At 71.1% G+C, this 112936-nt stretch carries 103 protein-coding genes, 2 tRNA genes and 3 pseudogenes (1 of these 108 running past the window's edge); 63 read left to right on the top strand and 45 right to left on the bottom strand.

The features are described 5' to 3' along the window. Positions 1-54: 54 nt before the first annotated feature. The 4 genes and pseudogenes from IF47_RS27355 to IF47_RS0100970 all read right to left on the bottom strand — a co-directional run bounded on the left by IF47_RS27355 (position 55) and on the right by IF47_RS0100970 (position 2332). Positions 55-543: pseudogene (locus tag IF47_RS27355) on the bottom strand (DUF3291 domain-containing protein). A gap of 67 nt (positions 544-610) precedes the next feature. Beyond that, positions 611-1066, bottom strand: a complete 456-nt coding sequence (locus IF47_RS0100980) for an SH3 domain-containing protein (protein WP_031505921.1) — start codon at positions 1064-1066, stop codon at positions 611-613. Between the two features lie 505 nt (positions 1067-1571). Then, positions 1572-1865 carry a hypothetical protein gene (locus IF47_RS0100975; RefSeq protein WP_245640943.1) on the bottom strand — a complete coding sequence of 98 codons (294 nt, stop codon included), beginning with the start codon at positions 1863-1865 and terminating at the stop codon, positions 1572-1574. After that, positions 1862-2332 carry a DUF2269 family protein gene (locus IF47_RS0100970; RefSeq protein ID WP_031505918.1) on the bottom strand — a complete coding sequence of 157 codons (471 nt, stop codon included), beginning with the start codon at positions 2330-2332 and terminating at the stop codon, positions 1862-1864. Before IF47_RS0100970 ends, IF47_RS0100975 begins: the two co-directional genes overlap by 4 nt. Before the next feature lie 83 nt (positions 2333-2415). Between IF47_RS0100970 and IF47_RS0100965 the strand changes: the two genes are divergently transcribed. Both IF47_RS0100965 and IF47_RS0100960 read left to right on the top strand, forming a co-directional pair. Then, entirely contained in the window at positions 2416-2760 is a 345-nt protein-coding gene (locus tag IF47_RS0100965) for a PadR family transcriptional regulator (RefSeq protein WP_031505916.1), read from the top strand. Continuing rightward, the gene (locus tag IF47_RS0100960; protein ID WP_031505915.1) at positions 2757-3452 is read left to right on the top strand and encodes a permease prefix domain 1-containing protein; all 696 of its coding nucleotides are present in this window, start codon (positions 2757-2759) and stop codon (positions 3450-3452) included. Before IF47_RS0100965 ends, IF47_RS0100960 begins: the two co-directional genes overlap by 4 nt. Before the next feature lie 163 nt (positions 3453-3615). Here IF47_RS0100960 and IF47_RS0100955 read toward each other — a convergent pair. The 3 genes and pseudogenes from IF47_RS0100955 to IF47_RS31335 all read right to left on the bottom strand — a co-directional run. Further along, positions 3616-4335, bottom strand: a pseudogene (locus tag IF47_RS0100955) (lytic polysaccharide monooxygenase auxiliary activity family 9 protein); the annotation flags it as partial. A gap of 242 nt (positions 4336-4577) precedes the next feature. After that, the gene (locus IF47_RS0100950; protein WP_031505913.1) at positions 4578-5108 is read right to left on the bottom strand and encodes an NUDIX domain-containing protein; all 531 of its coding nucleotides are present in this window, start codon (positions 5106-5108) and stop codon (positions 4578-4580) included. Positions 5109-5316: 208 nt separating this feature from the next. After that, positions 5317-5548 (bottom strand): annotated as a pseudogene (locus tag IF47_RS31335) (CopG family transcriptional regulator). 133 nt (positions 5549-5681) lie between these two features. Between IF47_RS31335 and IF47_RS0100940 the strand changes: the two are divergent. After that, positions 5682-5912, top strand: coding sequence for a hypothetical protein (locus tag IF47_RS0100940; protein WP_031505911.1), 231 nt, complete (start codon positions 5682-5684; stop codon positions 5910-5912). A 279-nt stretch (positions 5913-6191) separates the two neighbouring features. Here the strand turns inward: IF47_RS0100940 and IF47_RS30535 are convergent. Beyond that, positions 6192-6247: transfer RNA gene (locus tag IF47_RS30535), tRNA-Ser, on the bottom strand. Between the two features lie 99 nt (positions 6248-6346). Here IF47_RS30535 and IF47_RS30530 point away from each other — a divergent pair. Genes IF47_RS30530 through IF47_RS29075 form a run of 3 tightly spaced genes read left to right on the top strand, consistent with a single transcriptional unit; the run spans position 6347 to position 9328 of the window. Next, the gene (locus IF47_RS30530; protein WP_157839902.1) at positions 6347-6991 is read left to right on the top strand and encodes a hypothetical protein; all 645 of its coding nucleotides are present in this window, start codon (positions 6347-6349) and stop codon (positions 6989-6991) included. Between the two features lie 28 nt (positions 6992-7019). After that, positions 7020-8000, top strand: a complete 981-nt coding sequence (locus tag IF47_RS29080) for an McrB family protein (protein WP_078591465.1) — start codon at positions 7020-7022, stop codon at positions 7998-8000. Then, complete coding sequence (locus tag IF47_RS29075) at positions 8000-9328, top strand: 5-methylcytosine restriction system specificity protein McrC (protein WP_078591464.1); 1329 nt, start codon at positions 8000-8002, stop codon at positions 9326-9328. The genes IF47_RS29080 and IF47_RS29075 overlap by 1 nt, the downstream gene beginning before the upstream one ends. On the opposite strand, the gene IF47_RS27350 is transcribed toward IF47_RS29075, so the two are convergent. The 5 genes from IF47_RS27350 to IF47_RS0100900 all read right to left on the bottom strand — a co-directional run bounded on the left by IF47_RS27350 (position 9315) and on the right by IF47_RS0100900 (position 12637). Continuing rightward, complete coding sequence (locus IF47_RS27350) at positions 9315-10445, bottom strand: DNA-methyltransferase (protein WP_157839901.1); 1131 nt, start codon at positions 10443-10445, stop codon at positions 9315-9317. The two genes, IF47_RS29075 and IF47_RS27350, sit on opposite strands and share 14 nt — an antisense overlap. 723 nt (positions 10446-11168) lie before the next feature. Further along, the gene (locus IF47_RS0100915) at positions 11169-11453 is read right to left on the bottom strand and encodes a hypothetical protein (RefSeq protein ID WP_031505909.1); all 285 of its coding nucleotides are present in this window, start codon (positions 11451-11453) and stop codon (positions 11169-11171) included. Continuing rightward, the gene (locus tag IF47_RS0100910; protein WP_037731675.1) at positions 11450-11761 is read right to left on the bottom strand and encodes a hypothetical protein; all 312 of its coding nucleotides are present in this window, start codon (positions 11759-11761) and stop codon (positions 11450-11452) included. The genes IF47_RS0100915 and IF47_RS0100910 overlap by 4 nt, the downstream gene beginning before the upstream one ends. Beyond that, entirely contained in the window at positions 11755-12183 is a 429-nt protein-coding gene (locus IF47_RS0100905; RefSeq protein ID WP_037731674.1) for an ATP-binding protein, read from the bottom strand. Before IF47_RS0100905 ends, IF47_RS0100910 begins: the two co-directional genes overlap by 7 nt. Positions 12184-12229: 46 nt before the next feature. Next, entirely contained in the window at positions 12230-12637 is a 408-nt protein-coding gene (locus IF47_RS0100900; RefSeq protein WP_031505906.1) for an NUDIX hydrolase, read from the bottom strand. 110 nt (positions 12638-12747) lie between these two features. Between IF47_RS0100900 and IF47_RS0100895 the strand changes: the two genes are divergently transcribed. The 9 genes from IF47_RS0100895 (at position 12748) to IF47_RS0100850 (ending at position 20075) form a co-directional block, all read left to right on the top strand. Further along, the gene (locus IF47_RS0100895; protein WP_031505904.1) at positions 12748-13536 is read left to right on the top strand and encodes a GntR family transcriptional regulator; all 789 of its coding nucleotides are present in this window, start codon (positions 12748-12750) and stop codon (positions 13534-13536) included. Positions 13537-13740: 204 nt separating this feature from the next. Then, a complete protein-coding gene (locus IF47_RS0100890) occupies positions 13741-14091 on the top strand; it encodes an SCO3933 family regulatory protein (RefSeq protein ID WP_031505902.1) in 351 nt (116 codons plus the stop codon). Between the two features lie 3 nt (positions 14092-14094). Further along, positions 14095-15474, top strand: coding sequence for an FtsK/SpoIIIE domain-containing protein (locus IF47_RS0100885; protein ID WP_031505901.1), 1380 nt, complete (start codon positions 14095-14097; stop codon positions 15472-15474). An 85-nt stretch (positions 15475-15559) separates the two neighbouring features. Next, positions 15560-16315 (top strand): DUF2637 domain-containing protein, encoded by a 756-nt coding sequence (locus IF47_RS0100880; protein WP_078591462.1) that lies wholly within the window; start codon positions 15560-15562, stop codon positions 16313-16315. 345 nt (positions 16316-16660) lie between these two features. Next, the gene (locus IF47_RS0100870; RefSeq protein ID WP_031505898.1) at positions 16661-16852 is read left to right on the top strand and encodes a mobile element transfer protein; all 192 of its coding nucleotides are present in this window, start codon (positions 16661-16663) and stop codon (positions 16850-16852) included. An 11-nt stretch (positions 16853-16863) separates the two neighbouring features. After that, positions 16864-17058, top strand: coding sequence for a hypothetical protein (locus IF47_RS0100865; protein WP_031505897.1), 195 nt, complete (start codon positions 16864-16866; stop codon positions 17056-17058). Between the two features lie 142 nt (positions 17059-17200). Continuing rightward, complete coding sequence (locus IF47_RS0100860) at positions 17201-18535, top strand: replication initiator (protein WP_425423543.1); 1335 nt, start codon at positions 17201-17203, stop codon at positions 18533-18535. After that, positions 18535-18705 (top strand): helix-turn-helix transcriptional regulator, encoded by a 171-nt coding sequence (locus IF47_RS0100855; RefSeq protein ID WP_031505895.1) that lies wholly within the window; start codon positions 18535-18537, stop codon positions 18703-18705. The genes IF47_RS0100860 and IF47_RS0100855 overlap by 1 nt, the downstream gene beginning before the upstream one ends. Next, complete coding sequence (locus tag IF47_RS0100850) at positions 18702-20075, top strand: tyrosine-type recombinase/integrase (protein ID WP_031505894.1); 1374 nt, start codon at positions 18702-18704, stop codon at positions 20073-20075. The genes IF47_RS0100855 and IF47_RS0100850 overlap by 4 nt, the downstream gene beginning before the upstream one ends. A 232-nt stretch (positions 20076-20307) precedes the next feature. Here IF47_RS0100850 and IF47_RS0100845 read toward each other — a convergent pair. Next, positions 20308-20379, bottom strand: a tRNA-Arg gene (locus tag IF47_RS0100845). Between the two features lie 145 nt (positions 20380-20524). Here IF47_RS0100845 and IF47_RS0100840 point away from each other — a divergent pair. The 24 genes from IF47_RS0100840 to IF47_RS0100725 all read left to right on the top strand — a co-directional run bounded on the left by IF47_RS0100840 (position 20525) and on the right by IF47_RS0100725 (position 44583). Beyond that, a complete protein-coding gene (locus tag IF47_RS0100840) occupies positions 20525-20977 on the top strand; it encodes a response regulator (RefSeq protein WP_078591461.1) in 453 nt (150 codons plus the stop codon). Positions 20978-21040: 63 nt separating this feature from the next. Beyond that, entirely contained in the window at positions 21041-21856 is an 816-nt protein-coding gene (locus tag IF47_RS0100835) for a DALR anticodon-binding domain-containing protein (protein ID WP_031505891.1), read from the top strand. Positions 21857-21875: 19 nt separating this feature from the next. Further along, positions 21876-23267, top strand: coding sequence for a diaminopimelate decarboxylase (lysA, locus tag IF47_RS0100830; protein WP_031505890.1), 1392 nt, complete (start codon positions 21876-21878; stop codon positions 23265-23267). 139 nt (positions 23268-23406) lie between these two features. Then, positions 23407-24699: a homoserine dehydrogenase gene (locus tag IF47_RS0100825; protein WP_031505889.1), complete on the top strand. Its 1293-nt coding sequence runs from the start codon at positions 23407-23409 to the stop codon at positions 24697-24699. 47 nt (positions 24700-24746) lie between these two features. Next, positions 24747-25826 (top strand): threonine synthase, encoded by a 1080-nt coding sequence (thrC, locus tag IF47_RS0100820; protein ID WP_031505887.1) that lies wholly within the window; start codon positions 24747-24749, stop codon positions 25824-25826. A gap of 290 nt (positions 25827-26116) precedes the next feature. Further along, a complete protein-coding gene (gene thrB, locus IF47_RS0100815; RefSeq protein WP_031505885.1) occupies positions 26117-27043 on the top strand; it encodes a homoserine kinase in 927 nt (308 codons plus the stop codon). A gap of 384 nt (positions 27044-27427) precedes the next feature. Next, entirely contained in the window at positions 27428-29464 is a 2037-nt protein-coding gene (gene rho / locus IF47_RS0100810; protein WP_031505884.1) for a transcription termination factor Rho, read from the top strand. A gap of 166 nt (positions 29465-29630) precedes the next feature. Further along, positions 29631-30773, top strand: coding sequence for an LCP family protein (locus IF47_RS0100805; protein WP_051716733.1), 1143 nt, complete (start codon positions 29631-29633; stop codon positions 30771-30773). A gap of 161 nt (positions 30774-30934) precedes the next feature. Further along, entirely contained in the window at positions 30935-31159 is a 225-nt protein-coding gene (gene rpmE / locus IF47_RS0100800) for a 50S ribosomal protein L31 (RefSeq protein WP_031505882.1), read from the top strand. 97 nt (positions 31160-31256) lie between these two features. Continuing rightward, positions 31257-32330 carry a peptide chain release factor 1 gene (gene prfA, locus IF47_RS0100795; RefSeq protein WP_031505881.1) on the top strand — a complete coding sequence of 358 codons (1074 nt, stop codon included), beginning with the start codon at positions 31257-31259 and terminating at the stop codon, positions 32328-32330. A gap of 64 nt (positions 32331-32394) precedes the next feature. Beyond that, positions 32395-33240 carry a peptide chain release factor N(5)-glutamine methyltransferase gene (gene prmC, locus IF47_RS0100790; RefSeq protein WP_031505879.1) on the top strand — a complete coding sequence of 282 codons (846 nt, stop codon included), beginning with the start codon at positions 32395-32397 and terminating at the stop codon, positions 33238-33240. Beyond that, positions 33241-33888 (top strand): L-threonylcarbamoyladenylate synthase, encoded by a 648-nt coding sequence (locus IF47_RS0100785; RefSeq protein ID WP_031505877.1) that lies wholly within the window; start codon positions 33241-33243, stop codon positions 33886-33888. It abuts the gene before it with no gap. Then, positions 33885-34520 carry an arsenate reductase/protein-tyrosine-phosphatase family protein gene (locus IF47_RS0100780; protein ID WP_031505876.1) on the top strand — a complete coding sequence of 212 codons (636 nt, stop codon included), beginning with the start codon at positions 33885-33887 and terminating at the stop codon, positions 34518-34520. Before IF47_RS0100785 ends, IF47_RS0100780 begins: the two co-directional genes overlap by 4 nt. A 125-nt stretch (positions 34521-34645) precedes the next feature. Beyond that, positions 34646-35956: an MraY family glycosyltransferase gene (locus IF47_RS0100775; protein WP_031505874.1), complete on the top strand. Its 1311-nt coding sequence runs from the start codon at positions 34646-34648 to the stop codon at positions 35954-35956. 236 nt (positions 35957-36192) lie between these two features. Then, positions 36193-36636 (top strand): Cg1360 family ATP-synthase-associated protein, encoded by a 444-nt coding sequence (locus tag IF47_RS0100770; protein WP_031505873.1) that lies wholly within the window; start codon positions 36193-36195, stop codon positions 36634-36636. Positions 36637-36903: 267 nt separating this feature from the next. Then, positions 36904-37713 carry a F0F1 ATP synthase subunit A gene (gene atpB / locus IF47_RS0100765; protein ID WP_031505871.1) on the top strand — a complete coding sequence of 270 codons (810 nt, stop codon included), beginning with the start codon at positions 36904-36906 and terminating at the stop codon, positions 37711-37713. 103 nt (positions 37714-37816) lie between these two features. Then, on the top strand, positions 37817-38050 hold the full coding sequence (gene atpE / locus IF47_RS0100760) for an ATP synthase F0 subunit C (RefSeq protein WP_031505870.1): 234 nt from the start codon (positions 37817-37819) through the stop codon (positions 38048-38050). 34 nt (positions 38051-38084) lie between these two features. Then, entirely contained in the window at positions 38085-38639 is a 555-nt protein-coding gene (locus tag IF47_RS0100755) for a F0F1 ATP synthase subunit B (protein ID WP_031505869.1), read from the top strand. After that, positions 38636-39460, top strand: coding sequence for a F0F1 ATP synthase subunit delta (locus tag IF47_RS0100750; RefSeq protein ID WP_031505867.1), 825 nt, complete (start codon positions 38636-38638; stop codon positions 39458-39460). The genes IF47_RS0100755 and IF47_RS0100750 overlap by 4 nt, the downstream gene beginning before the upstream one ends. A 119-nt stretch (positions 39461-39579) precedes the next feature. Beyond that, entirely contained in the window at positions 39580-41151 is a 1572-nt protein-coding gene (gene atpA / locus IF47_RS0100745) for a F0F1 ATP synthase subunit alpha (protein WP_031505865.1), read from the top strand. A gap of 2 nt (positions 41152-41153) precedes the next feature. Beyond that, positions 41154-42086: a F0F1 ATP synthase subunit gamma gene (locus IF47_RS0100740; protein WP_031505864.1), complete on the top strand. Its 933-nt coding sequence runs from the start codon at positions 41154-41156 to the stop codon at positions 42084-42086. Positions 42087-42091: 5 nt separating this feature from the next. Next, positions 42092-43534, top strand: coding sequence for a F0F1 ATP synthase subunit beta (gene atpD, locus IF47_RS0100735; RefSeq protein WP_031505862.1), 1443 nt, complete (start codon positions 42092-42094; stop codon positions 43532-43534). A 90-nt stretch (positions 43535-43624) separates the two neighbouring features. Continuing rightward, on the top strand, positions 43625-44008 hold the full coding sequence (locus IF47_RS0100730; protein WP_031505861.1) for a F0F1 ATP synthase subunit epsilon: 384 nt from the start codon (positions 43625-43627) through the stop codon (positions 44006-44008). Between the two features lie 128 nt (positions 44009-44136). Continuing rightward, positions 44137-44583: a DUF2550 domain-containing protein gene (locus tag IF47_RS0100725; RefSeq protein ID WP_031505859.1), complete on the top strand. Its 447-nt coding sequence runs from the start codon at positions 44137-44139 to the stop codon at positions 44581-44583. 128 nt (positions 44584-44711) lie between these two features. Here IF47_RS0100725 and IF47_RS0100720 read toward each other — a convergent pair whose 3' ends face one another. The 3 genes from IF47_RS0100720 to IF47_RS0100710 all read right to left on the bottom strand — a co-directional run bounded on the left by IF47_RS0100720 (position 44712) and on the right by IF47_RS0100710 (position 48421). Continuing rightward, complete coding sequence (locus tag IF47_RS0100720; RefSeq protein ID WP_051716801.1) at positions 44712-46274, bottom strand: glycosyl hydrolase family 18 protein; 1563 nt, start codon at positions 46272-46274, stop codon at positions 44712-44714. Between the two features lie 219 nt (positions 46275-46493). Beyond that, positions 46494-47156, bottom strand: coding sequence for a response regulator (locus IF47_RS0100715; protein ID WP_031505856.1), 663 nt, complete (start codon positions 47154-47156; stop codon positions 46494-46496). Then, complete coding sequence (locus IF47_RS0100710) at positions 47153-48421, bottom strand: sensor histidine kinase (protein WP_078591486.1); 1269 nt, start codon at positions 48419-48421, stop codon at positions 47153-47155. The genes IF47_RS0100715 and IF47_RS0100710 overlap by 4 nt, the downstream gene beginning before the upstream one ends. Positions 48422-48609: 188 nt before the next feature. Here IF47_RS0100710 and IF47_RS0100705 point away from each other — a divergent pair, with 188 nt between their 5' ends. Beyond that, a complete protein-coding gene (locus IF47_RS0100705) occupies positions 48610-49173 on the top strand; it encodes a hypothetical protein (protein ID WP_031505853.1) in 564 nt (187 codons plus the stop codon). A gap of 34 nt (positions 49174-49207) precedes the next feature. Here IF47_RS0100705 and IF47_RS0100700 read toward each other — a convergent pair whose 3' ends face one another. Then, the gene (locus IF47_RS0100700; RefSeq protein WP_031505851.1) at positions 49208-49780 is read right to left on the bottom strand and encodes a cob(I)yrinic acid a,c-diamide adenosyltransferase; all 573 of its coding nucleotides are present in this window, start codon (positions 49778-49780) and stop codon (positions 49208-49210) included. A gap of 271 nt (positions 49781-50051) precedes the next feature. Between IF47_RS0100700 and IF47_RS0100695 the strand changes: the two genes are divergently transcribed. From IF47_RS0100695 to IF47_RS0100685, 3 genes are all read left to right on the top strand, one after another. After that, positions 50052-50900, top strand: coding sequence for a 3-hydroxyacyl-CoA dehydrogenase family protein (locus IF47_RS0100695; protein ID WP_031505850.1), 849 nt, complete (start codon positions 50052-50054; stop codon positions 50898-50900). A 151-nt stretch (positions 50901-51051) separates the two neighbouring features. Further along, a complete protein-coding gene (locus IF47_RS0100690; RefSeq protein ID WP_037731670.1) occupies positions 51052-51381 on the top strand; it encodes an STAS domain-containing protein in 330 nt (109 codons plus the stop codon). A gap of 187 nt (positions 51382-51568) precedes the next feature. Beyond that, positions 51569-54220, top strand: a complete 2652-nt coding sequence (locus IF47_RS0100685) for an ATP-binding protein (RefSeq protein ID WP_051716730.1) — start codon at positions 51569-51571, stop codon at positions 54218-54220. Positions 54221-54314: 94 nt separating this feature from the next. On the opposite strand, the gene nucS is transcribed toward IF47_RS0100685, so the two are convergent. Next, complete coding sequence (gene nucS, locus IF47_RS0100680; RefSeq protein WP_031505845.1) at positions 54315-54986, bottom strand: endonuclease NucS; 672 nt, start codon at positions 54984-54986, stop codon at positions 54315-54317. A 231-nt stretch (positions 54987-55217) separates the two neighbouring features. Here nucS and IF47_RS0100675 point away from each other — a divergent pair, with 231 nt between their 5' ends. Beyond that, on the top strand, positions 55218-55610 hold the full coding sequence (locus IF47_RS0100675) for an SCO5389 family protein (RefSeq protein ID WP_031505843.1): 393 nt from the start codon (positions 55218-55220) through the stop codon (positions 55608-55610). A 27-nt stretch (positions 55611-55637) separates the two neighbouring features. Here IF47_RS0100675 and IF47_RS0100670 read toward each other — a convergent pair whose 3' ends face one another. Next, a complete protein-coding gene (locus IF47_RS0100670) occupies positions 55638-56729 on the bottom strand; it encodes an LLM class flavin-dependent oxidoreductase (protein WP_078591460.1) in 1092 nt (363 codons plus the stop codon). 287 nt (positions 56730-57016) lie between these two features. Between IF47_RS0100670 and IF47_RS0100665 the strand changes: the two genes are divergently transcribed. After that, positions 57017-57340 (top strand): hypothetical protein, encoded by a 324-nt coding sequence (locus IF47_RS0100665; RefSeq protein ID WP_031505840.1) that lies wholly within the window; start codon positions 57017-57019, stop codon positions 57338-57340. Between the two features lie 23 nt (positions 57341-57363). On the opposite strand, the gene IF47_RS0100660 is transcribed toward IF47_RS0100665, so the two are convergent. From IF47_RS0100660 to mce, 5 genes are all read right to left on the bottom strand, one after another. Further along, positions 57364-58104 (bottom strand): ABC transporter permease subunit, encoded by a 741-nt coding sequence (locus IF47_RS0100660; RefSeq protein WP_245640942.1) that lies wholly within the window; start codon positions 58102-58104, stop codon positions 57364-57366. A 209-nt stretch (positions 58105-58313) separates the two neighbouring features. Then, on the bottom strand, positions 58314-59561 hold the full coding sequence (locus IF47_RS0100655) for an ABC transporter ATP-binding protein (protein WP_031505838.1): 1248 nt from the start codon (positions 59559-59561) through the stop codon (positions 58314-58316). A gap of 145 nt (positions 59562-59706) precedes the next feature. Further along, complete coding sequence (locus IF47_RS0100650) at positions 59707-60657, bottom strand: coiled-coil domain-containing protein (RefSeq protein WP_031505836.1); 951 nt, start codon at positions 60655-60657, stop codon at positions 59707-59709. 123 nt (positions 60658-60780) lie between these two features. Then, the gene (gene scy, locus IF47_RS0100645) at positions 60781-64296 is read right to left on the bottom strand and encodes a polarized growth protein Scy (protein WP_031505835.1); all 3516 of its coding nucleotides are present in this window, start codon (positions 64294-64296) and stop codon (positions 60781-60783) included. Positions 64297-64446: 150 nt separating this feature from the next. Beyond that, positions 64447-64878 carry a methylmalonyl-CoA epimerase gene (gene mce / locus IF47_RS0100640; protein ID WP_031505834.1) on the bottom strand — a complete coding sequence of 144 codons (432 nt, stop codon included), beginning with the start codon at positions 64876-64878 and terminating at the stop codon, positions 64447-64449. A 200-nt stretch (positions 64879-65078) separates the two neighbouring features. On the opposite strand from mce, the gene IF47_RS0100630 reads away from it, so the two are divergent. Both IF47_RS0100630 and meaB read left to right on the top strand, forming a co-directional pair. Further along, positions 65079-66254 carry an acetyl-CoA C-acetyltransferase gene (locus IF47_RS0100630; RefSeq protein ID WP_031505832.1) on the top strand — a complete coding sequence of 392 codons (1176 nt, stop codon included), beginning with the start codon at positions 65079-65081 and terminating at the stop codon, positions 66252-66254. 133 nt (positions 66255-66387) lie between these two features. Then, positions 66388-67347, top strand: a complete 960-nt coding sequence (gene meaB, locus IF47_RS0100625; protein WP_031505831.1) for a methylmalonyl Co-A mutase-associated GTPase MeaB — start codon at positions 66388-66390, stop codon at positions 67345-67347. Between the two features lie 22 nt (positions 67348-67369). On the opposite strand, the gene IF47_RS0100620 is transcribed toward meaB, so the two are convergent. Beyond that, complete coding sequence (locus tag IF47_RS0100620) at positions 67370-67909, bottom strand: PepSY domain-containing protein (RefSeq protein WP_031505830.1); 540 nt, start codon at positions 67907-67909, stop codon at positions 67370-67372. A gap of 120 nt (positions 67910-68029) precedes the next feature. Here IF47_RS0100620 and IF47_RS0100615 point away from each other — a divergent pair, with 120 nt between their 5' ends. Beyond that, positions 68030-68695: a response regulator transcription factor gene (locus IF47_RS0100615; RefSeq protein ID WP_031505829.1), complete on the top strand. Its 666-nt coding sequence runs from the start codon at positions 68030-68032 to the stop codon at positions 68693-68695. Then, the gene (locus tag IF47_RS0100610; protein WP_078591459.1) at positions 68688-70322 is read left to right on the top strand and encodes a sensor histidine kinase; all 1635 of its coding nucleotides are present in this window, start codon (positions 68688-68690) and stop codon (positions 70320-70322) included. Before IF47_RS0100615 ends, IF47_RS0100610 begins: the two co-directional genes overlap by 8 nt. On the opposite strand, the gene IF47_RS0100605 is transcribed toward IF47_RS0100610, so the two are convergent. The 4 genes from IF47_RS0100605 to IF47_RS0100590 all read right to left on the bottom strand — a co-directional run bounded on the left by IF47_RS0100605 (position 70319) and on the right by IF47_RS0100590 (position 72922). Next, entirely contained in the window at positions 70319-70795 is a 477-nt protein-coding gene (locus IF47_RS0100605) for a MarR family winged helix-turn-helix transcriptional regulator (RefSeq protein WP_031505825.1), read from the bottom strand. The genes IF47_RS0100610 and IF47_RS0100605 overlap by 4 nt on opposite strands. A 67-nt stretch (positions 70796-70862) precedes the next feature. Beyond that, positions 70863-71636: an AIM24 family protein gene (locus tag IF47_RS0100600; protein ID WP_031505824.1), complete on the bottom strand. Its 774-nt coding sequence runs from the start codon at positions 71634-71636 to the stop codon at positions 70863-70865. Then, positions 71633-72283 carry an AIM24 family protein gene (locus IF47_RS0100595; RefSeq protein ID WP_031505823.1) on the bottom strand — a complete coding sequence of 217 codons (651 nt, stop codon included), beginning with the start codon at positions 72281-72283 and terminating at the stop codon, positions 71633-71635. Before IF47_RS0100595 ends, IF47_RS0100600 begins: the two co-directional genes overlap by 4 nt. Continuing rightward, a complete protein-coding gene (locus tag IF47_RS0100590) occupies positions 72284-72922 on the bottom strand; it encodes an AIM24 family protein (protein ID WP_031505822.1) in 639 nt (212 codons plus the stop codon). A gap of 85 nt (positions 72923-73007) precedes the next feature. Here IF47_RS0100590 and IF47_RS0100585 point away from each other — a divergent pair, with 85 nt between their 5' ends. The 5 genes from IF47_RS0100585 (at position 73008) to icmA (ending at position 76544) form a co-directional block, all read left to right on the top strand. Next, the gene (locus IF47_RS0100585) at positions 73008-73385 is read left to right on the top strand and encodes a DUF3817 domain-containing protein (protein ID WP_051716726.1); all 378 of its coding nucleotides are present in this window, start codon (positions 73008-73010) and stop codon (positions 73383-73385) included. Beyond that, positions 73382-73672 carry an MTH1187 family thiamine-binding protein gene (locus IF47_RS0100580; RefSeq protein WP_031505818.1) on the top strand — a complete coding sequence of 97 codons (291 nt, stop codon included), beginning with the start codon at positions 73382-73384 and terminating at the stop codon, positions 73670-73672. The genes IF47_RS0100585 and IF47_RS0100580 overlap by 4 nt, the downstream gene beginning before the upstream one ends. A gap of 140 nt (positions 73673-73812) precedes the next feature. After that, positions 73813-74322, top strand: coding sequence for a MarR family winged helix-turn-helix transcriptional regulator (locus IF47_RS0100575; RefSeq protein ID WP_031505817.1), 510 nt, complete (start codon positions 73813-73815; stop codon positions 74320-74322). Between the two features lie 38 nt (positions 74323-74360). Next, a complete protein-coding gene (locus tag IF47_RS0100570; protein WP_031505815.1) occupies positions 74361-74696 on the top strand; it encodes a DUF3817 domain-containing protein in 336 nt (111 codons plus the stop codon). Between the two features lie 147 nt (positions 74697-74843). Further along, positions 74844-76544, top strand: a complete 1701-nt coding sequence (icmA, locus tag IF47_RS0100565) for a coenzyme B12-dependent isobutyryl-CoA mutase large subunit (RefSeq protein ID WP_031505814.1) — start codon at positions 74844-74846, stop codon at positions 76542-76544. Here icmA and IF47_RS0100560 read toward each other — a convergent pair. Continuing rightward, a complete protein-coding gene (locus tag IF47_RS0100560) occupies positions 76520-77263 on the bottom strand; it encodes a TetR/AcrR family transcriptional regulator (protein ID WP_078591458.1) in 744 nt (247 codons plus the stop codon). The genes icmA and IF47_RS0100560 overlap by 25 nt on opposite strands. A gap of 162 nt (positions 77264-77425) precedes the next feature. On the opposite strand from IF47_RS0100560, the gene IF47_RS0100555 reads away from it, so the two are divergent. From IF47_RS0100555 to IF47_RS0100540, 4 genes are all read left to right on the top strand, one after another. Further along, entirely contained in the window at positions 77426-78385 is a 960-nt protein-coding gene (locus IF47_RS0100555; protein WP_031505811.1) for a tetratricopeptide repeat protein, read from the top strand. Positions 78386-79047: 662 nt separating this feature from the next. Then, the gene (locus IF47_RS0100550) at positions 79048-79665 is read left to right on the top strand and encodes a DUF6230 family protein (protein WP_031505810.1); all 618 of its coding nucleotides are present in this window, start codon (positions 79048-79050) and stop codon (positions 79663-79665) included. Between the two features lie 102 nt (positions 79666-79767). Further along, the gene (locus IF47_RS27345; RefSeq protein WP_051716721.1) at positions 79768-80298 is read left to right on the top strand and encodes a DUF6114 domain-containing protein; all 531 of its coding nucleotides are present in this window, start codon (positions 79768-79770) and stop codon (positions 80296-80298) included. After that, positions 80288-81670: a hypothetical protein gene (locus tag IF47_RS0100540; protein WP_031505808.1), complete on the top strand. Its 1383-nt coding sequence runs from the start codon at positions 80288-80290 to the stop codon at positions 81668-81670. The genes IF47_RS27345 and IF47_RS0100540 overlap by 11 nt, the downstream gene beginning before the upstream one ends. Positions 81671-81765: 95 nt before the next feature. Here the strand turns inward: IF47_RS0100540 and pyk are convergent, their stop codons facing one another. The 3 genes from pyk to pta are packed head-to-tail and all read right to left on the bottom strand — an operon-like array spanning position 81766 to position 86647. Next, on the bottom strand, positions 81766-83193 hold the full coding sequence (gene pyk, locus IF47_RS0100535; protein WP_031505806.1) for a pyruvate kinase: 1428 nt from the start codon (positions 83191-83193) through the stop codon (positions 81766-81768). A 53-nt stretch (positions 83194-83246) separates the two neighbouring features. After that, positions 83247-84470, bottom strand: a complete 1224-nt coding sequence (locus tag IF47_RS0100530) for an acetate kinase (protein ID WP_031505805.1) — start codon at positions 84468-84470, stop codon at positions 83247-83249. Further along, complete coding sequence (pta, locus tag IF47_RS0100525) at positions 84467-86647, bottom strand: phosphate acetyltransferase (protein WP_078591457.1); 2181 nt, start codon at positions 86645-86647, stop codon at positions 84467-84469. Before pta ends, IF47_RS0100530 begins: the two co-directional genes overlap by 4 nt. 280 nt (positions 86648-86927) lie before the next feature. Here pta and IF47_RS0100520 point away from each other — a divergent pair, with 280 nt between their 5' ends. Continuing rightward, entirely contained in the window at positions 86928-87953 is a 1026-nt protein-coding gene (locus tag IF47_RS0100520) for an ATP-dependent 6-phosphofructokinase (protein WP_031505803.1), read from the top strand. Positions 87954-88091: 138 nt separating this feature from the next. Here IF47_RS0100520 and IF47_RS0100515 read toward each other — a convergent pair whose 3' ends face one another. Both IF47_RS0100515 and IF47_RS0100510 read right to left on the bottom strand, forming a co-directional pair. Beyond that, positions 88092-88808, bottom strand: a complete 717-nt coding sequence (locus IF47_RS0100515) for a response regulator (RefSeq protein WP_211257145.1) — start codon at positions 88806-88808, stop codon at positions 88092-88094. Next, the gene (locus IF47_RS0100510) at positions 88805-90463 is read right to left on the bottom strand and encodes a sensor histidine kinase (RefSeq protein ID WP_031505801.1); all 1659 of its coding nucleotides are present in this window, start codon (positions 90461-90463) and stop codon (positions 88805-88807) included. The genes IF47_RS0100515 and IF47_RS0100510 overlap by 4 nt, the downstream gene beginning before the upstream one ends. 195 nt (positions 90464-90658) lie before the next feature. On the opposite strand from IF47_RS0100510, the gene IF47_RS0100505 reads away from it, so the two are divergent. Next, a complete protein-coding gene (locus IF47_RS0100505; RefSeq protein ID WP_031505799.1) occupies positions 90659-92035 on the top strand; it encodes a cation:dicarboxylate symporter family transporter in 1377 nt (458 codons plus the stop codon). Between the two features lie 127 nt (positions 92036-92162). Here IF47_RS0100505 and glgB read toward each other — a convergent pair whose 3' ends face one another. The 4 genes from glgB to IF47_RS0100485 all read right to left on the bottom strand — a co-directional run bounded on the left by glgB (position 92163) and on the right by IF47_RS0100485 (position 100211). Next, on the bottom strand, positions 92163-94811 hold the full coding sequence (glgB, locus tag IF47_RS0100500) for a 1,4-alpha-glucan branching enzyme (protein ID WP_425423539.1): 2649 nt from the start codon (positions 94809-94811) through the stop codon (positions 92163-92165). A 29-nt stretch (positions 94812-94840) separates the two neighbouring features. Further along, a complete protein-coding gene (locus tag IF47_RS0100495) occupies positions 94841-96280 on the bottom strand; it encodes a maltokinase N-terminal cap-like domain-containing protein (RefSeq protein WP_031505795.1) in 1440 nt (479 codons plus the stop codon). A 219-nt stretch (positions 96281-96499) separates the two neighbouring features. Beyond that, entirely contained in the window at positions 96500-98197 is a 1698-nt protein-coding gene (treS, locus tag IF47_RS0100490; protein WP_031505794.1) for a maltose alpha-D-glucosyltransferase, read from the bottom strand. Further along, positions 98184-100211, bottom strand: coding sequence for an alpha-1,4-glucan--maltose-1-phosphate maltosyltransferase (locus IF47_RS0100485; protein ID WP_031505793.1), 2028 nt, complete (start codon positions 100209-100211; stop codon positions 98184-98186). Before IF47_RS0100485 ends, treS begins: the two co-directional genes overlap by 14 nt. A 401-nt stretch (positions 100212-100612) precedes the next feature. On the opposite strand from IF47_RS0100485, the gene glgP reads away from it, so the two are divergent. Continuing rightward, the gene (gene glgP, locus IF47_RS0100480; protein WP_031505792.1) at positions 100613-103204 is read left to right on the top strand and encodes an alpha-glucan family phosphorylase; all 2592 of its coding nucleotides are present in this window, start codon (positions 100613-100615) and stop codon (positions 103202-103204) included. A gap of 125 nt (positions 103205-103329) precedes the next feature. On the opposite strand, the gene IF47_RS0100475 is transcribed toward glgP, so the two are convergent. The 3 genes from IF47_RS0100475 to IF47_RS0100465 form a co-directional block, all read right to left on the bottom strand. Beyond that, positions 103330-105198, bottom strand: a complete 1869-nt coding sequence (locus tag IF47_RS0100475; protein ID WP_031505790.1) for an ABC transporter ATP-binding protein — start codon at positions 105196-105198, stop codon at positions 103330-103332. Then, positions 105195-107081, bottom strand: coding sequence for an ABC transporter ATP-binding protein (locus IF47_RS0100470; RefSeq protein WP_031505789.1), 1887 nt, complete (start codon positions 107079-107081; stop codon positions 105195-105197). The genes IF47_RS0100475 and IF47_RS0100470 overlap by 4 nt, the downstream gene beginning before the upstream one ends. Positions 107082-107197: 116 nt before the next feature. Further along, positions 107198-108415 carry an MFS transporter gene (locus IF47_RS0100465; RefSeq protein WP_031505788.1) on the bottom strand — a complete coding sequence of 406 codons (1218 nt, stop codon included), beginning with the start codon at positions 108413-108415 and terminating at the stop codon, positions 107198-107200. A gap of 200 nt (positions 108416-108615) precedes the next feature. Between IF47_RS0100465 and IF47_RS0100460 the strand changes: the two genes are divergently transcribed. Further along, on the top strand, positions 108616-108927 hold the full coding sequence (locus IF47_RS0100460; protein ID WP_031505787.1) for a hypothetical protein: 312 nt from the start codon (positions 108616-108618) through the stop codon (positions 108925-108927). A 38-nt stretch (positions 108928-108965) separates the two neighbouring features. Here IF47_RS0100460 and IF47_RS0100455 read toward each other — a convergent pair whose 3' ends face one another. Both IF47_RS0100455 and IF47_RS0100450 read right to left on the bottom strand, forming a co-directional pair. Then, positions 108966-109433 (bottom strand): ATP-binding protein, encoded by a 468-nt coding sequence (locus IF47_RS0100455; protein WP_031505785.1) that lies wholly within the window; start codon positions 109431-109433, stop codon positions 108966-108968. 219 nt (positions 109434-109652) lie between these two features. After that, on the bottom strand, positions 109653-110420 hold the full coding sequence (locus IF47_RS0100450) for an enoyl-CoA hydratase/isomerase family protein (protein ID WP_031505783.1): 768 nt from the start codon (positions 110418-110420) through the stop codon (positions 109653-109655). A gap of 305 nt (positions 110421-110725) precedes the next feature. Between IF47_RS0100450 and glgX the strand changes: the two genes are divergently transcribed. Further along, positions 110726-112936 carry the 5' portion of a glycogen debranching protein GlgX gene (glgX, locus tag IF47_RS0100445; RefSeq protein ID WP_031505781.1) on the top strand. Its footprint extends 51 nt past the window's final position, so 2211 of the gene's 2262 nt are visible here — the first part of the coding sequence; its start codon is at positions 110726-110728; the stop codon falls past the right edge of the window.

Genomic DNA, 112936 nt, shown 5'->3' with positions numbered 1-112936 from the left:
GCCACCTCACTGTCGGAGTCACTGGCGGTCACACTGGGCGCGCCACTTATGAGACTACTCGTCAGCAAGTCCGTCAATCCTCCGCGCGCACCCGGTTCGACGGGGGCGGGCGGAGGGCGACGCACCGGTCCGCGCCGCAGGGCCGTCGCTCCGCTCCACGGGCGGCCCGAAGGTCCTCCGCAGGCTGAACGCGTAGGGCGTGGGGCCGTGTTCGCGCAAGTGGAGGAGACGCTCCTCGGCCTCCGCGACCGTGGGCCGGTGGCCGGCCTCCACTCACCACAGGGTGGCCATCGCCTCGTCGATCCGCTCGAACCACTCGTGCCGACGCTTGAGTGACTCCCGGTGGCGACCGGTGCGCATGAACGCGGTGAGCCAACCGATGTCCCGCCACACCGACATGTCGACGATCAGCCAACCGTCCCCGAGGAAGGGCACGTCCGTGGCGTTCCCCGAATCGCTCCGCGGACGCCACACGAAACCGTCGGCACCGTCGGCGGCGTTAGCCCGGCCGACGGGTGACGCGTCGGCGCGGGATTTCCACATCCCGGACGGGAGACGCCCCGCCCCCGACGCCGCGGTGGCGTCGGGGGCGGGGCGTTCAGGGCCTGACTCAGCGGTTGTGGTGGCAGAAGTGCGGGGCCGGCCCGATGTTGACGACGTAGCGGGCGGAGACCCAGCCGTCGTGACGGTGGTGGCGCCGGTCGAGCTTGTACCACAGCCGGTTGCCGTCGACGTTCTGGCTGCGGACCTTGCACTCGATGTGGACGACCTTGCCGTACGGCAGCGTGGTGATGACCCGGCTACGGGTGTTCGGGTGAGTGCGGACGTTCAGACCGTTACGGGCGATGACGCGACCCCGGTAGCTGTCGGCCGCCATCTCCTTCGAGGCTTCCTCGACGGCCCTCGAGGAGCCCTCGGCGATGTTCGCGGGAGCCTCGACGCTCGGCCGAGCGAGGTCGTTGACGGGGGCGGGCGGCTCGGCGAGAGCGGGCCCGGCAGCGGTGGTGAGCGCGATGGCGCCACCGGCGGCGGCCAGGGCGAGCTTGCTGAGCTTGGACTTGAACATGCGGAGAAACCTCCTGGGAGGGGAGGGCCCGGCGCGGGGCCGGGCCCGGGGAAGGGACACATGGACTTCGTCACGGCCCGTGGCGAGCCGATCACTACCACGCGCAATTCACGTTAAGTCGGTAGATATGAGCACGCAATTCATCACGCACCGTGACGAAGGCGGCCAAACTCCAGCTCAGCGCCCTTGCCCGTCCCTGGACGCCTCCACCGTCGTGTTGCTCCGCGCGGGTGGGCGTGCCGACCGTCCTCGCAGGTCAGCGCCCCGGTGAACGTCCGTCGGCGGAGAGAGGGCATGGGTCGGTCCCGCTCGGCCGCCCGCGCGAGGAACGATCGCCGAACGACCGCCGGGACGTCCGCCGCCGGGCCCGTGCGGGTGCCGGGACCCCTCCGAGGAGTGACACCGCGGCACGGACGGACGAGGGCTCGACGGGCAAGGAAACCGGTGGCCCGCCCTCCGGTTCCTCCCGGTCGCTTCCCCTCCGGCCACCGAGGCGCCCCATGCGTCACCCACCCCGGACGCCGTCGGGTACTCCGGGCGCTTCGGGGGCGCGGCCGAGCCGCCGGAGGACGAGCATGCCGCCGATCCCGGGGACGAGGGAGCGCCGGCGCACGCCCTTGGGGACGCCGGTCACGGCCGTGAAGGTCATCGCGATGACGACGAGATGGACCGTGCCGTGCGCCGGTCCGCCGAGCGAGGTGATCGGTTCGGCGCGCACGGTGAGCAGGTCGACCGGCAGGACGAGGAGGGAGGCGGCCTCGACGGAGGCCGCGACGCGCAGCGTGCGCGCCTCGATCACGCCCCCGTGGTGGATCCGGGGCGGACGATCATGAGGACCACGACGATCGCCCAGAGGAGGTTGAAGACGCCGGTGGCCATCGCCAGTCGGGCCGCCGGCGCCCCGAGTCCCTCGCCGGGGCTGCCGCCCTCCGCCATCGCGAGCAGGCGCCGCTGGCCGGGGAGGACGACCATCGCGAGCACGGCCGCGGCGATCGCGGTCAGCACCAGCGACGTGATCAGCCAGGCGTCGGTGAGCACGCCCATCCGGCTCCCGGTGGCGATCCCGAAGACGGGCACGACGACGCCGGCGACGGCGTAGACGCGGCAGACCCGGTGCAGGAAGGCCGCGACCCCGGCGGCTCTCCCCTCCCCGCCGTCCGCCGCCGACTGCTTCGCGTAGCGCGGGAACAGCGAGGCGGCCACGGCGATCGACCCCACCGCCAGGATGGCGGCCAGGACGTGCACGGACAGCAGGAACTCGGTCACGGCGGGAACCTCCGGAGCGACACCAATATATTGCCTGTCAATAGGTAGCACACCTATATCTTGGCTGGGTAGAATCCCCGGGCATGAGGACAGACGCGGTGCGAGGGCATCTGGACGGACTCCTGCTCGCCGTGCTCGAACAGGGCCCCCTGCACGGCTACGCGATCATCGCCGCCGTGCAGGAGCGGAGCGGAGGCGTGCTCGAACTGCGCACGGGCACGATCTACCCGGCGCTCCAGCGCCTCGAGCGGCTGGGACTGCTGCGCAGCAGTTGGGACGCCGTCGGCGAACGCAGACGACGCTGTTACGAGCTCACCGAGGCGGGACGTCGGAGCCTGGAGGAGGAGCGGACGGCCTGGCGCGAGTTCACCACCGCGATCGGGTCGGTCCTGAACCCCGTCCCCACGTCGCCGGGGCTCGCCACATGACCGTCCCGACGAGCGCCGACAGCCGGCGGGACGACCCCGTCGAGGACCCCGTCGAGAAGTACGTCGCGACCCTCTCGGGAGCCCTCCGCGGCCCGGCCCGCCTCAAGGGGCGACTGGTCGAGGAGATCCGCGACGGGCTCGACGACACCGTGGCGGCGTACATGCGCGAGGGGGCTTCCTACGAGCGCGCCGCCCGCGAGGCCGTCCGCGAGTTCGGCACACCCGACGGCATCGCGCCGAGCTGTCAACGGGAACTGACCATCGCCCAGGCGCGGCACACCGCGCGGGTGGCCGCGCTCGCGGCGCCCGCCGCGCTCGGCTGCTGGGGCCTGATCCGGTTGGCGGGCCGCGACCATGCCTGGCAACCGGGCCCCGTCACAGAGCTGTTGACACTGAACCTGGCCGGCGTCGCGACCATCGCGGCCGTGCTCGCCGCGGTGACCCTGGCGGTCACCGGGCCCCTCGCCCGCCGATTGCCGACGCCGCACCGGCTGCCCCTGGCGGTGGCCTGGACGGGGACGGCCGCGAGCGTCGCCATGGGAATCACGGCACTCGTGCTCGTCGCCCTCTCCCTGGTGGTCGCCGACTGGCCGTTGGCCGTGGCGGCCGGCGCGCTCGCGGCGGTGTCGCACGCCGTGGTGGCGGCCTCGGCCCGCACCTGCCGCCGGTGCGCCCGTCTTCCCGTCGCCTAGGGAGACCCCACGGTGGCGGCCGGCGCGCGGGACCTGGCCGGCCGCCCGGTCCGGCCACCGGGCACGGAGCGGGCGTCACACGGGAAGGACCCCGCCGGGCCATGCCCGGCGGGGTCCTTGCGCTGGTCACGTCATGTTCGGGACGGAGCGCCCGGCATCACCACGTGACCTGGCCGTTGCCTCCGTCGAAGACGACGTCGGAGCAGGAGTAGAAGTTCTCCTGGCTGTCGGAGCGGATCCAGTGGATGTAGATGATGTGCTGGCCGGACCGCTGCGGCAGTTGGACGTTCCAGTAGTAGTGACCGGTCTCGGAGCCGACGCTGCCCGACTGCGGCGGGTTGGTCACACTGTTGATCTTCTCCAGGTCACCCCAGGCCAGCGACTTGGTCGGGGACCAGCCCTGCTTGGTGATGTACACGTCGAAGCGACCCGGGTGGTGCGCCCAGTTGCTGTGCTTGATCTGGATGTTCGAGCCGGAGGTGAGGTGCGTCTTCGGCCAGTCGGCGCGGGCCGCGTTGTACGCGGAGAACTGGAACGGACCCCGGTCGCCACCGCTGCACAGCTTGCCGTCGGGGATGTAACCGACGGTGCGACCGCCGCCGTTGGAGTCGAGCACGGCGAACCAGTTGTAGAGCCCGGTGGTGCCGTTCTGCCGGACCGCGTCGGCGCAGGCCGGGTTGGACGGCATCTGGTGCCCGTTCTTGACCAGGTCCTGGTAGCAGAACCAGGTGCGCGAACCCGGGAACAGGGTGGCGCCGTGGGCCGCCGCGGGGGTGGTGGTGGAGGCAGCCGTGACCAGAGCGAGCGCGGCCGCTCCCAGGACGCTCAACAGGCGCGGTAAGCGGACGGAGGACTTCCTCCGCTCCGTGTTCAGTATGGCCATGTGGGGGGTCTCCTTCGGAGTGCGTATGACCGACGGCATCGACCCGATGACGTCTGGCGGGTCGATCGCAACCCGCCGCCGGGATGTGCGGTCATGCTTGGAGGGCGCTCCCGACGGTTGCGCGCGGTCGTCATGGGAGCGCTCCCATCTCCAACGTAGCGTCAACCGGAGGATTCGTAAACGCTTCTGACAGCTTTTTCCTACAGGTTTGCCCGTCGCCGTGCGGTGCCGTGGACCGAGCGCTACGAACCGAGCACGGCGCCCTCCCCGGAGAAGTACTCCCGCATGGCGGTGGTGTGCGTCGGGAAGACGAGTTCGATCGCCTCCTCCAGCACCAGCCACTCCGTCGCCTCGGCCGTGGGCGCCGACGGCGGCAGGGTCTTCGCGTCCCGGGCGGGCAGCAGGCCGAAGACCAGGACGGTGAAGGGAGTGCTCTGCACGTCGAAGAGCCGGATGTCCGACGCGGCGGCCTCCAGCCCCGTCTCCTCCCACAACTCCCGCACGGCGGCCTGCTCCCAGGTCTCGCCCGTCTCCATGTACCCACCGGGCAGGGCCAACTCGCCGCGGCCGGGTTCTATGTCCCGCCGGACGACCACCAGCCCCCGCCCACCGGCGTCCGTGACGACCGGCTGCAACGCGACCGCGACGGGGAGGGGGTTCGCCCAGAGCGTCTCGTCGCACCCGGGGCAGTCCCTGGGCCACGCGGCGTCGGCCGGGTAGGCGGTCCCGCAGAACGGGCAGTGGGAGATGCGGCGACCCGGTGTGTATCCCATGTGCGAACTGTCCCCTCTCGTGCACGGAGAGCCAAGGCGACGCCTCCGACTCCCCAACGATCCTGCCACCGGACGCGTCCGAGGCGGGGCGCGGCCGGCGCCGACCGCGCGCAGCGAGCGGGCCGTTTCCTGATCGAGTTCCGCGAGACCAACCTGCCGGTGCGGTGCGAGTCCACGCTTCCACCGCTTGGGATGGCGGAGAAGCGTGTCACGCCTCGCTCGCCTCGTCGCCGGTCTGCTGTCGGCGTGCCCGGCGCAACCGGTCGCGCAGAGCCCGTATCTCCTCCATCGGTGATGGGACCGTGCTCCGCCTCGGCGGCCTGGACGAGTTCGTCGAGGTTGTCGCGCTCGATCCGGCGGGCGACGGCGGCGGCGACGTCAGCGGACGGGCCGGAAGGACCGCTGCGGGCACCGGCGGCTTCAGCGATGCCTCGGGACACCGTGATCGGGTGCTTCTGGGATGAACCAGCGGATCATGCGGGGCCCAGGAGAGGAGGAGTGACGCGGCGGCTGCCCGGTGGATCTCGGTCTCGTGCCGTAGTGACATTGCGCGGGAGCAACTACGGTGCCGACATGGGTTTCGCTGGACGGCTCGCCACCGTTGCCAAGGTCCTGTGGAAGCGGCCTTGGGTGCTCGTGGGCTGGCTGTTGCTTGCCGCGGGGACGGTTGGCGCGCAGAAGGTTGTGCCGCAGCCATGGTCCGCTGCCGTCCTTCCAGTCGCCTGGTTTGCTGCGATGTGGCTGTTTGCCCGGGGCGCGGCGCAGAAGGCGCAGAAGGCCTGGTCCAGTCCGTTGCATCGGTGATCCAGTCCAGGACGGTCACACGATCCGCCGGATGCCCTGGCTTGACCGGCGAGGAGGAGAGCCCCGGAGAGATCCGGGGCTCTCGTCATGTCGGGGGGCGGTCCGCGAATAGTCCGAAACCGGGGCCCGACCTGGGCGGAGGGCGCTCCCGGCTACTACAGCATTACTACGTGATCACTGTCATGGGGCTGCGTCCGGCGGCGTCCGGCTGCGCACGTACGAAGACCCCGCTTCCAGCACCGTGGCTGGTGGCGGGGTCTGTCGGCACCTTCTGCGAGGTGCCCCCGGCAGGATTCGAACCTGCGCACACGGCTCCGGAGGCCTCTTGCACTGGCGGAGTTCCTGCTGGTCACGCCCATGTAGCGGGTCAGTTGAGAAGAGTCTGTCCACAAATAGGCCGCGAACCCGACGCCAGCCATCCTAGAGTGCTCCCCGTGACTGACGAGCAAGTGAGCACTGCCCAGACATACGTGCTGCGCACGGAGGTCGTCCGTTGGGCCATCGACACGCTGACCAGCCGACGGATACACCCCTTCTTCCTCGCCTACCTCCATCTTCACAGCTTGACTCCGGACGAGCGAAGCCCGATACCCGTGTCGCCTTCATGGACGGACCTCGGGAAGTATCTGGAGATGCCGGGCGGATTGAGCAATAAGCCCTATTATCGCCCGTTTTTTCAAAAGATCAGCAAGCCTGAACGGTATTGGTTCAATTCGAACTTTGCTGGAAGCTGGGCTCCGCGTTCTCTCCGGGAAGTACCCAAAAAGGTTGTGGATGTGAGCGACGATGGAAAATTCCGACTCAAGGAGAACAGTGCAACTCTGGTGCTCGAGCACTTGCTCTACGGTGAGCCTGTACCCGCTCTAGCACTGGGCGCCTTCATGCTGCGCAACTACGGTTTTACGTCCGATGAAGGTGTGCCTTTGGAGCGGGACATCCGCTCTCTGTTCCTCAATGAGTTCAACTTCCGGCAGACGAAGGACGGGGAGCTATTGGGGGACTCCGAAGTTATTTTCACGACTGATTCCCCGCAGTTGCCGACAGTTGAGATCCTTCTGCCTCTAAATATGGAAAATTGAGAGAGTTGATTTTACTTTGCCAGTAGCTATGACCCCCGAGCCGATCCGCGTACTCACCGCAGACGATCTTGGAATCGGCGTCGCTGCGGCGACGGCCGGGCACGCTTCGAATCGACCTGATGAACCCGAAATCGGAACAGACGATCCTGTTGTCGTGGAGACCTTGTGGCTCCTGGAAAAGTTCGGCGGAGTTATCTACACCGGACCACCTGGAACAGGGAAAACTTGGATTGCCAGCAAGGTAGCCAAGATCGTCACCGACGATGATGCATCGCGGGTCAGGTACGTACAGTTCCACCCCTCATATCAGTATGAGGACTTCATGCAAGGGTTTAGGCCGCTTCAAAACGGGAGCGGTTTTAAACTGCAAGATGGCCATTTTTTGGAGATGTGCAAGAAGGCGAGCGATGATCCAGATAATAATTATGTATTGGTAATTGATGAGCTCAGTCGTGGCGATGCTGGAAGAATATTCGGGGAGGCGCTTACGTATCTGGAGAAGTCGAAGCGTGGGCTTCCTTTCAGATTGGCATCTGGCCAAGAAGGGTGTGTGCCGAAAAACCTGCTGATCCTAGCCACCATGAACCCTCTGGACCGCGGTGTTGATGAAGTCGATGCGGCATTCGGCCGGAGATTCGCCCAAGTCTTGATGGAGCCGGACAGAGATAAGCTTCAAGAGTTCATGGATATCAATGAACTCTCCGCACCACTGGCCGAGGGGTTGCTTCGTTTTTTCGATTTCATCAACAAGCGAGCGCGCTCCAACCCGCATGCAGCTGTTGGGCACGTTTTCTTCAGAGATGTCGATGGCGAAAAATCGCTGCGTGCCGTATGGAATTATCAATTGCGTTTCCTGCTAGAGAAGGCGTTCAGACTTGACCCGCAAGGGTATCGGGAGATCCAGGGGCGGTGGCAGGCTATATTCCCCTCTGGTCAGAATTCGTCAAATGAGGAGTCCGCGACAGAACCCTCTCCATCTGGTACAGAAACAGGGTCGGGGCAGGAGTAATGCCTTATAAGGTATCACCTCAGATCATTCCGTGTTCTGAGCAGGGACAGATAGATATTCCACTCCATGAGCTCATAGACGAGTCCGGGAATCTGATCGTAAACCCGGAAATTAGCAAGAAGGACTTCTTGTCCGTAACCCTTCGGAGCGGAAAACTGCGCCTGCAAGCACGCGGGTACATTGGGTTGATTCCCTTGAACGAGCGTGTAGCAATCTTCGTGGAGCCACGCGTTCCAGTGTCAAGCCTTACTCGGATGGCAGAGATCTCAGGCTCTAACCGCCTGCCGTTGGCAGTAATTCGGACTTATGAAACGGGATACGCAAAAGAGCAGCTGCTTCTTGACCTCTACGCCGCTGCCCTTATCCACCACCTTGAGAAGGTGGTGGAAGGTGGACTGCTCCGCGAGTATCAGCGATTTGAGGAAGAGTCGAGTTTTCCCGTTGGACGCGTACTCATGAGCCAGACGGTTCGCCTGCAGGCTCAGGGGGTGAAGCATAGGGTGTGGGCGAGCCGCTTCGAGCGAACTGTCGACAACGCGCCGAACCAGTGCCTCAAGTATGCGCTCTGGCGAATCGCGCAGCAAAACCAAAAGTCCTCAGCGAGTGGCGCGGAGCATAAGAGGCAACAACTGAATAGGCTTTACTCGGCGTTTGATGGCGTTCCTTTGGATCATTCGCTACGGTTTCTGGATGATGATTTTGTGGCTGGGCGTCAAGAGCTGCCATCTATTCGGGCGTATTATCGAGATGCCTTGGATGTCGCCAAGGCCGCAATAATGCAGCGCAAAATATTTCTTGAGCGATCCTCTTCCGGCGTCAAGCTGCCATCCGTTGTGGTTGACATGAACGATCTGTTCGAGAGGTACATCCGCAGGATTCTAGAAGTTCATGCCGCCGGTGCTGGATGGGCTGAGACCGTGGTCGACGGCAACACTGAAGGCAAACGTGCTCTGTTTACGGACCACCGCGCCGTTGGGTCGGGCATCGAACGACTGGATATCGGTAATCCGTCCGCGACCCCGGATATCGTTATCTTTCATGAGAATGGCCGGAGTGTTGCATGTGTTTTGGATGTTAAGAACAAACTTGTCAGAAAGCGCTCAGACCGTGACGGCGAGGATCAGGTCGTGGCATACGCGCTTCGCTACGCTACCGACCGAGTCGTTCTCGTCCATCCAGGGCAGAAAGATCAGGAATCCGGGATGTATAAAGTTGGCGACGTCGGTGAGGTCAGCCTTTTTCAGTACAGAATAAACCTTGCTGCTGAAAATCCTGAAGAGGAAGAACAGAAGTTCGGAAACGCGGTGGCAAACCTTATTGCTTCTTAAGCGGCTCGCCGCCATCCTCGATCGGGACAGGGTTGAGGTCAACGCCTACAACGTCACGTCCCATCTCGTAAGCAGAATTGAGGGTGGTCCCCGTACCCATGAATGGGTCCAGCACTGTGCCTCGAATCCAGCTATCGTGGCCGCAATCGGTCCAGCCGACCGTTCGCTTCGGAGCGAAGGTGAACTCTCGGAAGTAACCCCCGAGGGCCGCCTTCGCTTCTGCCGCGAGCTCACGGACACGCTCGGCGTTACGGCCAGTCCCTGTCTGGACGTGAAGCGCCTTGCCGGCGTCAGAGATGCCAGTGGCCTGGATCGCAGCGATGTGCTCCCGTGTAAGGCCCTTCTCCCTGGCCAGTTCCATTGCTCGCTTGGCCTGAGGGCGCTGCGGGTCTAGATCCGCCGTTTTCTCTATGATTCTTTCACGGGCATGCCCGCACTGGGAGCAGACCGCTGTGGGACATGCCAAAGTAACTGCTCGTTGAACGATTTCACTGGGAAATGGTGCCAGGTGACGAGCCATGTTCCGCTTAAGGTCGATGTCCCAAATGTCACCTGGATTGTCAAAGTCCCAATCAAGCTTGAAGATCGGGCTTTCTTCGTCCCAGAACGGGCTACCTTCCTCGAAGGGGAGATCACGAAAGTCCCACATGTCCCCGGGGTTGGCAGTGCTGCCAGCGCGTCCGTACGCGCGCGCGTATCCAAAGAGGTCGTAGTAGTAGGAGCGCTGTGGAGCCAGGTGGATGATGTACTCGTGCCGACTCGCTAGGCGATTCCGCGCGGGATCAGGCATACCTCGGGTTTTCGCCCAAATGATACGGTTTCGGATGAGCCAACCTGCGTCTGCGGCGGCTGCCTCGATTCGACCTGGAATCCCCGCTAGTGACTGATTCTTCCAGGTGTCGCCGACGTTGAGGAACACTGATCCAGACGGACGCAGAACACGCCGCCACTCGGTAAGGCATTCCATCATCGCCGAGACATAGGTTGCCGGATCGGGTTCTTGCCCAATCTGCCCAGAAACCTTGTAGTCGCGCTTTTGCCAGTACGGCGGCGATGTGACCACAAGATCGACAGTGTTGTCCTCAAGAGGGATTTTCCTGGCATCGCCCTGGATCACGCGACGCTTGGGTGTTCCCGGGACCATTGGCTGCGGGACGTCTGGTTGGCCATCTCGTGTGCCCAAGTTTTCCCCAGCGGGGGAGGTCACCTCAAACAGTGCATCACTGTCCTGCACGTGACTGGCTCGCGGAAGCACAACCTTGGCCGTACGCGTTGCGTTCCCGTTTGAGTTGGAGGTGTCCTGCGAGGCCATGCGGGCACCCTTCGTTGCTTTTGCCTAGATCCCGACGGGAGAGGATACCAAGTGGTACTTGTCGCCACTGTTGCGCGCTGTTCGGTTGCGGGCACACAGCGCGCAACGACCTACCATGGCTGTCGCGTGCTTCGCGGCCGTGGCCCTGATGCTTTTGATCGTCTTGGCGGCAACGAGACGCCGAGCAAGTTGAGGTCGGCGTAGCGGCTTTGGGCGGGAGCTGCCTTGGGGCGAGAGATCGGGGCCCGTACGCTGGCCCGCGAAATCGGGCTGGCTCCTGGCCTGCCCGCAAGTGCCCGATGTGGGCCCCGATCGTAGAGGCTCGCCCCAAGGTGGCTGCGTAAAGCCGCGGAGCCGACCGCCCCAGCCGCGATGGCGCCTGGTCAGCAACCCGGGTGCTCGCTGCTGACGCGCGGCCGGCGGACGCCGGGGCGGAGCGGGGCGGAGACAGGAGCGCAGGCCCGGCGGGGAGCCGGGCCGCGCGCGGCGAGCGGCAGCGAGCCGCCCTTGAACTCGTAGAGAAGGTTGTTACTCAGTCGGCCGGTTGGGCTGGCGTTGACGGTCTCGCTCGATGGCGTAGGCGACCGTCTCGGCACACTGAACAGCGACTTGGAGTCGGTTGAGCACGTCTCGACGGGCGGCCTCGATGAGGTCTTGGTGCGTGGTCTGGTCGGTGCTGGTCCGGGGGATCCAGAAGCCGCGGTGGCTGTGCTCGGAGACGACGTCTTGGCAGGCGCGGACCACGGCGTTCAGGGCGGCGGTGATCTCGTAGCGGTACAACTGCTCGTTCTCGGCGGTGCGGTCGTGGGTCATGGGCGGGGCCTTGTTGTGGGGTGGGCAGTGAGCAGGTAGCGCACGGCGTCGTCGAAGATCGTGTACGTGTACAGCGCGCCGGAGGCGAGAAGGGCCATCGCGTGCTCGTGCTCCTGGTCGTCGGCGAGCCAGTGGAAGACGGGCCGGGCGGCTGGTGGGTCGAGTTGGTCGCTGATGTGGCGGGCTCGTTGTCGTAACCAGCGCAGGGCGAGCCGCGGTGAGCTGGTGGGGTGGGAGCCGAGCCAGAAGGTGCGGCCGTCGTCGGGGGTGTGGGCGATCGCCTCGCACCAGTAGGAGCGGGTCAGCATGGCTGGGCTTCCCGCGTGGCCTGCTGCGGTGCGTAGGCGGGGAGTTGGACGGTCACCGTGTGGCCGTGGCCATCGTGGTGGATCTCCAGTGCTGCCGTGAGGACGGTGACGATGGCCAGTCCTCGGCCGTGGGTGGCGTCGGCGTCGGGGTGGGTGATCCGTGGATGTGTGGTGCTTCCGCCGGTGTCGGTGACGGAGATCGTCACGGCCTCGACGGTTCGGGCGATGGTGACGCGGAAGGCGGGTCCGGTGGTGTGGGTGACCGCGTTGGCACCCAGCTCGGTCACGATCAGTGCCGCGTCGTCGGCGCACGGACTGTCGTCGAGGATGTCGCGCGTCCAGCGGCGGGCGCGGCCGACCTCGGCCGGAAGCCTTGGACAGGAGAGTTCCCAGACCTGCACCGTACTCGTATACTCGTCCATACAAGTTCCTTCGTGCTGGTAGGCCGCCGTGGGCAGTGGGTTCGGGCTAGACGAGTTTCACGCCGTCGTGCGCTCGGACGGCCGGCGGGGCTGCCGCGTCCAGTGCGTCCAGGACGCGCACGGCGTATGCCTCGTCGGCGAGTTCGGTGACGTCCTCGCGGGTGGCCCAGCGCAGGGCGTACGTCTCGTCCCCGGTGGTGGGGGCGCCGTCGATCGCCTCACAGCGGAAGACAAGGGAGACGATCAGGCCGGTCATGTTCTTGTAGACGCCGGTCAGGGTCGCCGGAAGGGCGATCTTGATGCCGGTCTCTTCGAGGACCTCGCGCTGGAGGGCCTCGGGGATGGTCTCGCCCGGTTCGAGGACTCCGCCGGGCGGCTCCCAGTGCCCGTTGTCCCTGCGCTTGATCAGCAGGGCCCGGCCGCAGTCGTCAACGATGACTCCGGCGACGCTCACGGAGTGGGGGCGTTCAGCAGTACTCACGTTCTTGGGTCCCCTTACCTGGCTAGGCTCTCCACCGTAGCAACGACACCCAGGTGCTCGTCTAGATATCTAAAGGAGTAAAGATGGCGGCTCTCTCCCCCGGCGTTCTCGGGGCGCTGGACCCGACCAGCGACCGCGCGGTGTTCCGGCAGATCGCCGACCAGATCCGCGAAGCCATCGACAAGGGCCGCTTCAAGGAGGGCGACAAGCTGCCGTCCGAGGCGGAGTTGGTCGAGCACTACGGCGTCTCGCGGATGACGGTGCGCAACTCGCTGTCGATTCTCCAGACCGAGGGCCTGGTGGTCTCCGAGCACGGCAGGGGCGTCTTCGTCCGGCCGCGCCCGCCGGTGCGGCGTCTGGCCTCGGACCGGTTCGCCCGGCGCCACCGGGAGCAGGGGAAGTCGGCGTTCATCGTGGAGGCGGAGGCGGCCGGAAGTAAGTCGGAGGTGGACAGTCTGGAGGTCGGGGAGGAGCGGCCCAGCCAGGACATCGCCGCGCGTCTGGGCTCGCCGCGGCGGGTGCTGGCTCGTCGGCGCCGGTATCTGCTGGACGGGCGGCCGGTGGAGTTCGCCACCTCCTACCTCCCGCTCGACCTGGCGCGGAACACCCCGATCGCCCAGCCGAACCCTGGCCCCGGCGGCATCTATGCCCGACTGGAGGAGATGGGGCACCGCCTGGACCACTTCGACGAGGAGATCAAGGCCCGGATGCCCACACCCCAGGAGGTCCGGACGCTGCGCCTCGCCTCCGGCGTGCCGGTGATCCACCTGATCCGCACCGCGTACGACACAGAGGGGCGCGCGGTGGAGGTCTGCGACACGGTGATGGCCGCTGACGCCTACGTCCTGGCCTACCAACTGCCCGCCAACTGACGCCCTGGGGTGACGAGGTGCGGTGCGGCCCGGTGCGCGGCTTCTCTCGACTCGTACACGCCCACAGGCATACTCGTATAGACGAGTGGGCAAGCTGTGTGGCACAGTGTTCCGCGTTCCCAGCTGACTTGGGATCAGGGCCACGCATCTTGTCTAGATGACTAGATGCCATAGCTTCCGCATGCCTCAAGGAGAGAAGAAACGTTGCGCACCATCCGTGTGGAGACTTCGACCGCCACGATCCTGCTGACCGAGGCACCCGAGAAGAAGGTCCGCGACCGGCAGACCGGCGAGGTCGCCAAGGACGCCGTGACCGGCGAGACGTTGATGACGGTCGGCGTCGTCTACATCGACGAGGGCGAGTCCGCGCTGATCCGGGTGACCGTGCCGGAGAGCGGCGTCGCCGAGGGGCTGGCTCTGGGCGCCCCGGTGTCCCTGCCGGGCCTGGTGGCCAAGCCGTGGGAGAACGTCTTCAACGGCCAGCAGCGGCACGGCATCGCCTTCCGGGCCGCCGCTGTCACGCCCGGCGCCGTCCCGGCCGCGGTGGGGGCCTGAGCCGTGTCGGACCTGATGACGTGGGTGGAGGTGGCCGGTCCCGTTGCCGTACTCGGTGGCGGGGCCGCCGCCTGGGCCAAGTCCCGGTATCCGGCGGCCTGGTGGCCGGTGGCGGGCCTGCCGGTGTCGGTGGCCCGGCTGGTCACCTCGTACGGGGCGGTCATGGACTCCTGCGGGCTGACCGTGCCGCCCTCCCGGCTGCGGGTGCTGGCCACCTGGGCGACCAGTCGCCGGGAGGTGAGGCCGGTGCCGCCGCGCCGGGGTCTGATACGCCCGACCTCGACCGGCCTGCGCCTGCGGCTGCGGCTGGCGCCGGGGCAGGAACCGGCCGACGTGGCCGCCTCGGCCGAACGGCTCCGCCACGCCTGGGGCGTCCACGCCGTCTACGTGTCGGAGGTCAAGCCGGGCACGGTCGAGCTGCGCCTGGTCGGCTTCGACGTGTTGGACCGGGTGCGGATGCCGCGCATGGTCGAGGGCGGGTTCCTCGGAGTGCCGGTGGCGCTGCGGGAGGACGCGACCGCCTTCGTCCGCGACTACCGCACCGTTCCGCACGAACTGGTCCTGGGGGCCACGCTGTCGGGCAAGTCCATGTACCTGCGCAACCTCATCGCCGGCCTGGCCCGGCAGCCGGTCGCGCTGGCCGGGATCGACTGCAAGCGCGGGGTGGAGCTGGCCCCGTTCGCCCCGCGGCTGTCCGCCCTGGCCACCGATCCGGGCGAGGCGGCCGAGCTGCTGCCCGCACTGGTGCAGGAGATGGAAGACCGCTACGACCTGATCAAGGCCCGGCAGGGCCTCGCCCCCGGCACCCCGAACGAGGAGATCACCTCGGACGTCTGGGGCCTGCCGGACGACGAACGGCCCGTGCCGATCGTGCTGGTCGTGGACGAGGTGGCCGAGCTGTTCCTGGTCGCTTCGAAGAAGGACGAGGAGCGGCGGGACGCGATGGTCACCCAGCTCGTCCGTCTCGCCCAGCTCGGCCGGGCCGCCGGGATCTACCTGGAGGTGTGCGGGCAGCGGTTCGGCGCCGAGCTGGGCAAGGGGGCCACCATGCTCCGCGCCCAGCTCACCGGACGGGTCTGCCACCGGGTGAACGACGAAGCCTCGGCGAAGATGGCGCTTGGCGACATCGCCCCCGAAGCGGTGGAGGCGGCCTGTTCCATCGCCCCTGAGCGGCCGGGCCTGGCCGTGGCCGGTGACACCTCCGGCGGCTGGTCCCGCATCCGCACTCCCTACCTGTCCCTGGGTGACGCTGCCGCCGTCTGTCGGGAGACGGCGCACCTCGTCCCGGACGTGCCCGCCCTCGCCCCGTTCCGGCCGCACGTTCCGGCGGTCCCGGTCGAGCGGCCGACTCCGCTGGTCACGCCGCGACCGGTGACCGACTGACCCACCCCGCCCCGACGGCCGGCGCGACCGCATCGCGCCACGTCCCTACCCCACCCATGCCAGAAATCGGAAGGAGGTGCCGCTCATGCGCCGCTACTTGGCCCGTGTCGACGCCGTGCTGATTCAGGCCGTGATCGCCGGTGCGCTGTCCTTCGCCCACCTGCACGACCTGGCCGCAGCGGCCGGACAGGACGGCTGGAAAGCCTGGGCCTACCCCATCTCGGTGGACCTGCTGCTGGTCGCCGCCTGGCACCGCATCCGCACCCTGCAAGCCGCGGGGGCCTCGGCTCGCTCGGCCTGGTGCTGGTTCGTCATCGCCCTCGCGGCCTCGCTGGGGGCGAACGTCGCCACCGCCGGCCTCCTCGACCTGACCGACGTGCCCGCCTGGCTGCGCATCCTCGTCGCCGGGTGGCCCGCGCTGGCCTTCTTCGGCGGCACCCTGCTCGCCCACACCCGACCCGAACCCGACCCGGACGAGGAGCCTGCCGACCCGGACCCGGCCGTCACAGTCCTCGAACGCGGCCCCGAGCCGGAACCGGAGCCGACACCCGAGCTGCCCGCCCCTCAGCCTGCGCCGGCCCCGGCGGTGCCCGCCGCCCCGGCCGCTCCGGCTCCGGCGGTCCCGGCCGCGCTGGTCGAGCACGCCCGGAAGGTCGCCGACGCCCATCGCGCCCGGACCGGCGCCCCGATCGACACCGACACCCTGCGCGTCCGGCTCGGCGTCCCCGCTCCGCTGGCCGACGCCATCGCCGCTCGCCTGGGCCGAAGTGGCCATCCCACACAACCGCATCGGGAGGAGGTGAGCAGCTCTACGACTCCTCTCGCCACGGGCGGTGCATGAAGAGGATCAGGCCCACGCTGGAAGCCCACATGCCGCACATAAAGATCAATTGGTGCCACTCCCAGCCAAGCCACAACCGACCGGCTACTGCAGCGCCTGCGACGACCAGTGCCTGACCGATGACCATCAAGATCACTCGCGTTCGTCGGCTCACTCCGCCCCCCTCGCGCCCTGCTCACCGCCTCAAAGGTGCTGCCGCGGCACCGACAACCGTCGTGCCTGCGCCGCACTCACGAACCGGCAACCAGACCTCACCCCGGCCATATCGCCATCCGGACATGGCCTCTTGCCCTGATCTACCAGATCACCGCCCGCCCCTCATCTGCCCCGACAGGAGGACTGCTCATGCCCGCGCACCGCCGCTTCCGCCGCGTCGTCCGCATCGGCCCCGTGCAGGTCGGCACCGCCTACGACGGCCGGGGCCGTGAGAAGCACACCGCCGCCTGCACGGCTCCGCGCTGCGGCTTCTCCGCCGACTACGACAGCCGGGCCGCCGCCGAGCTGGCCGCCCGTACCCACCGCTGCCCCGTCCGCTGACCGGAGGTTCCGTGACCGTCTCCCTGCCCCTGGTCCTCGTCCTGGGCGTCATCGCCTGGGCCGCGATCAAGTTCCTCGGAATCCGCCTGTGGGTCGTCGTGGTGATCGCCCTCTTCGGCTTCTACCTCGCCGACACCTTCCTCGCCCCCGCCATCGACACCGGCACCCGCACCGGAGTCGAGATCGTCAACGGCACCAACGACTAACCGGCCGGTCGGGGCGGCCTCGATACCGCCAAGCATCCCGCCGCCCCGACCGGCCTCGCTCCCTCGTCCGACCCGCAAGCCAGACAAGGAGAAGCCCATCATCCCCCGCACCACCCCGCCGCCGCTGAAAGAACTCGGCAGACTGGCCGCCTGGGGCAGCCTGCCCGGCCTGGTCCGCCAGCTCTCCGGCCTCGGCGGCTGCACCACGCCGATCCGACTCGCCGGCTACCGCGCCGAACACGCCCTCGACACCACGACCGGGGAGATCGGCCCGGAACTGCACCGGCTGGACTCCACCGACCTGCCCGCCGGTCACCTGCTGGTGCGCTGCAACAACCGCCGCACCACCCGGTGCGCCACCTGCGCCGAGACCTACCGCCGCGACACCTACCACCTGATCACCGCCGGACTGCGCGGCGGCAAGGGCACCCCCGAAGACGTCGCCGCGCACCCGCGCGTCTTCGCCACCTTCACCGCGCCCAGCTTCGGCCCGGTCCACAACCGTCCCGACTCCGGCCGCTGCCGCTGCGGCACCCGCCATCCAGCCGACGATCCCGCCCTCGGTACCCCGCTGGACCCGGAGCGGTACGACTACGAAGCGGCGGTGCTGTGGAACGCGCATGCCGGGGCGCTGTGGCGGCGCTTCTCGATCTACCTGCGCCGGGAGATCGCCAAGCGAGCCGGGCTCACCCAACGCGCCTTCCGCCAGTACGCGCGGGTGTCCTTCGCCAAGGTCGCCGAGTACCAGAGGCGCGGCGCGGTCCACTTCCACGCCGTGCTCCGCCTCGACGGCCCGACCGGCGGCGACTCCCCGCCGCCGTCCTGGGCCAGTGCCGAGCTGCTGACCGACGCCATCCGGGCCGCCGCATCCGCCGCCCGGATCACCGGCCCGACCCTCGACGGACGGCACCATGTCTTCGCCTTCGGCCGTCAGCTCGACGTGCGGCCGATCCGCTCGGCCGACCTCGGCGGCGGCACCGAGCTGACCGACCGGGCCGTCGCCGCCTACATCGCCAAGTACGCCACCAAGGGCGCCGAGACCGCCACCGGCACCCTCGACCGGCCGCTGAAGTTCCTCGCCGAGCTGGCCGGACTCGACCTCTCCGACCACGCCCGGCGCATGATCCGCACCGCCTGGACCCTCGGTGCGCGTAAGGACCTGGAACACCTGCGGCTGCGGGCCTGGGCCCACATGCTCGGCTTCCGCGGCCACTTCTCCACCAAGACCCGCCGCTACTCCACCACCCTCGGCGCCCTCCGCCAGGCCCGCGCCGAATGGCAGCGGCTCCAAGCCGCCATCGCACGCGGCGAGATGTCTCACGATCCGTCCGCCGAGTCGGAGGAGACCACGCTCGTCCTCGCGCATTGGACCTTCGCCGGCACCGGCCTCACTGCGGGCGAGCAATGGCTGACCGATGCCCTGACCGCTAGCAACACGGAAGGAGAACCCACGTGGACCGCCGCCGCGACGAACTGATGACCGTCCCGCAGATCCTCGCCGAACTTGGCGGTGTCTCCCGCCGGACCTTCTACCGTTGGCGGGAGCTTGGGCAGGCTCCCGAAGCAATCAAACTGCCCAACGGGGAACTGCGGGTCTGGCGGAGCGACTTCACCGCGTGGCTGAACCGGCTCGGGGAGGCGGCGTGAAGTCCCACGACGTACGGGTCTGGGGAATCCGCAAACGGCCGACCAAGACGCCTTCCTATGACGTGCGCTGGAAGGTGGGGGACCGCCCGTTCTCCGAGACGTTCCGGACCAAGGCGCTCGCCGACAACTTCCGGGCCAAGCTCCTGCGGGCGACCCAGAAGGGCGAGGAGTTCGACACGGGGGCTGGCCTCCCGGACTCTATGGCGCCTGCCAAGCCATCTCTCACCTGGTACGACTTCGCGCGTAAGTACGTCGCCATGAAGTGGCCCCATGCCGCTCCGAACTCTCGCGACAGTCTCAATGAGACCATGACCCTGGTCACCACCGAACTCCTCAGTGACCGCCCCGGCCGCCCGGACGGGAAGGTGCTGCGCCGTGCCCTTCGCGGCTGGGCCTTCGTCATCCGTGCCACGGACGAGGAGGGACCACCGGTGGAGATCGCCAACGCACTTCACTGGGTCGGGAAAGCCTCGCTGCCCCTGGCGACGCTCAAGGAACCTGCCGACGTCCGGCGCGTTCTCGACTCGCTCAAGCTCACTCTCTCGGGAGCTCCGGCCGCTGCCGAGACCGTACGGCGCAAGCGAGCTGTCCTGTTCAACGCGCTGGCGTACGCCGTGGAGCTGGGGGAGCTGCCGGAGAACCCACTCACGCTGGTGAAGTGGAAGCCGCCCAAGGTCGCCAAGGAGGTGGACCGCCGGGTTGTCGTGAACCCTCGGCAGGCTCGTGAGCTGCTGACGGCGGTCTCATACGTGGGCGGTTACCGGCGGGCCCGCGGGCGACGGCTGGTCGCCCTGTTCGCATGCATGTACTTCGGCGGCCTGCGCCCGGCCGAAGCGGTCGCGCTACGGCGCCAGGACTGCATCCTTTCCGAGACAGGCTGGGGCTCGCTGATCCTGGAGAAGAGCCGCCCGACCGTGGGCAAGCGCTGGACTGATACCGGCGCGGTGCATGATGACCGCGGCTTGAAGAACCGCCCGACGAACGAGACCCGCATCGTCCCCATCCCGCCCCGCCTGGTGCGGATGCTTCGAGAGCACCTGGAGGAGTTCGGCGTGGCCGAGGACGGCCGGCTGTTCGCCAACGAGCGTGGGGGAGTGGTGATGTCCTCCACCTATTGGCGGGTGTGGGACGAAGCCCGGCGCCTGGCGCTCACGCCCGAACAGGTCGCCTCCCCTCTCGCAGGCCGTCCCTACGACCTGCGGCACGCTGCGCTGTCTTCCTGGCTCAACGCCGGGGTGGACCCCACCGAGGTAGCGGAGAGGGCGGGCAACAGCGTGGAAGTACTGCTGAGCCGCTACGCGAAGTGCCTCGACGGCCGCCAGGACGTCGCCAACCGTCGCATCACCGAGTTGCTGGGCGAAGACGGCTAGGGCCACGGGTAACTGGCAGTACCTAACCGATACCCCTGCAGCCTACTCACGTGAGTAGGCTGCAGGGGTTTTCTCATGGGCTGACCTGCGCTGACGGCCTTGGGCTCTGTCCGCGAATAGTCCACGGCACCCGACATTCAGCCGCATCCGGTGGCACATGGCTGCGCACACAGCAACGCCCCGCACTCAGCATCGTGGCTGGTGGCGGGGCGTTTTGGCACCTCGTGAAGGGTGCCCCCGGCAGGATTCGAACCTGCGCACACGGCTCCGGAGGCCGTTGCTCTATCCCCTGAGCTACGGGGGCGTGTCGGCGGCGATCCACTGATCGCTTCGACGGGTAGAACACTACCAGCTTCCGGGGGGTGCGTCGGAACAGGGTTTCCTCCCAAGGGCGGGCGGAAAGGGGGAAAAGCCGGACGCGGAGGCGGGCGCGGCCCTACTCTCGGAGTGTGCCTGGCGTGTCCGGCCGGGTCCTTGTGGTGGACGACAACAAGGTCATCCGGCAACTGATCAGGGTCAACCTCGAACTCGAAGGATTCGAGGTCATGACCGCGGTCGACGGTGCCGAGTGCCTGGAGGTCGTGGAGCGGGTGCGGCCCGACGTGATCACGCTCGACGTCGTCATGCCCCGGCTCGACGGCCTGCGGACCGCCGAGCGGCTGCGGGCCGGCGAGCGGACGCGGAACGTCCCCCTGGTGATCGTCAGCGCGTGCACGCGCGCGGAGCTGGAGAGCGAGCGGGCGCGTGCCGCGGGGGCGGACGCGTTCGTGGCCAAGCCGTTCGAGCCGATGGAACTGGTACGGGTGGTGCGGAAGTTGGCGGCCGGGGGACGCGGGACGGGCGGGGCCCGTGGTGCGGAGTCCGCCGTGTGGCCGCCCGCTCGGACGCACCGCCCGGTGTGAGGTGCGTGTCATCCTTCGGAACACGTTCGCGCCTCCCCGCCCCTCCTCCCATACCCTTGTCGCGTGACTCCCGCCCAGCTCTCGCGCACTGTGCTGCGCACCGTGCGCCGCGCCGCCGGAGACGGTGTGCTGGGCGAACTGTCCGCGGACGTGCTGGAGGCGCTGTCGGAGCGGATCACCGTGGGCAGACCGCCCCGGCCGGGGTGCGGTGACTACGCGACCAACGCCGCCCTCCGACTCGCCGCCGTCACCGGCAGGCCCGCCCGGCACGTGGCCGAGGTCCTGCGGGAGAGGCTGGCCCGCGAGGAGGGCGTGGCCGAGGTGGCGGTCGCCGGGCCCGGCTTCCTCAACGTCACCGTGTCCGGGGCGGCGCGGGCCGAGCTGGTGAGGGTCTTGGCGGAGGGGGACGAAGGCCCCTCCGCGGCGTCGACCGACCCCGCGCGCGACACCGAGCGCTGGGCCGCCGCCGGCGGCGGGACGCCCTCGCTGGAGCAGCGGGAGGGCAACCCCCTCTTCCTGGTCCAGTACGCCCACGCCCGCGTCCGGGCGCTGCTGCGGAACGCGCGCGACCTCGGCTTCGGCCCCGAGGCCGGTGCGGACGGGTACGCCTATGACGAGCCCCGGGAGTCGGCGCTCCTCGGGCTGCTCGCCGAGTACGAGCGCCACCGGCGAGCCGCCGCCGACGCTCCCGACCGACTCGCCCGCCACTTGGAGACGGTCGCCGACGCCTTCCTCGACGTTCAGGGGGCGGTCCTGCCCATAGGGGAGGGGAAACCCCAGGCCGCCCACCGCGCCCGGCTCGCCCTCGCCCAGGCCGCCGGGACGGTGCTGGCCGGCGGCCTGACCCTGCTGGGCGTCACAGCACCCGCACATCTCTGATGGAGATCACGAAGCGACCATGAGCCGTTCCGCACACCCCGCCGGGCCCCGCCACGCCGACGTGCTTCCCGAGGGGCACCACGCCCCGCCGCCCGCCGACCTCAACGCCCTCGACCCGCGGGTGTGGTCCCGCACCGTCACCAGGAACGAGCGGGGCGTCGCCACCGTCGGCGGGATCGACGTCGTCACGCTCGCCGAGGAGTTCGGCACCCCCGCCTACGTCCTGGACGAGGACGACTTCCGGGCGCGCTGCCGGGCCTGGCGCGAGGCGTTCGGCGACGGCGCCGACGTGTTCTACGCCGGCAAGGCGTTCCTGTGTCGCGCCGTGGTGCGCTGGCTGGCGGAGGAGGGACTCAACCTCGACGTCTGTTCCGCCGGTGAGCTGGCCACCGCCCTGGCGGGCGGCATGCCGCCCGAGCGCATCGCGCTGCACGGCAACAACAAGTCCACCGCCGAGCTGGAGCGGGCGATCGAGGTCGGGGTCGGCCGGATCGTGCTGGACTCCTTCCAGGAGATCGTCCGCGTGGCGCACATCGCCGAGCGGCTCGGCAGGCGTCAGCGCGTGCAGATCCGGGTGACGGTCGGCGTCGAGGCGCACACCCACGAGTTCATCGCCACCGCCCACGAGGACCAGAAGTTCGGGATCGCCCTCGCCGGCGGGCAGGCGGCGGAGGCCGTGCGGCGGGTGCTGAAGCTGGACAGCCTGGAGCTGGTCGGCATCCACTCCCACATCGGTTCGCAGATCTTCGACATGGCCGGTTTCGAGGTCGCCGCGCGCCGCGTGGTGCAACTGCTGACCGAGATCCGCGACGAGCACGGCATCGAGCTGCCCGAGATCGACCTCGGTGGCGGCCTGGGCATCGCCTACACCTCCGACGACGACCCGCGCGAGCCCCACGAGATCGCCAAGGCGCTGCACGACATCGTCGCCCACGAGTGCGAGTCCGCCGGGCTGGCGGCGCCGCGGCTGTCGGTCGAGCCGGGCCGGGCCATCGCCGGTCCGACGACCTTCACCCTCTACGAGGTCGGCACCGTCAAGGAGCTGCCGGGCCTGCGGACGTACGTCAGCGTGGACGGCGGCATGTCCGACAACATCCGCACCGCGCTGTACGACGCCGAGTACTCCGTCGCGCTGGTCTCCCGCACCTCCGAGGCGCAGCCGATGCTCTCGCGCGTGGTGGGCAAGCACTGCGAGAGCGGTGACATCGTGGTGCGGGACGCCTTCCTCCCCGCCGACCTGGCCCCCGGCGACCTGCTCGCCGTCCCGGCCACCGGCGCGTACTGCCGCTCCATGGCGAGCAACTACAACCACGCCCTGCGACCGCCGGTGGTGGCGGTCTCGGGCGGCAAGGCCCGGGTGATCGTCCGACGTGAGACGGAGGAGGACCTGTTCCGCCTGGACGTCGGGTGACCCCGTCGGCCCCGGACACCGCCCGGAACGGGGCCATCTCAAAAACAGAGGTCAACGTCTCGCATGCTGGATGCGGTGGGGAAACCGCCGGCTCGTACGTGAGACTTGACGTACCGGATCGTGAAGATAGCGAGGACTGATGATGCGTACGCGTCCGCTGAAGGTGGCGCTGCTGGGCTGTGGGGTCGTCGGCTCAGAGGTGGCACGCATCATGACGACGCACTCCGAGGACCTCGCCGCCCGGATCGGCGCCCCGGTCGAACTGGCCGGGGTCGCCGTCCGGCGCGCCGGACGCGTCCGGGAGGGCATAGCGCCCGAACTGATCACCACCGACGCCGCCGCCCTGGTCGCCCGGGAGGACATCGACGTGGTCGTCGAGGTCATCGGCGGCATCGAACCGGCCCGCGCCCTGATCACCTCCGCCTTCGAGCACGGCGCCAGCGTCGTCACGGCGAACAAGGCGCTGCTCGCCGAGGACGGCTCGGCCCTCCACGAGGCCGCCGAGAAACACGGCGTCGACCTCTACTACGAGGCCGCGGTCGCCGCCGCGATCCCGCTGGTGCGCCCGCTGCGCGAGTCCCTGGCGGGCGACACCGTCAACCGGGTCCTGGGCATCGTCAACGGCACCACCAACTTCATCCTCGACCGGATGGACTCCACCGGCGCCGGCTACTCCGAGGCGCTGGACGAGGCCACCGCCCTCGGATACGCCGAGGCCGACCCGACGGCCGACGTCGAGGGCTTCGACGCCGCCGCCAAGGCGGCGATCCTCGCCGGCATCGCCTTCCACACCCGCGTCCGCCTGGACGACGTGCACCGCGAGGGCATCACCGAGGTCACCGCCGCGGACATCGCCTCCGCGCGGCGCATGGGCTGCACGGTCAAACTGCTGGCCATCTGCGAGCGCGCCGCCGACGGGAGGTCCGTCACGGCCCGCGTCCACCCGGCGATGATCCCGCTCACCCATCCGCTCGCCTCCGTCCGCGAGGCGTACAACGCGGTCTTCGTCGAGGCCGAGGCCGCCGGCCGGCTGATGTTCTACGGTCCCGGCGCGGGGGGCTCGCCCACCGCCTCCGCGGTCCTGGGCGACCTGGTCGCCGCCTGCCGCAACAAGCTCAGCGGCTCCCGCGGGCCGGGGGAGTCCGCCTACGCCCAGCTCCCGGTGAGCCCGATGGGCGAGGTGGTGACCCGCTACCACATCAGCCTGGACGTCGCGGACAAACCGGGTGTCCTCGCCCAGTGCGCCACCGTCTTCGCCGAGCACGGGGTCTCCATCGACACCGTGCGTCAGCAGGGCAAGGGCGGGGAGGCGTCGCTGGTCGTCGTCACCCACCGGGCACCGGACGCCGCGCTGTCGGCGACCGTGGAGGCGCTGCGCAACCTGGACACCGTGCGCGGCGTCGCGAGCATCATGCGGGTCGAAGGGGAATGAGAGAGATGACCGCCACCACCGCCAGCCCTGGCAACACCGCTCCTCGAATGTCCGGCACCCGCCAGTGGCGGGGCGTCATCGAGGAGTACCGCGACCGGCTCCCGGTCACCGAGAAGACCCCCGTCGTCACCCTGCGCGAGGGTGGCACGCCGCTGGTGCCCGCGCAGGTGCTCTCCGAGCGCACCGGCTGTGAGGTCCACCTCAAGGTCGAGGGGGCCAACCCCACCGGCTCCTTCAAGGACCGGGGGATGACGATGGCCATCAGCCGGGCGAAGGAGGAGGGCGCGCGGGCGGTCATCTGCGCCTCCACCGGCAACACCTCCGCCTCGGCCGCCGCCTACGCGGTGCGGGCGGGGATGGTGTGCGCCGTGCTGGTGCCGCAGGGCAAGATCGCGCTGGGCAAGATGGGCCAGGCGCTGGTGCACGGCGCCCGCATCCTCCAGGTCGACGGCAACTTCGACGACTGCCTCACGCTGGCGCGCGGCCTGGCGGACAACTACCCGGTGGCGCTGGTCAATTCGGTCAACCCGGTGCGGATCGAGGGCCAGAAGACCGCGGCCTTCGAGATCGTCGACATGCTCGGCGACGCCCCCGACATCCACGTCCTGCCGGTCGGCAACGCGGGGAACATCACCGCCTACTGGAAGGGCTACAGGGAGTACGCCGACCCGTCGGTCGGCGACGGCGCCCACGCCTCCCGAACCCCGCGCATGTGGGGCTTCCAGGCCTCCGGTTCCGCGCCCATCGTCCGGGGCGAGCCGGTCAAGGACCCGCGCACCATCGCCACCGCCATCCGCATCGGCAACCCGGCCTCCTGGGAGTACGCGGAGGCGGCGCGCGACGAATCCGGCGGCCTCATCGACGAGGTGACGGACCGTCAGATCCTGGCCGCCTACCGACTGCTGGCCGCGCAGGAGGGCGTCTTCGTCGAACCGGCCTCCGCCGCCTCCGTCGCCGGCCTCCTCAAGGCCGCCGAGCAGGGGAAGGTCGATCCGGGGCAGAAGATCGTCTGCACCGTCACCGGCAACGGTCTCAAGGACCCGGACTGGGCCGTGCAGGGCGCCCCGCAGCCGGTCGTCGTCCCGGTCGACGCGGACGCCGCGGCCGAGCGCCTGGGACTGGTGTAACGGAAGTGACGCCGGTGGCGGACGCGGCACCCATGCGGTGACCGCCTCCGCCCCGGGGGCGCACACCCGCGCGCGACACGCATCGTGCGCCTCCCGTACGCCCTATGTCGCTGACGAACGGTCCTTGGTTAGGCTGGGAGTACGTCCCGATCTGGCGTACGGCATGTGCCAGAGGTCAGTGGACCGGTCCGGCCCCCGGCCGCGGTTCCCACCAGACGTCGCGTCGTGTGCCTTCGATCCGCATCAGACACATCCGATCAGCACGGTTACACAAGGAGAGTCATCGAGCGATGGCCGGTCCCGCGTTCCGCGCCGCCGCCGTCCGGGTGCGCACCCCCGCCACCAGCGCCAACCTCGGCCCGGGCTTCGACGCCTTCGGCCTGGCCCTGGGGCTGTACGACGACGTCGTGGTCCGCGTCGCCGACTCCGGACTGCACATCGACATCGCGGGCGAGGGCGCCGACACCCTGCCCCGCGACGAGCGGCATCTGCTCGTGCGCTCCATGCGGACGGCCTTCGACCTGCTGGGCGGCCAGCCCCGAGGGCTGGAGGTGGTCTGCGCCAACCGCATCCCGCACGGCCGCGGACTGGGCTCCTCCTCGGCCGCCATCTGCGCGGGCATCATCGCCGCCCGCGCGGTGACCACCGGCGGCGCCGAGAAGCTGGACGACACCGCCCTGCTGGAACTGGCGACGGAGATCGAGGGCCACCCCGACAACGTGGCGGCCTGCCTCCTGGGCGGCTTCACCCTCGCCTGGACGGACGGCGGCGCGGCCCGGGCGATCAGGATGGACCCCAGTCCCTCCATCGTCCCGGTGGTCTTCGTGCCCGACCGTCCGGTGCTCACCGAGACCGCGCGAGGGCTGCTGCCCCGCACCGTCCCGCACGTGGACGCCGCCGTGAACGCCGGACGGGCCGCCCTGCTGGTGGAGGCGCTCACCCGCCGCCCCGAACTGCTGCTGCCGGCCACCGAGGACCGGCTCCACCAGGACTACCGCGCGTCGGCGATGGAGGAGAGCGCGGAACTGGTGCACCGACTGCGGGCCGACGGGGTGCCCGCCGTGATCTCCGGCGCGGGCCCCACGGTGCTCGCGCTGGTCGAGGACGGCGCCGCCGACAAGGTGGCGCGGCTCGCGGGCGACGGCTGGGCGGCCAACCGCCTGTCCCTCGACACCGCGGGCGCGGGCGTGCTGCCACTGGCGAACACGGGCCAGTGACACGAATGCCGGCCTGGGAGAGGGGGAATGTTTGTTGGGTCCGGTAGTGTTAACCTCAAGTCTGCACTCGCAGCCTCCAGGGACTACCCGAAGGTGGCGCGGTGCTCTCCGTGATCCCATGGGTACAGTCCCATACGGGACCACCCCTTCTTCCGGGAGCCTCCTGAACTGCCTGAGCAGCCTGCCGAGCAGTACCGAGCTCGCTCCGGAACGGCGTGAATGACGCACGTCATCCCCTCACGCCACCTCATGTATTGATTCCTCCGCCGCACATCCTGGCGGAAACCACCGCCCCGGCCCGGTCGAAACAGCGGACCGCAGCCGGACAGCACAACCGGTCGCCGAGCCAGACAGGCCGACGCCCGCTCCAGGGAAGGACCCTTCGTGAGCGATACCACCGATCTGATGGGCGTGGACACCGCCGAAACCGCCACGCCCGCCACGGACGCTCCTGCCGCGCCCGCCTCCGGTACCGCCCCCAGGCGTCGCCGCTCCGGCACGGGCCTCGAGGGCATGGTTCTCGCCGAGCTGCAGCAGATCGCCTCCGGTCTCGGCATCCGGGGCACCGCGCGGATGCGCAAGAGCCAGCTCATCGAGACCATCCGGGCCAAGCAGGCCGAGAACGCCGGGAACGCCGGAGGTTCCGAGAGCGCGGGTGTCGAGGCCCAGTCCGCCACCACCGCCGAGAGCAAGCCGAGGCGCCGCGCGACCTCCAAGGCGCGCACGGGCGAGACGTCCGAGAGCACCGGCGAGGCCGCGCAGCAGCAGATCGACATTCCCGGTCAGCCGGGTGGCGACGAGCAGCCCGCGGGTGAGCGCCGCCGTCGCGACAAGAGCGACGGTCGCCCCGCCGAGGCCCCGGCCGCCGCGGACGCCGGCGAGGACGCGTCCGCCGAGCAGCAGGGCGACGGCGGCAGGAACGCCGACGCCAGGCAGGACACCAAGCAGGACAAGCAGGAACAGAAGCAGGACAAGAGCGGCGACCGCCAGTCCCAGGGTCAGTCCCAGTCCCAGGGTCAGTCCCAGCCCCAGGGGCAGGGCCAGGGCCAGTCCCAGGCCAAGGGGCGGCAGCGCGACCGCCGCAACAAGAGCAACGAGGGCACCGGCGGCCAGCAGGGCCAGCAGGACGGCGGCAACCGCCAGAACCGCGACGGCAGGGACGGCCGGGACGGCCGCGACGACGACTTCGAGGGCGGACGCCGCGGACGTCGGGGCCGCTACCGCGACCGCCGCGGGCGCCGGGGCCGCGACGAGTACGCCGAGCCGCAGGTCTCCGAGGACGACGTCCTGATCCCGGTCGCCGGAATCCTGGACATCCTCGACAACTACGCGTTCGTCCGCACCTCCGGCTACCTGCCGGGTCCGAACGACGTGTACGTCTCCCTCGCCCAGGTCCGCAAGAACGGCCTGCGCAAGGGCGACCACGTCACCGGTGCGGTCCGCCAGCCGCGTGAGGGCGAGCGCCGTGAGAAGTTCAACGCGCTGGTCCGTCTGGACTCGGTCAACGGCATGTCGCCCGAGAGCGGCAGGGGCCGTCCCGAGTTCGGCAAGCTGACCCCGCTGTACCCGCAGGAGCGACTGCGCCTGGAGACCGAGCCGGGGCACCTGACCTCGCGGATCATCGACCTGGTCTCGCCCATCGGCAAGGGCCAGCGTGGTCTGATCGTGGCCCCGCCGAAGACCGGCAAGACGATGGTCCTGCAGTCGATCGCCAACTCCATCACCCGCAACAACCCCGAGTGCCACCTGATGGTCGTGCTCGTGGACGAGCGGCCGGAGGAGGTCACCGACATGCAGCGGTCGGTCAAGGGCGAGGTCATCTCCTCGACCTTCGACCGCCCCGCCGAGGACCACACCACCGTCGCCGAGCTGGCCATCGAGCGCGCCAAGCGACTGGTGGAGCTCGGCCACGACGTGGTGGTGCTGCTGGACTCGATCACCCGACTGGGCCGCGCCTACAACCTGGCCGCCCCGGCGTCGGGCCGCATCCTCTCCGGTGGTGTCGACTCCACCGCGCTCTACCCGCCGAAGAAGTTCTTCGGCGCCGCGCGGAACATCGAGGACGGCGGCTCCCTGACGATCCTGGCCACCGCGCTGGTCGAGACCGGCTCGCGGATGGACGAGGTGATCTTCGAGGAGTTCAAGGGCACCGGCAACATGGAGCTCAAGCTCGACCGGAAGCTCGCCGACAAGCGGATCTTCCCGGCCGTGGACGTGGACGCCTCCGGCACCCGCAAGGAGGAGATCCTGATGGGCGCCGAGGAGCTGGGCATCGTCTGGAAGCTGCGGCGCGTCCTGCACGCGCTGGACCAGCAGCAGGCCATCGAGCTGCTGCTGGACAAGATGAAGCAGACGAAGTCCAACGCCGAGTTCCTGCTCCAGATCCAGAAGACGACGCCGACGCCGGGCAACGGCGACTGAGCGGACGTTCGACGGTTCCCGGTCCGAGTGGACGGACCGCGGGCGAGGGCCGCCCCACCGCACGGTGGGGCGGCCCTCGCCGTCTCGTGCCGCCCGCGTGTCGTGCGGAAACCCGACTGATCTTCGCGAGCGCGGGTACGCCGTCGCTCGTGGAGAGGGAGCGGAGATGGCGGACGAGGACACCACCAGAGGGAAGGCGGAGAGGGAGACGAGTCGATCCCCCCGCTCACGGCGGCGTACGGCGCTGCACGCCGCCGCCTGGGGCACGGCCGGCCTCCTCGCGCTGGCCGGGGTCGGGCTCGGACTCGCCTACCTGAAGGTCGACGGCAACATCGCCGGCATCGACATCGACTCCATCCTGGGCCCCGACCGTCCCGCCGACGTCCCCAACGGCTCGCTGGACATCCTCCTGCTCGGCTCCGACAGCCGCTCCGGTGAGAACGGCCGCTACGGCCGCGACGACGGCACCGCCCGCTCCGACACCGCGATGATCGTGCACGTCGACGAGGCGCACGAGCGGATGAGCGTCGTCTCCATCCCCCGGGACACCCTGGTCGAGCGGCCCGAGTGCGACAAGCGCGGAGGCGGCACGGCGCCCGCCGCGCGACGGGCGATGTTCAACAGCGCCTACGAGGTCGGCGGCCCCGCCTGCGCGGTGAAGACGGTCGAGTCGCTGACCGGCGTCCGCATGGACCACTACGTCGAGATCGACTTCACCGGCTTCGAGAAGGTGGTCGACGCGCTCGGCGGCGTGCGGATCACCACCGCCGAGCGGATCGAGGACGAGGACAGCGGCCTGCGCCTCTCCGCCGGGGAGCACACCCTCGACGGCGAGCGGGCCCTCGCCCTGGTCCGCACCCGCAAGGGCGTCGGGGACGGCAGCGATCTGGACCGCATCCGGCTCCAACACGCCTTCCTGCGCGCCTTCGCCGACCAGGTCCGGAGCGTCGGACTGCTCTCCGACCCCAAGAGGTTCTACGACCTCGTCGACACCGCCACCTCCGCCCTCACCACCGACTCCGCCCTGGCCTCGACCTCCGCCCTGGCCGGCCTCGCCAAGGCCGTGGGGGACATCGAGTCGCGGGACATCCAACTGGTCACCCTGCCGGTGCGGTACTCCTCCGCGGACCCCAACCGGGTGGTGCCGATCGGACGGCAGACCAAGCGGATCTGGGCGGCGCTCAAGGCGGACCGGCCGATCCCCGCGTCCGTGACCGAGGGATCGGCGGCCGAGGAGGCCGGTCGGGGGCGCGGGGGCCGGGAGCGCGGTGACGGGGAACGGGGCGGAGGGCAGACCGCGGCGGAATAACGGGTGCGGCCTCCTGGTTTTGGGAGGCGCGCCCAGTAATGGCAAACTGGTGCGTCGGTCCCGGTTCACGCGCAGGCAGCGACCTTCAGCAATCCTTCCGCCCGCCATCGGGCGCGAGGAGCCGGTGCGACCCGGAGCCCTCCCGCAACCTAGGAGACACCTTGAAGCGCGACATCCACCCGGAGTACGTGGAGACCCAGGTCAGCTGCACCTGCGGCAACTCCTTCACCACCCGTAGCACCGTCACCGGCGGCGCCATTCGCGCCGACGTGTGCTCGGAGTGCCACCCGTTCTACACGGGCAAGCAGAAGATCCTCGACACCGGTGGCCGTGTGGCCCGCTTCGAGGCCCGCTTCGGCAAGAACGCCGGGTCGAGGAAGAAGTAGCGACCCACAACGCCGGTCCTCGGCCGCCCCGGAGGGCGGTCGGACCGGCGTTTTGCCGTCCAGGGCAGCTCCCTTCCCACACATAAGGAATTCAACGATGTTCGAGGCGGTCGAGGAACTGATCGGCGAACACGCCGACCTCGAGAAGCAGCTCGCCGATCCCGCCGTCCACGCCGACCAGGCCCGCGCGCGCCGGCTCAACAGGCGCTACGCCGAGTTGACCCCCATCGTGGGCGCCTACCGGGCCTGGAAGAGCACCGACGACGACATCGCCACGGCCCGCGAGCTGGCCGCCGACGACCCGGACTTCGCGGCGGAGGTCAAGGAGCTGGAGGCCCGGCGCGAGGAGCTGACCGAGAAACTGCGGCTGCTGCTCGTCCCGCGCGACCCCAGCGACGACAAGGACGTCATCCTGGAGATCAAGGCGGGGGAGGGCGGCGAGGAGTCCGCGCTGTTCGCCGGCGACCTGCTGCGGATGTACCTGCGCTACGCCGAGCGGCAGAACTGGAAGACGGAGATCCTGGAGGCCAACGAGTCCGACCTCGGCGGCTACAAGGACGTCCAGGTCGCGGTGAAGACCAAGGGCGGAACCCCGGAGCCCGGCCAGGGCGTGTGGGCGCGACTGAAGTACGAGGGCGGCGTCCACCGTGTCCAACGGGTGCCCGCCACCGAGTCCCAGGGCCGCATCCACACCTCCGCCGCCGGCGTCCTCGTCCTCCCCGAGGCCGAGGAGGTCGACGTCGAGATCAGCCCGAACGACCTGCGGATCGACGTCTACCGCTCCTCCGGCCCCGGCGGCCAGTCCGTGAACACCACCGACTCCGCCGTCCGCATCACCCACGTGCCCACCGGCATCGTGGTCTCCTGTCAGAACGAGAAGAGCCAACTGCAGAACAAGGAGCAGGCGATGCGCATCCTGCGCGCCCGGCTCCTCGCGGCGGCCCAGGAGGAGGCGGAGAAGGAGGCGTCGGACGCGCGCCGCAGCCAGGTGCGTACCGTGGACAGGTCGGAGCGCATCCGTACCTACAACTACCCGGAGAACCGGATCTCGGACCACCGGGTGGGATTCAAGGCGTACAACCTGGATCAGGTGCTGGACGGCGACCTGGACGCGGTGATCCAGGCGTGTGTGGACGCCGACGCCGCGGCCAAGCTCGCCGCCGCGCAGTAAACCGCGCGGCGGTCGTCAGACCGGCGCGACAAGGCTCGTACGGGACGGGTGGAGGACGAGGAACGTGAACGTACTGCTCGCCGAGGTGGCCCAGGCCACCCAGCGGCTCGCCGACGCCGGAGTGCCCTCCCCGCGCTTCGACGCGGAGGAGCTGGCGGCGTACGTGCACGGCGTCAAACGGGGGGAGCTCCACCGGGTCGCGGACGCCGACTTCGACGCCCGCTACTGGGAGGTCGTCGCCCGCCGCGAGGCCCGCGAGCCGCTCCAGCACATCACCGGCCGCGCCTTCTTCCGCTACCTGGAACTCCAGGTGGGGCCCGGCGTGTTCGTGCCCCGCCCCGAGACCGAGTCCGTCGTCGGCTGGGCGATAGACGCCGTGCGCGCCATGGACGTCGCCGAACCCCTGATCGTCGACCTGTGCACCGGCTCCGGAGCCATCGCCCTGGCGATGGCCCAGGAGGTGCCGCGCTCGCGCGTGCACGCCGTCGAGCTGGACGAGGGGGCCCTGGAGTGGGCCCGCAAGAACGTCGAGGGCAGCCGGGTCGTCCTCCACCACGGCGACGCGCTGACCGCCCTGCCCGAGCTGAACGGCCAGGTCGACCTCGTCATCTCCAACCCCCCCTACATCCCGCTCACCGAGTGGGAGTACGTCGGCCCCGAGGCACGCGACCACGACCCGCAGATGGCCCTGTTCTCCGGCGAGGACGGGCTGGACGTCATCCGCGGCATCGAGCGCACCGCGCACCGACTGCTGCGCCCCGGTGGCCTCGTGGTCGTCGAGCACGCCGACACCCAGGGCGGCCAAGTCCCCTGGATCTTCACCGAGGACCGCGGCTGGGCGGATGCCGCGGACCACCCCGACCTCAACAACCGGCCCCGTTTTGCCACAGCCCGCAGGGAGGTGCCGTAAATGGCACGGCGTTACGACTGCTCCGACGCGACCGATCGCGCCACCGGTCTGCGCGAGGCCGCCTCGGCGGTCCGCCGCGGCGAACTCGTCGTGCTGCCCACGGACACGGTCTACGGCGTCGGCGCCGACGCCTTCAGCCCCGAGGCCGTCGGCGACCTGCTGGAGGCCAAGGGACGCGGACGCGGCATGCCCTCGCCCGTCCTGATCGGCTCCCCGAACACCCTCCACGGTCTGGTCACCGACTTCTCCGAGCAGGCCTGGGAGCTGGTGGACGCCTTCTGGCCCGGCGCGCTCACCCTGGTCGCCCGGCACCAGCCCTCGCTGACCTGGGACCTGGGAGAGACGCACGGGACGGTCGCGGTCCGCATGCCGCTCCACCCGGTGGCGATCGAGCTGCTGACCGACGTCGGCCCGATGGCCGTGTCGTCGGCCAACCTCACCGGCCACCCGGCGCCGCAGGACTGCGACGCCGCCCAGGGGATGCTGGGCGACTCCGTCGCCGTCTACCTCGACGGCGGCCCCACCCCGGACTCGGTGCCCTCCTCGATCGTCGACGTCACCGGCTCGGTGCCCAGGCTGCTGCGCGCGGGCGCCATCAGCGCGGAGGAGCTGCGCAAGGTCGTACCGGGCCTCGAGGCAGCCAGTTGACGCCGCCCGAAGGGCGTGGCATACCGGTCTTCCGCATCCTCCACGTCTCCACCGGCAACGTCTGTCGCTCCCCGATCACCGAGCGACTGACCCGGCACGCCCTGGTGGACCGGCTCGGCGACGAACGGGCCGGCGGGCTGGTGGTGGAGAGCGCGGGGACGTGGGGCCACGAGGGCGCCCCCATGGAGGAGCACGCGGCGGCGGTGCTGCACGAGTACGGGGCCGACCCGTCCGGCTTCACCGGCCGCGAACTGCTGGACGAGCACGTCATACGCGCCGATCTGGTCCTGACCGCGACCCGCGACCACCGGGCGCAGGTGATCTCCATGGGGCACTCCGCGGGGCTGCGCACCTTCACCCTCAAGGAGTTCACCCGACTGGTGCGGGCCATCGATCCGGCCACCCTCCCCGAGCCCGACGGGGACGGCGGTGTGGTGGAGCGGGCCCGCGCGCTGGTGCGGGCCGCCGCGGCGTTGCGCGGCTGGCTGCTGGCGCCCAGCGCGGAGGCCGACGAGGTGTACGACCCCTACGGCGCCCCCCTGTCGTACTTCCGCAGCGTCGGGGAGGAGATCCACACGGCCCTGGACCCGGTGGTCACGGCCCTGACCGGCGTTCCGGCGCACACGTGGTGAGACCGGCTCCCGGGGGTGGGAGGACGGCTGGCGGAGGCGGTGCGCAACCGTCCGCCGCGGGCCGTTGTCTAAGGTGTGGTGTCCCAGGGTGAGCCTGGGAAGCCTGCGAGAGTTCTGGGGAATCCGTGCGTGAATACCTGCTGACGCTGTGCGTCACGGCCGCGGTCACCTACCTCCTCACCGGGCCGGTGCGGAAGTTCGCCATCGTGGCGGGCGCGGTGCCCGAGATCCGCGCGCGCGACGTGCACCGGGAGCCGACGCCGCGACTCGGCGGCATCGCCATGTTCGGTGGGCTGTGCGCGGGTCTGCTGGTGGCCTCCCAACTCACCAACGTGGGCGATGTCTTCACGCTCTCCGACGAGCCCCGGGCGCTGCTGGCCGGCGCCGGGATCATCTGGCTGCTGGGCGTCCTGGACGACAAGTGGGGCGTGGACGCGCTGATCAAGCTCGGCGGCCAGATGATCGCCGCGGGCGTGATGGTCTGGCAGGGCCTGACGGTGCTGTGGCTGCCGGTGCCGGGCGTGGGCAGCGTCGCGCTGACCCCCCTGCAGGGCACGCTGCTGACGGTCGGGCTGGTCGTCGTCACCATCAACGCGGTGAACTTCGTGGACGGCCTGGACGGCCTGGCCTCCGGCATGGTCTGCATCGCCGCTGTCGCGTTCTTCATGTACGCCTACCGGATCTGGTACGGCTACGGCATCGAGGCCGCCGCGCCCGCGACGCTCTTCGCGGCCATCCTGATGGGCATGTGCCTGGGTTTCCTTCCGCACAACATGCACCCCGCGCGGATCTTCATGGGCGACTCGGGCTCGATGCTCATCGGCCTGGTGCTGGCCGCCGGCGCGGTCTCCGTCACCGGCCAGGTCGACCCGGACGTCCTCACCGGCGCCACCGGCTCGGTCAAGAACACCGTCCAGATGATGGTGCCGGTCTACATGCCGGTTCTGCTGCTGCCGCTGACGGTGCTGGCGGTGCCGATCGCCGACCTGGTGCTGGCCGTGGTGCGACGCACCTGGCGCGGCCAGTCGCCGTTCACGGCCGACCGCGGGCACCTCCACCACCGACTGCTGGACATCGGCCACTCGCACAGCCGGGCCGTGCTGATCATGTACTTCTGGTCGGCGCTGATCGCCTTCGGCGCGGTCGCCTTCTCGGTGCAGTCCTCCAGCCTGGTGATCGTGCTCGCCATCATGCTGCTGAGCGCGGTGGGGCTGGTGATCCTGCTGTTGCCGCGGTTCACCCCGCGGGTGCCGCCGTGGGCGCAGGCGCTGGTGCCGCCGCGGTACCGGCTCCGCCGGCGGTCCGCCGAGCCGGACGTCGAACCGGGCGCCGAGCCGGGTGCCGAGGCACCGCGGCGGACGGCCCGGCCCAACGGGGCGACGGCCCTGCGGAAGCACGAGGGCCTCGCGCGGGACAGGGTCGACAGCCGCTCCTAGCAGTTTCCGCCGGGTGTGTCAGCATGGAATCGCGTTACTGCCCCCGTGCGTGTGATGGTCCGCACACGATGTAGGTAAAGACCTCATCAAATAGTTTGTGATACCGTTCACGAGTCCGGCGATAACGTCGGGTGGCCCCCCAGAACCCCCGATCCGTGTCTGTGCGCCGCCGGACTAGGCTCGTCTCTCGAAGGTCAGGCCTCGCACCCCGCAGCCACATCGCTGGAGCATCTCCTATGCAGTCGAACGACGCCCGGATCCTTCGTGGCGCCGCGATTCCCTCCGCGTGCGTCGGCCTGGTCGGCGTGATCGTCGGCGCGGTCGTCGCGGGAGTCAAGGGCGCTCTGGGAGCGGGACTCGGCACGGTGCTGGTCGTCGCGTTCTTCGGGGCGGGCCTCCACGTGCTCGGCAGGGTCGGTCGGAAGTGGCCCGAACTCCTCCTCGGAATGGGATTCCTGGTCTACACGACCCAGGTGATCGCCATGCTCCTGCTGCTGAAGCTCCTCCGGGGCGCGACCTTCATGGACGGCCGCGTGTTCGGTTTCACAGTGCTGGCCTGCCTCTTGGTGTGGCTGGCGGCCCAGGCGTGGACGCAGACTCGGGTGAAGGCCCCCTACGTCGACCCCGACGCGACCGGAGGGTCCTCCGGAAAGCCCCGCGCCACGGGGTCCCGCGCATGAGCGGGGGAGCGTGGCGCCCCGGGGCGGGGGCGAGGCGAAGTTCCTTCCGGCAGGCTGCTATCGTCCGACGCCGAAAGGGCTGCGAGCCACGGAGAAGGCGCTGTGCGGGACAGCGCCGGACGCTCCTTGCCTCTTCACCGACCGTCCTGCCGTCGAGCCGGCCGGTCTCCTCCCGCCCACACTCAGTCCAGTGCCGCCCCGTGGCCCCCGAGCCATGCCGACACATCGAGGTAGCCGTACCCATGCGTCCGACCGAAGGAGCTCGCGGTGAGTAGTGATCAGTTGCTCGCCTTCGAGGTTGACTGCCACCTGTTCAAGGACTGTGGCTTCCCGGCCCCCAGTGTGTGGTCGTTCATCTTCGATCCGATCTTCGAGGTCGGCGGGTTCGAGTTCAACAAGCCGATGCTCCTCGCGTTCATCGGGACGCTCGGCATCCTCGCCTTCTTCTGGGCGGCCTTCGCCAAGCCCAAGGTCGTCCCCGGCAAGCTGCAGATGGTCGCCGAGGCGCTGTACGACTTCGTGCGCCGCGGCATCGCCCGGGAGGTGATCGGGAAGAAGGGCGACGCCTTCATCCCCCTCCTGGTGTCGCTGTTCTTCTTCGTGTGGATGCTGAACCTCTGGGCGCTCATCCCCATCGCGCAGTTCCCGGTCAGCTCGGTGATCGCCTACCCGGCCGGCCTCGCACTGGTGGTCTGGGTCACCTACATGACGGTGACGTTCAAGACCAACGGCTTCGTCGGAGGCATCCGCAACCTCTGCGTCCCCAGTGGCCTGCCGAAGCCGATCTACGTGATGCTCACGCCGATCGAGTTCATCTCCAACATCTTCGTGCGGCCCTTCACGCTGGCGATCCGGCTCTTCGCGAACATGTTCGCCGGTCACATCCTGATCCTGATCTTCACGATCGCCACGTGGTACATGCTCGGCACCCTCCTCGGCACCGTGTACGCGACCGCGTCGTTCGTGATGACGCTGGCGATCACCGTCTTCGAGATCTTCATCCAGGCGCTGCAGGCCTACGTCTTCACCGTGCTGACCGCCACCTACCTCTCCCAGGCGCTGGAAGAGGCGCACTGACGAGCGCGACCGGGTCCGCGGTCCCCTCAGCCACCACTCGCCCAACCTCAGACGTCCGGCGGACCAACCCTCCACCGGCCCACCAAGAGAAGGAACCCAAGGAATGTCTGCTCTCGAGACCCTTGCTGCTGTCGAAGGCAACGTCGGCACCATCGGCTACGGCCTTGCCGCGATCGGCCCCGGCATCGGTATCGGCATCATCTTCGGTAACGGTGTGCAGGCCATCGCCCGCCAGCCCGAGGCCGCCGGCCTCATCCGTCAGAACATGCTCCTCGGCTTCGCCGTGGTCGAGGCGCTCGCCCTGATCGGCTTCGTCGTTCCGTTCATCCTGAGCTGACGAAGCCGTAACCGGAACCGACGAAAGGTCCACCATGATGAACCTGGCAGCTTCGGAGCCGCAGTCCCCGCTGCTTCCGGTCTGGCCCGAGGTCGTCATCGGCCTGATCGCCTTCGGTATCGTCTTCTTCGTTTTCGCCAAGAAGCTCCTCCCGGCCATCAACAAGGCCCTGGAGGAGCGTCGCGAGGCGATCGAGGGGGGCATGGAGAAGGCCGAGGCTGCTCAGGCCGAGGCGCAGCAGACGCTCGAGGAGTACCGAGCCCAGCTCGCCGAGGCTCGTCACGAGGCCGCGCGCCTGCGTCAGGAGGCGCAGGAGCAGGGCGCCGCGCTCATCGCCGAGATGCGCGCGGAGGGCCAGCGGCAGCGTGAGGAGATCATCGCCGCCGGTCACGCCCAGATCGAGGCCGACCGTCGGCAGGCGGCGCAGGCGCTGCGCCAGGACGTCGGCAAGCTCGCCACCGACCTGGCCGGCAAGCTGGTCGGCGAGTCCCTCGAGGACGTCGCCCGACAGAGCCGTACGATCGACCGCTTCCTCGACGAGCTCGAGGCCAAGGCGGCGGCCGCCGAGTCCTCCGAGGTCGCCCGATGAACGGAGCGAGCCGTGAGGCGTTGGCCGCAGCCCGTGAGCGACTGGACGCCCTGACGGACTCCACGTCCGTCGACGCGGTCAAGCTCGCCGACGAGCTTGCCGCGGTCACCGCGCTGCTCGACCGCGAGGTGTCGCTGCGCCGGGTCCTCACCGACCCGGCGCAGCCCGGCGAGGCCAAGGCCGAGCTGGTCGGACGCATCCTGAGCGGCCGGGTGGGCGGGGAGACGGTCGACCTGGTGTCCGGCATGGTCCGCTCCCGCTGGTCGCGCTCGCGCGACCTGGTGGACGCGGTCGAGCAGCTCGCCGACGTGGCCGACCTCGTCGCGGCCGAGCGCGACGGCAGCCTCGACGACGTCGAGGACGAGCTGTTCCGGTTCTCCCGGACGCTCGCCTCCTCGACCGAGCTGCGGGCCGCCCTCGGCGGCAAGGGCACCGACGAGGTCCTCAGGAACGCCAAGACCGAGCTGCTGCGCCGGCTGCTCGGGGGCAGGGCACGCCCCGCCACCGAGCGACTGATCGTCCGCCTGGTGCTTCAGCCCCGTGGCCGTACCCTTGAAGGGGGACTCGAAGCCCTCTCCGGTCTGGCCGCGGAGCGCCGGAACCGTTCGGTCGCGGTGGTCACCACCGCGGTGCCTCTCAGCGACGGTCAGAAGCAGCGCCTGGGCGCCGCGCTGGCCAGGCTGTACGGCCGCGAGATCCACCTCAACCTCGACGTGGACCCGGCGGTCCTCGGCGGGGTCAGGGTGCGGATCGGCGACGAGGTCATCAACGGCACCATCGCCGACCGCCTCGATGAGGCGAACCGGCGGATGGCGGGCTGACGCAGCGGCCGGCGGACACCGTGCCGCAGGCGCACCACCAACTCAAGAAGCAGTACTGGCGGCCCGAGTTGGGCCGTAGCAGACACATACGGGCCCAACAAGGAGAGCAGGGAACCCAGATGGCGGAGCTCACGATCCGGCCGGATGAGATCCGGGACGCGCTGGAGAACTTCGTCCAGTCGTACAAGCCGGACGCGGCCTCGCGCGAAGAGGTCGGGACGGTCAGCGTTGCCGGTGACGGCATCGCGAAGGTCGAGGGTCTTCCCTCGGCCATGGCGAACGAGCTGCTGAAGTTCGAGGACGGCACCCTCGGTCTCGCCCTCAACCTCGAGGAGCGCGAGATCGGTGCGATCATCCTCGGCGAGTTCAGCGGCATCGAGGAGGGCCAGACGGTGCGCCGCACCGGCGAGGTCCTCTCCGTCGCGGTCGGCGACGGGTACCTCGGCCGTGTCGTCGACCCGCTGGGCAACCCGGTCGACGGCCTCGGCGAGATCGAGACCGAGGGCCGTCGCGCCCTCGAACTGCAGGCCCCCACGGTCATGCAGCGCAAGTCGGTGCACGAGCCGATGGAGACGGGCTACAAGGCCGTCGACGCGATGACCCCGATCGGCCGCGGCCAGCGCCAGCTGATCATCGGTGACCGCCAGACCGGCAAGACCGCGCTCTGCGTCGACACCATCATCAACCAGCGGGCCAACTGGGAGTCCGGAGACCCGACGAAGCAGGTTCGCTGCATCTACGTCGCCGTCGGTCAGAAGGGCTCCACCATCGCCTCCGTGCGCGCGGCGCTGGAGGAGGCGGGCGCCCTGGAGTACACCACCATCGTCGCCGCCCCGGCGTCCGACCCGGCGGGCTTCAAGTACCTCGCCCCCTACACCGGTTCGGCCATCGGTCAGCACTGGATGTACCAGGGCAAGCACGTCCTGATCGTCTTCGACGACCTGTCCAAGCAGGCCGACGCCTACCGCGCCGTCTCCCTGCTGCTGCGCCGTCCGCCGGGCCGTGAGGCCTACCCGGGCGACGTCTTCTACCTGCACTCCCGGCTGCTGGAGCGCTGCGCCAAGCTGTCGGACGACATGGGTGCCGGTTCGATGACGGGTCTGCCGGTCATCGAGACCAAGGCGAACGACGTCTCGGCGTTCATTCCGACCAACGTCATCTCCATCACCGACGGCCAGTGCTTCCTGGAGTCCGACCTGTTCAACGCGGGCCAGCGCCCGGCGCTGAACGTCGGTATCTCCGTCTCCCGCGTCGGTGGCGCCGCCCAGCACAAGGCGATCCGGCAGGTCTCCGGCCGCCTGAAGCTGGACCTGGCCCAGTACCGCGAGCTGGAGGCGTTCGCCGCCTTCGGCTCCGACCTGGACGAGGCGTCCAAGGCCGCGCTGGAGCGGGGCAAGCGGATGATGGAGCTGATGAAGCAGCCCCAGTACAACCCGTTCCCGACCGAGGAGCAGGTCGTCTCCGTCTGGGCCGGCACCAACGGCAAGATGGACGACGTCCCGGTGGAGGACATCCGGCGCTTCGAGAGCGAGCTGCTGGACTACATGCGCCGCGAGCACAAGGACCTGCTGACCGGCATCCGCGAGGGCGGCAAGATGTCCGACGACACCGTCCAGGCCATCGCGGAGGCCGTCGACACCTTCAAGAAGCAGTTCGAGACCTCGGACGGCAAGCTGCTGGGCGAGGGCTGAGCATGGGCGCGCAGGTCAGGGTCTACAAGCGGCGGATCCGATCCGTCAGCTCGACCAAGAAGATCACCAAGGCGATGGAGATGATCGCCGCCTCGCGCATCGTCAAGGCGCAGCGCCAGGTGGCCGCCTCCACTCCGTACGCCGACGAGCTGACCCGTGCGGTGGCCGCGGTCGCCACCGGCTCCAACACGCAGCACCCGCTGACCACCGAGTCCGACAACCCGACCCGGGCCGCGGTCCTGCTCGTCACGAGCGACCGCGGTCTGGCGGGCGGTTACTCCTCCAACGCCATCAAGGCCGCGGAGCGTCTCACCGACCGGCTGCGGGCGGAGGGCAAGGAGGTCGACACCTACGTCGTCGGCCGCAAGGGCGTGGCGTACTACAACTTCCGCAACCGGAAGATCGCCCGGTCGTGGACGGGCTTCACCGACCGGCCGGAGTACTCCGACGCCAAGGCCGTCGCCGGACCGCTGATCGAGGCGGTCCTGGCGGACACGGCCGACGGCGGCGTCGACGAGCTGCACATCGTCTTCACGGAGTTCGTGTCGATGATCACGCAGAACCCGGTCGACAAGCGGCTGCTGCCCCTCAGCCTCGACGAGGTGCGGGACAGCGGGGAAGCCGAGGCCGTCGAGCGGAAGGAGCAGCGCATCCTGCCGCTCTACGACTTCGAGCCGTCGGCCGAGGACGTCCTGGACGCCCTGCTGCCGCGGTACGTCGAGAGCCGCATCTACAACGCGCTGCTCCAGTCGTCCGCCTCCGAGCACGCCGCCCGCCGGCGCGCGATGAAGTCGGCGACCGACAACGCCGAGGAGCTCATCAAGTCGCTCACGCGACTTGCCAACCAGGCTCGCCAGGCCGACATCACCCAGGAAATCAGCGAGATCGTCGGTGGTGCCAGCGCGCTGGCCGACGCCTCTGCGGGGAGTGACTGACAACTATGACCACCACTGTTGAGACGGCCACGGCGACGGGCCGCGTCGCGCGGGTCATCGGCCCGGTCGTCGACGTGGAGTTCCCCGTCGACGCGATGCCGGAGATCTACAACGCGCTGACCGTCGAGATCGACGACCCGGCCGAGGAGGGTGCGAAGAAGACCCTCACCCTCGAGGTCGCCCAGCACCTGGGCGAAGGCCTGGTCCGCGCCATCTCGATGCAGCCCACCGACGGTCTGGTCCGCCAGGCCCCGGTGACCGACACCGGCGAGGGCATCACCGTGCCCGTCGGCGACGTCACCAAGGGCCGGGTGTTCAACACCCTGGGCCACATCCTGAACGAGCCCGAGGCCGAGGCCGAGGTCACCGAGCGCTGGCCGATCCACCGCAAGGCCCCCGCGTTCGACCAGCTCGAGTCCAAGACCGAGATGTTCGAGACGGGCCTGAAGGTCATCGACCTGCTGACCCCGTACGTCAAGGGCGGCAAGATCGGTCTGTTCGGCGGCGCGGGCGTCGGCAAGACCGTCCTCATCCAGGAAATGATCATGCGTGTGGCGAAGCTGCACGAGGGCGTTTCCGTGTTCGCCGGCGTCGGCGAGCGCACCCGTGAGGGCAACGACCTCATCCAGGAGATGGAGGAGTCGGGCGTTCTCCCGCAGACCGCGCTGGTCTTCGGGCAGATGGACGAGCCCCCGGGGACCCGTCTGCGCGTCGCCCTGGCCGGTCTGACGATGGCGGAGTACTTCCGCGACGTCCAGAAGCAGGACGTGCTGTTCTTCATCGACAACATCTTCCGCTTCACCCAGGCCGGTTCCGAGGTCTCCACCCTGCTGGGCCGCATGCCCTCCGCGGTGGGCTACCAGCCGAACCTGGCGGACGAGATGGGCCTCCTCCAGGAGCGCATCACCTCCACCCGCGGCCACTCGATCACCTCGATGCAGGCGATCTACGTGCCCGCGGACGACCTGACCGACCCGGCCCCGGCGACGACCTTCGCCCACCTGGACGCGACCACCGTTCTGTCGCGTCCGATCTCGGAGAAGGGCATCTACCCGGCGGTGGACCCGCTGGACTCCACCTCCCGGATCCTGGACCCGCGGTACATCTCCAAGGACCACTACGAGTGCGCCATGCGCGTCAAGGGGATCCTGCAGAAGTACAAGGACCTCCAGGACATCATCGCCATCCTCGGTATCGACGAGCTCGGCGAGGAGGACAAGCTGGTCGTCCACCGCGCCCGCCGTATCGAGCGCTTCCTGTCGCAGAACACCCACGCGGCGAAGCAGTTCACCGGCCTGGACGGTTCGGACGTTCCGCTGGACGAGTCGATCGCCGCGTTCAACGCGATCGCGGACGGCGAGTTCGACCACTTCCCGGAGCAGGCGTTCTTCATGTGCGGTGGCCTGGACGACCTCAAGGCCAAGGCCAAGGAGCTGGGCGTCTCCTGACGCCTCGGCCCCGTGACAGGGGGCGGGTCCGCCCGTCCCCTGTCACCGCACCCGGTTATTCTGTGAAAACCCCAGTTTCGAGGAGCCACTGTGGCTGAGCTGCACGTCGAGTTGGTCGCCGCGGACCGCAAGGTCTGGTCGGGCAAGGCCGGCCTGGTCGTCGCGCGCACCTCGTCGGGTGATATCGGCGTCATGCCCGGCCACCAGCCGCTGCTCGGTGTGCTGCAGTCGGGTCCGGTGACGATCCGTACGACCGGCGAGAGCGGGGACGGCACCGTCGTCGCCGCGGTGCACGGCGGCTTCATCTCCTTCGCGGACAACAAGCTGTCGCTGCTCGCGGAGATCGCGGAGCTGTCCGAAGAGATCGATGTCCAGCGTGCCGAGCGCGCGTTGGAGAGGGCGAAGGCGGACGCGGACGCCGCCGCCGAGCGGCGCGCCGAGGTCCGACTTCGGGCTGTGGCGGGAGCGCGCTGAGGCTCGCGCGCGTGTACGTATCCCAGCCGCGGATCGCGTCGGAGCATCGCTCCGGAGCGGTCCGCGGCTGAGGTGATGTTGGCTCCGGTACGGACGTACGGACGGACGAGGCGAGGAGGTCGGTGAAGATGGTCCTCGCTCTGGTGCTGTCCGGAGCGGTGCTGGCGCTGGTGCTGCTGGGACTGTTCGTCTTCGGGCTGCGGCGGCGGTGGATCCAGCGGTCGGGCGGCACCTTCGACTGCAGCCTGCGGTGGAACGCCCCCGAGGGAGCCGAGGCCGGCGGGAAGGGCTGGGCGTACGGCGTCTCCCGCTACAACGGTGACCACATCGAGTGGTTCCGGGTCTTCTCCTACGCTCCCCGGCCGCGTCGGGTGCTGGAGCGCGGGTCCATCGAGGTTCTGGACCGCCGGGCCCCGCGGGGGGAGGAGGAGCTGGCGCTCCTGTCCGATTCCGTGATCCTCGCCTGTGCGCACCGGGGCGACCGGGTGGAGCTGGCGATGAGCGAGGACGCGCTGACCGGCTTCCTCGCCTGGCTGGAGGCGGCGCCGCCCGGCCAGCGAGTCAACGTGGCGTGAGGGTGCCTCGCCGCCGAGCCCCGGGGACGGGGCCTCGACCAAAGGCGGGGCACCGAACGCGGATCGGGGAGACGGGCCTCCAGGGCCGTCTCCCCGATCCTTGTTTCCGTACGCGGTGCCGTCGAGCGTCAGCCGTTCAGGCCGTTGTGCATCGCGGTGACCAGTTCGCCGTTGGCGGTGTCACCGCTGATCTCCCAGGAGAAGGCGCCGCCCAGGCCCTGCTGCTTGGCATAGGCCATCTTCCCGGCGATGGTGGCGGGGGTGTCGTAGCTCCACCACTGGTTGCCGCAGTGCGCGTACGCCGTGCCGGCGACGGTGCCGTTGGCGGGGCAGCGGGTCTTGAGGACCTTGTAGTCCTCGATGCCCGTCTCGTAGGTGCCGGGCGCGGCGCCGGTGGCGGTGCCGCCGGGCTGGGACTGGGTCACGCCGGTCCAGCCGCGGCCGTAGAAGCCGATGCCCAGCAGCAGCTTCTTCGCCGGCACGCCCTTGGCCTTGAGCTTCTGGATCGCCGCGTCGGAGTCGAAGCCCTGCTGCGGGATGCCGGAGTAGGACGTCAGCGGCGAGTGCGGAGCGGTCGGCCCCTGGGCGTCCCAGGCGCCGAAGTAGTCGTACGTCATCACGTTGTACCAGTCGAAGTACCGGGACGCTCCGGCGTAGTCGGCCGAGTCGATCTTGCCGCCGGCGGACGCGTCGGCGGTGATCGCGGCGGTGACGAGCTGGTCGCCGAACTTGGCGCGGAACGCCTGGGCCATGGTCCTGATCACGTCGGGACCGCTGGTGTCACAGCTCAGCCCGCAGGCGTTGGGGTACTCCCAGTCCAGGTCGATGCCGTCGAACAGGCCCTTCCAGCGCGGGTCGTTGAGGAGCTGGTGGCAGGATTCGGCGAACGCGGCCGGGTTCTTCATGGCGTCGGCGAAGCCGCCGGACCAGGTCCAGCCGCCGAAGGACCACAGGACCTTGATGTGCGGGTACATCTTCTTCAGCTTCAGCAACTGGTTGAAGTTGCCGCGCAGGGGCTGGTCCCAGGTGTCGGCCTTGCCGTCCACGCTCTGATCGGCGGTGTAGGCCTTGTCGATGGCGGCGAAGGAGTCGCCCATGACGCACTTGCCGCCCTGGACGTTGCCGAACGCGTAGTTGATGTGGGTCAGCTTCGCGGCCGAGCCGGAGGTGACCATGTCCTTTACGTGGTAGTTGCGGCCGTAGATGCCCCACTCGGTGAAGTAGGTCAAATTGACGCGGTCACCGGGGGGAGTGGGGTCGTTCGGCTCGCCGGGCTCACCGGGCTCACCGGGTTCGCCCGGGTCTCCGGGGTCACCGGAGTCGCCCGGACCGGTCGAGCCGTCACAGGGGCGGCCGTTGAGCGTGCAGTCGCTCGGGCTGCCGCTGCCGGAGCCGTTGAAGCCGAAGCTGACGCTGGCGCCGGGGGCCAGGGTGCCGTTCCAGCCCTTGTTCTTCGCGGTGTAGGCGCCACCGGAACCGGTGATGTCGGCGTCCCAGAAGGAACCGACCGTGGTGCCGGAAGGGAAGTTCCACTTCAACGTCCAGGCGTTGATGGTGGTGTCGCCGGTGTTCTTGATCGTCCACTTGCCCTCGAAGCCGCCGCCCCAGTCCGAGACCTTGGTGTAGGTCGCGGTGGCCTCCTCGGCCGCCTGGGCCGGGGCCGCCAGCGCCACCAGGGCGCCGAGGGGCATCAACAGGGCGGCGGTGATCGAGAGGGCTTTGCGTCTGATGCGGCGTGCGGTGGTCTTCGTTCTCAAGAGCGCTCCTCGCACAGGGGTCCGGTGAGGGCCGGACCGTCGGGGGTTTCTGCGCCGCTCGTGGAGAGTGCCATGAGCATGGCATGCGCGTGCAGTTGACCAGGGAGCGTAGAGAGGTCTGGACCACCGGTCAATAGGTCTGTACCAAAGGGGTCAGGGTCCGGTGACGCCCAACTCCTGCGCGAGAATCGCCGCCTGGACCCGACTGCGCAGTTCCAGCTTGGCCAGCAACCGGCTGACGTGCGTCTTCACCGTGGCTTCCGCCATCGCCAGCCGATCGGCGATCTGGGCGTTGGACAGCCCCTCGCCCAGACACGCCAGCACCTCGCGCTCGCGTCGGGTCAGGGCGTCGAGCACCGACGGGTCGGCGCTCCGCCCACCTCGGGGCGTGGGGGAGGGGCGGGCGAACTCCCGGATCAGCCGGCGCGTCACCGCCGGGGCGATCACCCCCTCGCCGCGGGCCACCGTCCGCACCGCCTCCACCAGGGTCGACGCCTCGCTGTCCTTGAGCAGGAAGCCGGCCGCGCCCGCGCGCAGCGCGCCGAAGACGTAGGTGTCGAGGTCGAATGTGGTCAGCACCAGTACGTCGGCCAGTCGCTCGGCGACCACCCGCTCCGTCGCCGACACCCCGTCCAGACGCGGCATCCGCACGTCCATCAGCACCACGTCCGGCCGTAGTTCGCGGGCGAGCCGCACCGCCTCCTCCCCGTCCCCCGCCTCCCCGACGACCTCGATGTCCGCGGTGGCGCGGAGGATGAGGACGAGCCCGGCGCGCACGGCCGACTGGTCCTCGGCGACGAGCACCCGGATGCTCATGTGGCACTCCTTCCCCTGGTGTTCTCCCCGGGCCTCTCCCCGGACCCCTCGGGGGATCTCTCGGCGGACCTCTTGACGGATCCCTCGTCGACGGGCAGCACCGCCCGCACCTCCCACACCGTCCGTCCGTCGGACTCCGCGACCGGGCCCGCGGAGAAGGAGCCGCCCAGCAGCTCCACGCGCTCCCTCATCCCGATCAGCCCGGCGCCCGAGCCCGGTGCGCGCGGACCGGATCGCTCCGCGTGGGGGCTGGTGACCCGTACGGTCAGCGGACCGTCCCCGGGAGCGGCCAGGGCGACGGTCACCTCGCCGGGGGCGGCATGCTTGAGGGCGTTGGTGAGCGCTTCCTGGACGATGCGGTAGGCCGCCAGTTCCACGGGAGCGGGCAGCGGACCGCCGGACCGCTCGTCGCGCAGGACGAAGACGAGGCCTCCGGCCGCGCCGTGCGCGCGGGCGTGCTCCAGCAGCGCGTCCAGGCCGTCCAGCCTCGGCGCGGCGGATGGCTCCTCGTCGCCGTCCGCGTCGCGCAGCAGGCCGATCAGGCGGCGCATCTCCGCCAGTCCCTGCACGCTGTTCTCGCGGATCACCGCCAGGGCCTTCCGGGACGCGGCGGGATCGTCCAACGACTGCGCCGCGGTGGCGTGGATGGCGATGGCGGAGAGGTGGTTGGCCACGACGTCATGAAGCTCGCGGGCCATCCGCGCGCGCTCGGCCGTGACGGCCTGGACGCGGTCCATCTCCGCCAGCAGAGCGGTCTGCTCCGCCCGCAGCCGCTCGGCGGCGGCCTGGTCCCGGTGGTTGCGGACGACGACACCGGTGGAGGCCGGAAAGGTCGAGATCAGCGCGACCGTGACGCCGATGGCGACGGCCTCGTGCAGGGGCGCGGTGAAGAGAGCGGTGAGGGTGAGGGCGATCGTGGCGAGAACGCTCACCGGAAGCACCCGGCGGGCCGTCCGCGGCGGACCGTACAGCGCCGCCGCGTAGACGACGTCGGTGAACATCAGCACGGTGGCCAGCAGCGAACCGGCCACCACGTCGGCGACGAGTGCCGTCGTGGCGAGCCACAGCGCCCAGGGCTGCGCGATGCGCCGCAGCAGTCCGGCGCAGCACATCACGGCGAGCGGGATCAGGGAAAGGACGTCCGGCGACCTGCTGCCGAACAGGGTGAACAAGTCCAGCCGCCACTGCAACAGCCCGCCGGCCAGCCCGGCGACGGCGATCAGCACGTCGTCGCGGTGCGGGCGCGGAAACGAGGGACGGGGGATCACCCCACCATCAAACACGGCCGATCGGAGCGTGCGCCTCCGTGCCCCGGCCGGCACCGGCGTGGCGGGAGTACATCAAAGGATGCAGTCCGGAATCGTCGCGGCAGACGACGCCCGGACCGGTCGGGCGGGCCAGGCTTGGAGACAACGGATCCAATGGGAACCGAGAGCCGGAGAGGAAGCGCCCCGTGGTCGTCACCTTGATCATCGTCTGCGAAGTGGCCTTCTGGGTGCTGTTGGTCGTCGGACTGGCCCTGCGGTACCTGGCCCGGATGCCGCGCCTGGGGGCGGCGGTGCTGCTGTGCGAGCCGCTGCTGGAGGTGGTCCTGCTGGCGGCCACCGCGATCGATCTGCGGAACGGCGCCGAGGGCGACTGGACGCACGGCCTGGCGGCCGTCTACATCGGCTTCACCGTGGCGTACGGCCACTACATGATCAGGTGGGCCGACGGCCACTTCGCCCACCGCTTCGCGGGCGGTCCGCCGCCGGTGAAGCCCCCGAAGTACGGGATGCCGCGGGCCGTCCACGAGTGGAAGATGTTCGGGCGCACGCTGCTCGCCGGGGCGATCGCCGTCGCGCTGCTCCAGGGCGCGATCTGGTACGTCGACGACGCCGACCGGAGCGCGGCGCTGGTCGGCTGGCAGCTCCGGATGCTCCTCGTCGTCGGCATCACCCTGGTCATCGCGCTCAGCTACACGATCTGGCCCAAGGAGGCGCCCGCGGAGCGGGAACCCGCGGACGCCCGCCCGTAGCCGACGCTCCGTCGGAGGATCGGCGCCCGGCTCCCTAGCGGTTCTCGCCGGGGACCCACAGGACGTCGCCGACCTCCTTGTTCGCCGTCCTCGCCAGGATGAACAGCAGGTCCGACAGCCGGTTGAGGTAGGTCGCCGTCAGCTTGTTCATGGTCTCGCCGTGCTCCTCCAGCGCCGCCCACGTCGAGCGCTCGGCACGGCGGACCACCGTGCACGCCTGGTGGAGCAGGGCGGCTCCCGGAGTGCCGCCCGGGAGGATGAAGCTGCGCAGCTTCTCCAGGTCCTCCAGGAAGCGGTCGCAGTCCGCCTCCAACCGGTCGACGTAGCTCTGCTCCACCCGCAGCGGCGGGTACTCGGGGTTCTCGACCACCGGTGTGGCCAGGTCCGCACCCACGTCGAACAGGTCGTTCTGCACCCGGGTGAGGACGGCCGTGATCTCCTCGGGCAGGCCGCCCAGCGCGATGGCCACCCCGATCGCGGCGTTGGCCTCGTTGGCGTCGGCGTAGGCCGCGATGCGGGAGTCGGTCTTGGCGGTGCGGCTCATGTCCCCGAGGGCGGTGGTGCCGTCGTCACCGGTGCGCGTGTAGATGCGTGTCAGGTTGACCATGGGCCGAGCCTAGCGCCGGGGAACGGAGGTCCGACCCCGCGGAGGAGACGTGTGCCCACCGTCACGGGGACGGCCGGCCGGCGCCGCGCCGGCCGGACCGGGGACCTCCAACTGCGCCCCGGAGCCGACCGGATGACACCCCGGTGTGATGTCCGCCATGTGAGACGTGACGCGCGTCTCTTCCCCGCCCACCGGGCCCCCTCGGACGCTAGGGTCCGGCTGAGAGCCGTACCGAACGGCAGTGGGAACGACAGCGGAAGGGACAGTCGACGTGGCCAAGAAGCTCGCCGTCATCGGCGCCGGACTCATGGGATCGGGCATCGCGCAGGTCTCCGCCCAGGCAGGCTGGGACGTGGTGCTGCGCGACGTCACCGACGAGGCGCTGACCCGTGGCACGGACGGCATCAGGGCCTCGTACGACAAGTTCGTCTCCAAGGGGAAGCTGACGGCCGAGGAGGCCGAGGCGGCGCTCGGTCGCATCACCACGACCACCGACCTCGACGCCGCCGCCGACGCGGACGTCGTGGTCGAGGCCGTCTTCGAGCGGATCGACGTCAAGCGGGAGATCTTCCGCGCGCTCGACGGCCTGGTGAAGGACGAGACGATCCTGGCCTCCAACACCTCCGCCATCCCGATCACCAAGATCGCCGCGGCGACGGAGCGTCCCGAGCGGGTCGTGGGCACGCACTTCTTCTCCCCGGTGCCGATGATGCGGCTGTGCGAGCTGGTGCGCGGACACAAGACCAGCGACGAAACCCTGGCCACCGCCCGCGAGTTCGCCGAGAGCGTGGGCAAGACCTGTATCGTCGTCAACCGCGATGTCGCCGGCTTCGTCACCACGCGCCTGATCTCGGCGCTGATCGTCGAGGCGACCAAGCTGTACGAGTCCGGTGTCGCGACCGCCGAGGACATCGACACCGCCTGCAAGTTGGGCTTCGGGCACGCCATGGGCCCGCTGGCTACCGCCGACCTCACCGGCGTGGACATCCTGCTGCACGCCACCGAGAACATCTACACCGAGTCGCAGGACGAGAAGTTCGCCCCGCCGGAGCTGATGCGGCGGATGGTGGACGCCGGTGACATCGGCCGCAAGAGCGGGCAGGGCTTCTACCGGTACTGAGCCGTACGGTCCAGGCGGGGTCGCCCTTGCGGGTGAATTCGGTATCGGTTCGACTACGGACGGCAACTCGGCTGCCGAAGAGGCAGTCAGTTGTGGTGAGACATAGGCAGACAACAGTCACACACGGACCACTTCTTCCGGGGGAGCGGATATGCACATCAGGGGCGACCACGCGGAACTGGTCGTCGGAGGTCGCCTCGACGTCCGCAGTGCGGCGGACGCCCGTACGGCCCTGCACATCGCGGTCGACTCCGGGGAGGGCGACCTCGTACTGGACCTCGCCGAACTGGACTCGTGGGACGCGACCGGACTCGGCGTGATCATGGGCGTGCACCGGCGGGCGGGCCGCTGTGGACGCCGTCTCGTGCTGAGGGACGTCCCGCCCCAGATGCAACGGCTGTTGGTGGCCACCCGGCTGCACCGCATCCTGGCCATCGAGGGCGGGAACCTCACGGAGGGCGGCACCCTGACCAAACCGTGACCCGGTCAAGCCGTGACGATTCCGGCAGGGTGCCGCCGGGGGTTGCCCGCACTCCCCGACCAGGGACTAGGGTTCGGAATTCCGCCGCCTACACTGCGCTGCGGACGGCCACCGGACCGCGAGCGAAGACGCACGTACGGTCGGCCCGGGAGAGCACGAGTACGCACCGCATCTGGGGGCACCGATCATGGACCCGAACCACCCGGGAGCCGAGGACCGGGACAGTGGGGGCATCACCCGCGCGATTCCGGTGATAGCGGGTGAGTACCTGCTGACGATCAATCCCGTCGACGGCAGCGAGATCGAGCCCTGCCCGCCCGGCGAGCACCCCGGCACTCCCAGGCGACGCACCGCCGACTCCCGCGCCGAACGGGAGCGTGCCGTCATGCCCCCGGTCCCGGCGGGGACTTCCCTCCCCGACCCTCCGCTGCTGGAGCGCGAGGAGGAGCGGGAGCGCCTGGTGCGGCTGCTCCGCCGCGGCCGTTCCGTCCGGCTCACCGGCCCCCGGGGCTCCGGACGCACCGCCCTGCTGGCCGCCGTCGCGGCCGAGTGCGCGGACCTCGCCCCGGACGGCGTCGTGCGTCTCAGCGGCTGCCGGCGCACGCCCGACGACCTGCTGTACGACCTGTTCGCCGCCGTCCACGACGCCCCCCGTCACCGCCCCGACCGCGCCGAGCTGTCGGAGGCGCTGCGCGGCGTGGGCGCGGTGGTCCTGCTGGACGACGTCGAGTTCGGCGGCCGGGGACTGGACACCCTCCTCGACGCCACGCCCGAGTGCGCCTTCCTGATCTCGGCCACGCCCGACACCCCGGCGCCCTCCGCGGACGCGCCCCTGGAGGAGGTCTCCCTCTCCGGCATCGGCCGCGTCGCCTGCCTGGAGTTGATGGAGCACATCGTCGACCGCCCCCTCACCGACGAGGAGGCGAAATGGGCGGCGGACCTGTGGTTCGAGTGCGAGGGGCTGCCGCTCCGCTTCGTCCAGGCGGGGGCGCTGCTGCGGCAGCGCGACACCGCCGACGCACCGTTCGACGACGCGGAGGGCGCCGGCGTCGGGCTCGGGAAGACCACCGGCGGCAAGGAGACCGACGCGCGGAGCGGTGGACCGCTGCCGAGGTTCGTCGAGGGCGCGGTCCCCGCGCCGCTGTTGGCCGCCGGGCTCCCCGAGGTCGCCCGCGAGGTCCTGCGCTTCGCCGTGGCTCTTGGTGGCGTGCTGCCGGACTCGGCGCACCTGCCGGCGCTGGTGGACGATGCCCGCGCCGACACGGCTCTGGGCGAACTGCTCGCCCGCGGCCTGGTCACCGCGGCCGGGGCGCACCACCGGCTCGCCCACGGAGTGGCCGACCAACTGGCCGACGCCGGATACGACGACGGCGCGGACGGCCGTGCCCACACCGTCGCCCGGCACTACGCCTGGTGGACCGGCCACCCCTCGGTCACCCCCGAGCGGGTGGCGCGGGAGACCGAGGCGATCCTGGCCGCCGTCCAGGGCGCCCGGCGCGGCGGACACGCGAGCGCGGCGGTGCTGCTGGCCCGCAAGGCCGCCCCCCTCCTCGCCGCGTCGCTGTACTGGAGCGCCTGGGAGCGGGTGCTCCGCGGCGGTCAGGAGGCGGCGCGCACGGCGGGCGAGGTCGCCGAAGAGGCGTACTTCCACCACGACTTGGGCGTACTGGCCCTGTGCACCGGCAACCTCGACCGGGCCCGCGCCGAGCTGGAGGCCTCCATCGGGCTGCGTGGAGTGCTCGCCGACCGCCGGGGCACGGTGGCCGGACGGCGCGCGCTGGCCCTGGTCGAGGACCGCTCCATGCCGCGTCCCGCGGGCGGCGCCGGCGGGGCGCCGGAGAACCGGGCCCCGGCGGCCGGCCTGGCCAAGACCCACGCCGTGCCGCCGGTGTCGCCCGCACCGGCACCGGCGCGGCCGACGCCGCAGACCCCACCGCAGCAGACCCCGCCCCGGCCGACCAGGGAGCGGCCGGCCGCCGAGCAGCCCTCCCCGGTGCCGCCGTCCGTCCCGCGGAGCACCGACGACACGGCGGCGCTCGACAAGCTGCCCCCCACCCCGCCCCCCACTCTGCCTCCCGCCCTGGCGGTCCCGCCGGTGACGGTGGGCAGCGCGTTCGACGAGCCGAGCGACACCGGGGCGCTGACCCGACCGACGCCGGTCGTCCGGGACGCCCTCGGCGGCAACGGCACCGCCGGCGTCGGCGGCGCTCGTCCCGACGGCGCCCGTCGGCTCGCGCTGTTGGGAGCCCGACGCAACATCCTCGCGGCAGGCGCGGGCGCGCTGTTGGCCGTGGCGGTCGGAACGGTCGTCACGCTCGGCATGACCTCCGACGGGGAGGAGCCGGCCGGCAGCGTGAACCCGGCGGTCACCTCTCGGGAGGACGAGGGCATCACCGTGGACGACCCCGCGCCCAGCTCCGACGGCAGGGGGGAGAGGACGTCGGAGGAGGGCGGCGTGCCGTCCGACTCGGGCACGCCGTCCGTCAGCGGTACGCCCTCCGCCGACGCGAGTTCGTCCGCCTCGCCGGAGGAGTCGGAGGAAGAGGAGTCGGGGGGAGCGATCGAGGAGGACACGCCGCAGCCCTCGAAGACGTCCTCCAAGCCGACGTCGAAGAAGCCGACCGACCCCAGACCGACGGAGCCGGAGGAGTCGGAGGACACGCCGACGGAGCCGGCGGACACGCCGACGGAGCCGTCGCCGCCCTCCGAAGGGTCCGACCCGCCGACCGTCACCAATTCCGCCAGTGGACCCTCGGACGTCGTGACGCACAGCGCCGCCCCGACCGGAGGCGGCTCCGTCCCGGCGCAGCGGGACGCGGGCGAGGACCCGGTCGTGTGACCGACCGTCCCCGGTCGGGCCCGCCTCGGGGGCGGACCCGGCCGAGGACGGACCGCGGGAACGGACCACGAGGACGGACGCGGGTCGGAGCGGATCAGAACAGCCGCAGCTTGTCGTCCTCGATGCCGCGCAGCGCGTCGTAGTCGAGCACGACGCAGTCGATGCCGCGGTCCGTGGCCAGCACGCGTGCCTGCGGTTTGATCTCCTGGGCCGCGAACACGCCCCTGACGGGAGCCAGATGAGGGTCGCGGTTGAGCAACTCCAGGTAGCGGGTGAGCTGTTCGACGCCGTCGATCTCGCCGCGCCGCTTGATCTCGATCGCGACGGTGGTGCCCTCGGCGTCCCGACCCAGGATGTCCACCGGGCCGATGGCGGTGGGGTACTCGCGCCGGATCAGCGACCAGCCCTCACCGAGGGTCTCCATTCGGTCAGCGAGCAGTTCCTGGAGGTGTGCCTCCACGCCGTCCTTGATCAGTCCGGGATCGACGCCGAGCTCGTGGGAGGAGTCGTGCAGGATCTCCTCCATGGTGATGATGAGTTTCTCACCTGCCTTGTTCACCACCGTCCAGACGGCGACGCCGTCCTCCTCGCCCTCTTTCAGGGTGCACGGGGGAGACATCCAGTTGAGGGGCTTGTAGGCCCTGTCGTCCGCGTGGACCGAGACCGATCCGTCGGCCTTCACCAGGATCAGACGGGGAGCCGACGGGAGATGGGCGGTGAGCCTTCCGGCGTAGTCCACGGAGCAGCGGGCGATGACGAGACGCATGGTCGATCACGCTACTGGACACCGGGCGGTCCACGCGATTCGCCCCTGCTTCTCCCTGTTCGACTGCCGTTCGACCGTGGCTTGTTGTGTGCCCACGAGCCTGGTGCCTCCGCACCCACCGGCATAACGTTGCGACGGAGACGTCGCCGTACGGGATCATTCGGTTACGCGGCGAGGTCTCCGTCCCGTTCGTAAGGTTCCGGCCCGTCCGGGATCGCGAGAGGAGTACTCATGTCGCTCGACGTCTCACCGGCCCTCCTCGAACAGGCCGAGCGAGGCGAGGTCGATGAAGCGGCCTTCGTCGACTGCGTCCGTACGTCCCTGCCCTACGCGTGGGACATGATCAGCTCCCTGGTGGCCAGGCTCAAGGTGGACGGCGGGGACTTCGCCGACAACCAGACGCCGCCGCCGGACGAGCAGGCACGCGGTCAGTTGCTGCGCGCACTGGCCAGCGACGCGATACGCGGCGCCCTGGAGCGGCACTTCGGTGTTCGGCTGGCCTTCCAGAACTGCCACCGGGTCGCGGTCTTCCCGCTGGACCACTCGGTGGACGAACGGCTGGCCAGATTCACCTCCATCCGCGGCCAGATCCTCAACCAGTCGCCGGAGCTGCGCGACTGCTGAGGGCGGACGACGAGACGGACGGCCGGGTCACGGCGCCGTGCCCGGCCCCCTGCTCGCCGGCACACCCGACGGTGTGCTCGCTGCCGCTGCTCGGGGGAGGAGCGGCAGCACCTCCGCGCCCAGCCTCCGGACGTTCAGTTCGGTGGCGGCCAGATCGCCCGAGCCCTCGGTCAGCAGGGCGAACCGAGAGATTCCCGTCCGCTCCGCCGTGGCCGCGAGCCGGTCGGCGCACAGCCCGGGCGGGCCGACCGGGTGCAGCGAGCACAGCAGTTCGGTGTAGGCGAGGGGATCGCGCATCCTGCGCGGCCTGCCGTCCACGGTCGTGTGCGCGCCCAGGCCCTGCCGCAGCCAGTCCGGCATCGCCTTGGTGAGGGTCTCCACGGCCTCGTCCCGGGTGTCGGCCACCTGCGCCACCCCGGCCGACACGTGCCCGGCCGACGCCACCGCCTCCGGGGCGAGGCCCGCGGCCAGCGCCTCGCGCCGCCACAGGGCGACCATCTCCGCCTTCTCCTCGTCCCCGCAGTGCATCCCCAGCAGCATCGGCAGTCCGCGCGCGGCGGCCAGCCGCACGGACGCGGGGGAGGTGCAGGCGACCAGCACGGGCACCTCCTCCGTCCCCGGGAGGCCCTGGTCCGGGCGCGGCACGACGGGGACCTCGCGGAAGCGGTAGCGCTCGCCGTCCGCGCCGACGCGCGGCTCGCGCAGCCAGCGCAGCAGCAGGTCCAGCGACTCGGGGAAGCCCCGCTCGTACGCCTCGACGCCGCCGCCGAAGACCTCCAGGTCCACCCAGGGGCCGCCACGCCCGACGCCGAGGGTGAACCGGCCGTCGGAGAGGAGGTGCAGCAGCGCGGCCTGCTCGCCGACGGCGACCGGATGCGCGGTCGGCAGCACGCTCACGGCCGTTCCCACCCCGATGCGCCGTGTGCGCCCCAGCAGCAGCGCGGCCAGGGTGACCGCCGAGGGGCAGACGCCGTAGGGCACGAAGTGGTGCTCGGCCACCCACACGGAGTCCAGCCCGGCGCGCTCGGCCTCCTCGGCCGTCCGCACGGCGCGGTGGAGCGCTTCCCCCTGCCCCTGCCCCGGGAACTGGGCCGCCAGTACGAAAGCTCCAACACGCATGCCACTGTCTCCTCGTCGGCGCCGGACCGCCCCACGACACCGCCCCGGCGGCGGGCCGGCCCCGAACGGCCTCTCTGTCGGCAACAACGCCGGACGCGTGCCCAGGGCACGGCCTGCCGAGAAGTTTTCGCGACGGGCGCGCGGAGGCATGCGGAGGCGCGCGAGGGCGGATCGAGTGGCGTGGACGGAAGAAGGCGCCCGCTCACGCCCGGCGCCGTCCCGCGTACTCTGGACGGAGCAGTCGTGCCGCTCGGCCCCCGGGCCCAGAAGACCACGTGAGGTGCCCCTTGTCCCCGCGTCGAAACCGTCCGCGCGGCGGTGGCAGGCCCGCTCGCCGCTTCGGTGAGGTGGAGGACCGCCACGGCCGGGAACGCACCGTGGAGTGGCGGGACGAGGAGTGGGTGGTACGGCAGGTGGCGGGGCAGTCGGCGGCCAAGCACTACCGCTGCCCCGGCTGCGACCAGGAGATCCCGCCCGGAGTGCCGCACGTCGTGGCCTGGCAGCTCGACGGCCGGGTGGAGGACCGGCGGCACTGGCACCGGGCCTGCTGGAACGCCAGGGACCGCCGGAGCGCGAAGCTCCAGCGGTCCCGTAACGCGCCGAGGTACTGACCGGACGGGCCCGTCGGCCCGCGTCAGGCGTCCCGGGTGGAGATGCGGGCGTACGCGCCGATCAGCGCGGCCGCGGTGACGGCCGCCAGCAGCCCGAGCAACGGCCATCCGGTGCCGGTCGCATCGCCTTCCATCGGGATGCGGAACAGCGACGACAGTCCGTTGAGCACCGAGTACTCGCGCAGCTTCTCGCCCACCTTCCAGGTGCTCTCGGTGAAGAGGAACAGCGAGACGACGAAGGGCAGCAGCACCAGGCCGAGCATGGAGGTGATCGCCGCCGGGGTGCTGCGCAGCAGCGTGCCGACCGCCAGCGACAGCAGGCCCAGCAGGGCCACGTACAGCGCGGCGCCGACCGTGGCGCCCAGCCACTCGCCGGCGGAGGCGACGGCCTCGCCGGCGGCGATGGACTCCTCGTTGAGCAGTTCCGAATCGACGTACTCGGGGATCCGTTTGCCCTCGACCATCGCCGCGTGGAGCAGCGCGGTCAACGTGCAGGCGACGAGCGTCGTCACGAAGGACAGCAGGAAGAAGACCACGGCCTTGGCGGTGAGCACCCGGGCCCGCGACGGACAGGCGGTGAGGGTGGTGCGGATCATGCCGGTGCTGTACTCGGAGGTGATCACCAGCACGCCGAGCGTGATGACGCACAACTGACCGAACATCAGACCGAAGAAGCCGCCGGAGAGCACCGGGAGTTCGAGTGTGTCCTGGCTGCCGAGGGCGAGGGCGACGAGGGTGCCGATGCCCAGGACGAGGGCGAACATGACGGCGAGCGTCCACACCGTCGACCGCACCGAGCGGATCTTGGTCCACTCCGATGCGATGGCGTGCCCGAGGCGGGCGCGCGTCACCGGGATCGGCGAGGAGTACCCCGAGAAGTGACCGGGGCCGCCCGACGACGGGTCGGCCGGGAGCGGCATCGGTGGTCCCGCAGGCGGCGCGGGAGGAACGGCCGGGTTCTGCTGAGGGGTGGTCATCGGGCGTCCTCGCTGTCGCGCTCGGTGGGTTCGGCGCCGACGCCCTCCGGCGCGGCGGTGGGCGGGGTCGGGGCCTGACGCGGGGCCGGGGGCGGCACCTGCGGGGCCTGCGGAGCTTGCGGGGCCTGTGGGGGCGTCCGGGGGGCCTGCCAGGGCGCCTGCGGCGGCGTGGCGTACGGGTTCGCCTGACCCGGGATCACGCCCGGCACCGGCGGGGCGTACCCCGCCGGGACGGCACCCGGCGGAGGGGACCAGACGCCGGGGACCGCACCGGGCGGCACGGCGTGACCGACGCCGGGCGGCGCCTGCAGTCCGGCCCGCGGGTCCTCGGTGGAGCGGTAGTCCACCACGCCCTGCGTCATGCGCATGTACGCCTCCTCCAGGGAGGCCGAGTGCGGAGAGAGCTCCCACAGCCGCACGCCCGCCTCGTGCGCCAGGTCGCTGATCCGCGGCAGCGGCAGCCCGGAGACCCGCAACGCGCCGTCCGGCTCCGGCCGAACGTGGCCGCCCGCCTCGGCGAGGACGGTGGACAGCCTGCCGCGCTGCTCCGGCTCGGTGTCGGGAGTGCGGACCAGGGCGAAGTCCGCGGAGTTGTGGGCGATGAAGTCCTTCACGGACATGTCGGCGAGCAACTGGCCGCGGCCGATCACGATCAGGTGGTCGGCGGTCAGGGCCATCTCGCTCATCAGGTGGCTGGAGACGAAGACCGTACGTCCCTCGGAGGCGAGCCTCTTCATCAGGTTGCGGACCCAGAGGATGCCCTCCGGGTCCAGGCCGTTGACCGGTTCGTCGAACAGCAGCACCTGTGGATCGCCGAGCAGCGCCGCCGCGATGCCCAGGCGCTGCCCCATGCCCAGCGAGAAGCCCTTGGACCGCTTCCACGCCACGTCCTGCAGACCGACGACCCCGAGCACCTCGTCCACGCGCCGTCTGGGGATGCCGGACAACTGGGCCAGGCACAACAGGTGGTTGTACGCGCTGCGCCCGCCGTGGATCGCCTTGGCGTCCAGCAGGGCCCCCACCTGCCGTGGGGCGTTGGGCAGTTGACGGTACAGGTGGCCGTTGACGGTGACGTGTCCGGCGGTCGGGGCGTCCAGCCCCAGGATCATCCGCATCGTGGTGGACTTGCCCGAGCCGTTCGGCCCCAGGAAGCCGGTGACCAGACCTGGTCTCACCTGGAAGGAAAGGTCGTACACGGCCGTCTTGGCGCCGTAGCGCTTCGTCAGGCCGAACGCTTCGATCATGCTCTTCCGCCCCTGTTGTCGTGCGGTTCGGGGCATGCCGCCCCCGTCGTAACCCAGGAGCGTATCGGGACGCCCTCGGTTCCCGACACGAAAGGCGCCGGCGCCGGTGTTCCGTCGGACCGTCCTCCCGCGGGCGGAAGGGGCGTCAGCGCGACTGCTGCGCGGGGACGCCGCGACCCAGCGACTCGTCGTCGCTCTCCGTGCTCGGCTGCCCGGTCGCGGCGACGGCCGCGCCGGTGAGCGTGGCGAGCATCTCGCGGACGTTGGTGAGCTGGGCGTTGATGCTGTCGCGGCGGTTGGTGAGCGCCGCCAGCTCGCGCTCGGATTCGCTGCGGATGCGGTCGGCCTTGGCGTTGGCGTCGGCCACGATGTCCTCGGCCTGGCGCTGAGCGGTCTCCACCGTCTGACGGGCGCGGCGCTCGGCGTCGGTGCGCAGCTTCTCGGCCTCCAGACGGAGCTGCTCGGCGCGGTGCTCGATCTCCGCCAGCCGCTTCTCGGCCTTGGCCTGACGGGAGGCGAGGTCCCGCTCGGACTGCTCGCGCCGCTTGGCCAGGTTGGTCTCGAAGTCGGCGGCGGCCTGCGCGGCCTTGGCCCGGGTGTCCTCGAAGAGGGCGTCGGCCTCCTCGCGCTTGGCCTGGGCGTCCTTCTGCGCCTCGGCCCGCAGCGTGGCGGCCTCGGTCTTCGCCTTCTCGACGATCCGGGCGCCCTCCTCCTCGGCCTTCTCCTTGCGGTCGACGGCGTACGACTCGGCGTCGTTGCGGACCTGCTGGGCGGCGGCCTCGGCGAGTTCACGGTGCTGTTCGGCGGCCCGGCGGGCCTCCTCGCGCAGGTCCTTGGCCTCCTCCTCGGCGAGGCGGAGGATCTTTTCGACCCGGGCACCCAGTCCGGCGTACGACGGCTCGGACTCGTTGATCTGTGCCTGCGCGTTCTGCGTCTCGAGGTGCAGCTCCTCGATGCGCTTCTCCAGCGATGCGATACGGGCCAGTGCGTTGTCACGGTCGGCGACGAGCTTCGCGATGCGGTCGTCCACCTGTCCGCGGTCGTAGCCACGCCGCACGAGCTCGAAGCCGAAGGGAGAGGATGAAGAGTCGCTCATGGGGTTCCTGTCGATCAGACGGGGTCGGACGGGAGAGTGATAGAGGGAATCCTAGGGGGGAAAGCGGCGTGTCAACGAGAAGATGCCGGTTTGATATGCAGAGTGTACGTCTGTTCGATTGACTCAGTCCTTGCCCTGCTTGCTGTTCGCATGTACTGCTCCTGCTCCAACGCCGGCTCTCACGGCGCCGTTTGACCCCCCGTCCGGTCCTTTTCCGCCCTTGTCCTCCTTGCCGCCCTTGCCGCCCTTGCCGCTCGCGGCCGGCGACTCGAAGGACTCCAGCGCCTCCAGGACGTCCTGGACGCGGGAGATCTCGGCGTTGATGTCCTCGCGGCGGCGAGCCAGCACATCCAGCTCGCGCCTGCTCTGCTCCAAGGTCCGCTTCGCCTCGGCCTCCGCCTCGGCGCGCACCCGTTCGGCGTCCTTGATGATCCTGGCCTTCTTCTGCTCGGCCTCCTTGAGCAGCCCCTCGGCCTTCTTCACCGCCGCGATACGGACCTTGCTCGCCTCGGAGTCGGCATCCGCCTTCGTCCGACGGGCCTTCTCCTCGGCCTCGGCCAACTGGTCGCTCGCGGCCTTCACGAGTTTGTCCACGCGTTCGCCCGCGGACTTCATCGCCTCGGCCGCCTCCCGGCGGGCACGGTCGTGCAGCTCCTCGATCTCGGCCTCGGTACGGGCCCGCAGCTCCTCGGCCCGCTCCCGGATGGCGTTGGCGTCACGGCGAGCCTCCTCCAGCATGGTGTCGGAGTCGCTGCGGGACTTCTCCACCAGCGCGGCGCCCTCCACCCGGGCCTCGGCCACCAGGCGTTCGGCCTCCTTGCGGGCGGCGCCGACCATGGTGTCCGCCTGCTCCTCGGCGGCCGCCGCGACGCGGACGGCCTCCTCGCGGGCCTTGGCGATGAGGTGGTCGGCCTGTTCGGCGGCCTCGCCCAGCCGTTTCGCCGCGGCCTGACGAGCCTCGTCCCGGACGCGGTCGGCCTCGGCACGCGTCCGCTCGGCCTCCTCGCGGGCCTTGGCGATGAGGCGGTCGGCCTGTTCGGCGGCCTCGCCCAGGCGCTTCGCCGCGGCCTGACGAGCCTCGTCCTGAACGCGGTCGGCCTCGGCACGCGTCCGCTCGGCCTCCTCGGCGGCGGTGGACCGCACCCGCTCCGCCTCGGCGATCGCCTCCGAAACGGTGCGCTCGGCAAGCGACTTGGCGGCGTCCGACTCCTCCTGCGCCTCCCGGCGCAGGGTGGCCGCGGCGTGCTCCGCCGCGGACCGCAGGCCGGAGATCTCCTCCTCGGCCTGCTCGTGCAGGTCCGCGACCGCGTCGCGGACCTGCTGGGCCTTCTGCTCGGCGGCCGCGACCAGTTCGGCCGCGCGCCGCTCGGCCTCGGCGACCAGCCGCTCGGCCTCGGCGTGCGCCTCCTCGACCCGCTTGCGGGCCGAGGCGAGCAACTCCTCGCTCTGCTCGCGCGCCTGGGCACGCTCGCGGCCGGCCTCCGCACGGGCGTCGGCGAGCAGCTCCTCGGCCTCGCGGCGGCGCCGTGCCGCCTCCTCCTGGGCGGCGGCCAGGGTCTCGGCCGCCTCCGCGCCGATCCGCTCGGCCGCGGCGGCGGCCTCCGCCCGCACCCGATCGGCCGTCTCCTGGGCCTCGGCGCGCAGCCGTTCGGCCTCGGTCGCCGCCTCGGTGCGCAGCCGAACCGCCACGGCCTCGCCCTCGGCGCGGGCCTGCGCGGCGTCCGAGACGGCGTCGGTGCGCAGCCGTTCGGCCTCCTCCTCGGCCTGCTGCCGCAGGGTTCGCAGCCGCTCCGCCGACTCCGTGCGCAGCCGCTCGGTCTCGGTGCGGGCCTCCTCGCGGAGCCGTTCGGCCTCGCCGCGGGCCTCGCGGAGCCGTTCCTCGGCGTCGGCCAGCCGCTGCTCGGCCTCCCCGCGGAGCCGCTCCAATTCCGCCTCGGTCTCGGCGCGGCGGGCGCGGACGGCCTCCTCCGTCTCCTCCCGCAGCCGCTGCCCGGCCTCCTCGGCCTCCGCCCGCACCCGATCGGCCGTCTCCTGGGCCTCGGCACGCAGCTCCTCGGCCTCGGCACGGGCCCTCTCCAGCGCCTCCTCGGCCTGGCGGCGCAGGGTGGCGGCCCGTTCGATCGCCTCGGTGCGGACCCGCTCGCTCTCGGCGCCGGCGGCGTTGCGGGTCTCCTCCGCGTCCGCCTTGGCCTGGGCGAGCACCTCCTCGGCGCGGTTGGCCGCCTCCTCGATCTGCTGGACGGCCTCGCGGCGGGCCTCGCCGCGGATCCGCTCGCCCTCCGCGACGGCCTCGGCGCGCAACTGCTCCGCCTCGCCGCGCAGCCGCCGCGCCTCCTCCTGGAGCTCGACGGTCTTGGCCCGGTACTCCTTGGTGTCGTTCTTGGCCGCGCCCTTGAGCTGCTCGGCGACGTCGTGCGCCTCGGCGCGCAGCCGGTCGGCCTCCGCCTCGGCCTCCGCCCGAAGCCGCTCGGCCTCCTCGGCCGCCGCCTTGGTGGTGGCCTTGGCCTCCTCGGCCGCCTTGGTGAGCACCTCCTCGGCCGTTCGGGCGGCCTCGGCCAGCCGGTCGGCCGACTCCTCGGCCGACTTGGCCCGAGCCGTCTCGCGGGCCTCGGCGATCAGCCGCTCCGCCTCGGCCGCGGCGTCGGCCCGCACCTGTTCGGCCTCGGCCTTGGCGGCCTCCGCGTCCTTGGTGGCCTCGGCGACCATGCGGGCGATCTCGGCCTTGGCGACGCGGGTGCGCTGCTCGTTCTCCGCCTCGGCGTCGGACAGCCGCTTGGCGGCCGTCTCGCGGGCCTCGGCGAGGACCTGCTCGGCCTCCGCGCGGGCCTCGCGCAGCGCCGTCTCGGCCTCCTGCATCCGCTGCTCGGCCTGGCGGGCCAGGGCGGCGGCCTCGTGACGGGCGGCCTCGGACTCGGCGGCGGTGGAGGTGCGCAGCCGCTCGGCGTGCTCGGTGGCCTCCTGGGCCTGCGCGGAGGCGGCGTTCAGCAGACGTTCGGCGTCCGCGCGGGCGCGGCGCAGCAGGGCGTCGGCCTCGGCGCGGGCGGCCTCGGCCTCCGAGGTCAGTCGCTGTCGGGACTGCTCGGCCAGCCGCTGCGCCTCGGCCCGGGCCGAGGCCAGGGTCTGTTCGGCCTCGGCGCGCGCCTCGTCCATCAACCGGCGGGCCTGGGCCTCGCTGCGGGCGCGCAGTTGCTCGGCCCAGGCGACGTTCTCGTTGACGTGGGACTCGACGGTGGCGCGGCGCTCGTTGAGCTCCTGGTCGAGCTGTTGGCGACGGGCGACCGCCTCGGCGTGCAGCTCGGCCTCCATCCGGGCCTGCCGCTCGGCGTGCTCCTGGAGGAGTCTCTGGGTCTGCGCGCGGGCCTCGCGCAGTTCGCGCTCGGCGTCGGCGCGCAGTTGCTCGGCCTGGATCTGGGCGTTGCGCAGGAGCTGCTCGGCCTGGTGCGACAGGTTGTCGTAGCCGGCCGGGCGCGCGGCGAGAGCGCGGCGCGCCTCGTGCAGCTTGGCGCGCAGCACTTCGACCTGATAGCCGAGGTCGTCGGCGTGATCGATCGCCTTGTCCCGCTCGTCCTTCAGCCGCTTCATCTCGGCTTCGAGCCGGGATAGGTGGTCGTCAGCCTCGTAGCGGTCGTAGCCCCGCACTGCGCGGTCCCATCCGTCCCCTGGTCGTGGTGAAGGTGAACTGACCCCTCGGAGGAAATGGTGTCAGATCATCGGCGGAACTCGGGACGGGCCCCCAGCCAGCCCACAGCCCCGGCCGAACGGCCACTCTACCGGCCGGGGGAGCGGACGTCAGTGTCGCGAGGGGGCGGAAGTGACCAGTTCGGTGAGGACACCGTGACAGTCCTTGGGATGCAGGAAGGTGATCCGCGATCCCATCGAACCCCTGCGCGGCTCGTCGTACAGCACTCGTACGCCCTTGTTCCGGATGTCGTCGGCGACGCCGTCGACGTCCGCGGTGCCGAAGGCGATGTGGTGGACGCCCTCGCCGTTCTTCGCCAGCCACTTGGCGACGGTGGAGTCCTCCCGGATCGGCTCCAGGAGCTGGAGGTAGGAGGCGCCGCCGTCGTCCGTGCCGTTGATCCGCAGCATGGCCTCGCGCACCCCCTGTTCCTCGTTCACCTCGGTGTGGAACACCTCGAAGCCATAGGTGGCACGGTAGAACTCGACGGTTTTGTCCAGGTCGAAGCAGGCGATCCCGATGTGGTCGATACGAGTCAGCATGGCTCCAGTGCACCGCCATGCCGTGTGGTTACGCAACGTGCTCACGGTCACACCGACCGACCGATGACCCGAGCCGGTACCGCTCAGTACATTGGCGAAAACCCTCGTCAACCTCCCTGCTCCGAAGGGGCCGCACCGTGACCGAAACGACGAACGCCCAGACGAACGCCCAGAGGAACGCAGCGTCCGCCACCACCTCCGTGATCGTCGCGGGCGCCCGCACGCCCATGGGTCGCCTGCTGGGCTCGCTGAAGTCCTTCTCCGGCGCCGACCTCGGCGGCTTCGCCATCAAGGCGGCCCTGGACCGGGCGGGCATCGGCGGGGACCAGGTGCAGTACGTGATCATGGGTCAGGTGCTCCAGGCCGGCGCGGGACAGATCCCGGCCCGGCAGGCCGCCGTGAAGGCCGGCATCCCCATGAACGTCCCGGCGCTGACGATCAACAAGGTCTGCCTCTCCGGGCTGGACGCCATCGCGCTGGCCGACCAGCTCATCCGGGCCGGCGAGTTCGACGTGGTCGTCGCGGGCGGCCAGGAGTCCATGACCAACGCCCCGCACCTGCTGCCCAAGTCCCGTGACGGCTTCAAGTACGGCGCGGTGCAGATGCTGGACGCCATGGCCCACGACGGCCTCACCGACTCGTTCGAGGGCGTCGCCATGGGCGAGTCCACCGAGAAGCACAACACCCGGCTGGGCATCGGCCGCGCCGAGCAGGACGAGATCGCGGCGCTCTCCCACCAGCGCGCCGCCGCCGCGCAGAAGAACGGCCTCTTCGACGCGGAGATCACCCCGGTGGAGATCCCGCAGCGCAAGGGCGACCCGATCCTGTTCAGCAAGGACGAGGGCATCCGGCCCGAGACCACGGTGGAGTCCCTGGCCAAGCTCCGTCCGGCGTTCGCCAAGGACGGCACCATCACCGCCGGCTCCTCCTCGCAGATCTCCGACGGCGCCGCCGCGGTGGTCGTGATGAGCAAGGCCAAGGCCCAGGAGCTGGGCCTGGAGTGGATCGCCGAGATCGGCGCCCACGGCAACGTGGCGGGCCCGGACAACTCCCTGCAGTCGCAGCCCTCCAACGCCATCCGGCACGCGCTGGACAAGGAGGGCCTGGAGGTCGGCGACCTCGACCTGATCGAGATCAACGAGGCGTTCGCGGCCGTCGCGGTGCAGTCGATGAAGGACCTCGGCATCGACCACGAAAAGGTGAACGTCAACGGCGGCGCCATCGCGCTGGGTCACCCGATCGGGATGTCCGGCGCGCGGATCGTGCTCCACCTCGCCCTGGAACTCAAGCGTCGGGGCGGCGGCGTGGGCGCGGCGGCGCTGTGCGGCGGCGGCGGTCAGGGCGACGCCCTGATCGTGCGGGTGCCGAGGAAGTGACGGACCGGGCACGGGCCCGTACGTTTCCGTGGGGGCCCGTGCCCGGCGGTACGACCGGTACGGCGACGGGGCACGACCGGTACGACGAGACCGGCCGAGGGACGGCCGGAGGATGGCGAGGAGCGCAGCACGCATGGCGGTGGACGTCCCCGGACTGGTGGAGCAGGCGCGGGAGGGCAAGCCCCGGGCCGTGGCCCGGCTGATCTCGCTGGTGGAGGGCGCCTCTCCGCAGCTCCGCGAGGTGATGGCGACACTGGCGCCGCTGACCGGCAACGCGTACGTCGTCGGTCTGACCGGCTCGCCGGGGGTGGGCAAGTCCACCTCCACCTCGGCGCTGGTGACCGCGTACCGGAGGATCGGCAAGCGGGTCGGCGTCCTGGCGGTGGACCCGTCCTCGCCGTTCTCCGGCGGGGCACTGCTGGGCGACCGGGTGCGGATGGGCGAGCACGCCTCCGACCCCGGCGTCTACATCCGCTCCATGGCCTCCCGCGGCCACCTGGGCGGGCTGGCCTGGGCCGCTCCGCAGGCCATTCGGGTCCTGGACGCGGCGGGCTGCGACGTGGTCCTGGTGGAGACGGTGGGCGTCGGCCAGTCCGAGGTGGAGATCGCCTCGCAGGCCGACACCTCCGTCGTCCTCCTCGCCCCGGGCATGGGCGACGGAATCCAGGCCGCCAAGGCCGGAATCCTGGAGATCGGCGACGTCTACGTGGTCAACAAGGCCGACCGGGACGGCGCCGACGCCACCGCCCGGGAGCTCAACCACATGCTCGGCCTCGGGGAGGCCCGGGGGCCGGGCGACTGGCGTCCGCCGATCGTCAAGACCGTCGCCGCGCGCGGCGAGGGCGTCGACGAGGTCGTCGAGGCGCTGGAGAAGCACTACGCCTGGATGCAGGAGCGCGGCGTGCTCGCCGAGCGCCGCCGGGCGCGCGCGGCCCGCGAGGTGGAGACCATCGCGGTCACCGCGCTGCGCGAGCGCATCGGGGATCTGCGCGGTGACCGGCGGCTGGGCGCTCTGGCCGAACGGATCGTGGACGGGGCGCTCGACCCGTACACGGCGGCCGACGAGCTGGTGGCGGGACTGACCGGGGAGTGACCCCCGGCGGGGGCGACGGCCGTCAGTCGTCGTCGCGGTCGTCGTCCCTGTCGTCCCGGTCGTCGCGGTCGTCGTCCCGGTCATCGCGGTCATCGCGGTCGTCGTCCCGGTCATCGCGGTCGTCGTCCGAGTCGACGTCCCGCTCCAGGATGTCGGCGTTGTTCGCGTCCACCGTGATCTCGTACCACTTGCCGTCCTTGCCCAGGAGGTCGACGTCCCAGACCAGCCGGTCGTCGTCCTCCAGCTCGACGGACTCCGCCGTGCCCGGCACGGCCTTCAGCGCGGCGGCGACGGCCTGCTGGAGCGTGACCTTGGCGTCGCGCAGCTCCCGCCGGTCGTCCCGGTCGTCGCCGTGATCGTCGTCCCTGCCGTCGCGGTCGTCGTCCCGGTCGTCCCTGTCGTCCCGGTCGTCGTCCCGCCGGTCGTCGACGTCGTCGCCCGTCCGCAGGCTCGCGGCCAGGGCTTCCGAGGAGTCGGTGTCGTCGCCGGCGAAGGCGATGCTGCTTCCGCCCACGGCGAGCGCGGCGGTGGTGACGGCGGCGATGACCAGCTTGCGATTCATGTCCGTTCCTCCCGAGCGGGGTGGTTCGTGGCTTACGGGGAACACCGTCGCAGGACGGAGCTGAAGCTTTCCTGAAACCACCTGAAGATCTCTTCAGGTCCGTTTTGGCAGGCTGGCCCCATGCGCGTGCTGATCGTGGAGGACGAGAAACGGCTCGCCCTGTCGTTGGCCAGGGGACTGCGGGCGGAGGGCTTCGCCGTCGACGTGGCCCACGACGGGATCGACGGGCTGCACAAGGCGACCGAGGGGTCGTACGACCTGATCGTCCTCGACATCATGCTGCCGGGGATGAACGGATACCGGGTCTGCTCCACCCTGCGCGCCGCCGGCGACGAGACGCCGATCCTGATGCTGACCGCCAAGGACGGCGAGTACGACGAGGCCGAGGGGCTCGACACCGGCGCCGACGACTACCTGACCAAGCCGTTCTCCTACGTGGTGCTGCTCGCCCGGGTGCGGGCGCTGCTGCGGCGCCGCACCCGCGGCGGGGCGTCCGTGCTGCGCGTGGGCGAGCTGACCGTGGACCCCGGCGCGCGGCGGGTGACGCTGGACGGGCGGGAGGTGACGCTGACCGCCAAGGAGTTCGCGGTGCTGGAGTACCTGGCCGTGCGCGCCGGGGAGGTGGTCTCCAAGGCGGAGATCCTCGAACACGTCTGGGACTTCGCCTACGAGGGCGACGTCAACATCGTCGAGGTGTACGTCAGCGCGCTGCGCCGCAAGCTGGGGCCCGACACGATCGTCACGGTGCGCGGCGCCGGCTACCGCATGGTGAGGCCCGATGTCTAGGACACCGCTCTCCCGGCTCACCGTCCGCGCGCGCGCCGCGCTCGGCGCCACGCTCGTGGTGGCGGTGGCCCTGGTGGCGGCCGGGTTCACGGTGGTCGGGGTGTTGCGCGACGGCCTCACCGAGAACGCCCGGCTGCACGCCGAGACCACCGCCCGCGAGGTCGCCGCCGGGGTCGCCGACGTGACTGCGGACGAGGTGGGCGGCGTGCAGGCGCTGGAGGACGACGATCCCGTCCAGGTGGTGGACTCCTCCGGCACGGTGCTCGGGGCCAGCCGACCGCTGTCCGGACGCGGCCCCGTGGCCGACTTCAACCGGCCCGAGGCCCCCCGGCCGCGGCCGACGACCGTCACGCCCTCCCCGGAGGACCGGGACGACCAGGACGACGACGACCGGGACGATCAGGACGACGACGACCGGGACGACGACGATCGGGACGACGACACCCCCACCACGACCGACGAACCCGTCGAGGTGGACCGCAACAGCGTCACCGAGACCGTCGCGCTGCCCGTCGACGAGGACGGCGAGGTGACCTACGACCGCGCCCGGGCGGTCGCGGCGCAGGACTTCCGTCTGGTCGCCGTGCAGAGCGTCACCCGCGACCGCGTCCCCGTCACCGTCTACGCCGGCGCCTCCCTCGCCGAGCAGGAGGAGGCGGTCTCCACCGTCACCGACGCCATGCTCGTCGGGCTGCCCGTGCTGCTCGTCGTGGTCGGGGGCGTCACCTGGCTGGTCACCCGCGGCGCGCTGCGGCCGGTCGAGGGCATCCGGAGCGAGATGGCGGCCATCGCGGCCGGCACCGACCTGTCCCGGCGCGTGCCCGAGCCCACCACCGGCGACGAGATCGCCCGGCTGGCGCGGACGACCAACGAGACCCTGGCGGCCCTGGAGGCGTCCGTGGAGCGGCAACGCCGGTTCGTCGCCGACGCCTCGCACGAGCTGCGCAGCCCGATCGCCTCCCTGCGCACCCAGTTGGAGGTCGCCGCGGCCCACCCCGAGCTGCTCGACCTCGACGGCGCGATCCACGACACCGTGCGGCTCCAGGATCTCGCCGCCGACCTGCTGCTGCTGGCCCGGCTGGACGCGGGGGAGCGGCCGGGAGGGAAGCGGGTGGCGCTGGACGCGCTGGTCCGGGAGGAGCTGGCGCAGCGCGTCGGGGACCGGATCGCCGTCACCCTGGACGAGGGGACGGAAGGAGCCCCGGTGGAGGTGAGCGGCTCGCGCGGCCAGCTCGCCCGGGTGTTGGGCAACCTCCTGGACAACGCCCAGCGCCACGCGGAGAGCCGCATCCGGGCGACCGTGGGCCGCAGGGGCCGGTGGGCGGTGCTGGAGGTCGCCGACGACGGCGCCGGGGTGCCGGAGGAGGAGCGGGAGAGGATCTTCCAGCGGTTCGTACGGCTCGACGACGCGCGCAGCCGCGACGACGGCGGCGCCGGACTGGGCCTGGCCATCGCCCGTGACGTGGCGGCCCGCCACGGCGGCACCCTCGCCGTCGGCGAGGCGCCCGAGGGCGGAGCCCTGTTCACGCTGCTCCTGCCCGCCGCGTCCGAGACCCCCGGCCCCCGCCCCGACGCCGAGGGCGGCCCGGACGGCGCGACGGACCCCGCGCGGGGACGGACGGACTAGCCGCGCCCGCGGAGCGACCGCAGGTGGTCGGCGACCGGCGTCAGCGCGTCGTGGAGCCCCTTCAGCGCGTCCGGCGGGAGCAGGTCGATGAAGTGGCGCCGCACCGAGGCGACGTGGTGCGGCGCCACCTCGCGCATCGTCTTCCAACCGTGCTCGGTCAGCACCGCGAACAGCCCGCGCTTGTCGGACTCGCAGTTCTCCCGGCGCACCAGCCCGGCCTTCTCCATGCGGGTGATCTGGTGGGAGAGGCGGCTCTTGGACTGGAGCGTGGCGGCGGCCAGGTCGCTCATCCGCATCCGCCGGTCGTCCGACTCGGAGAGGTTGACCAGGATCTCGTAGTCGTTCATGGTCAGCCCGAACGGCTGGAGGTCCCGCTCCAGTTGGTGGGTGAGGAGCTTGTTGACGTCGAGGTGCACGCGCCAGGCGTGCTGCTCTTCCTCGGCCAGCCAGTGGGGGTCCTTCTCCGTCTCCATGGCATGGACTTTACCCGGCGGTACGGGCCGTTCCGCCGGGAGCCCGTCACCTGCGGTGATACGCCCGTCACAGGCCGAGGCGGCGCTGGAGGCCCCCCAGGCCGCCCGGAAGGTGCGGAAGCTGCCCGCCGCCGCCGGGCCCGCCGCCGGAACCGGGGACGCCCGGCTGTCCCGGCGGAGGAGCGCCGGTGTCCCGCTCCTCCATCAGCGTCTCCGTGGACTGGAGCAGCACCGTGCCCGCCCCGACGAAGTCGAACTGGTGCTCCTCGCCGGAGGTGCCGCCGATCCCGGTCAGCGACCGCAGCCCGCCCAGGAACCCCTTGAGGTACCGGTGGTCGTAGTGGTGGCAGGGGGAGGGGCAGTCCGCCCAGCCGACCAGCGCCTGCGGGTCCACCCGGACCGGCGGCTCCACGAAGTGCACCGGACCGTTGGAGGCCGCCACGAACTTCCCCGTCCCCAGCAGGGTGACGAAGCCGGGGATGATCGACTGCTTCAGCGACAGGCTCGGCTCGAAGGCCAGCAGGTTGCCCGAACGGATGGTGAGGTTGCCGTCGTCCAGGTCGTAGGAGTTGACGTCGAACGCCCGGTCGGCGAGGAGCATCTTGCCCTTCCCCTGCGCGACGACCCAGTCCGCGGCGTGCAGTGGGGAGTGGAAACTGGCGGCCACCAGCCGGTCCAGGGGGCCGTGGCCGATGCCGTCGAAGGAGATCCGCCCGTAGTAGGCGATCATCTTCCCCTTCTGGAGGAACCACTGACCCGACAGGTCCACGCAGAAGGTGTAGGGGTCGACGTTGTCGTTCGACGGCAGCGTGTGGGGATCGTGGACGACCGGACCGTTCACAGCTTCTCCTCGCTCGCCTGGACCAGCACCTCGCCCTGACCGGACAGCTCCAACTGGAACGCCTCGCCCGAGCCGCGCCCGACCATGTCCCGCCAACCGATCGCCGTGGAGAGCTTGTTCGTCACGTTCCCGTGGTGGGCGACGTACGCCTGGGGGTCGACGTGGACGGGAGCGCCGGGAGCGATCGGCAGCCGAATCACCCCGCCGTGCGCCATCACGGCCACCGAACCGTGTCCGGTCAGCGTCGTGGTGAACAGACCCTGGCCGGTCACCTGGCCGCGGACCATGCCCATGACCCCGCCCTGGGAACCCATGAACATCGTCCCCTGCTCCAGCGTCCCGTCGAAGGCCAGGAGCCGGTCGGCCTCCACATGGAGGGTGTGGCCGGTCAACTCGATCACCTCCACGTGGTGGCCGCCGTGCCCGAACAGCACCGTGCCGTCGCCCTCGACCGTCATCAGCGGTGTCGCCTCCCCGGCCAGCCGCCGCCCGATCATCGAGCCGAAACCGCCCTGGCCGCCCTGGATGTTGGGGGTGAAGGAGACCTCGCCGGTGTACGCGATCATCGCGCCGCGCTGGCTGAACAGCCGCTGCCCGGGCACCACGCGCGCCTCGACCATCTTGGAGTTGATCTCTCGGAACGGCATCTACAGGTCACCACCGATCGTGTTCCGCTCGCTGGGCTGGACGTAGACCAGTCCGTCGCCCTCGAAGCGGATCTGGAAGGCCTCGCCACCGCCCTCGCCGATGACCGTCCGGAAGTTCACTCCCGTCTGGAACTCCTGCCGGAGGTTCCCGGTGTGCGCCACGTACGCCCCGGGGTCCACCTGGAGGGGGTACTGCGGAGTGACGCGGAGCACCACCGCCGGGCCGTCCGACATCAGCGCCGCCGTGCCGGTGCCCTCGACGGTGGTCGTGAACAGCCCGTTGCCCTGCGCGGCGCCGCGCAGACCGGTGAAGGTGGTGCCGGTGCGCAGGGAGCCGTCCACGCACAGCAGGTTCTCGGACTCCACGTGGAGCTTCTCGCCGTTCAGCGTCACCAGGTTGACGTCGCCGGCGCGGTCGGCGAAGTAGCAGGTGCCCTGCCCCTTCACCTCCATCATCTCCATCTGCTCGCCGGTGAGGCGGCGCGAGACCATGCCGCGCAGTCCCTCACCGCCGCCGGTGAGTTTCTTGAACGACATCCGGCCCTCGTAGGCGACCATCGAGCCGTTCTTCGCCCTGACCGTGTCGCCGACCAGGTCGACGGCGAGCACCTTGCTGCCCTGGAGACGGAACCGAGTCACGGGGCGAATCTACCCGGAGGCGGGCATCCGGGGGGAGGCTGTCACAATGGCAACGCTTGTGCATCCCTTCACAAAGGATCTCCCCGTGGACCTCAAGACCGCTTCAGCGTTGCGCCGCCTCCGGCTGATCTCCGTCCCGGAGGCCGTCTCCTTCCTCGTGCTGCTGGTGTGCTCCGTGCTCAAGCGGACCACCGAGTTCAACGCCGTGCCGGTGATGGGCGCCGTCCACGGCGTCCTGGTCATCCTCTACCTGATCTTCTGGCTGGACGCCTGGAACAAGGCCAAGTGGCCCCTGGGCCGCGCGGCGCTCTACGTGGTGCTCTCGGTCCTGCCCGCCGGCGGCTTCTACGCGGACCGGCTGCTGCGCCGCGAGACGGAGGCGAGCGTGATCGCCGCCCGGGCCCGCGTCGAGCAGGCCAGGCTGGAGGACGAGCGGCCCCGCACCGGGACGGTGGACGCGTGATCGTCGCCTTCTCCGTCACACCGCTCGGCGTCGGCGAGGACGTGGGGGAGTACGTCGCCGAGGCCGTGCGGGTCGTCCGCGAGTCCGGGCTGCCCAACCGCACGGACGCGATGTTCACCTCGATCGAGGGCGAGTGGGAGGAGTGCATGGAGGTCGTGCGGCGGGCGGTCGCCGCCGTCGAGGCCCGTGCCCCACGCGTCTCGCTCGTCCTCAAGGCCGACATCCGCCCCGGTGTCACCGACGGCCTGACCTCGAAGGTCGAGACCGTCGAGCGGTACCTGGGCTGACGACCACGGGCCGGGCGCGGGTGTGCCGGGCGTGGCGGGCACGCCCGCGGCGGTCCGCGCGGTGCGCCGGCGCCCCCGCCCTCGGATCGAGGGGTGAGACGACGCCCACCACGATATGAGAGGCCTATAAGGTCGGAGACGTGCCGAAGCCGCTCAGTCTGTCGTTCGATCCGATCGCCCGCGCCGACGATCTGTGGAAGCAGCGCTGGGGGTCCGTGCCGTCGATGGCCGCGATCACCTCGATCATGCGGGCGCACCAGATCCTGCTCGCCGAGGTCGACGCGGTCGTCAAACCCTACGGCCTGACCTTCGCCCGTTACGAGGCGTTGGTGCTGCTGACCTTCTCCCAGCGGGGCGAGCTGCCGATGTCGAAGATCGGCGAGAGGCTGATGGTCCACCCCACCTCGGTGACCAACACCGTCGACCGCCTGATGCGGGCCGGGCTGGTCGCCAAGCGCCCCAACCCCAACGACGGGCGCGGCACCCTCGCCTCCATCACCGACAAGGGCCGTGAGGTGTGCGAGGCCGCGACCCGCGACCTGATGGCCATGGACTTCGGGCTCGGGGCCTACGACGACGAGGAGTGCCGCGAGATCTTCGCGCTGCTGCGTCCGCTGCGCGTGGCGGCCGGGGACTTCAAGGAGGGCTGAGGGAAGGGGCCCGGCGGGGGACGGTTAGGCTCGTCCGCATGAAGAAGAGCGTGCTGACCCGCTACCGGGTCATGGCCTACGTCACGGGTGTGCTGCTGATCCTGCTGTGCCTCGGCATGATCGGCAAGTACCTGCTGGACATGAGCGGCGCCGAGACCTTCACCAGCGTCATCGGCATCGCCCACGGCTGGCTGTACGTGCTCTACCTGGTGTTCGCCTTCGACCTGGGCACCAAGGCGAAGTGGTCCATCGGCAAGCTGGCCTGGCTGCTCCTCGCCGGCACGATCCCGACCGCGGCGTTCTTCGTGGAGCGCAAGGCGACCCGCGAGCTCGAACCGCTGGTCACGGACGACACCGCCCCCGCCGAGGCCTGAGACGCCGGCACCGTTCCGGGATTCCGCACGCCGCGCCCCCGCGTCCCCGCGGGGCCTCGGCCATTCGAGTCGGCGGAGCGGCGTCGCGGCGTTCTTCCATCGATCTTCCATCGACAATTACTAGGACGTCCTAGTAAATTCGAGGGTATGGACGCTGACGCCATCGAAGAGGGCCGCCGCCGTTGGCAGGCCCGTTACGACGCCGCCCGCAAGCGGGATGCCGATTTCACCACGCTCTCCGGCGACCCTGTGGAGCCCGTCTACGGTCCCGCCCCGGGCGACACCGTCGAGGGGTTCGAACGGATCGGCTGGCCCGGTGAGTACCCCTTCACCCGCGGTCTGTATCCCACCGGCTACCGCGGCCGTACCTGGACCATCCGCCAGTTCGCCGGCTTCGGCAACGCCGAGCAGACCAACGAGCGGTACAAGATGATCCTCGCGGCGGGCGGCGGCGGTCTGTCGGTCGCCTTCGACATGCCGACCCTGATGGGCCGCGACTCCGACGATCCGCGCTCGCTGGGCGAGGTCGGCCACTGCGGTGTCGCGATCGACTCGGCGGCCGACATGGAGGTCCTCTTCCGGGACATCCCCCTCGGGGACGTCACCACCTCGATGACGATCAGCGGCCCGGCCGTGCCGGTGTTCTGCATGTACCTGGTGGCCGCCGAGCGGCAGGGCGTGGACACCTCCGTGCTCAACGGCACCCTCCAGACGGACATCTTCAAGGAGTACATCGCGCAGAAGGAGTGGCTCTTCGAGCCGGAGCCGCACCTGCGGCTGATCGGCGACCTGATGGAGCACTGCGCGCACCACATCCCGGCGTACAAGCCGCTGTCGGTCTCCGGCTACCACATCCGCGAGGCGGGCTCCACGGCCGCGCAGGAGCTGGCGTACACCCTCGCCGACGGCTTCGGGTACGTGGAGCTGGGCCTCTCGCGCGGCCTGGACGTCGACGCCTTCGCCCCCGGCCTGTCGTTCTTCTTCGACGCGCACATCGACTTCTTCGAGGAGATCGCCAAGTTCCGCGCCGCCCGCCGGATCTGGGCGCGCTGGATGCGGGACGTGTACGGCGCCAAGAGCGAGAAGGCGCAGTGGCTGCGCTTCCACACCCAGACGGCCGGGGTGTCGCTCACCGCCCAACAGCCGTACAACAACGTGGTGCGCACCGCCGTGGAGGCCCTGGCCGCCGTGCTCGGCGGCACCAACTCCCTGCACACCAACGCGCTGGACGAGACCCTCGCCCTGCCCAGCGAACAGGCCGCCGAGATCGCGCTGCGCACCCAGCAGGTGCTGATGGAGGAGACGGGCGTCACCTCCGTCGCCGACCCGCTGGGCGGTTCCTGGTACGTCGAGGCGCTCACCGACCGGATCGAGGCCGACGCCGAGAAGATCTTCGAGCAGATCAAGGAGCGGGGCCGCCGCGCGGTGCCCGACGGCAACCACCCCATCGGTCCGATGACCTCCGGCATCCTGCGCGGCATCGAGGACGGCTGGTTCACCGGCGAGATCGCCGAGGCCGCGTTCCGGTACCAACGGGCGCTGGAGAAGGGCGAGAAGAGGGTCGTCGGCGTCAACTGCCACACCGGTTCCGTCACCGGCGACCTGGAGATCCTGCGGGTCAGCCACGAGGTCGAGCGCGAGCAGGTGCGCCTGCTGGCGGAGCGCCGGGCCAAGCGCGACGACGCGCGCGTCCGCGCCGCCCTGGACGCGATGCTGGAGGCCGCCCGCGACGGCTCCAACATGATCGAGCCCATGCTGGAGGCGGTACGGGCCGAGGCCACGCTGGGCGAGATCTGCGACGCGCTCCGCGATGAGTGGGGCGTCTACACCGAGCCCGCCGGCTTCTGATCCCCGCGGCCGTCCGACCCCGCCTCCCCCGTCTCCTCCGCCGTACCGTGCGGCGGGGGAGACGGGGCCGCGGCCGGTGACGCCGGCGCCGGACCGGGCGCGCCGGCCGTCAGACCGCTCAGGAGGAGGGCGGCGAGGGTCCGGGCCCACACGGGGGTGACGCGCTCCGCGCTGACCAGGCAGCGGTGGACGACCGCGCCCGCGATCACGTCGAAGATCAGATCCACCGCGCGGGCGGCCTGCGCGGCGCCTCGGGGGCCGGGCGGATCAGGGGGAAGCTCGCCGCGGATCTGGGCGCGGCGGCGTCCCTCGACGACCAGGTGCTTCTGACGCTCCACGATGGCCGTGCGGATCCGGGCGCGCAGGGCCTCGTCGCGCGTGGCCTCGGCGACGACGGCCATCAGGGACGTCTTGGTCTCCGGGCGCTCCAACAACTCGGCGAAGGAGAGCACCACGCCCTCCACGTCGGCCCGCAGGCTGCCGCGGTCGGGCAGCTCCAACTCGTCGAAGAGGACCGCCACCGCGTCGACGACCAGCTCGTTCTTGTTCGACCAACGGCGGTAGAGGGTGGTTTTGGCCACCCCCGCGCGCAGGGCCACGTCCCCCATCGTCAGCCCGCCCCAGCCCAACTCGACCAGCGCGGAGCGCGTCGCGTCGAGGATCGCGCGGTCGGCCGCGGTGCTGCGCGGCCTGCCCGTGCGGCGTGGGGAGTCGGCCATGGGGCCGACTGTAGCGCCGGTCATGAGTTACGCTACGACCCGTATCGAAAGACTGCGGTCACACCATGGGCCGGAGCGACAACCACGGGTGCCGGGTGGGGATCCGGTGCCGACTCGCGACACGCTGCACGGAACGGTTCGGAGACGGGGGAGACTGGTCTCATGCAGCCACGCAACATGTCCATGAGCGGAGTGGTCGACCTCGCCGCGGTGAAGGCGGCCGGAGAGGCCAAGCAGAAGGCGGAGGAGGCCCGGGCCAGGGCCGCCCGCCAGCAGGGCGAGGGGCAGGCCGCCCCGGTTCCCCTGGTGATCGACGTCGACGAGGCGGACTTCGAGCGAGAGGTGCTCCAGCGCTCCACGCAGGCCCCGGTCGTCATCGACTTCTGGGCCGAGTGGTGCGAGCCGTGCAAGCAGCTCAGCCCGGTGCTGGAGCGGCTGACGCAGGAGTACGCCGGGCGTTTCGTGCTCGCCAAGATCGACGTCGACCGCAACCAGATGCTCTTCCAGCAGTTCGGCGTCCAGGGCATCCCCGCCGTCTTCGCGGTGGTGGCCGGCCAGGCCCTGCCGCTGTTCCAGGGCGCCGCGCCCGAGCAGCAGGTCCGCCAGGTGCTGGACCAACTGGTCCAGGTGGCCGAGGAGCGCTTCGGGCTCACCGGCGTGCCCGTCGACGGCGAGGGCGAGCAGGCCCAGGCCGCGCCCCGGGCGCCGGAGGACCCGGCCCTGGCCGCCGCCCACTCGGCGCTGGACGCGGGCGACCTGGGCGGCGCCGTCCAGGCGTACCGGAACGTGCTGGCCGACAACCCGGGGAACACCGAGGCCAAGCTGGGGCTGGCCCAGGCGGAACTGTTGCAGCGGGTGCAGGGCCTGGACACGGCCCAGGTGCGCAAGGAGGCCGCCGACAACCCCACCGACGTCCGGGCCCAGATCCGCGCGGCCGACCTGGACCTGGTGGGCGGGCACGTTGAGGACGCCTTCGGACGCCTGGTGGACACGGTCCGGCTCACCGCCGGGGAGGACCGGGACGCCGCGCGTGTGCACCTTCTGGAACTGTTCGAGGTGGTCGGTTCCGAGGACCCGAGGGTGGTCGCGGCGCGCGGCGCCCTGGCCCGCGTCCTGTTCTGACCGTCTCCGACCGTCCTCCACGGTCCCGAGCCCGTCGACGGGGCGCGTCGACGGGCTCGGGACCGGGGCTTGTCCACGGAGTGTGCCGGCGGGGTGCGCCGACGGCTTATTGACAAGGAGGCCAACAACGACCGTGGTTTTACCAAAACTTGGTAATCTCGGTCGCTGTTACTCCCAGTAAGTCCATGGAGGGAATTGGAGCGAAGACGCCCCTTTCATCCATCCTCGTCCCGTGCGTGTCGGCAACACTCCGTGCCGACTCCCTCGGACTGCGCACGGTCGTGTTTACACGTCCGTTACTCGCAAGTAACGAGCCCCTTGTGCCCTGAGCGCTCATGCACCACGATCGGCCACGCTCGGTCCATTGTCCGCAGCCGGGACACCACACCCGGACACCGGCGGGCGCTGGATCCCCACCGAGCCGGCCGGCGATACCCACGCCGGCCGCGGACAGGGGGGTCTCTGTCTTCCGGCAGGGCCTGTCCGGCAGGTTGCGCGAGAGCGTGGCCATGTGGTTGTCGCTCGGGGGTGATCGCCGGCGCCTCGAAAATCCATGCGGATTCGAGGAGGACGGCGCTCTCCTTCCCGAGGACGTAGCACTTCTCCCATCCCGTCCGGGCCCGGCCCGGGCCGGAGATGTACGTCCGAGAAGGAGGAAAGTCATGGAGTCTGTGGCTCGTGGCGGGACCAGATGGAAGCGGTTCGCCGTTGTCATGGTCCCGAGCGTCGCCGCCACGGCGGCGGTCGGCATAGCCGTCGCGCAGGGTGCGCTCGCCGCGTCGTTCAGCATCTCCGGTCAGCAGGCGAAGGTCTCTGTCGACCGGCTGGACGGCGACGGGTTCGTGCAGTACGGATCGGTCAACACCAAGCACAACGGCGAGAAGGTCGCCGTCGCGGTCTCGGCGTTCAAGGAAGCCGACCTGCGGGGGCTGTGTCAGTCCGTCGTGGTGCCCGTGCCGATCTTCGGTGACGTCTCGCTGAAGCTCACGGCGGGCACCGGCGGCAAGGTGGTCGAGGCGAAGAACCTCTACATCGACCTCGACCAGCTCAACGCCGACGCCACGTTCACCAACATCAACATCGGCGTCTCGGCCAACCACGCCACCAAGGGACCGGGCCTGAACGACGGCGACGCCGTCCTTCCGGGCTCCTTCGCCCAGGAGGCGGACAAGGCGGTGCTCACCGACGTCAAGCAGACGTCCTGGGCCACCAGCGCCGGCACCTTCAAGCTCTCCGGCCTCTCGATGAAGGTCGTCAAGGGCAAGAACGAGTGCTTCTGACGCACTGAGCGGCGGGAGGCGGGGGGCCGTCGCGACGGTTCCCCGCCTCCCCGCAGTGCCATTCGATCTTTGTGACAGTTCGGCCCTAGGGAGCTGTTTTCGATGAGTGCCGAGTCGCCGGAAGCGCGTGAACGCATCAGCCACTGGCGGCAGTCGTTCCGCCTGTGGCGCTGGCAGCGCCCCTTCTGGGCGGGACTGCTGACACTGCTGGGCGGCGTGCCGATCATCTACATCCCGCACGCCGATCCCAGCCTGGAGCAGTTGTCCTTCCGGCTTGCCACCACCACGGGTTCCGGATCGCTGATCATCGGCGTGCTGCTGTTCGTGCTGGGCCTGACCATGTGGTTCCAGCCGCACTCCCGGGTGTTCTCGGGGGTCGCCGCCATCCTGCTGGCCCTGGTCTCCCTGGTGGTCTCCAACCTCGGAGGCTTCCTCCTCGGCTTCCTGCCGGCCCTGATCGGCGGGGCGATGGGCATCTCGTGGGTGCCGGTCAAGCAGCGGCAGGAACCTGCCTCCGCCGATCCGGAGCCCGCGGACGCCCCGGGCGCCCCGGACGCGGCGGCCCCGGTCGGCTCCGCTCCGACCTCGGCCGGGGCGGACAACGGACAGAACGGGGAGCACCATGACACCTGACGAGGTGCGCCAGGAAGGCGGAGCCGGGGCCGAGCCGCCCCGGCGGAGGAAGACCGGCCCCCGGCACGCGGTCCCGAAGAAGCCGCTGCTGACCCGGCTGCACGTCCCCGCGGGCAAGGCGATCGCGCTGGCGGCGATGCCGTCCGCCGTGCTCATGGGCATGGGACTCACCCCCAAGCTCGCCATCGCCGAGCCGTTGCCGAAGAACCCCTTCAAAGACGGTCCGTGCGTCACCGCGCCCGACCGGGAGGTGGAGGAGGACGAGGCCGGGGCGAGCGAGTCCCCCGCGCCGGGGACCTCCCCCGCACCCGAGGCCGGCGCCCCGGTCGAGGAGCGGCCCGGCACGGACACCGGGCCGGGGAACACCGGATCGGGCGGCGGTTCCGGCGGAAGCGGCTCCGACACGTCCGACCCCGCCCCCGGTTCCGGGGAGCGGAGCGGCCCGGACGCCGGTGCCGGCGAGCCGGGGTCCGAGCCGGGGTCCGCGCCGGAGCCCGAGCCGAGCCCGTCCCGGACCACGGAGGAGAAGAACCGGAACCCGCTGGATCCGCTGGGCCTGGGCGACGCCCTCAGAGACCTGCTCACCCCGGGCAAGAAGGACGGGAAGACGGAGGAGGCCGCCGAGGAGCCCGAGGCGTCCCCGTCCGCCTCGCCGAGCCCCTCGCCGTCCGCCGGGTCGGACGGCCCGGCCCGGGACACCGCCGAGAACGCCGGGAACGCCGGGAACTCCGGGAATTCAGAGAACGCGGGGAAGGTCGAGAAGGGGGTCCGGGACCTCGGCGACGCGGTCCGCGAGGGCGCGGAGAAGGTCGGCGAGGGCGTGGAGAACGCGGGCGAGGACGAGGAGCCCGACGCCTCCCCCGAGCCCGACGCCTCCGGCAAGGAGCCCTACCCCTGCCCGACCCACGACGCCGAGGCGCTGGCGAACGCCGAGGACGAGCAGACCGAGGCGGTCCTGCCCAACGCCCCGTGGCGGCTGGAGACCAGCCTGCTCACGCTGCACGGCCTCGACTACCACGGCATCGTCAAGGTCCGCACCCAGAACGGCACGGTCAAGAACGTGCTGAAGTTCACCGCCAAGGCGGTCGACATCCGCGACCTCCACCAGCTCGTGGACGGCCCCGGCGGCACGACCGCCCATGTGAAGGCGGCCAAGGGCAGCACCTCCACCATCCGCAAGGGCACGGTGACCATGTACACCGAGGAGCTCAAGGGCAGGCTCTTCGGACTCATCCCGATCACCTTCAGCCCCGAGTCCCCGCCGCCGCTGAACGTCCCCGAGGTGTTCTTCACCGAGGTGTCGGTCAAGCAGGCCGGCCAGTTCGGCGGCGAGCTGCACATCCCGGGCATGCAGTTGTACAACGAAGGCTGACCGGACGCGCGAAAGCGGCGGCCCGCGCACCCCACCGGGTGCGCGGGCCGCCGTCCGTTCCGGACCGTCCGGGGCACGGGCCCTCGGGAGGGCCGTCAGCGCTGGTCGTTGCCCAGGTGGTGGACGAGCACCATGTTGGTGGTGCCGGGGACGCCGGGGGGCGAACCGGCGGTCATGATCATGGTGTCGCCGGTGCTGTACCGGTGGAGCTTGAGCAGTTCGGCGTCGACCAGGTCCACCATCTCGTCGGTGTGGTCCACGTGCGGCACCACGAAGGACTCCACGCCCCAGCTCAGCGTGAGCTGGTTGGCGGTGGCCGGTTCGGTGGTGAAGGCCAGGATCGGCTGGGCGGCGCGGTAGCGGGACAGCCGTCGGGCGGTGTCACCGGACTTGGTGAAGGCGATCAGCGCCTTGCCGTTGAGGAAGTCCGCCATCTCGCACGCGGCGCGGGCCACCGAACCGCCCTGGGTGCGCGGCTTCTTGCCGGGCACCAGCGGCTGGAGGCCGCGCGAGAGCAGCTCCTCCTCCGCGGCCTGGACGATCTTCGACATCGTCTTGACCGTCTCGATCGGGTACTGGCCGACCGAGGACTCCGCCGAGAGCATCACCGCGTCCGCGCCGTCCAGGATCGCGTTGGCGACGTCGGAGGCCTCGGCGCGGGTCGGCCGGGAGTTGGTGATCATCGACTCCATCATCTGGGTCGCGACGATCACCGGCTTGGCGTTGCGGCGGCACAGCTCGACGAGCCGCTTCTGCACCATCGGCACCTTCTCCAGCGGATACTCCACCGCCAGGTCGCCGCGGGCCACCATCACGCCGTCGAACGCGAGGACGACCTCCTCCATGTTCTCCACGGCCTGCGGCTTCTCCACCTTGGCGATCACCGGGACCCGCCGGCCCACCTCGTCCATCACCCGGTGGACGTCACGGACGTCGGCGGCGTCCCGGACGAAGGACAGCGCCACCATGTCGCAGCCCATCTCCAGCGCGAACTTCAGGTCCTCGACGTCCTTCTCCGACAGCGCCGGGACGTTGACCGCCACGCCGGGCAGGTTGATGCCCTTGTGGTCGGAGATCACACCGCCCTCGATGACCATGCAACGCACTCGCGGCCCCTCCACGTCGATGACCTGGAGGGAGACGTTGCCGTCGTTGATCAGGATCGTCTCGCCCTTGGAGACGTCCCCCGGCAGGCCCTTGTAGGTGGTGCCGCAGATGGTCCTGTCGCCGGGCACGTCCTCGGTGGTGATGGTGAACTCGTCGCCGCGGACCAGTTCCACCGGCCCGTCGGCGAAGGTCTCCAGGCGGATCTTGGGACCCTGCAGGTCGGCCAGGACGCCGATCGCGCGACCGGTCTCCTGCGAGGCCTTGCGGAGCCGGTGGTACCGCTCCTCGTGCTCCGCGTGGCTTCCGTGGCTCATGTTGAAGCGGGCCACGTTCATGCCGGCCTCGATCAGCGTCTTGAGCTGTTCGTAGGAGTCCACGGCGGGGCCCAGGGTGCAGACGATTTTGGAACGGCGCATGGGGGCGATCCTATCTTTTGTTCAACAGCGGAACGTTCCCGGGGTGAGCTGGCTCACGTTTCGTCGACCGGTCTGTCGGCGACCAGCGCGTACGTCTGGGTGGCGATCTCCAGTTCCTCGTCGGTCGGCACCACGGCCACCGCGACTCGCGCGGTGGGCGGGGAGACCAGCCGAGGGCCGCCGCCGCGCGCCGCGTTCCGCTCCGGGTCCACGGCCAGGCCCAGTCCCTCCAGCCCCGTGACGGCGGCCTCTCGCACGGCGGCCGCGTTCTCCCCGACCCCGGCGGTGAAGGCCACCACGTCCACCCGGCCGAGCACGGCGTAGTAGGCGCCGATGTACTTCCTCAGCCGGTGGACGTAGATGTCGAAGGCGAGTCGGGCCGCCTCGGCGTCCGGACCGCTCTCCATCCGCCGCAGGACGTCCCGCATGTCGTTGTCCCCGCACAGGCCGAGCAGGCCGCTGCGCTTGTTCAGCAGGATGTCGATCTCGTCGACCGACATCCCGGCCACCCGCGTCAGGTGGAAGACCACCGCGGGGTCGATGTCCCCCGAACGGGTGCCCATCACCAGACCCTCCAGGGGAGTGAGCCCCATGGAGGTGTCGACGCACCGCCCGCGCGCCACCGCCGAGGCCGAGGCGCCGTTGCCCAGGTGGAGCACGATGACGTTCGTCTCGCTCGGCTCGCGTCCCAGCAGTTCGGCCGCCTTGCGGGAGACGTACGCGTGCGAGGTCCCGTGGAACCCGTAGCGGCGCACCCGGTGCTCGTCGGCGACGGCGGTGTCGACGGCGTACCGGGCGGCGTACTCCGGCATCGTGGCGTGGAAGGCGGTGTCGAAGACCGCGACCTGCGGCAGGTGCGGGGCCAGGGCCCGGGCCGTGCGGATACCGGCGAGGTTGGCCGGGTTGTGCAGCGGCGCGACGGGCACCAGACGCTCGATCTCGTCCACCACCGCGTCGTCGATCACGGTCGGCTCGGTGAACCGCCGCCCGCCGTGCACCACGCGGTGGCCGATCGCGGCCAGTTCGGGGGAGTCCAGGCCGAGCCCGTCGTGGGCCAGTTCCTCGGCGACGGCCTTGAGCGCCGTCTCGTGGTCCGCGACCGGCTCCTCGCGCTCGCGCGGCGGGCCGTCGGCCGGGGAATGCCGCAGCAGCGAGGTCCGCTCGCCGATCCGCTCCACGAGCCCGACGGCCGGGCGGGACCCGTCGGTCATGTCGAGGAGTTGGTACTTCACCGACGAGGAGCCCGAGTTCAGGACGAGGACACGAGTGCCTCTCACGAGTTCACCGCTTTCTCGGTCCGGCCGTCCGACCCCCCGGGGTCGGACGGTGGCACGCCCCGCGCGTGCCGATCCTGTTGGGCCTGGATCGCGGTGATGGCCACGGTGGTGACGATGTCGGGCACCAGGGCGCCGCGGGAGAGGTCGTTGACCGGTTTGCGCAGGCCCTGGAGGACCGGGCCGACCGCCACGGCCCCGGCCGAGCGCTGGACGGCCTTGTAGGTGTTGTTGCCCGTGTTGAGGTCGGGGAAGACCAGCACGGTGGCCCGGCCCGCGACCTCGGACCCCGGCAGCTTGGTCGCCGCGACCGAGGGCTCCACCGCCGCGTCGTACTGGATCGGCCCCTCCACCGGCAGGTCGGGGCGGCGCTCGCGCACCAGCTCGGTCGCCCGCCGCACCTTGTCCACGTCCGCGCCGCTGCCGGAGGTGCCGGTGGAGTACGACAGCATCGCGATCCGGGGCTCCACCCCGAACTGCGCGGCGGTCGTGGCCGACTGGACGGCGATGTCGGCGAGCTGCTCGGCGTCCGGGTCGGGATTGACCGCGCAGTCGCCGTAGACCAGCACCTTCTCCGCCAGGCACATGAAGAACACCGAGGAGACGATCTCGGCCTCCGGCTTGGTCCGGATGATCTCGAAGGCGGGCCGCAGGGTCGCCGCGGTGGAGTGCGCGGCGCCCGAGACCATGCCGTCGGCCAGACCCTCCTGGACCATCAGGGTGCCGAAGTAGGAGACGTCGGTGACCAGGTCGTACGCCAACTCGTAGGTGACGCCCTTGTGGGCGCGGAGCTTCGCGTACAGCTCGGCGAAACGCTCGCGCAGCGGGGAGTCCTCCGGGTTCACGACCCGGGCGGAGGCGCCCGGACCCTCGAAGACCTCGTCGGGTTCGAGCAGGCCGAGGTCGAGGCCGAGTTCGGCCACGCGCTTGCGGATCGCGGTCTCGTCGCCCAGCAGGGTCAGGTCGCACACGCCCCGGCGCAGCAGCACCTCCGCCGCCCGCAGCACCCGTTCCTCGGAGCCCTCGGGGAGGACGATGTGGCGGCGGTCGGAGCGCGAGCGCTCGATCAGCTCGTGCTCGAACATCATCGGGGTGACCCGGCCGCTGCGGACCACCGAGAGCCGCTGCGCGAGCCGGCCGGTGTCCACGTGGGACTCGAAGAGGCCGAGGGCTATCTCGGCCTTGCGGGGGGTGGCCGTGGTGAGCCGGCCCTCCACGGCCATCAGCTCGGCGGCGGTGGGGAAGGAGCCGGCGGAGACGGCCAGCACCGGGGTGCCCGGGGAGAGGCGGGCGGCCAGGGCCATGGTCTCCTCGCCGGGCCTTCGGTCGGTGGTGAGCAGCACCCCGGCGATGGCGGGGGAGCCGGCGGCGTGGGCGGCGAGGGAGCCGACGACGAGGTCGGCGCGGTCCCCGGGGGTGATGACCATGCAGCCCTCGGTGAGGGCGGGCAGGAAGGTGGGCAGCGTCGCGCCGCCGAAGACGAAGCCCCGCACGTCCCGGGCGAGTCCGTCCGGATCGCCCTGCAGCACCTCGGCGCCCAGCGCGTCCACGACCTGGGAGACCGTCGGCGCGGCCAGGGCCGGGTCCTCGGGCAGGACGTAGACCGGCACCGGCAGTTGCCCGCCCAGGACGCGGGCGACCTCGGCGGCGTGGCCGTCGGGGACCCGGTTGGCGAGCATCGCGATGACGTCGCAGCCCAGCGAGGCGTAGGCGTGGTGGGCGTTGCGGACCTCGGCGGCCAGCGCGTCGGGCTCGTGGTCCGTCCCGGCCACCACGGGCAGCACCGAGGCGCCGAACTCGTTGGCCAGCCGGGCGTTGAGCGCCAGTTCGGCGGGCAGGCCGGTGTCGGCGTAGTCGGTGCCCAGGACGAGGACGGCCTCGTAGTCGCGGGCGACGGTGTGGAAGCGGCCCACCAGGTGGGAGACCAGCTCGTCGGTGCCCTTCTCGGCGAGGACGGCGGCCGCCTCGTCGTAACCGAGCCCGACCACGGTCCCCGCGGGCTGGGACAGCCGGTAGCGGCTGCGGAGCAGGTCGTAGATGGGATCGGGACCGTCGTGCGCGAGCGGGCGGAAGACCCCGACCCGGCCGCTGCGGCGGGACAGGAGCTCCATGACCCCCAGTTCCACGACCTGACGGCCGTCCCCACGGCCGATTCCGGTCACGTACACACTGCGCGCCACGTGTGCTCTCCCTACTCCCTCGGCTCCCTCGCACCCCGGGTCGTGTGGTCCGTGCCCTGTCCGGGTACCCGCGGCCACAGTCGGGAAAAGTGCCGGAAAAGCGGCTCTACCAGGGCTTATCTGTGCACTTGTTCCCTTGGCCTACCCTTGACCATACCGCCGGGCCCGACCGTGTCGCGTGTCGAACGGGATCGGACACGGACGGCTCGCGATGCGTTCAGAACATGAAACAATCGCGGCGGCGCATCCGATACCAGCAGCGAGCAGGAGAAGCGATCCCATGCGCATCGGAGTCCTCACCGCAGGCGGCGACTGCCCCGGTCTGAACGCCGTTATCCGTTCGGTCGTGCACCGCGCCGTCGTCGACCGGAACGACGAAGTCATCGGCTTCGAGGACGGGTTCAAGGGCCTGCTCGACGGCCGTTACCGCGAACTCGACATCGATTCCGTCTCCGGCATCCTCGCCCGGGGCGGCACCATCCTGGGTTCGGCACGGCTGGAGCGCGGCAGGTTGCGCGAGGCGTGCGAGAACTCCGAGGAGCTGTTGGAGCGCCTCGGCCTCGACGCGCTCATCCCGATCGGCGGCGAGGGCACCCTGACGGCCGCCCGGATGCTCGCCGACGCCGGCCTGCCGGTGGTCGGCGTGCCCAAGACGATCGACAACGACATCTCGGCCACCGACCGCACCTTCGGCTTCGACACGGCCGTCACCGTGGCCACCGAGGCCATCGACCGGCTGAAGACCACCGCCGAGTCCCACCAGCGCGTGATGGTGGTCGAGGTCATGGGCCGGCACGCGGGCTGGATCGCGCTGGAGGCCGGCATGGCCGGCGGCGCGCACGGGATCTGCATCCCCGAGCGGCCCTTCCAGGTGGACGACCTGTGCAAGATGATCGAGGAGCGCTTCTCGCGCGGCAAGAAGTTCGCGGTCGTCTGCGTCGCCGAGGGCGCGCGTCCGGCCGAGGGCTCGATGCCGTACGAGAAGGGCGAGATCGACCAGTACGGTCACGAGCGCTTCACGGGCATCGGCAACCGGCTCGCCATCGAGCTGGAGCACCGACTGGGCAAGGAGGCCCGTCCGGTCATCCTCGGCCACGTCCAGCGCGGCGGCACCCCCACCGCGTACGACCGGGTGCTGGCCACCCGCTTCGGCTGGCACGCCGTGGAGGCCGTCCACCGCGGTGACTTCGGCATGATGACGGCCCTGCGCGGCACCCAGATCGTGATGGCGCCGCTGGCGGACGCGGTGGCGGAGCTGAAGACGGTGCCGCAGGACCGGATGGACGAGACCGAGGCGGTCTTCTAGACCCTTCCGGACCTCCGACCTCCCGCCCGTGCGGCGGCGCCCTGACCAAGGGCGCCGCCGCACGGCTTCTTCGCAGTCGGTCGACGGGGCGCGCGTCGGCGGAAACCGTCCGAGGGCGCCGCGGGAACCGTCCGGGCGTCAGCCCCGCCAGTTGTAGTGGAGCTCCGGCCGGCCCACGTGCCCGTAGTGCGGGGTGCGCTCGGCCTGCCCGGTGTCGACCAGGTACTCCAGGTAGCGGCGGGCGGTGATCCGGTTGACGCCCACCCTCTCGGCCGCCGCGCTCGCCGTCAGGCCCCCGCGGTCGGCCGCCCGCAGGGCCGCGGTGACCGACTCCAGGGTCGGCGCGCTCAGCCCCTTGGGCAGCGCGACCCGGCTCGGCGGGCGCAGCGCGGCCAGCGCGCGGTCCACCTCCGCCTGGCTGCCGGCCTCCGCGCCCTCGGTGGCGATCGTCTCCCGGAACCGGGCGTACCGCTGGAGCCGGTCGCGCAGCGTCGGGAACGTGAAGGGCTTCAGCACGTGCTGGACGACCCCGAGGGAGACGCCCTCCCGCACGACGGCCAGATCGCGGGCCGAGGTCACCGCGAAGACGTCGGTGGTGTGGCCGGCCGCGCGCAGCGCCCGCACCAGGGCCAGGCCGTGGCCGTCGGGGAGGCGGAGGTCCAGCAGGATCAGCTCGACGGCCCGCTTGTCCAGGGCCCGTTTGGCCTCGGCTCGGGAGTGGGCCACGCCGGAGACGGTGAACCCGGGCACCCGCGAGACGTACAGGGCGTGGGCGTCCGCCGCCACGGGGTCGTCCTCGACCACCAGCACCCGGATGGGTTCCCCGCCCGCGGTGTCCGTCCTCGTCCCGGTCACGCCGTCACCTCCGCGGCGCGCAGCGGCAGCCGGACGGTGAACTCCGCGCCGCCGGACGCCGCCCGGTCCAGCTCGACGGTGCCGCCGTGGCGGCGGACGGCCTGCCGCACCAGCGCCAGCCCCAGGCCCCGGCCCGCGGGTCCGGTGAGTCGCTTGGTGGACCAGCCGCGCCGGAACACCTCCTCCACCGTGTCCGGGTCGATGCCGGGGCCGCTGTCGGCGACGCGCAGCAGCAGCTCGTGCCGGTCGGCCCGGACGGTCACCGTCACCCGGGGCACCCGGTCGCCCCCCGCGACGGCGTCGGGGGAGCACTCCGGTCCGCTGTCGAGGGCGCCGTCGGCGACGGCGTCCAGGGCGTTGTCGATCAGGTTGCCCAGGATCGTCACCAGGTCCCGGGCCGGGAGTCCCCGCGGCAGCACTCCGTCGTCGACGCTGCTGTCCTCGGTGAGGACCAGTGCCACGCCGCGCTCGTTGGCCTGCGCCGCCTTGCCCAGCAGCAGCGCCGACAGCGCCGGCTCGGCGACCGCCGCGACCACCTGGTCGGTCAGCGCCTGGGCCAGCTCCAGCTCGGCCGTGGCGAACTCCACCGCCTCCCGCTCGCGGCCCAGCTCGATCAGCGACACCACGGTGTGCAGCCGGTTGGCCGCCTCGTGCGCCTGGGAGCGCAGCGCCTCGGTGAAGCCGCGCACCGAGTCCAGCTCGCCGGTGAGCGCCTGGAGTTCGGTGTGGTCACGCAGGGTGACCACCGTGCCGCGCCGCTCGCCGCCCGACACCGGCGCGGTGTTCACCACGAGCACGCGGTCGTCGGTCAGGTGCACCTCGTCCACGCGGGGCTCCGAGGCCAGCAGCGCGCCGGTCAGCGGCGTGGGCAGGCCCAGTTCGGCCACGTTGCGGCCCACCACGTCCGGCCCGGTCAGGCCGAGCAGTTCACGGGCGCCGTCGTTGATCAGCGCGATCCGCCGCTGTCCGTCGAGCATCACCAGACCCTCGCGCACCGCGTGCAGGGCGGCCTGGTGGTAGTCGTGCATCCGGCTCAGCTCGGTGGCGTTCATGCCGTGGGTGTGGCGGCGCAGTCGGGCGTTGATCACGTATGTGCCCAGGCCGCCGAGCACCAGCGCGCCCCCGGCGACCGCGAGGAGGGCGACCACCTGCCCCCGTACCTCGGCGCTGATCTTCTCCACGGCTATTCCGGTGCTCACCAGGCCCACGATCCGCCCGTCGTCACGGATCGGGGTGACCACGCGCACGGACGGGCCGAGCGTGCCGGTGTAGGTCTCGTGGAAGGTCTCGCCCCGCAGCGCCGGGCCGATGTGGCCCACGAAGCGCCGGCCGATCCGGTCGGGGGACGGGTGCGTCCAGCGGACGCCCTCGGGGTCCATGATCGTCACGAAGGTCACGCCGGTGTCGCGGCGCACCCGCTCGGCATACGGCTGGAGCCGCGCGCTGGGGTCCGGGGAGGCGATCGCCTCGCGCACCGAGGGCGAGTCGGCGATCGCCCGGGCCGTCACGGTGACCTGTTTCCGGGCCGAGGTCTCGGCCTGCTCGCGGTCGTTCAGGTAGGTGAACAGCGCGCATCCGGCCACCACGACCGCCACCAGCACGACCTGCATCGCGAAGAGCTGGCCCGCCAGACTGCGGGGACGGGGGAGACGCATGGCCACAGTCTGCCGCCGCTCCGCGCCGGCGGCTCCGCCCGGTGCCCGGGCGATCCCCGACAAGATTCCGCAACTCCGCCGTGCGCGGCGGTTTTTCCGTGCACGTAATGCACACAACGGTGATCGTTCTCACATCGGGATGCATAGTCGGCGGGACTCCACGCGAGTCGGAGCCGCACTTTCCAAGGAGCCGACGTGTCCACCCAGACCGAGCAGTCCAAGAGACGGGACCGTACCCACTACCTGTACATCGCCGTGATCGTCGCCGTACTGGCGGGCGTCGCGCTCGGCTTCGCCGCCCCCGGCGTCGCCGTCGAGCTGAAGCCGCTGGGCACGGGGTTCGTGAACCTCATCAAGATGATGATCTCGCCGGTGATCTTCTGCACGATCGTGCTGGGCATCGGGTCCGTCCGCAAGGCGGCCAAGGTCGGCGCGGTGGGCGGGCTCGCGCTCGGGTACTTCATGGTGATGTCCACGGTGGCCCTGGCCATCGGCCTGGTCGTCGGCAACGTGCTGCACCCCGGCTCCGGCCTGGAGCTGACCGAGGAGGTCAAGAGCGTCGGCGCGGCCCAGGCCGACGGCGCGAGCGAGAGCACGGTCGACTTCCTGCTGGGCATCATCCCGACCACGCTGGTCTCCGCCTTCACCGAGGGCCAGGTGCTCCAGACCCTGCTGGTGGCCCTGCTCGTCGGCTTCGCCCTCCAGGCGATGGGCGCGACCGGCGAACCGATCCTGCGCGGCATCGGCCACCTCCAGAGGCTGGTCTTCCGGGTGCTCGCCATGATCATGTGGGCGGCCCCGGTCGGTGCCTTCGGCGCCATCGCGGCGGTGGTCGGCGAGACCGGCGTGGACGCGCTGACCTCCCTGGCCGTCATCATGGTCGGCTTCTACGTCACCTGCGCGCTGTTCGTCTTCGTGGTGCTGGGCGGGCTGCTGAAGATCGTCACGGGCCTGAACGTCTTCGCCCTGCTGAAGTACCTGGGCCGCGAGTTCCTGCTGATCCTGTCCACCTCCTCCTCCGAGTCGGCGCTGCCGCGCCTGATCGCCAAGATGGAGCACCTGGGGGTCGGCAAGCCGGTCGTGGGCATCACGGTCCCCACCGGCTACTCCTTCAACCTCGACGGCACCGCGATCTACCTGACGATGGCCGCCCTCTTCGTGGCCGAGGCGATGGGCGACCCGCTCTCGCTGGGCGAGCAGGTCTCGCTCCTGGTCTTCATGATCATCGCTTCGAAGGGAGCGGCCGGTGTCACCGGCGCCGGTCTGGCCACCCTCGCCGGCGGACTGCAGTCCCACCGTCCGGACCTGGTCGACGGCGTGGGCCTGATCGTCGGCATCGACCGCTTCATGAGCGAGGCCCGCGCCCTGACGAACTTCGCGGGCAACGCGGTCGCCACGGTGCTGATCGGCACCTGGACCAAGGAACTCGACAAGGAGCGGATGAACGAGGTGCTGGCCGGCCGCATCCCGTTCGACGAGCAGAGCCTCGTCGACGACGGCCACGGCGCCCCGGAGACCACGTCGGAGCCCACCCCTGAGGGTTCCGCCGCCAAGAAGCCCGTGGGCGTCTGACTCCCCGCATCCGCCCCGGGCTCGCCGCACGGTCCTGTCCACCCCCCGGACAGGGCCGTGCGGCCGTTTCCGATCCGGGCTTCCGGTCCGGGCTTCCGGTCCCGGACCGGGACCGGAAGCCTCGGTCTCAGGCCGGTACCAGCCAGATCGTCGCCAGCGGCGGCAGCGTCGGGGCGATGTGGGCGGGACGGCCGTGGGCCGGGACGGAGTCGGTCTTCAGCGGCTCCGGGTTGCCCACGTCGCCGCCGCCGTACCGCGCCGCGTCGGTATTGAGGATCTCGCGCCAGGCCGGGACCTCCTCGGGGACGCCGAGCCGGTAGTCGTGGCGGACGACGGGTGAGAAGTTGGAGACGGCGATCAGGGGCGTGCCGTCGGCGGCGTACCGCAGGAACGCGAAGACGTTGTCGTCGGCCGCGCCCCCCTCGATCCAGGAGAAGCCGGCCGGGTCGGTGTCCCGCTCCCACAGCGCGGGCGTGGCGGTGTAGACGCGGTTGAGGTCGCGGACCAGGTCGCGCACGCCCCGGTGGTCGTCCGAGGCGGGGTACGCCGGGTCCAGCAGCCACCAGTCCGGGCCGTGCGCCTCCGACCACTCCGCCCCCTGGGCGAACTCCTGCCCCATGAAAAGGAGTTGCTTGCCCGGATGGGACCACATGAAGCCCAGGTAGGCGCGGTGGTTGGCACGCCGCTGCCACCAGTCGCCCGGCATCTTGGACACCAGCGAGCGCTTGCCGTGCACCACCTCGTCGTGGGAGATCGGCAGGATGTAGTTCTCCGAGTAGGCGTACACCATGGAGAACGTCATCTCGTTGTGGTGGTACTTGCGGTGGACCGGCTCCTTGACCATGTACTCCAGGGAGTCGTGCATCCAGCCCATGTTCCACTTGAAGCCGAACCCCAGCCCGCCGAAGCCCCCCGGCCCGATGTGGTGGGTGGCGCGGGTGACGCCGTCCCAGGCGGTGGACTCCTCGGCGGCGGTGATCACCCCCGGGCAGCGGCGGTAGACGGTGGCGTTCATCTCCTGGAGGAACGCCACCGCCTCCAGGTTCTCCCGCCCGCCGTGGACGTTGGGGGTCCACTGGCCGGACTCGCGCGAGTAGTCGAGGTAGAGCATGGAGGCGACGGCGTCCACCCGCAGGCCGTCGATGTGGAACTCCTCGCACCAGTAGACCGCGTTGGCGACGAGGAAGTTGCGGACCTCGGTGCGGCCGAAGTTGAACTCCAGCGTCCCCCAGTCCGGGTGCTCGGCGCGGGCCGGGTCGGAGTGCTCGTACAGCGCGGTGCCGTCGAAGCGGGCCAGCGCCCACTCGTCCTTGGGGAAGTGCGCGGGCACCCAGTCCATCAGCACGCCGATGCCCTCCTGGTGGAGGCGGTCGACCAGGTACCGGAAGTCGTCGGGCGTGCCCATCCGCGCGGTGGGCGCGTAGAAGCCGGTGACCTGGTAGCCCCAGGACCCCCCGAAGGGGTGCTCGGCGATCGGCATCAGCTCCACGTGCGTGAAGCCCAGGTCCTTGACGTACGCCGGGAGTTGCTCGGCCAGTTCGCGGTAGGTCAGGCCCGGACGCCAGGACGGCAGGTGCACCTCGTAGACCGACAGCGGCGCCTGGTGGGGGGCGCGCTCGGCGCGGCGCGCCATCCACTCCTCGTCGTGCCAGACGTACTCCGACTCCTCCACGATCGAGGCGGTCGCGGGCGGCACCTCGGTGCGGCGGGCCATCGGGTCGGCGCGCAGGGTGTGGGAGCCGTCGGGGCGGGTGATGTCGAACTTGTACAGCGCGCCCGGCTTGACGCCGGGCAGGAACAGCTCCCACACGCCGCTGCCGCCCAGCGACCGCATGGGGAAGGCCGTCCCGTCCCAGTGGGCGAAGTCCCCGGCGACCCGTACGCCCAGCGCGTTGGGCGCCCAAACGGTGAAGCGGGTGCCGGACACCCCGGCGTGGACCATGGGACGCGCGCCGAGTGCCCGCCACAGCTCCTCGTGACGGCCCTCGCCGATCAGATGCAGGTCCAGCTCGCCGAGGGCGGGCAGGAAGCGGTAGGGGTCCTCGGTCTCGATCTCGTCCACCCCCGGCTCCTCGCCGTAGCGCACCAGCAGCCGGTACGGGGGGACGGCGGGACCTTCGGCCAGGGGCAGCACCCCGGAGAACAGTCCGTCGCCGTCGTCGTGGAGTTCGGCGCGCATCCCCTCGACCAGGACGGTGACCGCGCGGGCGTACGGACGCAGCGCCCGGAACAGCACCCCGCCCTGCGTCCGGTGGGCGCCGAGCACCGCGTGCGGGTCGTGGTGGGAGCCGTGGAGGAGGCGCAGGCGCTCGCCCGGGTCCAGCGGATCGGCCGGCCGCAGTTGGTGCGGGGAGGGGGTGTCCTCGCTCCTGCGGGGGGCGGGCGGTCGGGCGTCGGGCCAGTTGGCGGCGTGCTCCTTGAGCGGCTCGGACTGCCTCGGGGCGATCGGTTCCGGGGAGGCGCCCGGGGGCCGCGCGGCGGAGTCCTCGGCGGAGCCCTCGGCGCCCACTGCCGGGTTCTCCCGCTCGGGGGTCTGCGCCACGGCTCGCGCGGGGGCCTTCGAGGGGGCCTTCCCGGTCGTCTTCGCCGTCTTCGGCGCCGCCTTCCTCGGCGCGGCCTTCTTCACGGTCCCGGCGGGCCCCGCCGGTCCCGCCGCGTCCTGTGGGGCCGGCGGTCCGGAAGGCGCGGCCGGGGCGGAGCCCTCGTCCCGGGCGCCGGCGCGGGCGGTCCGCGAAGAGGCGTCGGAGGGCGGTCGGCTGTCGGGGCGGGGGGTCACGGAAGAGGCCTCCTGGTGCGCAGAGTCGATCAGGCGTCCGCGAGCCGGTGGATGGCGGACATCGGGATGGCGAGCCAGGCGGGGCGGTGCCTGGCCTCGTACAGGACTTCGTAGACGGCCTTGTCCGTCTCGTACGCGCGCAGCAGCACGTCCTCGTCGCGCGGATCGGAGCCGGAGGCGTCGGCGTAACCGGAGCAGTAGGCGTCACGATTCTTCTCGGCCCACTCGCGGGCCCACTCGGCGTCGCCGGAGGAGGCCCGGGCGTGCTGGCACGCCGCATAGTCGAACGAGCGCAGTATGCCCGCGATGTCCCGTACCACCGGCTGCGGACGGCGCCGCTCGGCGATCGGGCGGGCGGGCTCGCCCTCGAAGTCGATGATCGACCACCGGTCGTCGGACCCCGCGCACAGCGCCTGTCCCAGGTGGAGGTCGCCGTGGATCCGCTGCGCGGACCAGGTGCCCCCACCGTGGCCGAGGTCGGCGACGGCGTTGAAGACGGAGTGGAGCCGGCCGCGGTACGGGCGCAGGGCGGGCACGGAGGCGGCGGCGGCCTCCAGCCGCTCGTTCATCCCGGAGGCGATGAACTCCAACTGGCGGCGGCGCAGCGCGGTCACCGGCAGCGCGTCCGCGAGCGTGGTGTGCACCTCGGCGATCGCCTGGCCGAGCGCCCACGCGGCGGCGGTGAAGTCGCCGTGGGCCGCCAGCGAGCGCAGCGCGAGCTGCCAGCCGTCACCGGTACCGGGCAGGAAGGGCTGGAGCACGCCCAGCGTCATCGGCTCGCCGGTCTCGCCGCCGGGCCGTGCCTCGAACCACGCGGCGGGCGCCGGCACCCGGTCCGAACCGGCCCGCGCCAGGGCGAGCGGCAGCTCCAGGTCCGGGTTGACGCCGGGGCTGACGCGGCGGAAGAGCTTGAGGATGTACCGGTCGCCGTAGACCACCGAGGAGTTCGACTGCTCCACGCTCAACGGCCTGGGCGGCAGCCCGGTGGGGATGACGGTGCCGCGCTCGCGTTGGAAGCGCAGCGGCCCCAGTCGGCCGGGGGAGCGCAGCCGCTCCAGCAGCACGGCGGCCAACCGTGGATCGTGCAATGCCTCGTACACCGTGCGACCGCGCAGCGGCCCGTCGGCGGGGTGACCGATCAGCGAGCCCGCGAGCGGGGGCGGCAGGGCGGGGCGCACGCCGAGCAGCAGTTGGTAGCAGTCGGCGAGCACGGGATGGGTCTGCTCCGGCCCGCCCGGCTGTCGGGCGCGGACGAGGAGGTGGAGCAGGCCCGGCGCGGCGCCGCTCGTGCACGGCACCAGCTCGGTGGCGGCGACCAGGGTGAACCCGCTGACGGGCCGGCCTTTCCCGGCGAACCAGCGTTGCCGCGGAAGCCATTCGGTGAGCAGTGGCGTGAGCGAACGCAGCAGCGCCGCGCCCCCGGACTCGCGCGTGGCGACGGCGGCGCGGGGCGAGGAGCTGTCCGACATGGCGTCCTTTCCCCGGGCACACGAAAGGTACGGCAGAGTGTCCCGGATTGCGGCTGTGGCTGTCCGGCGGTGCGGGACGTGTCGGGGAGTACCCACCGACCGGGCTAGTGAGCTCGACTGACCGTCCCCGTCGGTGGTGATGAAAAGGGTGCCCACGGTGGCCCGGGACTAACCTGTGTTCCGGTCGTTTCCCGGGCCGCCGCCCTTTTCTGGGCCCTGTCAGGCCTGTTTCCGCAGGCGGAACCAGTAGAAGCCGTGGCCCGCCAGCGTCAGCAGGTACGGCAGCTCCCCGATGGGCGGGAAGCGCACGCCGCCGATCAGCTCCACGGGGTGGCGTCCGCCGAAGGCGTTCAGGTCCAGTTCGGTGGGCTGGGGGAAGCGCGAGAAGTTGTTCACGCACAGCACGAGGTCGTCCCCGTACTCGCGCAGGAAGGCGAGCACCGCGGGGTTGGACGAGGGCAACTCGGTGTACGAGCCCAGCCCGAAGGCCGGGTTCTGCTTGCGGATCTCGATCATCCGTCGGGTCCAGTGCAGCAGCGACGAGGGACTGCTCATCGCCGCCTCGACGTTGGTGACCTGGTAGCCGTGGATCGGGTCCATGATCGTGGGGAGGAAGAGTCGGCCCGGGTCGCAGGAGGAGAAGCCCGCGTTCCGGTCGGGGGTCCACTGCATGGGCGTGCGCACCGCGTCCCGGTCGCCCAGCCAGATGTTGTCGCCCATGCCGATCTCGTCGCCGTAGTACAGGATCGGCGAGCCGGGCAGGGAGAGCAGCAGGGCGGTGAACAGCTCGATCTGGTTGCGGTCGTTGTCCAGCAGCGGGGCGAGCCGGCGCCGGATGCCGATGTTGGCGCGCATCCGCGGGTCCTTGGCGTACTCCGCGTACATGTAGTCGCGCTCTTCGTCGGTGACCATCTCCAGCGTCAACTCGTCGTGGTTGCGCAGGAAGATGCCCCACTGGCAGCCCGAGGGGATGGCCGGGGTCTTGGCCAGGACCTCGGAGACGGGGTAGCGCGACTCGCGGCGCACCGCCATGAAGATCCGCGGCATGACGGGGAAGTGGAACGCCATGTGGCACTCGTCGCCGCCCTTGGAGTAGTCGCCGAAGTAGTCGACCACGTCCTCCGGCCACTGGTTGGCCTCGGCCAGCAGCACCGTGTCGGGGTAGTGGGCGTCGATCTCGGCGCGGACCCGTTTGAGGAACTCGTGGGTGGCGGGCAGGTTCTCGCAGTTGGTGCCCTCCTCGGCGTACAGGTAGGGGACCGCGTCCAGCCGGAAGCCGTCGATGCCCAGGTCCAGCCAGAACCGCAGGGCCGAGATCATCTCCTCCTGCACCCGCGGGTTCTCGTAATTCAGGTCCGGTTGGTGGGAGAAGAAACGGTGCCAGTAGTACTGCTTGCGCACCGGGTCGAACGTCCAGTTGGACACCTCGGTGTCCACGAAGATGATGCGGGCGTCGGCGTACTGCTTGTCGTCGTCGGCCCACACGTAGTAGTCCCCGTACGGGCCGTCGGGGTCGCGGCGGGACTCCTGGAACCACGGGTGCTGGTCGCTGGTGTGGTTCATGACCATGTCGATGATGACCCGCATGCCGCGCTGGTGGGCGGCGTCCACGAACTCCACGAAGTCGGCGAGGTCGCCGAACTCCGGGAGGACCGAGGTGTAGTCCGCGACGTCGTAACCGCCGTCCCGCAGCGGGGACTTGAAGAAGGGCGGCAGCCAGAGGCAGTCCACACCCAGCCACTGGAGGTAGTCGAGCCGGGCGGTGAGGCCCTTCAGATCGCCGATGCCGTCGCCGTTGCTGTCCTGGAAGGACCGGACCAGCACCTCATAGAAGACGGCCCTTTTGAACCACTGCGGATCGCGGTCCTTGGTGGGCGTGTCCTCGAACTTGTCGATGACGGGTTCATTGACGGTCATGGTTGGGTGACCCTCCGGTCTGTGAGGACGGTCGCAGGGTGAGGATGTGCGCCGGCGCCGCGGCACGGCCCGGTTCGAGGCGCACATAGTTGTCCCTGCCCCAGTGATAGGTCTCGCCGGTGAGCTCGTCGCGCACCGGGAAAAGCTCGGCGCCGCTCTCCTGAGCGGGCGTGAGACCGAGTTCCGTCAGGTTCAACGAGACCGTGGCCTCGTGGGTGTGGTGGGGGTCGAGGTTGACCACCGCGAGAACCGTGTCGGCGTACGGACGCGTGCTGCGCTTGGAGTAGACGATGATCGCCGGGTTGTCGGAGTGGTGGAAGCGCAGATTGCGCAGGTGCTGCAGGGCCGGGTGGCGGCGGCGCAGCCGGTTCAGCTCGGTGATCAGGGGCGTGATGGTGGCGCCCGACCGTTCGGCGGCGACCCAGTCGCGTGGGCGGAGCTGGTACTTCTCCGAGTCAAGGTACTCCTCGCTGCCCGGCCTCACCGGTGTCGACTCGCACAGTTCGTAGCCCGCGTAGACGCCCCAGGTGGGGGAGAGGGTGGCCGCGAGCACCGCTCGGATCTCGAAGGCGTGGCGCCCGCCGTGCTGGAGGTACTCGTGCAGGATGTCGGGGGTGTTGACGAAGAAGTTGGGCCGCATGTACGAGGCGGCGTCACCGGAGAGTTCGGTGAGGTACTCGGTCAGTTCGTCCTTGCCGTTGCGCCAGGTGAAATAGGTGTACGACTGCTGGAACCCGATCTTCGCCAGGGTGTGCATCATGGCGGGACGGGTGAACGCCTCGGCGAGGAAGATGACGTCGGGGTCGGTTTTGTTGATCTCGCCGATCACCTTCTCCCAGAAGACGACCGGTTTGGTGTGGGGGTTGTCCACGCGGAAGATCCGCACCCCGTGGTCCATCCACAGCCGCAGGACGCGCAGGGTCTCCTCGACGATGCCGGGGAAGTCCGCGTCGAAGGCGATGGGGTAGATGTCCTGGTACTTCTTCGGCGGGTTCTCGGCGTAGGCGATCGAGCCGTCGGGGCGGTGGTGGAACCACTCCGGGTGCTCCTTGACCCACGGGTGGTCCGGGGAGCACTGGAGGGCGAAGTCGAGTGCGACCTCCATCCGCAGTTCGCGGGCGCGGGTCACGAAGTGGTCGAAGTCCTCGAAGGTGCCCAGGTCCGGGTGGATCGCGTCGTGGCCGCCGGCGGCGGAGCCGATGGCCCAGGGGCTGCCCACGTCGTGGGGGCCCGCCGTCAGGGAGTTGTTGGGCCCCTTGCGGAACGATTCGCCGATGGGGTGGATCGGCGGCAGGTAGACCACGTCGAAGCCCATCGCGGCCACCGCGGGGAGCCGGTCGGCGGCGGTGCGCAGGGTGCCCGGTACGGGGGGTTCGCCCTCCCGCACGACCGCGCCCTCCGAGCGCGGGAAGAACTCGTACCAGGAGCCGAACAGCGCCCTCTTCCGCTCCACCAGCAGCGGCAGCGGGCGTGTGACGGTGATCGGTTCGCGCAGCGGGTGACGGTCCAGCACGGACGTCACCTCCGGGGTCAGGGCCGCCGCCAGCCGCGCGGCGACCGGGCGGGAGGCGTCGCGCAGGGCGTCCACCGCGTCCAGGACCGCCGCGCGCCCCTCGTTCTTGGGCACTCCGGCGGCGGCCCGCTCGTGCAGCGCCGCCCCCTCGGCGAAGGTGAGCTCGGTGTCGATCCCGGCCGGGACCTTGACGCGCGCGGCGTGTCGCCAGGTGCCGATCGGATCTCCCCACGCCTCGACGCAGTAGGTCCAGCGGCCCTCGGCGTCGGGGGTCACCTCGGCGCCCCAACGGTCGGTGCCGGGGGCCAGTTCGCGCATCGGGGTCCAGGGGCCGGACCGTCCGCCGGGATCGCGCAGGACCACGTTCGCGCCGACCGCGTCGTGTCCCTCGCGGAAGACGGTGGCCGAGATCCGGAAGGTCTCTCCGACCACGGCCTTCGCCGGGCGGCGTCCGCAGTCGACGAGCGGGTGGACGTCCAGTACGGGAATGCGACCGATCATTGGCTCACCTGGGGGCGTTATGGGTGGTTTTGTTCTTTCTATCCGTTCCACGGACCGCTTACGGGTCGCGGGCATGGCCGCTCCTGTCCGCTTTCACTCGGGTGGCGTGACGGTTCTCGTGTGCGGGTGCCCCGAAGGGGCGTCAGGAAAAGAACCTGCCCATGCGGATGGGAGGGGAAATCCGATGGAATGTGAACTACCGGCATGTAGCCGCGCACACGAGGGGCGGACGCGCCACGAGAACGGTGCCGTCGGCGTTTTCGCGCCCCGGTGCGGCACCGGGTGCCGGCATTCCGGGCGTGTTGCGGCACTGCGTCCCGTCATATGTCCGTATACGACAGTTCGAGACGCGAATCATGTTTGTGAGGCGAAAAGCCCGGCGATCCCGCTACCGTCGAGATGTGAAGGCCATTCGTCGATTCTCCGTGCGTCCCGTCCTTCCGGAACCCCTACGACCACTCGGCGACCTGGCGCACAATCTGCGCTGGTCATGGCATACCGAGAGCAGAGAACTCCTCCGGGCCGTCGATCCCGACGGCCGGCAGACCGCCGCCGGCGACCCGGTGCGGCTGCTGGGAGCCGTCCCCGCGGAGCGGCTCCGGGAACTGGCCCAGGACCGCGGTTTCCTGCGGCGGCTCGCCGTCGTCGCCGGCGACCTGCAGGACTACCTGACCGAACCTCGGTGGTACCAGCGGCTGGAGGGCGAACCACCCGCGGCCATCGCCTACTTCTCGCCCGAGTTCGGCATCACCGCCGCCCTGCCGCAGTACTCCGGCGGACTCGGCATCCTCGCCGGCGACCATCTCAAGGCCGCCAGCGACCTCGGCGTCCCGCTGATCGGAGTGGGGCTGCTGTACCGACACGGCTACTTCCGGCAGAGCCTGTCGCGGGACGGCTGGCAGCAGGAGCACTACCCCGTCCTGGACCCCAACGAGATGCCGCTGGAGCTGCTGCGCGGACCCGGCGGCGCCCCGATCCGCGTGGAGCTGCGACTGCCCGGCGGGCGGAGCCTGCGCGCCCACGTCTGGCAGGCGCGGGTCGGCCGCGTACCACTGCTGCTGCTCGACTCCGACGTGGAGGAGAACGCCCCCCGCGAGCGCGAGGTCACCGACCGGCTCTACGGCGGCGGCAGCGAGCACCGGCTGCTCCAGGAGATGCTGCTGGGCATCGGCGGAGTGCGGGCGGTGCGCGCGTACTGCCGCGTCACCGGGCACCCCGAACCGGAGGTGTTCCACACCAACGAGGGCCACGCGGGCTTCCTCGGCCTGGAACGCATCCGGGAACTGAGCGAGCGGGGCGTCCCCTTCGACACCGCACTGGAGGCCGTGCGCGCCGGGACGGTGTTCACCACCCACACCCCCGTGCCCGCCGGAATCGACCGCTTCGACCGCGACCTGGTGGCCCGTCACTTCGGCGAGGACGGCGAGCTGCCCGGCGTGGACGTGGAACGGGTGCTGGAGCTGGGCACGGAGACCTACCCCGGCGGCTCCCCGAACCTGTTCAACATGGCCGTCATGGGACTGCGGCTCGCCCAGCGGGCCAATGGCGTCTCCACACTGCACGGCGCGGTCAGCCGGGAGATGTTCGCCGGGCTGTGGCCGGGCTTCGACGCCGCGGAGGTGCCCATCACCTCCGTCACCAACGGCGTCCACGCCCCCACCTGGACCGCCGACGAGGTACGGGCGCTGCGGGACGAGCCCACCGACGCCGAACTCTGGGAGACCCGCCGCACGCTGCGCGAACAACTGGTCCACGAGGTGCGCAGGCGGCTGTACGACTCCTGGCGGCAGCGCGGCGCGTCCCACGCGGAACTGGGGTGGATCGACGGCGTCCTGGACCCGGAGGTGCTCACCGTCGGCTTCGCGCGGCGCGTTCCCTCCTACAAGCGGCTGACGTTGATGCTGCGCGACCGCGAACGGTTCACGAGTCTGCTGCTCCACCCGAGCAGGCCGGTCCAGTTCGTGGTCGCCGGCAAGGCGCATCCGGCCGACGACGGCGGCAAGCGGCTGATCCAGGAGCTGGTGCGCTTCGCCGACGACCCGAGGGTGCGGCACCGGATCGTCTTCCTGCCCGACTACGGCATGGGCATGGCACAGCGGCTCTACACCGGCTGTGACGTCTGGCTCAACAACCCGCTCCGCCCGCTGGAGGCGTGCGGCACCTCCGGAATGAAGGCGGCGCTCAACGGCTGCCTCAACCTCTCGGTGTCGGACGGCTGGTGGGACGAGTGGTACGAGCCGGACTTCGGCTGGGTCATCCCGACCGCGGACGACGGGACGGCCGGCACGGTCGGGGACGGGCCGCTCGGCGACGGACCGGAGGACCGGGAGCGGCGCGACGCCATAGAGGCCGCGGCGCTGTACGAACTGCTGGAGGAGCAGGTCGCGCCCTGCTTCTACGACCGCGGGGTGACCGGGAGCGGTCTGCCGGAGCGGTGGATCGAGATGGTCCGCCGGACGCTCGACCGACTGGGCCCGAAGGTGCTCGCGGACCGGATGGTGCGCGAGTACGTCGAGCGGCTGTACACCCCGGCGGCCCGCGCCCACCGGACGCTGGACGTCCCCACCGCGGGCCGGTTGGCCGAGTGGAAGGCGCGGGTGCGCGCGGGCTGGCCGCGCGTGGCGATCGACCACGTGGAGTCGGTGTGCGAGTCCGTGACGCTGGGCGGCTCGCTCTCGCTGCGGGTGCGGGTGGTCCTGGGCGACCTGGAACCGGAGGACGTGGAGGTGCAGGCGGTCGCCGGACGGGTGGACGAGTCGGACTCCATCACGGACGCCGTCCACGTGCCGCTCAAGGCGTCCGAGGGGCCGGAGCAGAACGGGAGCCGGCTGTACGAGGGGCCGCTCGCGCTGGACCGGGCCGGGGCGTTCGGCTACACCGTCCGCGTCCTGCCGGCGCACCCGCTGTTGGCGAGCCCGGCCGAACCGGGCCTGGTCGCCCTGCCACCGGACGACCTCGACGCCAGGCAGGCCGCCGGGGTGCTGATGCGCTGAACCACGCGCCCGGCACGGGCGGCCTCCCGGCACGGACGGTTCCCGGCGCGGGCCGGGAGCCGCCCGTGCCCCGACGACCGACGCGCCCGTCGAACCCGACGGGCGCGTCGACTCCCGGCGAGGCGTCAGGCCAGGCTGTCGCGCCAGGCCCGGTGGAGACCGGCGAAGCGGCCGGTGCCCGCGATGAGATCGGCGGGCCGTCCGTCCTCGACGATCCGGCCGGCGTCCATCACCAGGACCCGGTCGGCGATCTCCACCGTCGACAGTCGGTGGGCGATCACCATCGCGGTACGGCCGCGCAGGACGGTGTCCATGGCCTGCTGGACCGCCCGCTCACCGGGCACGTCCAGCGAGGAGGTCGCCTCGTCCAGGATGAGCACGGCCGGGTCGGCGAGCAGCGCGCGGGCGAAGGCCACCAACTGCCGCTGACCGGCGGAGATACGACCGCCGCGCTTGCGGACGTCGGTGTCGTACCCGTCGGGGAGGGCGGTGATGAAGTCGTGCGCGCCGATCGCCTTCGCCGCCCGCTCGATCTCCTCCCGCGAGGCGTCCGGGCGGCCGATCGCGATGTTCTCCGCCACCGTGCCCGAGAACAGGAACGCCTCCTGCGTCACCATGACGACCCCGCGCCGCAGTTCGGGGGTGGCCAGGTCCCGCAGGTCGGTGCCGTCCAGGAGCACCCGCCCCTCGGTGGGGTCGTAGAAGCGGGCGAGCAGCTTGGCGAGCGTGGACTTGCCCGCACCGGTCGCGCCGACCACCGCGACCGTCTGCCCGGCCGGGATCTCCAGGTCGAAGCGGGGCAGCACCTCGCCACCGGTGCGGTAGGCGAAGCTCACGCCCTCGAAGACCACCGGGCGGCCGGGCATGTCCGCGGAGCGCTCCGGCAGCGGCCGGGGACGGACGGGCTCGGGGACGGAGGGGACCTGGGCGAGCAGCCCGGCGATCTTCTCCAGGGAGGCCGCCGCGGACTGGTAGGAGTTGAGGAACATCCCCAACCGGTCGATCGGGTCGTACAGCCGCCGCAGGTACAGCGCCGCCGCGGCGAGCACGCCCAACTCCAGGGACCCGGTCGCCACCCGCTGGGCGCTCCACAGCACGATGACGGCGACCGCGATGTTGGCGACCAGCCGGGAGGAGACCACATAGCGGGCCATTTCCAGGATGGAGTCGCCGTTGACCTTCAGGTGCCGGTCGTTGAGCTCGCCGAACTCCGCGTCACCCGACCGTTCGCGACGGAACGCCTGCACCGGGCGGATGCCGTTCATCGTCTCCACGAACTTCACGATGACCGTCGCGATGGCCGTGGACCGCTTGCGGTAGACGCGCATCGAGCGGCGCCGGAAGTTCTGCACCAGCAGGAACAGCGGAACGAAGGAGAGCAGGGCCGCGCCGCCCAGCCCGATGTCGAGCCAGAACAGCGTGGCGCAGATGTAGACCACCGACAGGGTCACGCCCAGCAGCTCCTGCAGCCCCTCGTCCAGCAGCTCGCGCAGCGCCTCCACGTCGGTGGTGGACCGGGAGATCAACCGGCCGGAGGTGTAACGGTCGTGGAAGTCCACGCTCAGCGCCTGGCCATGCCGGTGGATCCGGCCGCGCAGCTCCAGCAGGACGCTCTGGTTGATCCGGGCGGCGGCCCGGACGAAGGCGTACTGCAGGCCGCCCGAGGACAGCGCGCACAGCGCGTACCCCGCCGCCACGGCCGTCAACGGACCGTGGTCGCCGGCTCGCAGGGCGGGCACGGCACGGTCGATGGCGTACGCGACCAGCAGCGGCCCGGCCTGCACGGCCGCCTGCTGGAGCAGCAGCAGGACGGCGGCCACGGCCACCCGCGCCCGGTGCGGACGGAGCAGCGAGCCGAGCAGCCGGCGCGAGGCGCCCTTCGGCGCGGGCAGCACGTCGCGGTCGAAGGGATCGGGCGGGGCGGCGGCTCCGCCGCCCTCACCGTCCCGCTTCTCCTCCTCCTCGAAGGGCGATTCGGCGACGGTGGCGGTCATCGTTCCTCCTCGCGCTGCTCGCCGGACATCAGGTGGCGGTACTCGGTGCTGGACGCCAGCAGTTCGTGGTGGGTGCCGACGGCGGTGATCCGGCCCCGCGACAGCAGCGCCACCCGGTCGGCCAGCAGCACGGTGGAGGGGCGGTGCGCCACCACCAGGGCGGTGGTCTCGGCCAGCACCTCGCGCAGGGCGGCCTCCACCAGGGCCTCGGTGTGGACGTCGAGGGCGGAGAGCGGATCGTCCAGGACGAGGAAACGGGGCCGGCCGACCACGGCACGCGCCAGCGCCAGACGCTGGCGCTGTCCGCCGGACAGGCTCAGGCCCTGCTCGCCGACCTGGGTCTCCACCCCTCGCGGCAGCGCGTTCACGAACTCCTCGGCCTGGGCGACCCGCAGGGCACGCGCCAGCTCCTCCTGCCCGGCCTCCTCGGGAGACCGAGCGCCCATCAGCACGTTCTCCCGCACGGAGGCGGAGAACAACGTGGGTTCCTCGAAGGCGACGGCGATCAGCGAGCGCAGCTCGTCGCGGGGGAGCGCCGCGACGTCCCGGCCGTCGAGGGTGATCCGGCCGGACGTGGCCTCGTGGAGCCGGGGGATCAGGGCGGTGAGCGTGGTCTTGCCGCTGCCGGTGGCGCCGACCAGGGCCATGGTCTCCCCGGAGCGGACGTGCAGGTCGACGCCGTCCAGCACGGGCGGGGCGTCCGGTGGCGCGTCCGGGTAGCGGAAGACCACCCGCTCGAAGCGGAGACCGTCCGCCGGGACGGGAGCCGCCGGGGCGGGAGCCGCCGGGGCGCTCGGCGCGGGACCGCCCCGGGTGAGCGTGTCCGGCGGGAGAGGCTCGTCCATCACCTCGAAGTAGCGGTCGGTCGCCGTCGCGGCCTCGTTGCTCATGGCGAGCAGGAAGCCGATCGACTCCACCGGCCAGCGCAGCGCCAGGGCCGTGGTGAGGAAGGCGACCAGGGTGCCCGCCGACAGCTCCCCGTCGGCGACCTGGACCGTGCCCAGCACCAGGGCGGCGCCGATGGCCAGTTCCGGCAGCGTCATGATCACCGCCCAGATGCCCGCCAGCAGCCGCGCCTTGTGCAGCTCGGTGCCGAGCAGCCGGTGGGAGAGCGCCCGGAAGGCGCGGGCCTGGCTGCGGTGACGGCCGAAGCCCTTGATGATCCGGATGCCGAGCACGGACTCCTCGACGACCGTCGTCAGATCGCCGATCTGGTCCTGCGCCCGGCGCGCCGCCCGCGAGTACCGCGCCTCGAAGACCGAGCAGAGCAGCACCAGCGGCACCACGGGCAGCAGCAGCACCAACCCCAGCGTCCACTCCTGGACCAGCAGGACACCGAACCCGACGAGGATGGTGGTGCCGTTGACCAGCAGGAAGGTGAGGGGGAAGGCCAGGAACAGGCGCAACAGTTGGAGGTCCGCCGTGGCGCGCGACAGCAACTGCCCGCTCGCCCAACGGTCGTGGAAGGCGATCGGCAGCCGCTGCAGGTGACGGAACAGGTCCGCGCGCATCGCCGCCTCCACGCCGGCCAGCGGGCGGGCCACCAGCCAGCGCCGCAGCCCGAACAGCAGCGCCTCCAGCACGCCGACGGTCAGCAGCAGCGCGCCGCCCAGCCACACCCCGTCCGCGTCGCGGTCGGCGATCGGACCGTCCACGAGCCACTTCAGGATCAGGGGGATGACCAGCCCCAGACAGGAGGCGACGATCGCGACGAGTGCCGCCGTGAACAACCGGGCCCGCACGGGCCGTACGTAGGGCCACAGCCGCAGCAGGGAACGCACGGCGGAACGGCCGGTGTCCCCGGGGCCGGTGGCGGGGCCGGGGACGGCGGGCTCGGAGTCGGGAGAGTCGGGGCGCGGAGGGCCGGCGGCGATGGCAGACATCAGGAGTGAGACTACGTTTCACCACTGACGGATCACACTCGGTTTTCCGCCGTAGGACTGACGGAGTACCTCCCGCCGGCCGTCCGCGCCCCGGCCCGCGGCCTCGCCCCGCCCGGCTACGTCCCCGCCCGGCGCAGGTTGCGGATCGCCGGGACCGACAGCAGCGCCACGCTGACCAGCAGGGCCGCCACCGCGCCCGCCAGCAGCACGGACCGGGCGCCGAACAGGCCGGCGGCCGGACCCGCCAGCGCCTGGCCGACCGGGAGCATCGACAGCGAACCGGCGACCTCGTAGGCGTGCACGCGCCCCCGGACCTCCTCGGGCACCTGGGTCTGCACACTGGTCGCCCACATCACCCCCCAGAACCCGATCGCCGCTCCCGAGACGACCGTGCCCGCCGCGATCGCCGCCGGCGGGAGGTGCGCGCCCACCGCCGCGGGGAAGAAGCAGTAGCCCAGGAGCGCCAGCGATCCGGCGCGCAGCGGCCGGTGGGGGCGTATGCGCATGGCCAGCAGCCCGCCGACCGCGGTGCCCGCGCCCAGCGCCGAGTTGATCAACCCGTACGTCCGCTCGCCGTGGTCGGAGATGATCTCGGTGGCGGTGAGCGGCACCAGCGGTCCCGTGACGGTGATCATCATCACCATCCACAGGACGATGACGCCCCACATCCAGGTCCGGGACCGGAACTCCCGCCATCCCTCGGCCAGATCGGCCCGGTAGGAGCCCCGGCGGGAGTCCGGCCCCGCCGCCCCGCCGCCGGCCCCCGCGGTCCGGACCGTCGGAGGCAGCCGCAGCAGCACCAGGCACAGGGCGCTCAGGGCGTAGGTGGCGGCGTGGACGACGAACACCCCGCCGGCGGAGGACACCGCGACCATCGTCCCGGCGAGCGCGGGCCCGGCGAGCATCGCCAGGGACTCGACTGTGCGGACCGCTCCGTTGGCGCCCTGCACGTCCCGCGCCACCCTGGGGACGATGCGGGCCACGCCGGGCTGGAACAACCCGGCCGCCACGCCGTTGACCGCGCCGATCACACAGATCTGCCAGAGCACCACGTGCCCGGTGAGGAAGAACACGGCGACCAGCGACTGGGTGCACACCCGCACCAGGTCGGAGCCGATCATCAGGGCGCGGGCGTCGAAGCGGTCCGAGAACACCCCGCCGAAGACGACGAACCCCGCGAAGCAGACCGTGAAGGAGGCCATGGCCAGACCGATGTGGCCCGCGCCCATCCCGTGGGCGAGCAGGCCCGCGGAGAGCGCGATGGGCAGCATCGCGTCCCCCAGCATGGCGACGGCGCGGGCGATGAGGAACAGCAGGAAGCCGCGGGACCACAGGCGGTCGGGGAGCCCGCCGGTGGGGACGGACGCGGGGGCGGGGACGGCGCCGGCGGGGCGGTGGGAGGGGCGGGACGCGCTCACGGTCCAGGAGTGTGGACCGGATCGCTCGGCCGCGTCCACGGATTTGGGCGTCCACGGATGTGGCGACGGGCCCGCTCCGTCGCCGGTTGTCGGTGCCGGCGCCTACGCTGCGCGACATGAGTCAGGCAGAGCTACGAGAGGTGCAGACCGCGCTGCACACCGCGTCCGACATCGCCTTCGCGTTGGACGGCGAGCCCTCGGCGGAGCAGGCCGCCGCCCTGGTGGACGCGCTGCGCCGGGCGTTGGAGGCGGCGCGGGCACTGGGCGACGACCTCGGCGGCACGGGCTGCCGGGAGCATCCGCGCGGGGCCGTGGACCCGCTGTACGGGGACAAGGAGGATCCGCTGCCGCCGGGGTGGGGGCGGTGCCTGCTGTGCAACGACCGGCGTCGCCGGGCCGGTGCGCAGCGGTACGCCGCCGGTCGCTGAGGGGCCGGGGCGGGTGTCGGTGAGGGGCCGGGGCCGCCTCAGCGGTCCTCGGTCCGCATCTCGAACCACGTGGTCTTGCCGTGCGGCAGCAGGTCCACGCCCCAGCGGTCGGAGAGGTGGTCCACCAGGAACAATCCACGGCCGCTGACGTCGAGTTCGTGGACGGGCAGCAGGCACGGCAGGCCGCGCGAGGGATCGCGGACCTCGACGCGGATCCGGCCGCGCCGCCGGTGCATCCGCAGCCCGAGGGCCGGAGCCCCGGTGTGGCGTACGGCGTTGCCCACCAGTTCGGAGACGAGGAGCACGGTGTCCTCGGCGAGATCGGAGGGCAGCCCCCACCGGGTCACGAGGGCGGACCGGGCGAGGGCGCGCGCGGTCCGCGCCGACTCGGGGAGGTTGGGCAACCGCACTTCCTCGACGGTCGGGTCCCCGAACTCGCCGGGCGCCGCGGACGCCGGTTCGCCCTTCGGTGCCGACGCCGTACGCGCCGTGTTGACTCCCGCCATGGCCCCATCATGGCCGCCGACCGTCCGCCGTGGGGCCGGACGGTCGAATACCGCCCCGTCGGGGGCAGGTCTCGGCGCACACACGGTGAGCGAGCGCCCCGGAGGGTGCGCCGGGGCGGAGCGCGGGACGGCCTGTGCGCCGTCCCGCGCCCCCGTGTTCCGTCCGATTGCCGGAGGCCGGACGCCCGGAGACCGGACACCGGCCCTTCGGACCGGACGTCAGCGGAACTTCGCCTTGCCCGGTCCCTCCTCGACGAAGCTGCGCATGCCGATCTCCCGGTCCTCGGTCGCGAACAGCCCGGCGAACCAGGAGCGTTCGATCGCCAGCCCGGTGTCGATGTCCGCCTCCAGTCCCGCGTCGACGCACTCCTTGGCCGCCCGCAGCGCGATGGCCGGCCCCTTGGCGAGCCTCGCCGCCCAGGCGTGCGCCTGCTCGTAGACCTCGTCCGCGGGCACCACCCGGTCCACCAGGCCGATCGTCAGGGCCTCCGCCGCGCGCACGTGGCGGCCGGTGAAGATCAGGTCCTTGGCCTTCGAGGGACCGACCAGACGGGCCAGCCGCTGGGTGCCGCCCGCGCCCGGGATCAGTCCGAGGAGGATCTCCGGCTGGCCGAGCTTGGCGTTCTCGGCGGCGATCCGGTAGTCGGCGCAGAGCGCCAGTTCACAGCCGCCGCCCAGCGCGTAGCCGGTCACGGCGGCCACCACCGGCTTGGGGATGCGGGCCACGGCGGTGAAGGAGTCCTGGAGCGCACGGGACCTGGCGACCATCGCCGCGTGGTCCATCTCGCGCATCTCCTTGATGTCCGCGCCCGCCGCGAACACCTTCTCCCCTCCGTAGAGGATCACGGCCCGTACGTCGTCGCGGTCCGACGCCTCCTCGGCCAGCTCGCGCAGCCGGTCCTGGGTGGCGATGTCCAGCGCGTTCATGGGCGGACGGTCGAGTCGGATGGTGCCGACGCCCTCGGCGACCTCAAGAGTCACAGTCATGGGGGCAGGTTAGCCCCCGTTAACACCCTGTGGTCCAGGGGCCTTCACGCTCCGGTCGGGACGCCGGGCCTCACCCGGGTGGAGGGCGCCGGTCGGAGGAGAGGCCGGAGGAGGGGCGGGAGGAGACCGAGGAGGGAAGCCGGGAAACGGCGAAGGCGCCGATCACGGGCCGAGCACGGGGTGAGGCGGACGGCCCGAACGGGAACACTCCTGCAAGACCCGGACACGGGGGCGGGCGGTCGGGACGCCGCGCGACCGCCGTGTCAGTCCGAGCCGCGAGCCGTCGGAGGCAGAACGTGTCGGATGTGTCGAGCGCCCCCGAACAGCGGGCACGCCACCGGACGGCGTCCGGCGGGCCGCCGGCGGACGCCCCGCGATCGGCGGCGTCTCCCGCGACGGTGACGGTCTGGCCCGGCAGTCCCCAGCCGCTGGGGGCCCGTCACCACATCGGCCCCGACGGGGTCGAGGGGACCAACTTCGCGCTGTGGTCGGCCGGCGCGGAGGCCGTCGAGGTCTGCCTCTTCGACGACGACGGCAACGAGACGCGCTGCCCGCTGACCGAGCACACCCACGAGATCTGGCACGGCTTCATCCCGGGCGTCCGTCCCGGCAGCCGGTACGGCTACCGGGTCCACGGCCGCTGGGACCCGTGGACGGGCGCCCGCTGGAACCCGGCCAAGCTGCTGCTCGACCCGTACGCCCGCGCCGTGGACGGCGAGTACGCGCTGCCGCCCGAGGTGTACGGCCACGTCCGCGACTGGCCGCAGCCCCAACTGGCCGACACCGTCCGCGACGAGCGGGACTCGGCGCCGTACGTGCCCAAGGGCGTCGTCGTCGACTCGGCCCTCGGCGCGGGCCCGGACGCCGGGGACGAGTGGCTCGACGACCGCCGTCCCAAGGTCCCCTGGGCCGACTCGGTCATCTACGAGCTGCACGTGCGCGGCTTCACCATGCGCCACCCCGACATCCCGCCCGAGCTGCGCGGCACCTACGCCGGGCTCGCGCACCCGGCCGCGATCGAGCACCTGACGCGGCTGGGGGTGACGGCCGTCGAACTGCTTCCGGTGCACCAGTTCGCGCACGAGGACCACCTGCTGCGCCGAGGGCTGCGGAACCACTGGGGCTACAACTCGATCGGCTACTTCGCGCCGCACGCCGCGTACTCCGCCTCCGGCTCGCGCGGCGGGCAGGTGGGGGAGTTCCGCCGGATGGTCCGCGCGCTGCACGCCGCCGGGATCGAGGTCATCCTCGACGTGGTCTACAACCACACGGCCGAGGGCAGCGAGTTCGGGCCCGCCCTCTCCCTGCGCGGCATCGACAACCGCGGCTACTACCGACTGGCCGACGACCCGCGCCGCTACGCCGACTACACCGGCTGCGGCAACACCCTCCATGTGGTCCAACCCCAGGTGCTGCGGCTGATCACCGACTCGCTGCGCTACTGGGTGCAGGAGATGGGCGTGGACGGCTTCCGCTTCGACCTGGCCGCCGCGCTGGCCCGCTCCATGCACGACGTGGACATGCTCTCCCCCTTCCTGGCCGTCATCGCCCAGGACCCGGTGCTGCGCCGGGTGAAGCTGATCGCCGAGCCGTGGGACGTCGGCGCCGGCGGCTACCAGGTCGGCGCCTTCCCGCCGCTGTGGACGGAGTGGAACGACCGCTACCGGGACACCGTCCGCGACTTCTGGCGGGGCGCCCTGCCGGACGTGCGGGATCTGGGCTACCGGCTGTCGGGCTCCAGCGACCTGTACGCCTGGGGCGGGCGGCGGCCGTACGCGTCGGTCAACTTCGTCACCGCGCACGACGGCTTCACCCTCCGTGACCTGGTGAGCTACGAGCACAAGCACAACGAGGCCAACGGCGAGGACAACCGGGACGGCACGAACGACAACCGGTCGTGGAACTGCGGGGCGGAGGGCGAGACCGACGACGAGGAGATCCTCGCCCTGCGCCGCCGGCAACTGCGGAACCTGCTCACCACCCTGCTGCTGTCCACCGGTGTGCCGATGCTGGTGGCCGGCGACGAGATGGGGCGCACCCAGGGCGGCAACAACAACGCCTACTGCCAGGACAACGAGATCGGCTGGGTCGACTGGTCGTTGCTGCGGGAGCCCGGTTGGCGGGCGCTGTTCGACCTGACCTCGCGGCTGATCGCCCTGCGCCGCGCCCACCCGGTGCTGCGGCGTCGGGCCTTCTTCTCGGGGCGGGCCCACGGCCCCGAGGGGCTGCGCGACCTGGCCTGGTTCACCGGCGCCGGCGAGGAGATGACCGAACCCGACTGGTACGCGCCCGGCGCCACTTTGGGCATGTACCTGTCCGGCCGGGACATCCCCCAGCGGGACGCGAAGGGCGATCCGGTGGTGGACGACAGCTTCCTGGTCCTCCTCCACGCCGACCACCGGGCCGGACGGTTCCGGCTGCCCGGACCGCCGTGGGGGCGGGCGTACGAACTGCTCGTGGACACCGCGTGCGAGGAGCAGGACACCGAACCGGGCACGGTCCACCCGGCGGGCGAG

The sequence above is a fragment of the Streptomyces megasporus genome, from assembly GCF_000718985.1.
Taxonomy (GTDB): Bacteria; Actinomycetota; Actinomycetes; order Streptomycetales; family Streptomycetaceae; genus Streptomyces; species Streptomyces megasporus.
This window is presented reverse-complemented; position numbering and strand designations above follow the sequence as displayed.

Excerpts from the sequence above, each read along its gene's own strand:
- prfA (WP_031505881.1), top strand. The coding sequence starts at position 31,257 with ATGTTCGAGGCGGTCGAGGAACTGATCGGCGAACACGCCGACCTCGAG.
- IF47_RS0100660 (WP_245640942.1), bottom strand. The coding sequence starts at position 58,104 with ATGTTCGCCCTCGTCCTGGGCATCGGCACCCTCGTCGCCCTCGCCCTC.
- IF47_RS0100750 (WP_031505867.1), top strand. The coding sequence starts at position 38,636 with ATGAACGGAGCGAGCCGTGAGGCGTTGGCCGCAGCCCGTGAGCGACTG.
- IF47_RS0100785 (WP_031505877.1), top strand. The coding sequence starts at position 33,241 with ATGGCACGGCGTTACGACTGCTCCGACGCGACCGATCGCGCCACCGGT.
- IF47_RS0100675 (WP_031505843.1), top strand. The coding sequence starts at position 55,218 with ATGTCGCTCGACGTCTCACCGGCCCTCCTCGAACAGGCCGAGCGAGGC.
- IF47_RS0100910 (WP_037731675.1), bottom strand. The coding sequence starts at position 11,761 with ATGCTGACCCGCTCCTACTGGTGCGAGGCGATCGCCCACACCCCCGAC.
- mce (WP_031505834.1), bottom strand. The coding sequence starts at position 64,878 with ATGCTGACTCGTATCGACCACATCGGGATCGCCTGCTTCGACCTGGAC.
- IF47_RS0100965 (WP_031505916.1), top strand. The coding sequence starts at position 2,416 with ATGAGGACAGACGCGGTGCGAGGGCATCTGGACGGACTCCTGCTCGCC.
- atpD (WP_031505862.1), top strand. The coding sequence starts at position 42,092 with ATGACCACCACTGTTGAGACGGCCACGGCGACGGGCCGCGTCGCGCGG.
- IF47_RS0100595 (WP_031505823.1), bottom strand. The coding sequence starts at position 72,283 with ATGCCGTTCCGAGAGATCAACTCCAAGATGGTCGAGGCGCGCGTGGTG.
- IF47_RS0100510 (WP_031505801.1), bottom strand. The coding sequence starts at position 90,463 with ATGCGTCTCCCCCGTCCCCGCAGTCTGGCGGGCCAGCTCTTCGCGATG.
- nucS (WP_031505845.1), bottom strand. The coding sequence starts at position 54,986 with ATGCGTCTCGTCATCGCCCGCTGCTCCGTGGACTACGCCGGAAGGCTC.
- IF47_RS0100615 (WP_031505829.1), top strand. The coding sequence starts at position 68,030 with ATGCGCGTGCTGATCGTGGAGGACGAGAAACGGCTCGCCCTGTCGTTG.
- IF47_RS0100825 (WP_031505889.1), top strand. The coding sequence starts at position 23,407 with ATGATGCGTACGCGTCCGCTGAAGGTGGCGCTGCTGGGCTGTGGGGTC.
- IF47_RS0100870 (WP_031505898.1), top strand. The coding sequence starts at position 16,661 with ATGCCCGCGCACCGCCGCTTCCGCCGCGTCGTCCGCATCGGCCCCGTG.
- IF47_RS0100915 (WP_031505909.1), bottom strand. The coding sequence starts at position 11,453 with ATGACCCACGACCGCACCGCCGAGAACGAGCAGTTGTACCGCTACGAG.
- thrC (WP_031505887.1), top strand. The coding sequence starts at position 24,747 with ATGTCCGGCACCCGCCAGTGGCGGGGCGTCATCGAGGAGTACCGCGAC.
- IF47_RS0100715 (WP_031505856.1), bottom strand. The coding sequence starts at position 47,156 with ATGAGCATCCGGGTGCTCGTCGCCGAGGACCAGTCGGCCGTGCGCGCC.
- IF47_RS0100895 (WP_031505904.1), top strand. The coding sequence starts at position 12,748 with ATGGCGGCTCTCTCCCCCGGCGTTCTCGGGGCGCTGGACCCGACCAGC.
- IF47_RS0100855 (WP_031505895.1), top strand. The coding sequence starts at position 18,535 with ATGACCGTCCCGCAGATCCTCGCCGAACTTGGCGGTGTCTCCCGCCGG.
- IF47_RS0100560 (WP_078591458.1), bottom strand. The coding sequence starts at position 77,263 with ATGGCCGACTCCCCACGCCGCACGGGCAGGCCGCGCAGCACCGCGGCC.
- IF47_RS0100700 (WP_031505851.1), bottom strand. The coding sequence starts at position 49,780 with ATGGTCAACCTGACACGCATCTACACGCGCACCGGTGACGACGGCACC.
- IF47_RS0100605 (WP_031505825.1), bottom strand. The coding sequence starts at position 70,795 with ATGGAGACGGAGAAGGACCCCCACTGGCTGGCCGAGGAAGAGCAGCAC.
- pyk (WP_031505806.1), bottom strand. The coding sequence starts at position 83,193 with ATGCGCCGTTCCAAAATCGTCTGCACCCTGGGCCCCGCCGTGGACTCC.
- IF47_RS0100610 (WP_078591459.1), top strand. The coding sequence starts at position 68,688 with ATGTCTAGGACACCGCTCTCCCGGCTCACCGTCCGCGCGCGCGCCGCG.
- IF47_RS0100455 (WP_031505785.1), bottom strand. The coding sequence starts at position 109,433 with ATGGCGGGAGTCAACACGGCGCGTACGGCGTCGGCACCGAAGGGCGAA.
- IF47_RS29080 (WP_078591465.1), top strand. The coding sequence starts at position 7,020 with ATGACCCCCGAGCCGATCCGCGTACTCACCGCAGACGATCTTGGAATC.
- IF47_RS0100770 (WP_031505873.1), top strand. The coding sequence starts at position 36,193 with ATGCAGTCGAACGACGCCCGGATCCTTCGTGGCGCCGCGATTCCCTCC.
- meaB (WP_031505831.1), top strand. The coding sequence starts at position 66,388 with ATGGCGGTGGACGTCCCCGGACTGGTGGAGCAGGCGCGGGAGGGCAAG.
- treS (WP_031505794.1), bottom strand. The coding sequence starts at position 98,197 with ATGACCGTCAATGAACCCGTCATCGACAAGTTCGAGGACACGCCCACC.
- lysA (WP_031505890.1), top strand. The coding sequence starts at position 21,876 with ATGAGCCGTTCCGCACACCCCGCCGGGCCCCGCCACGCCGACGTGCTT.
- IF47_RS0100880 (WP_078591462.1), top strand. The coding sequence starts at position 15,560 with ATGCGCCGCTACTTGGCCCGTGTCGACGCCGTGCTGATTCAGGCCGTG.
- IF47_RS0100475 (WP_031505790.1), bottom strand. The coding sequence starts at position 105,198 with ATGACCGCCACCGTCGCCGAATCGCCCTTCGAGGAGGAGGAGAAGCGG.
- IF47_RS0100540 (WP_031505808.1), top strand. The coding sequence starts at position 80,288 with ATGACACCTGACGAGGTGCGCCAGGAAGGCGGAGCCGGGGCCGAGCCG.
- IF47_RS0100655 (WP_031505838.1), bottom strand. The coding sequence starts at position 59,561 with ATGATCGAAGCGTTCGGCCTGACGAAGCGCTACGGCGCCAAGACGGCC.
- IF47_RS0100980 (WP_031505921.1), bottom strand. The coding sequence starts at position 1,066 with ATGTTCAAGTCCAAGCTCAGCAAGCTCGCCCTGGCCGCCGCCGGTGGC.
- IF47_RS0100550 (WP_031505810.1), top strand. The coding sequence starts at position 79,048 with ATGGAGTCTGTGGCTCGTGGCGGGACCAGATGGAAGCGGTTCGCCGTT.
- IF47_RS0100460 (WP_031505787.1), top strand. The coding sequence starts at position 108,616 with ATGAGTCAGGCAGAGCTACGAGAGGTGCAGACCGCGCTGCACACCGCG.
- IF47_RS0100470 (WP_031505789.1), bottom strand. The coding sequence starts at position 107,081 with ATGTCTGCCATCGCCGCCGGCCCTCCGCGCCCCGACTCTCCCGACTCC.
- IF47_RS0100805 (WP_051716733.1), top strand. The coding sequence starts at position 29,631 with ATGGCGGACGAGGACACCACCAGAGGGAAGGCGGAGAGGGAGACGAGT.
- IF47_RS0100720 (WP_051716801.1), bottom strand. The coding sequence starts at position 46,274 with ATGCCCCTCGGCGCCCTGGTGGCGCTGGCGGCCCCGGCCCAGGCGGCC.
- IF47_RS0100670 (WP_078591460.1), bottom strand. The coding sequence starts at position 56,729 with ATGCGTGTTGGAGCTTTCGTACTGGCGGCCCAGTTCCCGGGGCAGGGG.
- IF47_RS0100485 (WP_031505793.1), bottom strand. The coding sequence starts at position 100,211 with ATGATCGGTCGCATTCCCGTACTGGACGTCCACCCGCTCGTCGACTGC.
- IF47_RS0100685 (WP_051716730.1), top strand. The coding sequence starts at position 51,569 with ATGGACCCGAACCACCCGGGAGCCGAGGACCGGGACAGTGGGGGCATC.
- IF47_RS27345 (WP_051716721.1), top strand. The coding sequence starts at position 79,768 with ATGAGTGCCGAGTCGCCGGAAGCGCGTGAACGCATCAGCCACTGGCGG.
- atpA (WP_031505865.1), top strand. The coding sequence starts at position 39,580 with ATGGCGGAGCTCACGATCCGGCCGGATGAGATCCGGGACGCGCTGGAG.
- IF47_RS0100520 (WP_031505803.1), top strand. The coding sequence starts at position 86,928 with ATGCGCATCGGAGTCCTCACCGCAGGCGGCGACTGCCCCGGTCTGAAC.
- thrB (WP_031505885.1), top strand. The coding sequence starts at position 26,117 with ATGGCCGGTCCCGCGTTCCGCGCCGCCGCCGTCCGGGTGCGCACCCCC.
- IF47_RS0100950 (WP_031505913.1), bottom strand. The coding sequence starts at position 5,108 with ATGGGATACACACCGGGTCGCCGCATCTCCCACTGCCCGTTCTGCGGG.
- IF47_RS0100940 (WP_031505911.1), top strand. The coding sequence starts at position 5,682 with ATGGGTTTCGCTGGACGGCTCGCCACCGTTGCCAAGGTCCTGTGGAAG.
- IF47_RS0100555 (WP_031505811.1), top strand. The coding sequence starts at position 77,426 with ATGCAGCCACGCAACATGTCCATGAGCGGAGTGGTCGACCTCGCCGCG.
- IF47_RS0100960 (WP_031505915.1), top strand. The coding sequence starts at position 2,757 with ATGACCGTCCCGACGAGCGCCGACAGCCGGCGGGACGACCCCGTCGAG.
- IF47_RS0100570 (WP_031505815.1), top strand. The coding sequence starts at position 74,361 with ATGAAGAAGAGCGTGCTGACCCGCTACCGGGTCATGGCCTACGTCACG.
- IF47_RS0100690 (WP_037731670.1), top strand. The coding sequence starts at position 51,052 with ATGCACATCAGGGGCGACCACGCGGAACTGGTCGTCGGAGGTCGCCTC.
- IF47_RS0100620 (WP_031505830.1), bottom strand. The coding sequence starts at position 67,909 with ATGAATCGCAAGCTGGTCATCGCCGCCGTCACCACCGCCGCGCTCGCC.
- IF47_RS0100450 (WP_031505783.1), bottom strand. The coding sequence starts at position 110,420 with ATGACTGTGACTCTTGAGGTCGCCGAGGGCGTCGGCACCATCCGACTC.
- IF47_RS29075 (WP_078591464.1), top strand. The coding sequence starts at position 8,000 with ATGCCTTATAAGGTATCACCTCAGATCATTCCGTGTTCTGAGCAGGGA.
- IF47_RS0100495 (WP_031505795.1), bottom strand. The coding sequence starts at position 96,280 with ATGTCGGACAGCTCCTCGCCCCGCGCCGCCGTCGCCACGCGCGAGTCC.
- atpE (WP_031505870.1), top strand. The coding sequence starts at position 37,817 with ATGTCTGCTCTCGAGACCCTTGCTGCTGTCGAAGGCAACGTCGGCACC.
- IF47_RS0100725 (WP_031505859.1), top strand. The coding sequence starts at position 44,137 with ATGGTCCTCGCTCTGGTGCTGTCCGGAGCGGTGCTGGCGCTGGTGCTG.
- IF47_RS0100650 (WP_031505836.1), bottom strand. The coding sequence starts at position 60,657 with ATGAGCGACTCTTCATCCTCTCCCTTCGGCTTCGAGCTCGTGCGGCGT.
- icmA (WP_031505814.1), top strand. The coding sequence starts at position 74,844 with ATGGACGCTGACGCCATCGAAGAGGGCCGCCGCCGTTGGCAGGCCCGT.
- IF47_RS0100755 (WP_031505869.1), top strand. The coding sequence starts at position 38,085 with ATGATGAACCTGGCAGCTTCGGAGCCGCAGTCCCCGCTGCTTCCGGTC.
- IF47_RS0100740 (WP_031505864.1), top strand. The coding sequence starts at position 41,154 with ATGGGCGCGCAGGTCAGGGTCTACAAGCGGCGGATCCGATCCGTCAGC.
- IF47_RS0100905 (WP_037731674.1), bottom strand. The coding sequence starts at position 12,183 with ATGGACGAGTATACGAGTACGGTGCAGGTCTGGGAACTCTCCTGTCCA.